The sequence below is a fragment of the Nocardioides pini genome, assembly GCF_026712185.1.
GTDB classification, from domain to species: domain Bacteria; phylum Actinomycetota; class Actinomycetes; order Propionibacteriales; family Nocardioidaceae; genus Nocardioides; species Nocardioides pini.
In genome coordinates this window covers 1-111,482 of sequence record NZ_JAPPUX010000005.1, presented here as the reverse complement: position 1 = coordinate 111,482, position 111,482 = coordinate 1, and the positions used below count along the sequence as shown (strand labels likewise).

Annotated in this window: 113 protein-coding genes and 1 tRNA gene (1 of these 114 running past the window's edge); 59 read left to right on the top strand and 55 right to left on the bottom strand. The window is 72.7% G+C overall.

Annotated features, from left to right (window positions below):
* The 6 genes from NYO98_RS17415 to NYO98_RS17390 form a co-directional block, all read left to right on the top strand.
* A protein-coding gene (locus NYO98_RS17415) for an acyl-CoA carboxylase subunit beta (RefSeq protein WP_456094057.1) crosses the window boundary here: on the top strand, positions 1-1,554 show its 3' portion. It extends 30 nt beyond the left edge of the window; only the last 1,554 of its 1,584 coding nucleotides appear in the window; its start codon lies beyond the left edge, outside the window; its stop codon occupies positions 1,552-1,554.
* Positions 1,555-1,558: 4 nt separating this feature from the next.
* The gene (locus NYO98_RS17410; RefSeq protein ID WP_268113017.1) at positions 1,559-3,403 is read left to right on the top strand and encodes an acetyl/propionyl/methylcrotonyl-CoA carboxylase subunit alpha; all 1,845 of its coding nucleotides are present in this window, start codon (positions 1,559-1,561) and stop codon (positions 3,401-3,403) included.
* Entirely contained in the window at positions 3,400-4,332 is a 933-nt protein-coding gene (locus NYO98_RS17405; protein ID WP_268113016.1) for a hydroxymethylglutaryl-CoA lyase, read from the top strand. The genes NYO98_RS17410 and NYO98_RS17405 overlap by 4 nt, the downstream gene beginning before the upstream one ends.
* Positions 4,333-4,411: 79 nt before the next feature.
* The gene (locus NYO98_RS17400) at positions 4,412-5,497 is read left to right on the top strand and encodes a hypothetical protein (protein WP_268113015.1); all 1,086 of its coding nucleotides are present in this window, start codon (positions 4,412-4,414) and stop codon (positions 5,495-5,497) included.
* A complete protein-coding gene (locus NYO98_RS17395) occupies positions 5,494-6,660 on the top strand; it encodes a hypothetical protein (protein WP_268113014.1) in 1,167 nt (388 codons plus the stop codon). Before NYO98_RS17400 ends, NYO98_RS17395 begins: the two co-directional genes overlap by 4 nt.
* On the top strand, positions 6,657-7,850 hold the full coding sequence (locus NYO98_RS17390; RefSeq protein ID WP_268113013.1) for a hypothetical protein: 1,194 nt from the start codon (positions 6,657-6,659) through the stop codon (positions 7,848-7,850). The genes NYO98_RS17395 and NYO98_RS17390 overlap by 4 nt, the downstream gene beginning before the upstream one ends.
* A gap of 6 nt (positions 7,851-7,856) precedes the next feature.
* Here NYO98_RS17390 and NYO98_RS17385 read toward each other — a convergent pair whose 3' ends face one another.
* Positions 7,857-8,534, bottom strand: a complete 678-nt coding sequence (locus NYO98_RS17385) for an EcsC family protein (protein ID WP_268113012.1) — start codon at positions 8,532-8,534, stop codon at positions 7,857-7,859.
* 104 nt (positions 8,535-8,638) lie between these two features.
* Between NYO98_RS17385 and aat the strand changes: the two genes are divergently transcribed.
* From aat to NYO98_RS17370, 3 genes are all read left to right on the top strand, one after another.
* Positions 8,639-9,328 carry a leucyl/phenylalanyl-tRNA--protein transferase gene (aat, locus tag NYO98_RS17380; RefSeq protein WP_268113011.1) on the top strand — a complete coding sequence of 230 codons (690 nt, stop codon included), beginning with the start codon at positions 8,639-8,641 and terminating at the stop codon, positions 9,326-9,328.
* A 71-nt stretch (positions 9,329-9,399) separates the two neighbouring features.
* Entirely contained in the window at positions 9,400-9,888 is a 489-nt protein-coding gene (locus NYO98_RS17375) for a hypothetical protein (RefSeq protein ID WP_268113010.1), read from the top strand.
* A gap of 77 nt (positions 9,889-9,965) precedes the next feature.
* Positions 9,966-10,355 (top strand): hypothetical protein, encoded by a 390-nt coding sequence (locus NYO98_RS17370; RefSeq protein WP_268113009.1) that lies wholly within the window; start codon positions 9,966-9,968, stop codon positions 10,353-10,355.
* A gap of 103 nt (positions 10,356-10,458) precedes the next feature.
* On the opposite strand, the gene NYO98_RS17365 is transcribed toward NYO98_RS17370, so the two are convergent.
* Positions 10,459-11,340: an Fpg/Nei family DNA glycosylase gene (locus NYO98_RS17365; RefSeq protein WP_268113008.1), complete on the bottom strand. Its 882-nt coding sequence runs from the start codon at positions 11,338-11,340 to the stop codon at positions 10,459-10,461.
* A gap of 46 nt (positions 11,341-11,386) precedes the next feature.
* Here NYO98_RS17365 and NYO98_RS17360 point away from each other — a divergent pair, with 46 nt between their 5' ends.
* Positions 11,387-11,650 carry a hypothetical protein gene (locus tag NYO98_RS17360; protein ID WP_268113007.1) on the top strand — a complete coding sequence of 88 codons (264 nt, stop codon included), beginning with the start codon at positions 11,387-11,389 and terminating at the stop codon, positions 11,648-11,650.
* A 57-nt stretch (positions 11,651-11,707) separates the two neighbouring features.
* Entirely contained in the window at positions 11,708-12,910 is a 1,203-nt protein-coding gene (locus NYO98_RS17355) for an ATP-binding protein (protein WP_268113006.1), read from the top strand.
* A 27-nt stretch (positions 12,911-12,937) separates the two neighbouring features.
* On the opposite strand, the gene NYO98_RS17350 is transcribed toward NYO98_RS17355, so the two are convergent.
* On the bottom strand, positions 12,938-14,353 hold the full coding sequence (locus tag NYO98_RS17350; RefSeq protein ID WP_268113005.1) for a dihydrolipoyl dehydrogenase family protein: 1,416 nt from the start codon (positions 14,351-14,353) through the stop codon (positions 12,938-12,940).
* Positions 14,354-14,544: 191 nt separating this feature from the next.
* Between NYO98_RS17350 and NYO98_RS17345 the strand changes: the two genes are divergently transcribed.
* A complete protein-coding gene (locus NYO98_RS17345) occupies positions 14,545-15,540 on the top strand; it encodes a TerC family protein (protein ID WP_268113003.1) in 996 nt (331 codons plus the stop codon).
* A 42-nt stretch (positions 15,541-15,582) separates the two neighbouring features.
* Here NYO98_RS17345 and NYO98_RS17340 read toward each other — a convergent pair whose 3' ends face one another.
* Positions 15,583-16,038 carry a LysE family translocator gene (locus NYO98_RS17340; protein ID WP_268113002.1) on the bottom strand — a complete coding sequence of 152 codons (456 nt, stop codon included), beginning with the start codon at positions 16,036-16,038 and terminating at the stop codon, positions 15,583-15,585.
* Positions 16,039-16,167 carry a hypothetical protein gene (locus NYO98_RS17335; RefSeq protein ID WP_268113000.1) on the bottom strand — a complete coding sequence of 43 codons (129 nt, stop codon included), beginning with the start codon at positions 16,165-16,167 and terminating at the stop codon, positions 16,039-16,041. It lies immediately after the preceding gene.
* Positions 16,168-16,397: 230 nt separating this feature from the next.
* Between NYO98_RS17335 and NYO98_RS17330 the strand changes: the two genes are divergently transcribed.
* The 4 genes from NYO98_RS17330 to NYO98_RS17315 are packed head-to-tail and all read left to right on the top strand — an operon-like array spanning position 16,398 to position 19,068.
* Positions 16,398-16,862 (top strand): DUF2087 domain-containing protein, encoded by a 465-nt coding sequence (locus NYO98_RS17330; RefSeq protein ID WP_268112999.1) that lies wholly within the window; start codon positions 16,398-16,400, stop codon positions 16,860-16,862.
* 17 nt (positions 16,863-16,879) lie between these two features.
* Entirely contained in the window at positions 16,880-17,221 is a 342-nt protein-coding gene (locus NYO98_RS17325; protein WP_268112998.1) for a UBP-type zinc finger domain-containing protein, read from the top strand.
* A 60-nt stretch (positions 17,222-17,281) separates the two neighbouring features.
* On the top strand, positions 17,282-18,109 hold the full coding sequence (locus tag NYO98_RS17320; protein ID WP_268112997.1) for a glycerophosphodiester phosphodiesterase family protein: 828 nt from the start codon (positions 17,282-17,284) through the stop codon (positions 18,107-18,109).
* Between the two features lie 29 nt (positions 18,110-18,138).
* Positions 18,139-19,068 carry a DUF5926 family protein gene (locus tag NYO98_RS17315; RefSeq protein ID WP_268112996.1) on the top strand — a complete coding sequence of 310 codons (930 nt, stop codon included), beginning with the start codon at positions 18,139-18,141 and terminating at the stop codon, positions 19,066-19,068.
* A 139-nt stretch (positions 19,069-19,207) separates the two neighbouring features.
* Here the strand turns inward: NYO98_RS17315 and NYO98_RS17310 are convergent, their stop codons facing one another.
* From NYO98_RS17310 to NYO98_RS17280, 7 genes are all read right to left on the bottom strand, one after another.
* A complete protein-coding gene (locus tag NYO98_RS17310) occupies positions 19,208-19,738 on the bottom strand; it encodes an AAA family ATPase (RefSeq protein ID WP_268112995.1) in 531 nt (176 codons plus the stop codon).
* Positions 19,739-19,801: 63 nt separating this feature from the next.
* A complete protein-coding gene (locus NYO98_RS17305; RefSeq protein WP_268112994.1) occupies positions 19,802-20,824 on the bottom strand; it encodes an adenylate/guanylate cyclase domain-containing protein in 1,023 nt (340 codons plus the stop codon).
* 4 nt (positions 20,825-20,828) lie between these two features.
* On the bottom strand, positions 20,829-21,203 hold the full coding sequence (locus NYO98_RS17300; RefSeq protein WP_268112993.1) for a cyclic nucleotide-binding domain-containing protein: 375 nt from the start codon (positions 21,201-21,203) through the stop codon (positions 20,829-20,831).
* A gap of 88 nt (positions 21,204-21,291) precedes the next feature.
* Positions 21,292-22,518 (bottom strand): arginine deiminase, encoded by a 1,227-nt coding sequence (locus NYO98_RS17295; protein WP_268112992.1) that lies wholly within the window; start codon positions 22,516-22,518, stop codon positions 21,292-21,294.
* A gap of 51 nt (positions 22,519-22,569) precedes the next feature.
* On the bottom strand, positions 22,570-23,715 hold the full coding sequence (locus NYO98_RS17290) for a GNAT family N-acetyltransferase (protein WP_268112991.1): 1,146 nt from the start codon (positions 23,713-23,715) through the stop codon (positions 22,570-22,572).
* Positions 23,697-24,302 (bottom strand): TMEM165/GDT1 family protein, encoded by a 606-nt coding sequence (locus tag NYO98_RS17285; RefSeq protein WP_268112990.1) that lies wholly within the window; start codon positions 24,300-24,302, stop codon positions 23,697-23,699. Before NYO98_RS17285 ends, NYO98_RS17290 begins: the two co-directional genes overlap by 19 nt.
* 33 nt (positions 24,303-24,335) lie before the next feature.
* The gene (locus NYO98_RS17280; protein ID WP_268112989.1) at positions 24,336-25,172 is read right to left on the bottom strand and encodes a prephenate dehydratase; all 837 of its coding nucleotides are present in this window, start codon (positions 25,170-25,172) and stop codon (positions 24,336-24,338) included.
* 69 nt (positions 25,173-25,241) lie between these two features.
* On the opposite strand from NYO98_RS17280, the gene NYO98_RS17275 reads away from it, so the two are divergent.
* Positions 25,242-25,634: a DUF4446 family protein gene (locus tag NYO98_RS17275; protein WP_268112988.1), complete on the top strand. Its 393-nt coding sequence runs from the start codon at positions 25,242-25,244 to the stop codon at positions 25,632-25,634.
* A 134-nt stretch (positions 25,635-25,768) separates the two neighbouring features.
* Positions 25,769-26,170 carry a hypothetical protein gene (locus tag NYO98_RS17270; RefSeq protein ID WP_268112987.1) on the top strand — a complete coding sequence of 134 codons (402 nt, stop codon included), beginning with the start codon at positions 25,769-25,771 and terminating at the stop codon, positions 26,168-26,170.
* Positions 26,171-26,176: 6 nt separating this feature from the next.
* On the opposite strand, the gene NYO98_RS17265 is transcribed toward NYO98_RS17270, so the two are convergent.
* Positions 26,177-27,751 carry a YegS/Rv2252/BmrU family lipid kinase gene (locus NYO98_RS17265; RefSeq protein ID WP_268112986.1) on the bottom strand — a complete coding sequence of 525 codons (1,575 nt, stop codon included), beginning with the start codon at positions 27,749-27,751 and terminating at the stop codon, positions 26,177-26,179.
* Between the two features lie 115 nt (positions 27,752-27,866).
* Between NYO98_RS17265 and serS the strand changes: the two genes are divergently transcribed.
* The 6 genes from serS to NYO98_RS17235 are packed head-to-tail and all read left to right on the top strand — an operon-like array spanning position 27,867 to position 32,232.
* Positions 27,867-29,135: a serine--tRNA ligase gene (gene serS / locus NYO98_RS17260; protein ID WP_268112985.1), complete on the top strand. Its 1,269-nt coding sequence runs from the start codon at positions 27,867-27,869 to the stop codon at positions 29,133-29,135.
* Positions 29,128-29,964: an HAD family hydrolase gene (locus tag NYO98_RS17255; protein WP_268112984.1), complete on the top strand. Its 837-nt coding sequence runs from the start codon at positions 29,128-29,130 to the stop codon at positions 29,962-29,964. The genes serS and NYO98_RS17255 overlap by 8 nt, the downstream gene beginning before the upstream one ends.
* Positions 29,965-29,966: 2 nt before the next feature.
* Complete coding sequence (locus NYO98_RS17250) at positions 29,967-30,287, top strand: DUF1905 domain-containing protein (RefSeq protein ID WP_268112983.1); 321 nt, start codon at positions 29,967-29,969, stop codon at positions 30,285-30,287.
* The gene (locus NYO98_RS17245; RefSeq protein WP_268112981.1) at positions 30,284-31,090 is read left to right on the top strand and encodes an HAD family hydrolase; all 807 of its coding nucleotides are present in this window, start codon (positions 30,284-30,286) and stop codon (positions 31,088-31,090) included. The genes NYO98_RS17250 and NYO98_RS17245 overlap by 4 nt, the downstream gene beginning before the upstream one ends.
* A gap of 10 nt (positions 31,091-31,100) precedes the next feature.
* Positions 31,101-31,676 carry a hypothetical protein gene (locus NYO98_RS17240; RefSeq protein WP_268112980.1) on the top strand — a complete coding sequence of 192 codons (576 nt, stop codon included), beginning with the start codon at positions 31,101-31,103 and terminating at the stop codon, positions 31,674-31,676.
* 4 nt (positions 31,677-31,680) lie between these two features.
* Positions 31,681-32,232, top strand: coding sequence for a hypothetical protein (locus NYO98_RS17235; protein WP_268112979.1), 552 nt, complete (start codon positions 31,681-31,683; stop codon positions 32,230-32,232).
* A gap of 4 nt (positions 32,233-32,236) precedes the next feature.
* Here NYO98_RS17235 and NYO98_RS17230 read toward each other — a convergent pair whose 3' ends face one another.
* The 4 genes from NYO98_RS17230 to mobA are packed head-to-tail and all read right to left on the bottom strand — an operon-like array spanning position 32,237 to position 34,854.
* Complete coding sequence (locus NYO98_RS17230) at positions 32,237-32,884, bottom strand: bacterial proteasome activator family protein (RefSeq protein ID WP_326494459.1); 648 nt, start codon at positions 32,882-32,884, stop codon at positions 32,237-32,239.
* 48 nt (positions 32,885-32,932) lie between these two features.
* Positions 32,933-33,901, bottom strand: a complete 969-nt coding sequence (locus NYO98_RS17225; protein WP_268112978.1) for an NAD(P)H-quinone oxidoreductase — start codon at positions 33,899-33,901, stop codon at positions 32,933-32,935.
* A gap of 4 nt (positions 33,902-33,905) precedes the next feature.
* Positions 33,906-34,229 carry a DUF6457 domain-containing protein gene (locus NYO98_RS17220; protein ID WP_268112977.1) on the bottom strand — a complete coding sequence of 108 codons (324 nt, stop codon included), beginning with the start codon at positions 34,227-34,229 and terminating at the stop codon, positions 33,906-33,908.
* Between the two features lie 46 nt (positions 34,230-34,275).
* The gene (gene mobA, locus NYO98_RS17215) at positions 34,276-34,854 is read right to left on the bottom strand and encodes a molybdenum cofactor guanylyltransferase (RefSeq protein WP_268112975.1); all 579 of its coding nucleotides are present in this window, start codon (positions 34,852-34,854) and stop codon (positions 34,276-34,278) included.
* Positions 34,855-34,921: 67 nt separating this feature from the next.
* Here mobA and NYO98_RS17210 point away from each other — a divergent pair, with 67 nt between their 5' ends.
* Genes NYO98_RS17210 through NYO98_RS17195 form a run of 4 tightly spaced genes read left to right on the top strand, consistent with a single transcriptional unit; the run spans position 34,922 to position 38,322 of the window.
* On the top strand, positions 34,922-35,704 hold the full coding sequence (locus tag NYO98_RS17210; protein WP_268112974.1) for a carbon-nitrogen hydrolase family protein: 783 nt from the start codon (positions 34,922-34,924) through the stop codon (positions 35,702-35,704).
* Between the two features lie 11 nt (positions 35,705-35,715).
* On the top strand, positions 35,716-37,002 hold the full coding sequence (locus NYO98_RS17205; RefSeq protein WP_268112973.1) for a hypothetical protein: 1,287 nt from the start codon (positions 35,716-35,718) through the stop codon (positions 37,000-37,002).
* 56 nt (positions 37,003-37,058) lie between these two features.
* Positions 37,059-37,286, top strand: coding sequence for a biotin/lipoyl-binding carrier protein (locus tag NYO98_RS17200; protein WP_268112972.1), 228 nt, complete (start codon positions 37,059-37,061; stop codon positions 37,284-37,286).
* 25 nt (positions 37,287-37,311) lie between these two features.
* Positions 37,312-38,322 carry an aldo/keto reductase family protein gene (locus NYO98_RS17195; RefSeq protein ID WP_268112971.1) on the top strand — a complete coding sequence of 337 codons (1,011 nt, stop codon included), beginning with the start codon at positions 37,312-37,314 and terminating at the stop codon, positions 38,320-38,322.
* 105 nt (positions 38,323-38,427) lie between these two features.
* Here the strand turns inward: NYO98_RS17195 and NYO98_RS17190 are convergent, their stop codons facing one another.
* From NYO98_RS17190 to NYO98_RS17180, 3 genes are all read right to left on the bottom strand, one after another.
* Positions 38,428-38,940: a nucleoside/nucleotide kinase family protein gene (locus NYO98_RS17190; protein WP_268112970.1), complete on the bottom strand. Its 513-nt coding sequence runs from the start codon at positions 38,938-38,940 to the stop codon at positions 38,428-38,430.
* Between the two features lie 32 nt (positions 38,941-38,972).
* Positions 38,973-40,241, bottom strand: coding sequence for an MFS transporter (locus tag NYO98_RS17185; protein ID WP_268112968.1), 1,269 nt, complete (start codon positions 40,239-40,241; stop codon positions 38,973-38,975).
* Between the two features lie 290 nt (positions 40,242-40,531).
* Positions 40,532-41,284: an ABC transporter permease gene (locus tag NYO98_RS17180; protein WP_268112967.1), complete on the bottom strand. Its 753-nt coding sequence runs from the start codon at positions 41,282-41,284 to the stop codon at positions 40,532-40,534.
* 54 nt (positions 41,285-41,338) lie between these two features.
* Here NYO98_RS17180 and NYO98_RS17175 point away from each other — a divergent pair, with 54 nt between their 5' ends.
* Positions 41,339-41,671: an ArsR/SmtB family transcription factor gene (locus NYO98_RS17175; RefSeq protein WP_268113543.1), complete on the top strand. Its 333-nt coding sequence runs from the start codon at positions 41,339-41,341 to the stop codon at positions 41,669-41,671.
* A 22-nt stretch (positions 41,672-41,693) separates the two neighbouring features.
* Here NYO98_RS17175 and NYO98_RS17170 read toward each other — a convergent pair whose 3' ends face one another.
* Positions 41,694-42,320 carry a vitamin K epoxide reductase family protein gene (locus NYO98_RS17170; protein ID WP_268112966.1) on the bottom strand — a complete coding sequence of 209 codons (627 nt, stop codon included), beginning with the start codon at positions 42,318-42,320 and terminating at the stop codon, positions 41,694-41,696.
* 136 nt (positions 42,321-42,456) lie between these two features.
* On the opposite strand from NYO98_RS17170, the gene NYO98_RS17165 reads away from it, so the two are divergent.
* From NYO98_RS17165 to chrA, 3 genes are all read left to right on the top strand, one after another.
* Complete coding sequence (locus NYO98_RS17165) at positions 42,457-43,356, top strand: cation diffusion facilitator family transporter (protein WP_268112965.1); 900 nt, start codon at positions 42,457-42,459, stop codon at positions 43,354-43,356.
* 71 nt (positions 43,357-43,427) lie between these two features.
* Entirely contained in the window at positions 43,428-44,057 is a 630-nt protein-coding gene (locus NYO98_RS17160) for a hypothetical protein (RefSeq protein ID WP_268112964.1), read from the top strand.
* A gap of 79 nt (positions 44,058-44,136) precedes the next feature.
* Positions 44,137-45,501: a chromate efflux transporter gene (chrA, locus tag NYO98_RS17155; RefSeq protein ID WP_268112963.1), complete on the top strand. Its 1,365-nt coding sequence runs from the start codon at positions 44,137-44,139 to the stop codon at positions 45,499-45,501.
* 6 nt (positions 45,502-45,507) lie between these two features.
* Here the strand turns inward: chrA and NYO98_RS17150 are convergent, their stop codons facing one another.
* The 7 genes from NYO98_RS17150 to NYO98_RS17120 all read right to left on the bottom strand — a co-directional run bounded on the left by NYO98_RS17150 (position 45,508) and on the right by NYO98_RS17120 (position 51,806).
* A complete protein-coding gene (locus tag NYO98_RS17150; protein WP_268113542.1) occupies positions 45,508-46,278 on the bottom strand; it encodes an HAD-IIA family hydrolase in 771 nt (256 codons plus the stop codon).
* Between the two features lie 113 nt (positions 46,279-46,391).
* A complete protein-coding gene (locus NYO98_RS17145) occupies positions 46,392-48,941 on the bottom strand; it encodes an MMPL family transporter (protein WP_268112962.1) in 2,550 nt (849 codons plus the stop codon).
* A 77-nt stretch (positions 48,942-49,018) separates the two neighbouring features.
* The gene (locus NYO98_RS17140) at positions 49,019-49,708 is read right to left on the bottom strand and encodes a TetR/AcrR family transcriptional regulator (protein ID WP_268112961.1); all 690 of its coding nucleotides are present in this window, start codon (positions 49,706-49,708) and stop codon (positions 49,019-49,021) included.
* Between the two features lie 285 nt (positions 49,709-49,993).
* Positions 49,994-50,377 (bottom strand): response regulator transcription factor, encoded by a 384-nt coding sequence (locus NYO98_RS17135; protein WP_268112960.1) that lies wholly within the window; start codon positions 50,375-50,377, stop codon positions 49,994-49,996.
* Positions 50,378-50,457: 80 nt separating this feature from the next.
* Positions 50,458-51,120, bottom strand: a complete 663-nt coding sequence (locus NYO98_RS17130; RefSeq protein WP_268112959.1) for a PAS and ANTAR domain-containing protein — start codon at positions 51,118-51,120, stop codon at positions 50,458-50,460.
* A gap of 53 nt (positions 51,121-51,173) precedes the next feature.
* The gene (locus tag NYO98_RS17125; protein WP_268112958.1) at positions 51,174-51,641 is read right to left on the bottom strand and encodes an aminoacyl-tRNA deacylase; all 468 of its coding nucleotides are present in this window, start codon (positions 51,639-51,641) and stop codon (positions 51,174-51,176) included.
* A gap of 75 nt (positions 51,642-51,716) precedes the next feature.
* A tRNA-Ser gene (locus NYO98_RS17120) sits at positions 51,717-51,806 on the bottom strand.
* 145 nt (positions 51,807-51,951) lie between these two features.
* Here NYO98_RS17120 and NYO98_RS17115 point away from each other — a divergent pair.
* Genes NYO98_RS17115 through NYO98_RS17105 form a run of 3 tightly spaced genes read left to right on the top strand, consistent with a single transcriptional unit; the run spans position 51,952 to position 56,710 of the window.
* Positions 51,952-53,886: a lysophospholipid acyltransferase gene (locus NYO98_RS17115; protein ID WP_268112957.1), complete on the top strand. Its 1,935-nt coding sequence runs from the start codon at positions 51,952-51,954 to the stop codon at positions 53,884-53,886.
* A complete protein-coding gene (locus NYO98_RS17110; RefSeq protein ID WP_268112956.1) occupies positions 53,883-55,316 on the top strand; it encodes an HAD-IB family hydrolase in 1,434 nt (477 codons plus the stop codon). Before NYO98_RS17115 ends, NYO98_RS17110 begins: the two co-directional genes overlap by 4 nt.
* Positions 55,313-56,710 carry a wax ester/triacylglycerol synthase domain-containing protein gene (locus NYO98_RS17105; RefSeq protein WP_268112955.1) on the top strand — a complete coding sequence of 466 codons (1,398 nt, stop codon included), beginning with the start codon at positions 55,313-55,315 and terminating at the stop codon, positions 56,708-56,710. The genes NYO98_RS17110 and NYO98_RS17105 overlap by 4 nt, the downstream gene beginning before the upstream one ends.
* Positions 56,711-56,727: 17 nt before the next feature.
* Here the strand turns inward: NYO98_RS17105 and NYO98_RS17100 are convergent, their stop codons facing one another.
* The 3 genes from NYO98_RS17100 to NYO98_RS17090 are packed head-to-tail and all read right to left on the bottom strand — an operon-like array spanning position 56,728 to position 58,147.
* Complete coding sequence (locus tag NYO98_RS17100) at positions 56,728-57,141, bottom strand: GNAT family N-acetyltransferase (RefSeq protein WP_407673956.1); 414 nt, start codon at positions 57,139-57,141, stop codon at positions 56,728-56,730.
* Positions 57,142-57,188: 47 nt separating this feature from the next.
* Positions 57,189-57,635 carry a tRNA adenosine(34) deaminase TadA gene (tadA, locus tag NYO98_RS17095; protein WP_268113541.1) on the bottom strand — a complete coding sequence of 149 codons (447 nt, stop codon included), beginning with the start codon at positions 57,633-57,635 and terminating at the stop codon, positions 57,189-57,191.
* Between the two features lie 26 nt (positions 57,636-57,661).
* Positions 57,662-58,147: a tRNA adenosine deaminase-associated protein gene (locus NYO98_RS17090; RefSeq protein ID WP_268112953.1), complete on the bottom strand. Its 486-nt coding sequence runs from the start codon at positions 58,145-58,147 to the stop codon at positions 57,662-57,664.
* 98 nt (positions 58,148-58,245) lie between these two features.
* Here NYO98_RS17090 and upp point away from each other — a divergent pair, with 98 nt between their 5' ends.
* From upp to pntB, 3 genes are all read left to right on the top strand, one after another.
* Positions 58,246-58,887, top strand: a complete 642-nt coding sequence (gene upp, locus NYO98_RS17085; protein ID WP_268112952.1) for a uracil phosphoribosyltransferase — start codon at positions 58,246-58,248, stop codon at positions 58,885-58,887.
* Between the two features lie 240 nt (positions 58,888-59,127).
* Complete coding sequence (locus NYO98_RS17080; protein ID WP_268112951.1) at positions 59,128-60,657, top strand: Re/Si-specific NAD(P)(+) transhydrogenase subunit alpha; 1,530 nt, start codon at positions 59,128-59,130, stop codon at positions 60,655-60,657.
* Entirely contained in the window at positions 60,608-62,119 is a 1,512-nt protein-coding gene (pntB, locus tag NYO98_RS17075) for a Re/Si-specific NAD(P)(+) transhydrogenase subunit beta (RefSeq protein ID WP_407673942.1), read from the top strand. Before NYO98_RS17080 ends, pntB begins: the two co-directional genes overlap by 50 nt.
* A gap of 14 nt (positions 62,120-62,133) precedes the next feature.
* Here pntB and NYO98_RS17070 read toward each other — a convergent pair whose 3' ends face one another.
* The 3 genes from NYO98_RS17070 to NYO98_RS17060 all read right to left on the bottom strand — a co-directional run bounded on the left by NYO98_RS17070 (position 62,134) and on the right by NYO98_RS17060 (position 65,507).
* Positions 62,134-63,054: a sugar ABC transporter permease gene (locus NYO98_RS17070; protein WP_268112949.1), complete on the bottom strand. Its 921-nt coding sequence runs from the start codon at positions 63,052-63,054 to the stop codon at positions 62,134-62,136.
* On the bottom strand, positions 63,054-64,067 hold the full coding sequence (locus NYO98_RS17065; RefSeq protein ID WP_268112948.1) for a carbohydrate ABC transporter permease: 1,014 nt from the start codon (positions 64,065-64,067) through the stop codon (positions 63,054-63,056). Before NYO98_RS17065 ends, NYO98_RS17070 begins: the two co-directional genes overlap by 1 nt.
* A gap of 129 nt (positions 64,068-64,196) precedes the next feature.
* On the bottom strand, positions 64,197-65,507 hold the full coding sequence (locus tag NYO98_RS17060) for an extracellular solute-binding protein (RefSeq protein WP_268112947.1): 1,311 nt from the start codon (positions 65,505-65,507) through the stop codon (positions 64,197-64,199).
* Positions 65,508-65,633: 126 nt separating this feature from the next.
* On the opposite strand from NYO98_RS17060, the gene NYO98_RS17055 reads away from it, so the two are divergent.
* Positions 65,634-66,653: a LacI family DNA-binding transcriptional regulator gene (locus tag NYO98_RS17055; RefSeq protein WP_268112946.1), complete on the top strand. Its 1,020-nt coding sequence runs from the start codon at positions 65,634-65,636 to the stop codon at positions 66,651-66,653.
* A gap of 185 nt (positions 66,654-66,838) precedes the next feature.
* On the opposite strand, the gene NYO98_RS17050 is transcribed toward NYO98_RS17055, so the two are convergent.
* Positions 66,839-67,390 (bottom strand): hypothetical protein, encoded by a 552-nt coding sequence (locus NYO98_RS17050; protein WP_268112945.1) that lies wholly within the window; start codon positions 67,388-67,390, stop codon positions 66,839-66,841.
* A gap of 287 nt (positions 67,391-67,677) precedes the next feature.
* Entirely contained in the window at positions 67,678-67,863 is a 186-nt protein-coding gene (locus NYO98_RS17045; protein ID WP_268112944.1) for a hypothetical protein, read from the bottom strand.
* Between the two features lie 271 nt (positions 67,864-68,134).
* On the opposite strand from NYO98_RS17045, the gene NYO98_RS17040 reads away from it, so the two are divergent.
* Positions 68,135-69,427 carry an HNH endonuclease signature motif containing protein gene (locus NYO98_RS17040; protein WP_268112943.1) on the top strand — a complete coding sequence of 431 codons (1,293 nt, stop codon included), beginning with the start codon at positions 68,135-68,137 and terminating at the stop codon, positions 69,425-69,427.
* A 22-nt stretch (positions 69,428-69,449) separates the two neighbouring features.
* On the opposite strand, the gene NYO98_RS17035 is transcribed toward NYO98_RS17040, so the two are convergent.
* The 3 genes from NYO98_RS17035 to NYO98_RS17025 form a co-directional block, all read right to left on the bottom strand.
* The gene (locus NYO98_RS17035) at positions 69,450-70,175 is read right to left on the bottom strand and encodes a VIT1/CCC1 transporter family protein (RefSeq protein WP_268112942.1); all 726 of its coding nucleotides are present in this window, start codon (positions 70,173-70,175) and stop codon (positions 69,450-69,452) included.
* A gap of 74 nt (positions 70,176-70,249) precedes the next feature.
* Positions 70,250-70,807, bottom strand: a complete 558-nt coding sequence (gene thpR, locus NYO98_RS17030) for an RNA 2',3'-cyclic phosphodiesterase (protein WP_268113540.1) — start codon at positions 70,805-70,807, stop codon at positions 70,250-70,252.
* Between the two features lie 5 nt (positions 70,808-70,812).
* On the bottom strand, positions 70,813-71,958 hold the full coding sequence (locus NYO98_RS17025; RefSeq protein ID WP_268112941.1) for an acyl-CoA dehydrogenase family protein: 1,146 nt from the start codon (positions 71,956-71,958) through the stop codon (positions 70,813-70,815).
* 116 nt (positions 71,959-72,074) lie between these two features.
* Here NYO98_RS17025 and NYO98_RS17020 point away from each other — a divergent pair, with 116 nt between their 5' ends.
* On the top strand, positions 72,075-73,844 hold the full coding sequence (locus tag NYO98_RS17020; RefSeq protein ID WP_268112940.1) for a sensor histidine kinase: 1,770 nt from the start codon (positions 72,075-72,077) through the stop codon (positions 73,842-73,844).
* A 115-nt stretch (positions 73,845-73,959) separates the two neighbouring features.
* Positions 73,960-75,762 (top strand): sensor histidine kinase, encoded by a 1,803-nt coding sequence (locus NYO98_RS17015; protein ID WP_268112939.1) that lies wholly within the window; start codon positions 73,960-73,962, stop codon positions 75,760-75,762.
* A gap of 5 nt (positions 75,763-75,767) precedes the next feature.
* On the opposite strand, the gene NYO98_RS17010 is transcribed toward NYO98_RS17015, so the two are convergent.
* Both NYO98_RS17010 and NYO98_RS17005 read right to left on the bottom strand, forming a co-directional pair.
* Entirely contained in the window at positions 75,768-76,484 is a 717-nt protein-coding gene (locus NYO98_RS17010; RefSeq protein WP_268112938.1) for a LolA-like protein, read from the bottom strand.
* Positions 76,485-76,552: 68 nt separating this feature from the next.
* Complete coding sequence (locus NYO98_RS17005; RefSeq protein WP_268112937.1) at positions 76,553-77,230, bottom strand: NAD-dependent deacylase; 678 nt, start codon at positions 77,228-77,230, stop codon at positions 76,553-76,555.
* An 81-nt stretch (positions 77,231-77,311) separates the two neighbouring features.
* Between NYO98_RS17005 and NYO98_RS17000 the strand changes: the two genes are divergently transcribed.
* The 3 genes from NYO98_RS17000 to NYO98_RS16990 are packed head-to-tail and all read left to right on the top strand — an operon-like array spanning position 77,312 to position 80,339.
* On the top strand, positions 77,312-78,115 hold the full coding sequence (locus NYO98_RS17000) for an N-formylglutamate amidohydrolase (protein ID WP_268112936.1): 804 nt from the start codon (positions 77,312-77,314) through the stop codon (positions 78,113-78,115).
* Positions 78,112-79,302 (top strand): flavohemoglobin expression-modulating QEGLA motif protein, encoded by a 1,191-nt coding sequence (locus NYO98_RS16995; protein ID WP_268112935.1) that lies wholly within the window; start codon positions 78,112-78,114, stop codon positions 79,300-79,302. Before NYO98_RS17000 ends, NYO98_RS16995 begins: the two co-directional genes overlap by 4 nt.
* Positions 79,299-80,339, top strand: a complete 1,041-nt coding sequence (locus tag NYO98_RS16990; protein ID WP_268112934.1) for a glutathione synthetase — start codon at positions 79,299-79,301, stop codon at positions 80,337-80,339. Before NYO98_RS16995 ends, NYO98_RS16990 begins: the two co-directional genes overlap by 4 nt.
* A gap of 10 nt (positions 80,340-80,349) precedes the next feature.
* On the opposite strand, the gene NYO98_RS16985 is transcribed toward NYO98_RS16990, so the two are convergent.
* The gene (locus NYO98_RS16985) at positions 80,350-81,294 is read right to left on the bottom strand and encodes a 1,4-dihydroxy-2-naphthoyl-CoA synthase (RefSeq protein WP_268112933.1); all 945 of its coding nucleotides are present in this window, start codon (positions 81,292-81,294) and stop codon (positions 80,350-80,352) included.
* Positions 81,295-81,435: 141 nt separating this feature from the next.
* Here NYO98_RS16985 and NYO98_RS16980 point away from each other — a divergent pair, with 141 nt between their 5' ends.
* Together NYO98_RS16980 and NYO98_RS16975 are read left to right on the top strand one after the other, a co-directional pair.
* Entirely contained in the window at positions 81,436-81,876 is a 441-nt protein-coding gene (locus NYO98_RS16980) for a nitroreductase family deazaflavin-dependent oxidoreductase (protein ID WP_268112932.1), read from the top strand.
* Positions 81,877-81,970: 94 nt separating this feature from the next.
* Positions 81,971-83,287: an MFS transporter gene (locus NYO98_RS16975; protein ID WP_268112931.1), complete on the top strand. Its 1,317-nt coding sequence runs from the start codon at positions 81,971-81,973 to the stop codon at positions 83,285-83,287.
* Between the two features lie 89 nt (positions 83,288-83,376).
* Here NYO98_RS16975 and NYO98_RS16970 read toward each other — a convergent pair whose 3' ends face one another.
* The 4 genes from NYO98_RS16970 to recC form a co-directional block, all read right to left on the bottom strand.
* Positions 83,377-83,985, bottom strand: coding sequence for an ACT domain-containing protein (locus NYO98_RS16970; protein ID WP_268112930.1), 609 nt, complete (start codon positions 83,983-83,985; stop codon positions 83,377-83,379).
* A 36-nt stretch (positions 83,986-84,021) separates the two neighbouring features.
* Entirely contained in the window at positions 84,022-85,830 is a 1,809-nt protein-coding gene (recD, locus tag NYO98_RS16965) for an exodeoxyribonuclease V subunit alpha (protein WP_268112929.1), read from the bottom strand.
* Positions 85,831-85,897: 67 nt separating this feature from the next.
* Positions 85,898-89,251: a UvrD-helicase domain-containing protein gene (locus NYO98_RS16960; RefSeq protein ID WP_268112928.1), complete on the bottom strand. Its 3,354-nt coding sequence runs from the start codon at positions 89,249-89,251 to the stop codon at positions 85,898-85,900.
* Between the two features lies 1 nt (position 89,252).
* Positions 89,253-92,621, bottom strand: coding sequence for an exodeoxyribonuclease V subunit gamma (gene recC, locus NYO98_RS16955; RefSeq protein ID WP_268112927.1), 3,369 nt, complete (start codon positions 92,619-92,621; stop codon positions 89,253-89,255).
* A gap of 124 nt (positions 92,622-92,745) precedes the next feature.
* Between recC and NYO98_RS16950 the strand changes: the two genes are divergently transcribed.
* A complete protein-coding gene (locus NYO98_RS16950) occupies positions 92,746-93,921 on the top strand; it encodes a hypothetical protein (RefSeq protein ID WP_268112926.1) in 1,176 nt (391 codons plus the stop codon).
* Here the strand turns inward: NYO98_RS16950 and NYO98_RS16945 are convergent.
* Positions 93,911-94,084, bottom strand: coding sequence for a CsbD family protein (locus NYO98_RS16945; protein WP_268112925.1), 174 nt, complete (start codon positions 94,082-94,084; stop codon positions 93,911-93,913). The genes NYO98_RS16950 and NYO98_RS16945 overlap by 11 nt on opposite strands.
* A gap of 163 nt (positions 94,085-94,247) precedes the next feature.
* Positions 94,248-94,430 (bottom strand): hypothetical protein, encoded by a 183-nt coding sequence (locus NYO98_RS16940; RefSeq protein WP_268112924.1) that lies wholly within the window; start codon positions 94,428-94,430, stop codon positions 94,248-94,250.
* A gap of 113 nt (positions 94,431-94,543) precedes the next feature.
* On the opposite strand from NYO98_RS16940, the gene NYO98_RS16935 reads away from it, so the two are divergent.
* The gene (locus NYO98_RS16935; RefSeq protein ID WP_268112923.1) at positions 94,544-95,392 is read left to right on the top strand and encodes a DICT sensory domain-containing protein; all 849 of its coding nucleotides are present in this window, start codon (positions 94,544-94,546) and stop codon (positions 95,390-95,392) included.
* Between the two features lie 6 nt (positions 95,393-95,398).
* Here the strand turns inward: NYO98_RS16935 and NYO98_RS16930 are convergent, their stop codons facing one another.
* Positions 95,399-95,674, bottom strand: a complete 276-nt coding sequence (locus NYO98_RS16930) for a DUF7218 family protein (RefSeq protein WP_268112922.1) — start codon at positions 95,672-95,674, stop codon at positions 95,399-95,401.
* An 85-nt stretch (positions 95,675-95,759) separates the two neighbouring features.
* Here NYO98_RS16930 and NYO98_RS16925 point away from each other — a divergent pair, with 85 nt between their 5' ends.
* From NYO98_RS16925 to NYO98_RS16905, 5 genes are all read left to right on the top strand, one after another.
* On the top strand, positions 95,760-96,224 hold the full coding sequence (locus NYO98_RS16925; protein ID WP_268112921.1) for a DUF6328 family protein: 465 nt from the start codon (positions 95,760-95,762) through the stop codon (positions 96,222-96,224).
* A 117-nt stretch (positions 96,225-96,341) separates the two neighbouring features.
* A complete protein-coding gene (locus tag NYO98_RS16920; RefSeq protein ID WP_268112920.1) occupies positions 96,342-96,902 on the top strand; it encodes a TetR/AcrR family transcriptional regulator in 561 nt (186 codons plus the stop codon).
* A complete protein-coding gene (locus NYO98_RS16915) occupies positions 96,899-98,389 on the top strand; it encodes an MFS transporter (protein ID WP_268112919.1) in 1,491 nt (496 codons plus the stop codon). The genes NYO98_RS16920 and NYO98_RS16915 overlap by 4 nt, the downstream gene beginning before the upstream one ends.
* Before the next feature lie 82 nt (positions 98,390-98,471).
* The gene (locus NYO98_RS16910) at positions 98,472-99,050 is read left to right on the top strand and encodes a TetR-like C-terminal domain-containing protein (protein WP_268112918.1); all 579 of its coding nucleotides are present in this window, start codon (positions 98,472-98,474) and stop codon (positions 99,048-99,050) included.
* Entirely contained in the window at positions 99,047-100,180 is a 1,134-nt protein-coding gene (locus NYO98_RS16905) for an SGNH/GDSL hydrolase family protein (RefSeq protein WP_268112917.1), read from the top strand. Before NYO98_RS16910 ends, NYO98_RS16905 begins: the two co-directional genes overlap by 4 nt.
* A gap of 31 nt (positions 100,181-100,211) precedes the next feature.
* Here the strand turns inward: NYO98_RS16905 and NYO98_RS16900 are convergent, their stop codons facing one another.
* A complete protein-coding gene (locus tag NYO98_RS16900; protein WP_268112916.1) occupies positions 100,212-101,258 on the bottom strand; it encodes a formylglycine-generating enzyme family protein in 1,047 nt (348 codons plus the stop codon).
* Between the two features lie 146 nt (positions 101,259-101,404).
* Between NYO98_RS16900 and NYO98_RS16895 the strand changes: the two genes are divergently transcribed.
* Positions 101,405-103,138, top strand: coding sequence for a sulfatase-like hydrolase/transferase (locus tag NYO98_RS16895; protein WP_268112915.1), 1,734 nt, complete (start codon positions 101,405-101,407; stop codon positions 103,136-103,138).
* Between the two features lie 56 nt (positions 103,139-103,194).
* On the opposite strand, the gene NYO98_RS16890 is transcribed toward NYO98_RS16895, so the two are convergent.
* A complete protein-coding gene (locus NYO98_RS16890; RefSeq protein WP_268112914.1) occupies positions 103,195-104,496 on the bottom strand; it encodes an aspartate aminotransferase family protein in 1,302 nt (433 codons plus the stop codon).
* A gap of 76 nt (positions 104,497-104,572) precedes the next feature.
* Here NYO98_RS16890 and speB point away from each other — a divergent pair, with 76 nt between their 5' ends.
* Positions 104,573-105,583 (top strand): agmatinase, encoded by a 1,011-nt coding sequence (speB, locus tag NYO98_RS16885; protein ID WP_268112913.1) that lies wholly within the window; start codon positions 104,573-104,575, stop codon positions 105,581-105,583.
* Between the two features lie 102 nt (positions 105,584-105,685).
* Entirely contained in the window at positions 105,686-105,871 is a 186-nt protein-coding gene (locus tag NYO98_RS16880; RefSeq protein ID WP_268112912.1) for a hypothetical protein, read from the top strand.
* A gap of 105 nt (positions 105,872-105,976) precedes the next feature.
* Here the strand turns inward: NYO98_RS16880 and NYO98_RS16875 are convergent, their stop codons facing one another.
* From NYO98_RS16875 to NYO98_RS16865, 3 genes are read right to left on the bottom strand one after another with little or no spacing between them, the layout of a single operon-like run.
* Entirely contained in the window at positions 105,977-107,137 is a 1,161-nt protein-coding gene (locus tag NYO98_RS16875; RefSeq protein WP_268112911.1) for a luciferase domain-containing protein, read from the bottom strand.
* Positions 107,134-107,652, bottom strand: coding sequence for a VOC family protein (locus tag NYO98_RS16870; protein ID WP_268112910.1), 519 nt, complete (start codon positions 107,650-107,652; stop codon positions 107,134-107,136). Before NYO98_RS16870 ends, NYO98_RS16875 begins: the two co-directional genes overlap by 4 nt.
* A 39-nt stretch (positions 107,653-107,691) precedes the next feature.
* Positions 107,692-108,267, bottom strand: a complete 576-nt coding sequence (locus NYO98_RS16865) for an NADPH-dependent F420 reductase (protein ID WP_268112909.1) — start codon at positions 108,265-108,267, stop codon at positions 107,692-107,694.
* 103 nt (positions 108,268-108,370) lie between these two features.
* Between NYO98_RS16865 and NYO98_RS16860 the strand changes: the two genes are divergently transcribed.
* A complete protein-coding gene (locus NYO98_RS16860; RefSeq protein ID WP_268112908.1) occupies positions 108,371-108,865 on the top strand; it encodes a MarR family winged helix-turn-helix transcriptional regulator in 495 nt (164 codons plus the stop codon).
* Here NYO98_RS16860 and NYO98_RS16855 read toward each other — a convergent pair.
* The gene (locus NYO98_RS16855; RefSeq protein WP_268112907.1) at positions 108,862-109,401 is read right to left on the bottom strand and encodes a hemerythrin domain-containing protein; all 540 of its coding nucleotides are present in this window, start codon (positions 109,399-109,401) and stop codon (positions 108,862-108,864) included. The genes NYO98_RS16860 and NYO98_RS16855 overlap by 4 nt on opposite strands.
* 168 nt (positions 109,402-109,569) lie before the next feature.
* Here NYO98_RS16855 and NYO98_RS16850 point away from each other — a divergent pair, with 168 nt between their 5' ends.
* On the top strand, positions 109,570-111,294 hold the full coding sequence (locus tag NYO98_RS16850) for a M28 family metallopeptidase (RefSeq protein ID WP_268112906.1): 1,725 nt from the start codon (positions 109,570-109,572) through the stop codon (positions 111,292-111,294).
* Positions 111,295-111,482: the final 188 nt, after the last annotated feature.

The window sequence follows — 111,482 nt, the reverse complement described above, 5'->3', positions numbered from 1 at the left end:
GCGACCCCCACCATGCGCGAGCTCGTCGACGACCTCCGCTCCCGGTTGGACCGGGTCCGGCAGGGCGGGTCCGCGGCCGCGCGGAAGAAGCACACCGACCGCGGCAAGCTCCTGGTGCGTGACCGGGTGGACCGGCTGCTCGACCCGGGGAGCCCGTTCCTCGAGCTGGCGCCGCTGGCGGCCTACGGCATGTACGGCGGCAAGGACGGGGACGACCACGCGGTCCCGTCCGCCGGCGTCGTGGCCGGGATCGGACGCGTCTCGGGCCGCGAGTGCGTGGTGGTGGCCAACGACGCCACGGTCAAGGGCGGCACCTACTACCCGATGACGGTGAAGAAGCACCTGCGGGCGCAGACGATCGCCGCGGAGAACCACCTGCCGTGCATCTACCTCGTGGACTCGGGCGGCGCGTTCCTGCCGATGCAGGACGAGGTGTTCCCCGACCGCGAGCACTTCGGCCGGATCTTCTTCAACCAGGCGAACCTGTCCGCCGCCGGCATCCCGCAGATCGCGAGCGTCATGGGCTCGTGCACGGCGGGCGGGGCGTACGTGCCGGCGATGTCCGACGAGACGGTCATCGTGCGCAACCAGGGCACGATCTTCCTCGGCGGCCCGCCGCTGGTGAAGGCCGCCACGGGTGAGGTCGTCTCCGCCGAGGACCTCGGCGGTGGTGACGTGCACGCGCGCACCTCGGGGGTGGTGGACCACCTCGCCGAGGACGACGCCCACGCGCTGGCGATCGTCCGCTCGATCGTCGACACGCTGCCCGCCGCCACCCCGGCCCGTACGCCCCGTGCGGACGTCGAGGAGCCCCACGAGCCCGCGGAGTCGCTCTACGACGTCGTGCCGACCGACACCCGCACGCCCTACGACGTGCGCGAGGTCATCCGGCGGGTGGTCGACGGCAGCCGCTTCCACGAGTTCAAGAAGCTCTACGGCGACACGCTGGTGTGCGGGTTCGCGCGGATCGACGGCTACGAGGTCGGGATCGTCGCGAACAACGGGATCCTCTTCAGCGAGTCGGCGCTCAAGGGCGCGCACTTCATCGAGCTGTGCAACCAGCGCGGCATCCCGCTGGTGTTCCTGCAGAACATCACCGGCTTCATGGTCGGGCGGGAGTACGAGAACAAGGGCATCGCCCGCGACGGCGCGAAGCTGGTCACCGCCGTCGCCTGCTCGGTGGTGCCGAAGTTCACCGTTGTCATCGGTGGCTCCTTCGGCGCCGGCAACTACGGCATGTGCGGGCGGGCGTACGACCCGCGGTTCCTGTGGATGTGGCCCAACGCGCGGATCTCGGTGATGGGCGGCGAGCAGGCGGCGTCGGTGCTCGCCACCGTCCGCACCGACCTCGAGACCGACGAGCAGGTCGAGGCGTTCAAGGCCCCGATCCGCGAGCAGTACGAGACCCAGGGCTCGCCCTACTACGCCAGCGCCCGGCTGTGGGACGACGGCGTCATCGACCCCGCCGACACCCGCCGGGTGCTGGGCATGGCGCTGGCGGCGACGTCGTACACCCCGATCCCCGAGCCGTCCTACGGCATCTTCAGGATGTGACGACGTGAACACCCTCTTGATCGCCAACCGCGGCGAGATCGCCCTGCGGGTCATGCGCACCGCGCGCCGCCTGGGGTGGGAGACGGTCGCGATCCACACCGACCTCGACGCCGGGGCGCCGCACACGCGCGAGGCGGACCGGGTGGTGCGCGTGGAGTCCTACCTCGACATCGACGCCGTCGTCGCGGCCGCGCGGGAGTCGGGGGCCGGCTACGTGCACCCCGGCTACGGGTTCCTGTCCGAGCGGGCGCCGTTCGCGCGGGCGCTGGCCGAGGCCGGGATCACGCTGGTCGGCCCGTCGGCCGACGTGATGGACGCGATGGGCCGCAAGGACGCCGCCCGCGACGTCGCGGTGGCGGCCGGGGTGCCGGTCGTGCCGTCGTACGCCCTCGACGGTCCGGACGCAGCCGACCCGGCGGGCTTCTCCTACCCGGTGCTCGTCAAGGCCGCCGCCGGTGGTGGCGGCAAGGGCATGCGCGTCGTGCGCAGTGCGGGCGACTACGACGAGGCGTACGCCGCCGCGCAGCGTGAGGCGCGCTCGTCGTTCGGCGACGACACGATCCTGGTGGAGAAGTACGTCGAGTCCGGCCGCCACATCGAGGTGCAGGTCATGGGTGACACCCACGGCACCGTGCTGCACTTCTTCGAGCGCGACTGCTCCACCCAGCGCCGGCACCAGAAGGTGCTGGAGGAGGCCCCGGCCCCCACGATCAGCGAGGAGCAGCGCGCCGCGATCACCGGCTCGGCCGTGGCGCTGGCCCGGCAGTGCGGCTACACCGGCGCCGGCACGGTCGAGTTCCTCCTCGACAACGCCAGCGGCGAGTTCTACTTCCTCGAGATGAACACCCGCCTCCAGGTGGAGCACCCGGTCACCGAGGAGGTCGTCCGCCTGCGGACCGGACGGGGGAGCGAGCGCGTGGACCTCGTCGAGCTCCAGCTCCTCGTCGCCACCGGCGAGCCGCTCGGCATCGCGCAGGACGACATCACCCTCGAGGGCCACGCGATCGAGGCGCGGGTCTACGCCGAGGACTCCTTCAACGGCTTCCTCCCGCAGGCCGGCGTCGCCACCCATGTGGCGTGGCCGCGCGGTGAGGGCGTGCGGGTCGACCACGCCCTCGGGTCCGGTCAGGAGGTCTCGACCTCCTACGACCCGATGCTCGGCAAGGTGATCGCCGTCGGCGCCGATCGTGAGGAGGCGCGGCGTCGACTGGTCCGCGCGCTCCACCGCACGGAGATCGCCGGCCTGACCACCAACGCCGGGTTCCTGCGCGTGCTGGCCGAGTCCGACGAGTTCCGTGACGCCACGATTGACACCGCCTGGCTCGACCGCAACGAGGTCCAGGCGCCCGACGACGACGTGGCCGTGCAGCTGGCCGCGGCCGCGCTCGCCCCGCCCGCCGGGTCCGGGCCGTGGCGGTCCGACGGCTGGCGGCTGGGCGGCGAGCCCGCGCCGGTGCGGGTCGTCGTCGGGACCGAGCTGGTCGACGTACGACCCGCGTCGTCCGCGCCGGCCGCGTTCGTCCGCGTCACCTCGAGTGCCGTGGAGGTGATCGACCGCGGCCAGCGGTTCGTCTTCGACCGCCACGACCCGTTCGGCGACCACGCCGTCGCCGCCGGCGACGGCACCCTCCTCGCGCCGATGCCCGGCACGGTCCTGGCGGTCAACGTCGCCGAGGGCCAGGCGGTGGGCGAGGGTGAGACGCTGGGGGTGATGGAGGCGATGAAGATGGAGCTCGCGCTCAAGGCGCCCTTCGCCGGCACGGTCACCACCGTCGGCGCCGCCACCGGCGACCTCGTCAAGCTCGGCGCCCTGCTGTTCACCGTGGAGCCGGCGGAGGGGTCGTCGTGAGCGCCCTGCCGATGACCGTCCGCGCCGAGGGGATGCCCGAGCGCGTGACGATCTACGAGGTCGGTCCCCGCGACGGCCTGCAGAACGAGCAGGCGATCGTCCCGGTGGCGGTCAAGGCCGAGTTCGTACGACGCCTCGTGGCGGCCGGCCTGCCGATCGTGGAGGCGACCAGCTTCGTGCACCCGCGCTGGGTGCCGCAGCTCGCCGACGCCGCCGAGCTGATGACCGAGCTGGGCGACGAGGGGCGCGACCTCCCGGTGCTCGTGCCGAACGAGCGCGGGCTCGACCGGGCCCTCGAGCTCGGCCTGCGGCACGTGGCCATCTTCGGCAGCGCGACGGAGACCTTCGCGACCAAGAACCTCAACCGCACCTTCGACGAGCAGTTCGCCATGTTCGAGCCGACCGTGGCCCGGGCGCGCGAGGCGGGCCTCGACGTGCGGGCCTACGTCTCGATGTGCTTCGGCGATCCTTGGGAGGGTGCGGTCCCGGTCGAGCAGGTCGTCGCGGCCGGCACCCGGCTGCTCGACCTCGGCGCGAGCCAGCTCAGCCTCGGCGACACCATCGGCGTCGCGACCGCCGGCCACGTCACGGCGCTGGTCGCGGCGTTCGCCGACGCGGGCGTCGGCACCGACCGGCTCGCCATGCACTTCCACGACACCTACGGCCAGGCGCTCGCCAACACCTTCTCCGCCCTGCAGGCGGGCATCACCACCTTCGACGCGAGCGCGGGCGGCCTCGGCGGCTGCCCCTACGCGAAGTCGGCCACCGGCAACCTCGCCACGGAGGACCTGGTGTGGATGCTGACCGGCCTCGGGATCGAGCACGGGGTCGACCTCGACGCGGTCGTGTCCACCAGCACGTGGATGGCCGCCCAGCTCGGGCGGCCGAGCCCCAGCGCCGTCGTGCGCGCCCTCGGGACCCCCGGGTAGTCCACGGGATGCGGACCTGCGGCGGGTCGCGAGGCAGCCATTTCCCGGTGGACCACCCGGCTCGGGCACAATCAGCGCCATGAGCCGCGTCGTCCACCTCCACATCGGCGCCCCCAAGACCGGCACGACCTACCTGCAGGACCGGCTGCTGCTCAACACCGCCTCGCTCGCACGCCACGGCGTGACGATCCCCGGACCGCGCGGGGGCCGGTCCGACATGTTCCACTTCCGGGCCGCGCTCGACCTGCTCGACCAGGACTGGGGCGGGGCGCCCGGGCACGCCGAGGGCGCGTGGGCGGCGATGATGCGCAAGGTGCAGCGCGCCGACGGCAACGTCGTGATCAGCCACGAGATCCTCGCCGGCGCCAAGCCCGACAAGGTCGCCAAGGCGTTGAACGACCTCGCCGGCCACGAGGTGCACGTCGTCTACTCCGCGCGTGACCTCGGCCGCCAGCTGCCCGCGGCCTGGCAGGAGTCGATCAAGCAGGGGCGCAAGTGGCCCTTCAAGCGCTTCCTCACCAAGGTCGAGCGCGGCCAGACCTGGTTCTTCAACGCGATGGACCTCCCGACCGTGCTGGCGCGCTGGGGCGCCAAGCTGCCCCCGGAGCGGGTCCACGTCGTCACCGTCCCGCACGACCGCGGTCCCAACGGCGACGAGCTGTGGCTGCGGTTCTGCCGGGCGTTCGGCATCGACCCCGCGTGGGCGCCGCTCGACTCCGAGCGCGACAACCGCTCGCTCGGCATCGCCGAGACCTCCCTGCTGCGCAAGCTCAACCGTCGCCTCGAGCTCGGCGTGTGGCGCGACCCGGCCTACGACGCCCTCATCCGCGAGCTGCTCGCCCAGCAGGTGCTGGTGTCCCGCGAGGCGATCCCGGTCCGGCTGCCGCCCGACCGCTACGACTTCGCGGAGCAGCAGGCCGACGCCTGGATCGAGTGGATCAAGGGCAGCGGCGTCGACGTGGTCGGCGACGTGGAGGACCTGCGACCACGCCGTCCCGCCGAGGGCGAGAAGTGGAAGGACCCGGACCAGGTCCGCGCCAAGCTCGAGCTCGGTGCCGCCCTCGACGCCCTGACCGTGATGACGCAGGAGGCCGCGAACCGCGCCACCGCCGACACGGTCGGCGGCCGGCTCCGCGACGCCGCGCGCCGGTTGCGGGACCGGTGACCGCCAGCGCGACCCGACCGGCGGGGTCCGTGCACGGGTGGGTCGCCCACCTGCGCGCCGGCGGTACGACGCCGTGGCTGGCGTGGACCGGCCCCGATGACACCGACGCGACGACCCGCCGCGCCCTGCCAGGCGCCCAGCAGCTCGAGCTCCTGCGCCGGATCAACCTGGCCCGGGAGTCGAGTGCACGGCCCGGTGGCGACCACGACCGCGAGCGCTCTCGACTCGCCGACCGGGTGCTGGCCGCCCCCGCGGCCGGGCGCGGCAAGGCCGACCTGCCCCTGGTCGGTGCGGCGCCGACGGGCTTCGGTGCCCAGCCGGTCGACCCGGCGACCGTCAGCGCCCACGAGCTGCTGCGGGTGGCCAGCACGCTTCTCGCCGACGACCTCGTCGCCCTCGGCGCCGACCCGGTGCGGCGCGGTGTGCCGAGGCCGTGGCGCCGCCGCTTCCGGCTGGTGGGAGACCCGCTGGTCGTCGCCTCCGCCCGTGAGCACCTGCTCGGTCGCGGCCGGCCCGAGGGCGGACCGCGTGCGTTCGTCGTGGCGGTCGGCGGCCCCCTCGACGACCTGCTCGCCCACACCTGGACGCAGCGCTGCTTCGAGCACGGGAGCCGCCCGTGGGGCGACTGGCTGCGCTTCTGGCGCGAGCGCGACCAGCTGCCGGCCCGGGTGGACCTCGACGACTCCGTACGCCGCTGGGGAGGGCGCCGGCCCCTGGTCCGGGTCGTCACCGACCTCGACCAGCTCCCGGCGCACCTCGGCGTGCGCCGGCTGCCCGAGGTGCGGGTGCCCGGCGCCGACCAGGCCGAGCTGGCCCGCCGCATCTCGGCCGTCGTCGGCATCCGGGTGCCCGTCGCCGAGCGGCCCGCGCTGATGCGGACGCTGCAGCGGCGGATGCCCGACAGCGGCGTCGCGCCCGTCGTCGTACCCGCGGCGGAGCACGCGTGGGTCGCGTCGTCCGCGGCACGCATGACGCGCCGGCTGACGCGCGCTGGCTACCCTGTCGTCGGCGACCTCGCCGACCTCGCGCCGCGCGCCGCGGCGGACCGTCCCGGCCCGTCCGGGCCTGCCGGGGTGGACGGCCGGCAGGTGCTGGACCTGGCGATCAGGATGATCGTCGACCCGGGGTGGCGCACGAGCCGGGAGAGGAGCGTGGAGCGGTGAGCAGGCGGGTGCTGCTGCACGTGGGCTGCCCGAAGACCGGCACGTCCTACCTCCAGGACGTCCTCTTCCGCAACCAGCCGGTGCTGCGCGAGCACGACATCCTCTACCCCGCCGACCGCTTCGACGCCCACTTCCTCGCCGCCCTCGACCTGATGACCCTGCCGTGGGGCGGCATCGAGACCGAGGCCGTCGGCGCCTGGGACCGGCTCGCCGCCGAGGTCCGCGAGTGGCACGGCACCTCGATCATCAGCCACGAGATCTTCGCCCGCGCCACCCCGACCCAGGTGGAGCGCGCGCTCGCCTCCCTCGGCGACGCCGAGGTCCACCTCGTGCTCTCGGTGCGCGACCTGGTGCGCCAGGTCCCCGCCGAGTGGCAGGAGAACGTCAAGCACCGCAGCCACATCACGTACGCCAAGTTCCTGCGCACCATCCGCGACCCCGACCGCGACTCCCGCATCGGCTCGTGGTTCTGGGCGGTCCAGGAGATCCCCGACATCCTCGAGCGGTGGGGCTCCTCGCTGCCGCCCGAGCGCGTGCACCTGGTGACGCTGCCCCCGCCGGGCGCGGACCGCGGCGAGCTGTGGCGCCGGTTCTCCCGCACCTTCGGGCTCGACGGACTGCCGCTCGACCTCACCGCGGAGCGGGAGAACCCGTCCCTCGGCGTCCCGGAGACCTCGCTCCTGCGCACCATCAACGAGCGGGTCACCTCGATCATCGCGCCGCCCGACTACCGCCCGCTGGTGCGCGAGACGCTGGCCCACCAGACGCTCTCGCGCGGCGTGTCGTCGGCGCGCCTCGGCCTCTCCCCCGAGGACCACGCGTGGGCCCGCGGGCTGTCGGAGCGCTGGATCGCGGTGCTCGCCGAGCGGGGGTACGACGTCGTCGGCTCGCTCGACGACCTCCTCGGGCCCGACGCCGGCACCTTCGCCAACCCGGACGCCGTGACGGCCGACGAGCTGCTGCCGCCCGCGCTCGACGCGATCAGCGCCCTGCTGGTCGAGGGCGCGCGGCTGCGGGCGGTGGAGGAACGGCTGCACGGCGAGCTGCGCGAGGCCCGCGAGGACCTCGAGCGTGCCCGCGCGACCACCGCCTACCGCGCGCGGCGCAAGGTGGTCACCACGCTCGAGGGCAGCCCCGCCGGTCGTGGCTCGCTCGACGCCTACCGGAGGCTGCGCGGGCGCAAGGGCTGACGCGGGTCACCGCCGGCGCGGCAGCAGCTCGCGGTCGGCGTAGCGGCCGATGCGCCAGGTGGCGTAGCCGTCGGCGCCCATGCCGACGACGCCGCCGACCAGCGGGATCTTGCGGCCGAGGGTGGTCGCCAGCCGCTTGCCGGCGATCCGGGTGACGATGTCGGTCGCGACGACGGCCGAGATGGAGCCGTCGATGGTCGGGTCGTGGACCGGGGCCGTGGCGATCGCCACCGGCGTGCTGGGCAGCTTGCGCTTCGAGACCAGCTCGTGCACCTGCTCCTCGCCCAGCAGCAGCGTCAGGATGGCGTTGCGGACGCGGGGGTCGGCGAGGTCGTGTCCGCGCAGGTGGGCGATGCCGGCGACCATCCGGCACTGGAGGACCGCGAGCCCGGTGACGTTGGCGGGGATGGTGATCGCCATGGTGATCATGCCGCCGACGTTGGTGGCGAAGCCCTGCGCGCCCGCGAGCCGGACGTTGTTCTCGATGACCTCGTGGATCGCCCGCTCGACGTTGCCGCGCTGCTCGCGCAGCTGCTTGTCGGCCGCCACCGCGGCCGGGGCGAGCGGGCCGACGCCGTCGATCGCGCGGCTCAGCGCCTCGCGCACGAACGCGCCGGTCAGCCCCGGCGCCATCTCGTGGAGGCGGGGGGCGAGCTGCCGCTCGACGGTCTCCTTCAGGCCCATGCACCGATCGTACGGTCGCGCGCCCAGTGACGAGCACCCTCCGGGGTCGAGGTCGGGCGCCGAGGGCGTCCCCTTCGATGGGGTCGTTCGCTAGCGTGCGAAGTGTGCCCATCGCCCCCGCTCCGACACCGTGGGCGTTCCCGGCGTGCTCGTCGTGGGACCCCGACGACGACCTCGTCGCGCTGGGCGCCGACCTCGAGCCGGGCACGCTCGTCACGGCCTACGGCCTGGGCCTGTTCCCGATGCCGGTCACCCTGGACGGCGAGGAGCACCTCGGCTGGTTCTCGCCCGTCGAGCGGGGCGTGCTGCCGCTCGACGGCCTGCGTGTGTCCCGGTCGCTGCGCCGCTCGGCCCGCGACTTCGAGATCCGCATCGACACCGCCTTCGACGAGGTGGTGGGCGCGTGCGGGAGCCCGGACCGGGCGGACGGCTGGATCACGCCGGACTTCCGGCACGCCTACGGACGCCTGCACCGCCTCGGCTGGGCGCACTCCGTCGAGGCCTGGCGCGACGGCCGGCTGGCGGGTGGGCTCTACGGCGTGAGCGTCGGTGGCCTGTTCGCGGGGGAGTCGATGTTCCACCGCGAGCGCGACGCCTCGAAGGTGGCGCTGCTCGCCCTCGTCGAGCTGCTGCGCGACGAGTACGCCGACCGGCGGCTGTTGGACGTGCAGTGGCAGACCCCGCACCTCGCGTCGCTGGGTGTCGTACGACGTCCGCGCGCCGACTACCTCGCCGCGCTCGGGCGCAGCCTCGACGTGCCGCTGCCGGACCCGTTCCGGGTGGACGATCGGTGACGATCACGGGAGGGTAGGCCCGATCGTGACGTGATCCCGACGGGGGACGCGTGCCACCAGAGGGGGAATCCATGACCATCCGTGCCCGCCTGACCCTGACGAGCGCCGTGCTCCTGGTCGGCACCGTCACCTCGGCCTGCGGAGGCAGCAGCGGCGCCCCGAGCGATGCGAGCAGGGACGACTTCTGCGACGCGGCCAACAGCCTGATGTCCGACGTGGTGCCCGAGGACATGTCCACCATGGAGCTGCCCAGCGACGAGGACATGGCGCAGGCGGTCAAGGACTGGGCGGCGCGGATGGAGGAGGTCGGCACCCCGGAGGGCATCTCCGAGGACGCGCGCAAGGGGTTCGAGTCGGTCGTCGACCAGGCCGAGGAGATCGACGCGGAGGACTTCTCGATGGAGAACCTCGAGGACCTGGAGAAGGGCGGCGCCGACGCCTCGGCCGAGGAGGAGAAGCAGGCCGAGGCCTTCGGCAACTACCTCACCGACACGTGCGGCAGCCCCACCGACGACATCGAGCTGCCCGAGCTGCCCGAGGTCCCCGAGTCCACCGGGTGACGGCGCCTCGCGCGTCCCGGCGCGGTGACCGCGAGCCACGTACGATGGCGGGCGGCGGGGTAGAGGGAGGACGGGCCATGTCGATCACGCGCGAGGGCAGGATCTGCTCCTTCTGCGGTGAGCCCGGAGGACCGGGCACCGACCTGCGTCTCGTCGGGGGCCTCGGCGCCCAGGTGTGCGAGCGGTGCGTCGACGACTTCCACGGCATCCTCCACGACGAGGCGCAGTGGACCGCGGCCCGCGGGCCGTTCCCGTGGGAGCGGATGGACGACGGCGAGCTGCTGGCGACGCTGCCGCAGATCCTGGCCTCGGCCGAGCAGAACACCGCGTTCGCCCACGAGTGGGTCGACCTGCTCCGCAGCCGCAACATCTCGTGGGCGGAGATCGGCCGGGCGCTCGGCGTCTCGCGCCAGGCCGCGTGGGAGAGATTTTCGCGCCGGTCGGCCGACAAGGGCGCCACTGCGTGAAACCTGGGGCGTCGTCAGGGTAGGCTTGACGCGCGAGGTGTCGGCCGGGCTGTCACGGGGGTGAGCCCAGCCGGCACCTCTGCCGTTGTCCGGGGTGCCCGGGCTACTTCAGCAGCTTCGACATCCGCCGGTCGGCGAGAGGCTTCCCGCCCGTCTGGCAGGTCGCGCAGTACTGCAGGCTCGAGTCGGCGAACGACACCTCGCGCACCACGTCGCCGCAGACGGGGCACGCCTGGCCGGTGCGCCCGTGCACGGCGAGGTTGCTCTTCTTCTCGCCCTTGAGCTCGCTGGCGGCGAGCCCGCTCGAGCGCTGCACCGCGTCGCCAAGCGTCGTGCGGACGGCGTCGTACAGCGTCTGGAGCTCGGCCTCGTCGAGGCTGTTGGCCGGCTTGAACGGCGACATCCGCGCCGCGTGGAGGATCTCGTCGGAGTAGGCGTTGCCGATGCCCGCGACGATCGACTGCATCCGCAGGACGCCCTTGATCTGCTTGCGCCCCTCGCGCTCGAGGATCTGCCGGAGCACCTCGAGGGTGAAGTCGTCGGAGAGCGGGTCGGGACCGAGCCGGGCCACGCCCTCGACCTCCTGCGGGTCGCGGACGACATAGATCGCGAGGCCCTTGCGCGTGCCGGCCTCGGTGATGTCGAGGCCGGGCCGGGTCTCGAGGTCGGGGTCGTCGATGACGATGCGGGCGGCGAGCGGGTTCTTGGAGCTGGGCTTGGCCGGGAGGGCCGGCACCTCGTCGCGCCAGCGGATCCAACCTGCCCGCGCCAGGTGGATGACGAGGTGCACCCCGCTGGCGTCGATGTCGAGGAACTTCCCGTGCCGCGTGACGTCGTCGACGAGCGTGCCGTGCAACGCGTGCAGCGGCGGGTCGAAGGTCTTCAGCGCGCTGAACGCGGCGAGGTCGATGCGGCTGATGGCGCGGCCCACGAGGCGGCCACGCAGGTCCTGGACGAGGGCTTCGACCTCGGGCAGCTCGGGCACGGGGATGAGTCTAGGCAGGAACTTGTGGGCCGAGTCACAATGGGACATGGCCCGCCAGCAGCTTCCTCGCACCGGAGCGGTCTTCCTCGACCCTCGCGGTGAGGACCGCTCGCTGCGCGTGACGTGGCACCAGGAGCAGCAGCTCGTCGTGCTGTCGCTGTGGCGCGACAACGTCTGCGCCGGCACCTTCCGGCTGTCGGCGGACGAGGTGCCCGACCTGATCGCCCTGCTGCGCCAGGGCCTCGACGAGGCGTACGCCGCCGCCCGCAGGCGCGTCGAACGGCTCGACCAGCCCAGCGAGGCGGGCTGACTCGCCGACTATCCGGCAATCTACGGCGCGACCTAGATTGCTGAATAGGGTCTGATCGTGGACCCGATCCGGAACCCCTACGCCCCCGGCGCCGGGCAGCGCCCGCCCGAGCTCGCCGGGCGCGACGAGCAGCTCACCGCGTTCGGCGTCGTCCTCGAGCGCGTCGCCAACGGTCGCCCCGAGCGCAGCCTCGTGCTCACCGGGCTGCGGGGGGTGGGCAAGACCGTCCTCCTCAACGCGCTGCGGGGGGCGGCCGTGCGCAAGGGTTGGGGCACGGGCAAGCTCGAGGCCCGCCCCGGCCAGGGGCTGCGCCGCCCGCTGAGCAGCGCGCTGCACCAGGCGGTCCGCGAGCTCGGGCACCGCGACGAGGACTCGGTCGACCACGTGCTCGGCGTCATCAAGTCCTTCGCGCACCGCGACGCCGGCGCCAACGCCAAGCTCAAGGACCAGTGGAGTCCCGGCATCGACGTCGCCGCGGTGCGCGGCCGCGCCGACTCCGGCGACATCGAGATCGACCTCGTCGAGCTCTTCACCGACCTCGGCGGACTCGCGGCCGACGTGGGCAAGGGCATCGGGATCTTCATCGACGAGATGCAGGACCTCGGTCCCGACGACGTGTCCGCACTGTGCGCCGCCTGCCACGAGCTCAGCCAGTCGGGCCTGCCCGTCATCGTCGTCGGTGCCGGACTGCCGCACCTGGCCGCCGTGCTGAGCGCGAGCAAGTCCTACAGCGAGCGCCTCTTCCGCTACCAGCGCATCGACCGGCTCTCCCGCGAGGCCGCCGACCGCGCGCTGGAGGCGCCCGCTGCCGACGAGGACGCGGCCTACGAGCCCGACGCCCTCGCCGCGATGTACGACGCCACCGGGGGCTACCCCTACTTCATCCAGGCCTACGGCAAGGCCGTGTGGGACCTCGCGCCGCGCTCGCCGATCACCGCCGCCGACGTCGCCGTCGCCGCTCCCGAGGCCGAGTCCGAGCTCGCCGTCGGGTTCTTCGGCTCACGCTACGAGCGCGCGACGCCGGGCGAGCGGGACTACCTGATGGCGATGGCCGACGTCGCGCTGGGCCAGGCCGGCGCCGGTGGCGACGAGGACTCCGTCCCCAGCTCCGACGTCGCCGCGGCCCTCGGCAAGAAGCCGCAGTCCCTCTCCCCGGCCCGCGACTCGCTGCTCAAGAAGGGCCTTGTCTACTCCGGCGAGCGTGGCCGCATCGCCTTCACCGTCCCCCATTTCGGGAGGTACCTCCGCGAGCGCGGCTGATCCCGGAAGACGCGAAAGTCCGGCCGGTCAGGCGGGCGGGGGCGTGCGGAAGGCCGGGGGGAGCTCCTCGAGGAGGCGGAGCCAGAGCTCCGAGGCGGTGGGGTACGACGGCACGGCGTGGCGCAGCACGTGCACGGGCACGCCGCCGGTCATCGCCACGGTCGCCGCGTGGAGCATCTCGCCGGCCTCCGGGCCGACGAACGTGGCGCCGAGCAGCAGCCGGGAGTGGGCGTCGACGACGAGCTGGGAGTCGCCGGCGACGTGGTCGCGCTGCAGGCTGGTGCCGGCGGCCGACGAGGTCGGCACCTTGGTGACCACCACCTCGTGGCCGGCGTCGCGGGCCTGCGCCTCGGTCATCCCGACGGTGGCGACCTCGGGCTCGGTGAAGACGACCTGCGGCACCGGTGCCTCGCGGTCGGGCTCCCACGCGACCTCGCCCGCGGCGCGGGCCGCGATGCGGGCCCCGACCACCCGGCCCTGGTGCTTGCCCCAGTGGGTGAGGGGCGGGCCGCCCGTGGCGTCGCCGACGGCGTGGAGCCAGTCCGGCAGCCGGCCGCCGGTGACGTGGTCGGTCGTCAGGTCCACCGACGAGAGGCCGAGGTCGTCGAGGCGGGGGCTCCGGCCGATCGCGAGCAGCACCTCGTCGGCCTCGAGCTCGCCGCGGGTGGTGGCGAGGGTGACGGTGCCGCCGTGGACCCGCCCGGTGCCGGTGGCCTCGGGGTCCTCGCGGCGCACGGACTCGACGGAGGTGCCGAGCAGCACGGTCACGCCACGCTCGCGCAGGCCCGCGAGCACCGCCTCACCGGCGAACGGCTCGGTGCGGCCCAGCAGCCGGCGGCCGCGCACGACCAGCGTCACCGACGAGCCGAGCGCGGCCATCCAGGTCGCCGCCTCGCACGCCACCACCCCGCCACCGACGATCACGAGCCGCTCGGGCACCTCCACCACGCCGGTCGCGTCGCGCGAGTCCCACGGGAGCACGTCGGCGTACTCCTGCGGGACGTGCGCCGCGCTGCCGGTGGCGATCACCACCGCCTGCCGCGCCCGGAGGACGACGTCGCCGTCGGCCGAGGAGACCCGGACCGTCCGCTCACCGGTCAGCCGCGCGTCACCCCGCAGCACCGCGAGGCCGGCGCCCTTCGCCCAGTCGACCTGGCCCGAGTCGTCGTAGTGGGAGACCCACGTGTCGCGGCGCTCGAGCAGCGCCTTCGGGGCGACGTGGGCCGTCGAGACGCCCGGCAGGTCGGACGTCACGTCGGCCACCGCGACCGGACGCAGCAGCGCCTTGCTCGGGATGCACGCCCAGTAGCTGCACTCACCCCCGAGCAGCTCGCGCTCGACGAGGGCAGCGGTCATCCCGGTGCCCTCGACGGCGTACTGAGCGGCGTTCTCCCCGGCGGGGCCGGCGCCGATGACCACGACGTCGTACTCGACTGTCTCCATGCTGGGACCCTACGGGCGCCCCGCGCGGATTGGAGCCCCGCTTGCCCGTTCACCTACCATTTCCCGCGAGGGGAGTACCCCACCAACCTCCGTCGGTCACTACGGCGCCTCAGCAGGCGCCCCGGCGGGGACCGGCACCAGCACGACGAGCCGGCGGGGGAGACCTCAGGAACTGACACCTGAGGAGACCCATGTCGTCCATCGCGTCCCCCACCCTGTGGTTCGTCACCATCGGCGTGGTGCTCGCCCTGCTCGTCGTCGACTTCATCGCCACCCGCCGCCCGCACGAGGTCTCGATGAAGGAGGCCATCGGCTGGTCGGCGTTCTACGTCGCCCTGCCGCTGACCTTCGGCCTCTACGTCTGGAACGTGCACGGCGGCGAGCGCGGCCTGGAGTACTACACCGGCTACCTCGTCGAGAAGACGTTGAGCGTCGACAACCTGTTCGTCTTCATGCTGCTGCTCGCCGCCTTCGCCGTGCCCGAGGTGCTCAAGCAGCGGGTGCTGCTGTACGGCATCATCGGCGCGCTCGTGCTGCGCGGCATCTTCATCGCCCTGGGCGCGGCCGCGCTGTCCCGCTTCGACTGGGTGTTCCTGGTCTTCGGCGCGATCCTGGTGGTCACCGGCGCCAAGCTGCTCCGCGACGCGATCCGCGGCCAGGAGCACGAGGTCGACGTGGCGGAGATGCGCGTGGTCAAGGTGATGCGCCGCTTCATGCCGGTCTCCGACTCCTACGAGGGCACCCGGTTCACCGTCGTGCAGAAGGGTTCTCGCGCCCTGACGCCGTTGGCCCTCGTCACCGTCGCCGTGCTGGCGACCGACATCGTCTTCGCCGTCGACTCGGTGCCCGCGGTCTACGGCATCACCGGCGACCCCTACCTCGTCTTCGTGACCAACGCCTTCGCCCTGCTGGGCCTGCGCGCGCTCTACTTCGTGCTCGAGGGCGCCCTCGGCGCGCTGCGGCACCTCAGCTACGGCCTCGCCGCGATCCTGGGGTTCATCGGCGCCAAGCTGGTCCTCCACTGGGCCCACCTGGTCTGGCCGTCGGTCCCCGACGTGCCGACGCTGACGTCGCTGTTCGTCATCGTCGGCATCCTGGGCGTCACCATCGCCACGAGCCTGTGGGCCAACAAGCGTGACAGTGCCCCCGCCAGCGACGACGAGCAGGAGGCCGTCGGCACGCGCTAACGGGTCACTCGACCGCCAGCATCGTCGCCCCCAGGCCGATCATCATCGTGCCGCCGGTGGCGCTGAGGGTGTCGAGCCGTGTGGGACGGCGCGCGAACCACGTGCGCGCCGTCCCCGCGGCGATCGCCCAGGTGCTGTCGAGGCGGCCGCCAGGACACCGAAGACGAGGCCGAGCAGCACCGTCTGCAGCGCCACCGGACCGCCCGGGTCGGTGAACTGCGGGAGGAACGCCACGAAGAACACGATCGTCTTCGGGTTGGTCGCGCCGACAGTGAAGCCGATCCGCACGGGGTGACCGCGCCGGGTCGGCGTCGCGGCGCCCATCGCGAGGCGCGCGTCGCTGCGGTGCCGGATGGCCTGCACCCCGAGCCACACGACGTAGGCCGCGCCGAGGACCTTCACCACGGTGTACGCCGTCGCGCTCGCGGCGACGACCGCGCCGAGACCCACCGCGACGAGGACGACCTGGGCCACCAGGCCGAGGGCGTTGCCGACCACCTAGAGCAGCGCCTCGCGCCGGCCGACGGTGAGCGCGCGGCCGATGGTGAAGAGCAGGCTCGGGCCCGGCACCTGGATGAACAGGATGGAGGCGACGAGGAAGGCGACCCACTGGCTCGACGACGGCATGGCCACAGTGTGGGGCCGAGCCGGTGCGACGCGAAACCGCTTTGCCGTGCCGGCTGAGTCTCTGGGAGACTCAGCGCCCAGGGCGCCGTCCGCCGCCCAGCCCGACGCCCGGCCCCAGTCCGCGCACACGGCGAAGGGGAGCAGATCCTCGGACGCATCCGTGAGTCAGGTTCGTCGACGCCCGCTGCAGCGGCGTACTGGGGGCGCAGCGCAGTCGAAGGTGATCGACCATGACCAGGAACAGTGACTTCAAGCAGGTCGTCCGCGCCCGCATGGCCGCGACCGGCGAGAGCTACACCGCCGCGCGGGCGGCCCTCGGGCAGGAGGCGTACGACGCCGCGCGGGCCGAGCAGGAGCGGCTCGTCGGGCGGCTCTTCAGCGGCGGCCGCATCGAGCGCGTGCCGGCCAGGCGCAAGGTGCGGGCGGCGGTGCTGCTCGAGGTGCTCGGCCGCTTCGAGCCGGGCCGCGACTACTCCGAGCCCGAGGTCAACGAGGTGCTGCTCGGGGTGCACGAGGACTTCGCGTACCTCCGCCGCGAGCTGGTGAACTACCGCTACCTCGAGCGGGCGGACGGCCGGTACCGGACAGCCGCCCACGCGCCGACCCGCTCGGCGCTCGAGCGGCAGGAGGTCCCGGCGTGGGAGGCACACTGGCTGCCCGGCTTCCTGGCGGGGGCCTTCCCCCCCGAGCGGTGACGCGGCAGGCTGGGCGCATGACGGCAGGCATCGACCCGCAGGCAACCCCGTCGGGCACCGGGTGCAAGGAGTGCGAGGACGGCGGCGGTTGGTGGGTGCACCTGCGCCGCTGCGCCCAGTGCGGGCACGTCGGGTGCTGCGACTCCAGCCCCGCCCAGCACGCCACCGCGCACTACGAGGCGAGCGGGCACCCGGTCGTGCAGAGCTTCGAGCCCGGCGAGGACTGGTTCTGGGACTACAGCCGCTCCGAGGGCGTGTCCGGTCCCCGGCTGGCCGACCCGCAGAGCCGGCCCGACGACCAGACCGTCCCGGGCCCGGCCGAGCGGGTGCCGGACGACTGGCGCGACCACGTGCACTGAGCTCGTCCCACCTCCGCCGGGGTGCCGTGTCGCGCCGCTCGCGCGTGCCATGCTCGGCGCATGCGACGTACGCCTCGCACCCGCCGCGACCGCAGGGCCGTGGCACGACCGCAGGTCGTGGCCCACCGCGGCAGCAGCCACGAGAAGGCGGAGCACACGCTCGCTGCCTACGTGAAGGCGCTCGACGAGGGTGCCGACGCCCTCGAGTGCGACGTCCGGCTGACGGCCGACGGCCATCTCGTGTGCGTGCACGACCGCGACCTGCGTCGTACGGCGGCGACGCCGGGCCTCGTGTCGACGATGAACCTGGCCGAGCTCGACGAGCTCGACTTCGCCTCGTGGAAGAACCCGTGGGCCGACCTCGACGACGACTCCCCCGAGCGTGACCCGGACGCCGGCAAGGTGCTCACGCTGCGCAAGCTGCTCGAGATGGTGGCCGACTACGACCGCCACGTCGAGCTGGCCGTGGAGACCAAGCACCCCACCCGGTACGGCGGGCTCGTCGAGCGCCGCCTCGTCGAGGTGCTCGGCGACTTCGGGTGGGACCGGGACGGGTCGCCGGCGCGGGTGATGAGCTTCTCCCTCAACGCCGTCAACCGGGTGCGCCGGCTCGCGCCGGACCTCGACGTGGTGATGCTGGTCGACAAGGCGCACCACTGGCCCGTGCTCCGGCCGGTCGTCGGGGACGACTGGATCATCGGTCCCGGGATCAAGGAGCTGCGCGACCACCCCGGCCTCGGGCGCCACCTGCTCAAGGAGGGGCGCGAGATCCACGTCTGGACGGTCAACACCGCCGACGAGCTGGACGTGTGCCTCGACCTGGGGGTCACCGCGGTCATCACCGACCGCCCGGCCTACATGCTGGAGCTGCTGGGGAGCGCGGACTGAGGCGGATGCGCCCCGACTAGGGTTCGGGCATGGCCAAGAAGTCCCGCAACCGCACCCAGTCCGCCCCCGCCGCCGGCGAGGTCGGCCCCCGCCAGCCCTGCCCGTGCGGCTCCGGCAAGCGCTACAAGGCCTGCCACGGTGCGGCCGGCGGTGCCGCACCGACCTTCGTCGCCCGCCCGTTCGAGGGCATGCCGAGCGAGTGCGACGTCATCGCGCTGCGCGAGCTGGTCCCCGCCGCCACGGCGCCGCTGACGCTGAAGGACGGTGGCCGGAACGTGCGCCTCGCGACCCTGCTGCCCGGTGCGGCACCGGCCATGGTGCGCGAGTCGGGCGACATCTGGCTCGGCCTGCAGGTCCAGCACTCCTACGGCAACCCGGCCCGTGACCTCGGCGCCGTCCTCGAGGCCGCCCTGGCCACCGAGGAGCCCGGCATCGTCGGCCTGATGACCGCGCCCGGCGAGGGCCCGAGCATCCAGGACCTGATCAGCGACTCCAGCCTCGACATCACCGTGCACGACGGCTTCGAGTACTGGATCGACGACATCCCCGAGCGCGACGCGACGATGGAGGCCGCCCTCGAGCAGGCCAACGCCGGCGTGATGCCCACCAGCCGGCTGTCGTCGGTCGAGGCGGCGTACTGGACCAACGTCGGCACCAAGGAGCACCTGCGCTGGGTCATGCCGCACCCCGAGGACGAGCTCCTCGACGCGCTCGCCCGCCTCCACGCGGCGGGCAAGGATTCCGTGGCCGAGGACTCCCGGTTCGTGGGCATGTTCCGCGCGCACGGCCTGCTCGCACCGGTCTGGGACCTCCCCGTCGGCACGGGCGCCGAGGTGCTGGAGGAGCCGGCCGCGAGGTTCGCCGCGGACCTCGAGGAGGCGCTGAAGGGCGGGGAGCTGAGCGCATCCGAGCGGTCTGCGAGAGCAGGACTCGCCAACCGCCAGGTGACGATCCGGTAAGTCCCGGTCCACCATCCGACCACGGCTCGAACACAACGGATTCAACGGTTGTGCCCGCCCTTCGGGGCGGAGTAGATTCGTCTCTGCCCGGTCGTTGTTGTTTCCCCCGTCAACAACGACCGGGCTTCACATTTCCCGCTCACGGCTCCCACCGGAGAACCTCGGCGAGCAACGCCTCGGGGGTCGCCGCGCTGTCGAGCCGCAGCACCGGCTGGTGGCGATCGGCCAGCCACTTCTCGTGGAGGACGCGGCTGCGCCCGTCGAACGCCGGGTCGTCGTATCCGCGGGCCCATTCGAGGAACTCCGTCCATGCGTCCTTGTCGAAGGCCTTGCCGCCGCGACGGTGGACCTCGCGCGCGTCGAGGCGCCTCAGCCTCTCGGCGGGGTCGAGCGTGAGGAACACGATCGCGTCGCACCGGTCGACGATCTCCTCGCCCCACCCGACCATCGACCCCGAGAGCACCCAGGCCTCCCGCGGGACGAACACGTCCCGCATCAGCTCCAGCCGATCGGCATCCGGCCTCTTCTCGACGTAGGGCGGGTCGGTCGGAACCCAGAAGTAGTCGTCGGCGTCCGCGTGCGGTGCCGACCAGTGGTTCGCCAGGGCCCGCGCCAGGGTGGTGGTTCCCGATCCGCTGGCTCCGAGCACGTGGACCTTGCATCGTCGCATGAGGTCATTGTCGAGGGCCCGAGCCTCGGTCCTGGGGTCCGGTCCGGGGGTCGGTCCGCTGGGTCAGCCGGGGTCGGCCGTGCGCACGCGCCAGGCCTCGAGGTTTGAGAAACCCTTGGCCGGGATCCGGCGGGCGCGGCGGAAGCGCCAGGGCATCGTCTCGTCCTCGCCGGTGCTGCCCTCCCCGCCCGTGAGCGCCTCGTGGACGCCCGCGTCGACCAGCACGCTGCCGGGCCGGGCGGCCGAGGTCAGGCGGGCGGCGGCGTTGACCGTCGAGCCGAACACGTCGCCGAGGCGTCGTACGACGGACCCGTGGGCGACGCCGGCACGCACCGCCGGGAAGGGGTCGTCCTCGTCGGCCCCGCGCGCGGTCAGCCCGAGGGCGACGTGCACGGCGGCGGCCGGGTCGGCGACGGTGAACAGCACCTCGTCGCCGATCGTCTTGATGACCTGGCCCCCGTGGTCGACCACCAACGCGGTCGTCTCCTGCTCGAAGCCGTCGACCCACCTCACCAGCTCCGGCCCATCGAGGCTGCGGCTCTGCGTGGTGTAGCCGACGATGTCGACGAAGCAGACCGAGAGCCGTGACTCGGCGGCCGTGAGGGCGCTGCCGTCGTCGAGCAGGTGTTCGGCCGCGCTGGCGAGGTGGCGGCGCCAGACGTAGCTCTGCAGCGCCTCGACGCGGGGGAGCACGTCGCCGGCGAGCCCGGTGAGGCCGGTGGGTCCGGCCGGTCCGGTGGCCGGGCCGCCGCCCTCGGCCGCGAGTCCCGCCAGCAGGCTCGTCTGCCACTCCGCGAGGCGGGCGTAGCTGCGACCCCACGTGCGGACGAGCGCGGCCTGCGACTCCGGGGACAGGATGCCGATCCGGACGAGCTCGGTCGCGAGCCGCAGGGCCTCGACGTCGCCCTCGACGAACGCGACGTCGTCGTCGGCACGGTGCGGGAACCCGAGCTGGTGCCAGAGCGTGACCGCGAGGTCGAGCGGCACGCCCGCGCGCTCGGCGACCTCGACGCGCGTCAGGCTCGGCTCCTCGCCCAGGACCAGCGCGCCCAGGGCGCGGGCGGCGTCCGGCTCGTCGGACCCCACCCGGTCAGCTCCCCTCGAGGCGTCCCGCCGCGGCAGCACGGATCGCGGCGCCGAACGACGGGACCTGCTCGACGAGCTCCTCGATCGTGTCGCGGGTGAAGTGCACGACCTCGAGCGGCGTCAGGGCGACGACCGTGGCCGAGCGGAGGGTGCGGTTGACGATCGCGGCCTCGCCCACGACCGCGCCGGGGCCGAGGGTGGCGATCTCGACGCCACCCCTGCGGACCGAGACCTCGCCCTCGGTGATGAGGTACGCCTTGTCGGCGGGGGTGCGTTCGGCGATGGGCGACCAACCCTGCGGGAGCGTCAGCGTGCGACCCGCTGCGAGCACCCGCCGGGCGTCGGCGGGGTCGAGGGCGTCCAGGATCGATTCGGTCATGCCCCCTCAACGATCCGGGGCAGCGAACGTGACGCCCTCGACGGGACCCGGTCACCAGGTGGGCACCGAGCCGCCGAGGGCCACCGCGTCAGTCGGCGTGCAGCGGCTCCCGCGAGATCGGGCAGCTCATGCAGCGCGGGCCACCACGACCCGAGCCGAGCTCCGACCCGGCGATCCGGACGACCTCGATGCCGGCGTCCTCGAGCCGGTCGTTGGTCTCGTCGTTGCGCTCGTAGGCCACCGCGACCCGCGGCGCGAGGGCCAGGGTGTTGTTGCCGTCGTCCCACTGCTCGCGCTCGGCGGTGACCGGGTCGAGGCCGGTGTCGATCTGGTGGAGCGTGTCGATCTGCATCGCCTTGGCCGCGGCGACGAGGAAGGGCGCGGACTCGCTGACGCTCAGGGTGAGGTCGGACTCGCCCGAGCCCGGGTCGTCGAGCGTGACCGTGACGGCGCGCAGGTTGTCGGCGACGTTGGGGTACATGACGACCTTGTCGACGTCGACCATCGTGCAGACGGTGTCGAGGTGCATCGTCGCGCGCTCCTGCGCGATCGGCACCGCGAGCACGGTGTGCGCGAGGTCGGCGTGGAAGACCTGGCGCGCGAGCCGCTCCACGCCGGCGGGGGTCGTCCGCTCACCGACGCCCACGGCGATGACGCCGGGGGCCAGGAGCAGGACGTCGCCGCCCTCCACGTGCTCGTTGTGCCAGCCGTGGATCTTGCGGGTGCCGGCGAAGCGCGGGTGCTCGGTGTAGATCAGCTCGGTCAGCTGGGTCTCGCGCTTGCGGGCCGGCATCGCCAGGCTCGTGACGGCCACCCGGTCGCGCACCCACACGCTGGAGTCGCGGGTGAAGAGCAGGTTCGGCAGGGGGTCGATGAGGAAGTCGTGCGGGTCCAGCAGGCTGGTCACCAGGCCGTGCCCGCCCTTGACCTCGTCGTTGCGAATGCCGGCGGTCAGCACGTCGGTCAGCTCGGCGGGGGAGAGGTCGCGCAGCGCCTGCGCGAGGTAGCGCCGCATGGTGTCGCCGAGGTGGAGCCCCGACAGGGCGCTCGTGATCGCATGGTTGCGGGCCATCTCGCTGTCGAGCGTCTCGGTGAGCAGCTCGGTCAGGTAGAGGACCTCGACGCCGCGGTTGCGCAGCGTCTCGGCGAACGCGTCGTGCTCCTCCTGCGCCCGGCTCACCCACGGGATGCCGTCGAACAGCAGGCGGTCGTTGTTGCGGGGCGTGAGCCGCTTCAGCTCGTTGCCGGGGCGGTGGAGCATGACGGTGGCCAGGCGGCCGACCTCGCTGTCTGCTCCGTGCGGGGTGGTGACCATAGGCGGGACTCTAGCGCTGCCCCTGCGTGCGGCGCGCCGCCGTGGGGCGGGTCAGGACTGCGCGCGCCACTCCTCGCGGAGGAGGGCGTACTCGTAGGAGTCGGTCCACGTCCCCTTGGACCAGAAGTCGCCGCGCCGGTGCACCTCGCGGCGCATCCCGAGGCGCTCGCAGAGCGCGGCCGAGCGGTCGTTGCGGGCGTCGAGGTTGGCCACGATCCGGCGCAGGCCGTAGTGCTCGAAGCCGAGCCGCAGCACGGCCCGGGCGGCCTCGGTGGCGTACCCGCGGCCGGCGTGCCGGGGGAGGACCGTCCAGCCGATCTCACCCTCGCTGAGGCCGGTTCCCTGGAGGATCAGGACCGAGTCGCCGACGAGCTCGCCGTCGTGCTCGACGGCGAGCCCGAGGAAGAGCCCGTCGTGCTGACGGGAGCGGCGGCGCACCATCTCGGCGACCTCGGCCGCGTTCATCGTGCCGCTGAGGAGCAGGCTGGTCCAGCCCTCGTCCGCCCACGCGTCGGTGAGCGCGGCCTCGTCGCCGGGCCGGAAGGGTCGCAGCAGCAGCCGCTCGGTGCGCAGCGGCCAGACCGGCGGGACCGGGGTCAGGAACTCCGCGCGCGGCGCGTCGACCCAGGTCTCGCGGACGCTCGGACCCCCGAAGCGGAGCCGGTCGTACGCCGTCATCGGCAGCAGGAGGGAGTCGAGGCCGGGCACCGCGAGCACGCCGTCGACCGCCTGCCCGAGCATGCCGCGGCCGATCGGGTCGTGGGGGTCGCGCCGCAGGATCTCGACGGCGGCCGACGCCTCGGCGACGCGCGCGGTCTTCATCCGGATCCGGATCGGGGAGACCTCCCGGAGGCAGACGTACTGCCCCGAGAGGTAGTGGTCCCACTCGGCCTCGGCGGTCGCGGGGTCGTCGGGCCAGAAGGCCACGAACCAGTCGTGGAGCCGGTCCACGCCGCCGGCGACCTCGGCCAGCTCGCCGTGCGCGGCGGGCACCATCGGGGTCCCGTCGGAGAGGACGTACGACGGCAGCGGGAGGCGGCCGGCCAGCATCTGCTCCATCGCCGCTGGGGTGGCCTCGACGAAGTGCTCGCGGACGTAGGCGTCGTCCGCGTCGGTCATCGGGTGGTCGCCGTTGACGGCGACGAAGCGTTCCCGGACGGCAGCGACCGGGTCGCCGCTCAGCGCGTCATCTCCCACACCGTCAAGGCTGCCATGAAGACGCACACGGCCGCACCCACGTAGTGCAGCACGGAGAGCCGCACCCGCTGGAGCAGCAGCCGGCCGACGATGACCGCCAGCCCGGAGACCGCGAGCAGCGCGCCCCAGGCGCCGAGGAAGACCGACACCGGGTCGTCGTACTTGGCCACGAGCGAGATGGTCAGCAGCTGCGACAGGTCGCCCCACTCGGCCGCGAAGAGGACCAGGAACGAGGTCACCACGACCTTGAGCCCGTGGGCGGCGGAGTCGGACTTGGCGGCGTACTCGTCCTCCTGCGCGCCCTCGTCGGCGTCGGCGGTGCGCGCGGCGCGGAAGAGGATGACCGCCCCGATGACGAACATCAGCGCGGCCACGGTGTGGATCAGCTGCTCGGGCAGGAACGAGGCGGCCTTGCCGATGCCGACCGCGACGGCCGTCTGGACGAGGAAGGCCAGCGCGACGCCGATCCAGACGAAGAGCGGGCGCATCTTCGTGGACATCACCAGGGTGGCGATGAAGGTCTTGTCGGGGAGCTCGACGACGAAGATGGCGCCGAAGGCCAGGGCCACGACGAGGGGATCGATCACCGGGTGAGTGTCGCAGCCGTCGGGTGCGCCGGCTCAGTCGGCCCGGAAGGCGTCGGCGGGGTAGACGCCGAGGACCTTCACCTCGGTGGTGAAGAACGCGAGCTCCTCGAGCGCGTTGCGCACGCCCGGGTCGTCGGGGTGTCCGTCCACCTCGGCGAGGAACTGGGTCGCGGTGAAGTGCCCGCCGACCATGTAGCTCTCCAGCTTGGTCATGTTGACGCCGTTGGTCGCGAAGCCGCCGAGCGCCTTGTAGAGCGCGGCCGGGAGGTTGCGCACGTTGAAGATGAACGTCGTCACGACCGGCCCGTTGCCGGCCGGCGCCTGCTCGAAGTCGCGCGAGAGGACGACGAAGCGGGTGGTGTTGTGGTCCTCGTCCTCGATCTCCTCGCGCAGCACCTTCAGGCCGTAGATCTCGGCGGCGAGCGGAGGCGCGATCGCCGCCTGGGTCGGGTCACCGGACTCCGCGACCTCACGCGCGGCGCCCGCGGTGTCGCCCGCCACGACGGGCGTCAGGCCGAGCTCGCGGATCACGCCGCGGCACTGCCCGAGGGCGTGGACGTGGCTGTGCACCGTGCGCAGCGACTCGGTGCTCGCCTCCGGCAGCGCCATCAGGGAGAACTGGATGCGCAGGAACCGCTCGCCCACGATGTGCAGGTCGGAGGTCGGCAGGAAGTGGTGGATGTCGGCGACCCGGCCGGCGATCGAGTTGTCGATCGGGATCATCGCCAGGTCGGCCTCGCCGCTCTCGACGGCCGCGAAGGCGTCCTCGAACGACGCGCACGGCAGCGGCTCCCAGTCCGGGTAGGCCTGCTGGCAGACCAGGTGCGAGTTGGCGCCGGGCTCCCCCTGGTAGGCGATGCGTCGGGTCACGTCGGCGAGTGTGTCACCTCCGGCCGTGTCCGACCGGCCGTGACCAGTCGCCGAACATAGGGTTCGAGGGTGCTCGCCACCATCGCCGTCGTCCTCGCCGCCGTCGCCTGCGCGGTCGCCGCGCTCGCCCTCCGTCGTACGACGACACGCCCAGGCGGCGAGGGGGTCGACGCGCTGCCCGAGGACGTGCACGGCCTGCGGCAGGAGGTCGCGGCCCTCAAGGCGGAGAGCGTCGACGCGCTGCGGCACCTCTCGGTCGTGCGCTACGACGCGTTCGGCGACGTCGGGGGGCACCTCAGCTGGAGCCTGGCCGTCCTCGACGACTCCGGCCACGGCGTCGTCCTGACGTCGATCCACGGGCGGAGCGAGGCCCGCACCTACGCCAAGTCGATCTCCTCCTGGTCGTGCGAGCAGCAGCTCTCGCCCGAGGAGGAGGAGGCGATCGAGCACGCCCGTCCCTGACCCTCGGACCCGGTCGAGTGCGCTCGCGGTAGGAGTCGCCACGGGGCTCCGCACTCGACGCGATCAGCAGAACGCCTGACGGCTGCCGCGGGCCGTGCGACGCTGGCGCCCGCAGAGGACACGGGGGCACGGGCATGAGGTCGGTCGGGGTGGCGTACGTCGTCGCCTGCGCGGCGGCGCTCGCCGCGTGCGGAGGCGCAGGAGCGGACGCGCCCAGGGACGCCTCGGTCGAGGACTTCTGCGCGGCCAAGGGCTGGATGGTGGCCGAGGGGATGGACCGCTTCCTCGCCGCCGGACGGCCGTCCGAGACCGAGCTCGTCGGGCTCGTCCACGAGTGGGGGACCGAGCTCACGCGCGTCGGGACACCCGACAACATGTCCGCCGACGCGAGAGCGGGCTTCGAGGCGTTCATCGACCGGCTCGAGGGACTCGAGGCCGGTGACATCGAGTCGGGCTCCTTCAACTGGGAGGACGGGGCGTGGGAGGACGACGAGGAGACGTCGTTCGCGCACTACGTCACCAACACCTGCCCGTGACGCGGGTCAGCGGGGGACGCGGACCAGCAGGCGCCCGTGGATGCACTCCATCCAGAGCTCGCGACCCTCGCCGATGGAGTCGCCGTCGAGCTGGCGGGGGGTGTCGGCGGACGCCTTGATGCGCACGCGCGAGCCGGTGCGGCGATCGAGCGTCTCGTCGACGACGGGGCTCTTGCGCAGCACGCGCATCGCCACCGTGATCCACGACAGGAACTGGCGCGGGTGGATGATCACCACGTCGAGGATGCCGTCGTCGAGGGTGGCGTCGGGCAGCAGCGGCATGCCGGCCTGGAGGAAGCCGACGTTGCCGACGACGACCGTGCGCGCGCGGTGGAGGGTGGGCTCCTCGTCGTCGATCTGGATCTCGACCTTCACGGCCGGGAACATCAGCGACCGCAGCCCGGAGACGACGTAGGCCACCCAGCCGATCCTCTTCTTGATGTCCTCGTTGACGCCCTCCATGATCGCGGCGTCGAAGCCCATGCCGGCCATCACCATGAAGTGGGTGTCCTCGATGCCGTCGCCGCCGACCTCGACCATGTCGATGGCCCGGTCCTGGCCGTTGAGGGCGACGTCGATCGCGGAGCGGATGTAGAGCGGCACGCCGAGGTTGCGCGCGAGGAGGTTGCCCGTGCCCGCCGGGATGATGCCCACCGGGATGCCGGTGCCGGCGAGCTCGGCGCAGACCTCGCGCACCGTGCCGTCGCCACCGCAGACCATGACCAGGTCGGCCCCGGAGACGGCGGCGCGCTCGGCCATGCCGGTGCCGGGGTCCTCGACGGTGGTGTACTGCCAGGTCGGCTCGGACCAGCCGGACTCCGCGGCCATCGCCGAGACGAGCGAGCGGAACTGGCCGACGTCCTCGACCTTGATCGGGTTGAGGATGACGGCGAGCCGCTTCTCCGAGGCGTACACCTCCGGCAGCGGCTCGACCCTCGCCGCGGTCGAGCGGGGCCGCGGGTCGATGAAGGCGAGCGCGAGCAGGAAGACCGCCAGGGCCAGCAGCGAGCCCCCGATGACGTCGGTCGGGAAGTGCCGACCGAGCAGGACGCGGTCCAGGCAGACGAGCAGCCACCACGCGACGACGACCGCGATGCCGAGGCGGCGCAGGCTCGCGCGACGGACGAACAGCACGAGCAGCATCACCAGCAGTGCGGCGAAGGCCGCCGTCGACGAGGCGTGGCCCGAGGGGAAGCTGAAGTTGCTGTGCAGGCCGAGAGTGTCCTGCCAGTCCGGGCGGTCGCGGCCGAGGAAGCGCTTGAGGACGGTCGTGGCGATCGAGGTCACCGTCATCACGACCACCACCAGCAGGGCCGCCCGCCGGTGGCGGCGCAGCAGGAGCACGCCCGCGAGCACGATGGTGAGGACGGTCATCCCGACCGTCCCGAAGGCCGCCTCGATGACGCGCAGGCCGTCGACGAGCACGGCGTGGTCGTCGGCCCAGTCCTCGAGCTGCCGGCCCTCGACGTCGAACGCGTCGAGCGGGGCCCGGTCGCGGGTCACGAGGAAGGCGAGCACCGCGAAGAGGGCGGCCGCGAGGGCCGCCCCACCGAGAGCACGGTTGCGGGAGGCGGGAGTCACCCGCGAAGTATGCCCAAACCCGATCGTGTGCCCCACGCCCCTCCGGATAGCCTTCCCCTGTGACCCCACCCCACGACGAGCCTCGCTTCGCTCCCCTCGCCGCAGGGACCCCGGCATGATCGATCCGCGCCTGCTCCGTGACGACCCCGACCGCGTGCGCGCCGCCCAGGCCAAGCGCGGCCTGTCCGACGACGTGGTGGACCGGGCGCTGGCGGCGGACTCCGCGCGACGGCGGGCGATCGCCGACTTCGAGGCCAAGCGCTCGGAGCAGAAGGCCAGCGGCGCGCTCGTCGCCAAGGCGCAGGGCGAGGAGAAGCAGGCCCTGCTCGCGCAGGTCAAGGAGCTGGCCGCGAGCGTCAAGGAGGCCGAGGCCGCGCGCAACGCCGCCGAGGCCGAGTGGGACGAGGCCATCAAGGCCATCCCCAACGTCGCCGCCGACGAGGCGCCCGCGGGCGGCGAGGACGACTTCGTCACGCTCGAGCACGTCGGCACCCCGCGTGAGTTCGACTTCGAGCCGCGGGACCACATCGAGCTCGGCAGGATGCTCGGGGCCATCGACCTCGAGCGCGGCGCCAAGGTGAGCGGCTCGCGCTTCTACTTCCTCACCGGCGTCGGCGCGCAGCTCGAGCTCGCGCTGGTCAACATGGCGATGGACCAGGCCCGCCACGCCGGCTTCACGCAGGTGATCGCCCCCTCGCTGGTCAAGCCCCGCGCGATGGAGGGCACCGGCTTCCTGGGCCAGGCCGCCGACGACGTCTACCGCATCGAGGGCGAGGACCTCTACCTCGTCGGCACGAGCGAGGTCGCGATGGCGGCCTACCACTCCGACGAGATCCTCGACGCCGCCTCGCTGCCGCGCCGCTACGCCGCCTTCAGCCCGTGCTTCCGCAAGGAGGCCGGCTCGCACGGCAAGGACACGAAGGGGATCATCCGCGTCCACTGGTTCGACAAGGTCGAGATGTTCGTCCACACGACCGTCGAGGAGTCGTACGCCGAGCACCAGAGGCTGCTGGCGTGGGAGAAGGAGTTCCTCGACAAGCTCGAGCTCGCCTACCGCGTCATCGACGTCGCCGCGGGCGACCTGGGGCTCAGCGCGCAGCGCAAGTTCGACTGCGAGGCGTGGATCCCCACCCAGGGCAAGTACCGCGAGCTCACGTCGACCTCCAACTGCACCGACTTCCAGGCCCGCCGCCTCGACATCCGCACCCGCGACGCCCAGGGCCAGACCCTGCCGGTCGCGACCCTCAACGGCACGCTCACGGCCATCACGCGCGCCATCGTGGCGGTCCTCGAGACCCACCAGAACGAGGACGGCTCCGTCACGGTGCCGCAGGCGCTCCGCCCGTACCTCGGCGGCCTGGAAGTGCTGAAACCCCTTGGCTGACTGGACTCCTCGCGTCGTCGCGCTGGACATCGACGGCACCCTGCTCAAGTGGGTCGACGGGCAGAGCGAGGACTACGAGACCATCAGCGAGCCGGTGCACGACGCGGTCCACCGCGCCCTCGACGCCGGTGCCCACATCGTGCTGGCGAGCGGTCGCTCGCCCCACGGCATGACGACCATCGCCGACCTCCTCCACCTCCCGCGCGAGGAGTCCGACCGGCTCTGGGTCGTCGCGTCCAACGGCGCGGTGGTCTTCCGCTACCCGCCGATGGAGGTCGTCCACGAGGAGACCTTCGACGCCGCCCCGGCGGTCGCGGCGGTGCTGGAGCACCACCCGCGGGCGTTGGTCGCCGTCGAGGAGCGTGAGGTCGGCGGCTACCGCGTCAACCGCGTCTTCCCCGAGGGCGAGCTGTCCGGCGAGCAGCTGATCACCCACGTCGACGACATCGTCGGCGAGCCCGTCAGCCGTGTGATCGTCCGCGACCCCGAGGCGACCGCCGACGACTTCATCGAGCTCGCGGCCAAGCTCGGCCTGCACGGCACCGACTACGTCGTCGGCTGGACGGCCTGGCTCGACCTCTCCCCGGTGGGGGTGTCGAAGGCGTCGGGCCTCCAGCACGTCTGCGACCAGCTCGGCCTCGGCGCCGACGACGTGCTCGCGATCGGTGACGGCCGCAACGACATCGAGATGCTCCGCTGGGCCGGGCGCGGCGTGGCGATGGGCCAGGCCGTGGACGAGGTCATCGCCGCCGCCGACGACGTGACCGCCAGCGTCCACGACGAGGGCGCCGCGGTCGAGATCTCGCGCTGGTTCCCGCAGGACTCCTGACCGTGGACGAGGGCGTCACCTTCACCGCGGAGCTGTGGCGCTGGTCGGCGCGCGAGGGGTCGGCGGACACGGGCGCCTGGTGCTTCGTGACGCTGCCGCTCGACCTCGCCGACGAGGTGCGCGAGCGAGCGGGTGAGCCGCGCGGATTCGGGTCGGTCAGGGTGCGGGTGCGGGTCGGCACGACCACGTGGGACACCAGCGTCTTTCCCGATGCCGCCAGCGGCAGCTACGTCCTGCCGGTCAAGAAGTCGGTCCGCTCTGCGGCGGGCGTGACCGAGGGTGACCCGCTGACCGTCACCCTCCTCGTCCGGGATGACACGTGAGCGTGCACCGGCTGGTGGCCACGGACCTCGACGGCACGCTGCTCGACTCGCAGGGACGGGTCTCGGCGCGCACCCGTGCGGTGCTCGACGAGCTCGACGCCACCGGCGTGCCCGTCGTCTTCACCACCGGTCGCCCCATCCGCTGGATGGAGGAGCTGTGGGAGGCGGTCGGCGGGCACGGCCTCGCGATCTGCAGCAACGGCGGGATCGTGTACGACGTCGCGCGCCGCGAGGTGCGCACCGCCCGGACCATCCCGGCCGAGGTGCTCCTCGCGGTGGCCGAGCGGCTGCGCGCGGAGGTGCCGGGCACCGTGTTCGCGCTGGAGAGGACGACGGGCTTCGCCAAGGAGCCCGACTTCATGCCCCGCCTGGCGGTCAACCTCGCCCCCGACGTGCCGACGGGCCCGCTCGAGGAGCTGGTCGACGACGACGTCGTCAAGCTGCTGGCCCGCCACGAGGACCACGAGCCCGAGCCCTACTGGGAGCTCGTGGCCGGCGTCCTCGGCGAGCAGGTCGTCACGACGTGGTCGTCGGTCGGCACGCTCGTGGAGATCAGCGCGGCCGGCGTCACCAAGGCGTCGACCCTGGCCACGGTCGCCGCGGAGATGGGGCTCGGTCCCGACGAGGTGGTGGCGTTCGGCGACATGCCCAACGACCTGCCCATGCTGGAGTGGGCCGGCACGTCCTACGCCATGGCCAACGCCCACCCGACGGTGCGCGAGCTCGCCGACCACCTCGCGCCCCACCACGACGAGGACGGGGTCGCCACGGTGCTCGCCGACCTCTTCGACCTGTCTCGCTAGGCTTCCCGCCATGATCCGTGCCGTCCGACTCGCTGCCGCACTGCTCCTCGCGTGCCTCGGCCTCGCGTTGACGGTCCAGGCCCCGGCCTCCGCGGCCGACTGCACGTGCCAGCAGAGCGGCCGGCTCGAGAAGCAGGTGGAGCGCGCTGACGCGGTCTTCATCGGCACGGTCGACAACGTCGAGGTCGCCGCCAACGACCACACCTACGACGTGACCGCCTCGCGTGCCTACCAGGGCTCGCCCGAGCGCTCGACGCAGGTCTTCTCGGCCGGCGGCAAGAACGCCTGCGGCCTCGGCGAGCTGGCCGTCGGCACCTCCTACCTCTTCCTCGCCACCGGCACCGAGGCTCCCTTCGAGGCCGACAGCTGCGGCGGCACCAGCGTGGCCAACCCGACGAAGGTCGCCAAGGTCGAGGCGCTCCTCGGCGAGGGCACGTCCGTCGAGCCGCCCCCGCCGCCGACCGCCCAGCGCACGCTGGTCGAGGACTCCCCACCCGCCGGCTTCGCCCGCGCGGCGGCTCCGGGTGCGGCGGCCGTGGTCATCGGCCTGCTCGGCCTCGTCGTCGTACGCCGCCTCGCGCGCTGACGTGGTGCTGGCTCGCCTGCTCGCCGTCATGGCGGTGCTGGCGGGTGGCCTGGTCCTGGGACCGGTGGGGCCGGCCGCGGCGTGCAGCTGCGTGAGCGACGACCCCGCCGAGCTCGCGCACCGCGCCGAGGTGGCCTTCGTGGGGGTGCTGGACAGCCGGCGCGCGGACGACCGGGTCGTCGCCCACCTCTTCACGGTCGATGAGGTCCGCTCTGGCGACGTACGCCGCCGCCAGGACGTCGTGACCCCCCGCGGCGGCGAGGCCTCGTGCGGGGTCGAGTGGCCGACGGGGGTCAGGATGGTGGTGCTGGCGCACGTGGACGAGGACGGCAGGGTCGCCTCCGACCGGTGCAGCGGCTCGGTGCCCGACACGGCTGCGACGTACGACGCCACGGTGGAGGCGCTGGGCGAGCCGCACGACCCGCTGCCGGGACGGTCGATGGTCGCCCTCGACACCACCAGCGGTCAGGGACTGCTGTGGTCCGCCGCGCTCGTCGGTGTCGTCGGCGCGCTCGGGATGCTCGTCGTACGACGCCTCGCACGCCGAGCCGGGTGAGGCGTCAGAGGTACATCCCGCCGCGGCTGCCGGCGGAGTCGTCGTCGCCCCCGCCGGTGGGCATGGTGGGCATGCCGGTCGGCTGCTGGGCGGCGGGGCCGCCGTGGCCCGCCGGGAGCGCGCGGCGCATCTGCTCGAGCTGGGCGCGCGAGGCCATCTGCTGGGCGTAGATCGCGGTCTGGATGCCGTGGAACAGGCCCTCGAGCCAGCCCACGAGCTGGGCCTGGGCGATGCGGAGCTCACCCTCCGACGGCGTGCCGTCCTCGGTGAACGGCAGCGACAGCCGCTCGAGCTCCTCCACGAGCTCGGGCGCGAGACCGGTCTCGAGCTCCTTGATGGAGGCGGCGTGGATGTCCTTGAGGCGGTTGCGGCTCGCCTCGTCGAGCGGCGCGGCCTTCACCTCCTCGAGCAGCTGGCGGATCATGCTGCCGATCCGCATCACCTTCGCCGGCTGCTCGACCAGCTCGGTGATGTGGCGCTCGCCGTCGCCGTCCTCGTCGTCACCCGCGTCGGCGCCCTGCGTCATCGCCGGGAGCGCGCTCGCCGGGATCGTGCCGATGGGCTGGCCGTCGGGGCCGACGACCACGACCTGGTCCTCTTCCCCCTGGCCGGTGGGACCGCCGGTGGGCTCGGGCTGCTGCTGGTCGCTCATGGTCCAACCCTAGGGCCCGCCCGGTGGCGGCCCGTCCGGCCCGAGGGCTCAGAGGGTCAGGACGATCTTCCCGGCGCGCCCGCCGTCGTCCATCAGCTGGTGGGCGCGGGCGACCTCCTCGAGCGGGAGGGTGGTCTCGACGATGGGGCGCACCTGGCCGGACGCGACGAGCGGCCAGACGTCCTCGACCACCCCGCAGCAGATCTGCGCCTTCTCGGCGAGCGGGCGGGCGCGGAGCGAGGTGGCGGTCACGGACGAGCGCTTGCGCAGGAGGGCGTTGATGTCGAGCTCGCCCTTCGAGCCGCCCTGCATCCCGATGATGACCAGGCGGCCGCCGGTGGCGAGGGCGGAGACGTTGCGGCCGAGGTAGGACGCCCCCATGTTGTCGAGGATGACGTCGGCGCCGCCGGCCTCGGTGAGCACCTCGACGAAGTCCTCGTCGCGGTAGCTGATCGCCCGCTCCGCGCCGAGCGAGCGGCACAGCTCGAGGGTCTCCGGGGACCCGGCGGTCGTGTAGACCTCGGCGCCGCGGGCGGCCGCGAGCTGGATCGCCATCGTGCCGATGCCACCGCCGCCGCCGTGCACGAGGAAGCGCTCCCCCTTCGCGAGGTGGGCGGTCATGAAGACGTTGGACCAGACGGTCGCCGCGACCTCGGGCAGGCAGGCCGCCTCGACGAGGGAGACGCCGGACGGAACCGGCATGACCTGACCGACGGGCACGGCCACGCGGGCGGCGTACCCCCCGCCGGCGAGCAGCGCGCACACCTCGTCACCGACCTTCCAGCCCTCGACGCCCTCGCCGAGCTCGGCGATGCGGCCGCTGCACTCGAGCCCCAGGACGTCGGAGGCGCCGGGCGGCGGCGGGTAGAAGCCCTGCCGCTGCAGGGTGTCGGCCCGGTTGACGGCGGTGGCGACCACGTCGAGCAGCACCTCCCCGGCGGCCGGGCGCGGGTCGTCGACCTCGCCGACGGACAGGACGTCGGGCCCACCGGACCCGGTGGCGACGGCAGCACGCACGTGATCAGTCCTCGTAGAGGTCGCTGGAGTGGTCGACCGAGGAGTCGTCGGGCACCTCGTCGTCGATGTCGTCGGGGTCCTTCGCGTCGGCCGGCCGGTCCCAGCTCTCGGCGAGCTGCTGGGCGCGCGCGGCGAGCCGCTCGACCTGCTCGGGGTTCGCGTCGCCCGCCCCGACCGCCACCCCGAGGAGGTAGGCGGTGATCGGCGCCGCGGTCCTCTGCACGTTCTGCGCCGCCACGCGGGCGAGGTCGAGGACCAGGCCCTCGTCGACCTCGGTCTCGACGTCGAGCACGTCGGCGAGCTCGTCGATCCAGTCGTGGAGATTCACGAGGCCAATGTCTCGCACCCCACCCGCGTGCGGCAAGGGAGGCCGGTCAGCGCCGCAGGTCCCGCAGGTCGGCCCACGAGTCGACGTCGACCGCCTCCTCGCCGGTCGCCGGCACCTCGGCGAGGTCCAGCCGCGCGAGCAGCCGGTGCAGCGCCATCCCGTGCTGACCCTCGCGGTCGGGTCGTACGACGTCCAGGCGGGCCGCGTCGAGCACCCCGGCCAGCTGGCGCCGGCCGTCGCCGTCGACCAGGAACGCACCGTCCCGGCCGGCCGCCGCCTCGCGCAGGCGGCGCATCGTCGCCGCGGTGACCCGCGGCATGTCCACCGCGAGGACACCGACGAGGCGTGGCTCGCGCAGCAGCGCGTCCACCCCGGTGAGCAGCCCGGCCACCGGCCCGCCGCGGGGCGGGTCCTCGACCACGAAGGTCACCGGTCGCGCGGTCCGCACGGTGTCCGGTCCGACCACCACGACCTCGTCGGCGTCGAGGAACGCATCGACGGCGTACGCCAGGAGCGAGCGGCCGGCCAGCTCGACGGACGCCTTGTCGACGCCGTCCATCCGCGCGGCCGTGCCGCCCGCGAGCACCACGCCGCAGAAGCCGCCGGCGGTGAGGTCGAGGTCCATGCGGGCATCCTCGCAGCCGCGCGAGCGCCGGACGGCGGCCGCCGGGCGACCGCTCTACGCTGGGAGCATGGCCCCCACCCCACGGTTGAACGAGCAGCTGCGCGTGCGCGTCCACCAGTGGGCGAGCGGACTGGACCCGGACGCCAACCGCGCCCGCCTCGCCGAGGTGGAGCCGGGAGCCGACCTGGTCGTCCTGCCGGAGGCCTTCGCCCGCGACTTCGGCCAGGCCGGGTCCGACGTCAGTCCCTTCGCCGAGCGGGTCGACGGGCCGTTCGCCCGTGAGGTCGCGCGCGTCGCCGACGCCACCTCCGCCACCGTGGTGGCCGGGATGTTCGAGGTCGCGGACGACCCCGCCCGACCGTTCAACACGCTCGTCGCGGCCGGCCCCGACCCGGCGACGTACCGCAAGATCCACCTCTACGACTCCTTCGGCTACCGGGAGTCCGACCGCCTCACGGGCGGCGCCGTCGAGCCGGTGGTCGTCGACGTCGGCGGCTGGCAGGTCGGGCTGATGACCTGCTACGACCTGCGGTTCCCCGAGCTGGCGCGGCGCCTGGTCGACGCGGGCGCCGAGGTCCTCGTCGTGCCGGCGGCGTGGCTGCCCGGCGACCGCAAGGTCGCGCACTGGCGCACCCTGCTCGCCGCCCGGGCCATCGAGAACACCTGCTTCGTCGTCGGCGCCGGGCAGCCCGAGCCGCGCTACGTCGGGCACTCCGCGGTCATCGGCCCGCTGGGGGACGTCCTCGCCGAGGCCGACGGCTCCGAGCAGGTCGTCGACGCCGTCCTGGACCGCGCCGACCTCGACGAGGCCCGCCGCACCAATCCGTCGCTGGCCAACCGACGGCTGTAACCTGCTCCGTCGTGCCTTCCCCCTCCTCCGACAGCACCCGCGGGTCCTCCCGCGGCAAGCGGGCTGCCGAGCGCCCGCCCTCGCGGCTGCGGCTGAAGCGGAAGGCGCCGCCCGCGCCCGAGCCCGCCCCGGTGGTCCGGGACGAGGCCGCAGCACCGGCCGCCGAGCCGGCCGCCCCGGTCACGCCGGTCACCCCGCCGCCGCCGACCCCGACGCCCGCGCCCGTCGCGGAGCAGGCCCCTGCCCCGACCGCCGAGCCCACCGCCGGCACGCCGGACGAGACCGGAGCCGACGGACCCCGTCGGTCGCTGCTGGCCTTCTGGTTCGGCGTCCTCATCCTCGGCGCGGCAGCACTGGGCTGGTCGGCCCTCAGCGGCACGCTGAGCGACATCCCCGCCGTGGGCGACACGGGCACCGCACCCGCGTGGCTCGACGGCGTCGGCGCCACGGCCGTCGTCACCGCGCTCTCCTGGCTGCTCGCGACGCGCACCGCCGGCCGCGCGCTCGTGTCCGCCGGCCTGGCGCTGGTCCTCGCCGTGGCGAGCCTCCTCGTGGGTGGGCGCGTGCTCCCGACGGGCGCGGCGGTGATGACCTGCGTGGTCGGCAGCGTCTACGCCGTCATGGTGACGGTGCCGGCGATCACCGGCTGGAAGGCGATGCGCGAGGCGCTGGTCGCCGCCCTCGTCGCCGCGGTCACCGCCTTCGCCGCGGTCGGCTTCGAGCCCACCGTGGCGATCGAGCGCTTCGAGATCGTCTCGCTCCTCCTCGCGCTCGTCCTCGTGCTCGCGATCGTCTACCGCCTCGGCGCGGGCCTGCACGGCCTCGGGCGGCGCGGGATGATCGTCGTCGCCATCGGCCTCGGCGTCCTCTTCGCGACGCTGGCGTACGCCGAGCTGCTGCGGCGCTACGGCGCCCAGAGCTTCGTGTCGTCGGTCCTCGACTTCGCCGACTCGACCGCGGCCCGCATCGGGGCGTTCCCGCGGCCGCTCGTGGTCCTGCTCGGCATCCCCGCGCTGGTGTGGGGCACCCACGTCCGCGCCCGCCGGCGCCAAGGGTGGTGGTTCTGCGCCTTCGGCGTCGCCGCCACCGTGCCGCTGGCGACGGGGCTCGTCTCGCCGGACACCTCCTACCTCGAGGCCGGCCTGCGGGCGGCGTACTCCCTCGTCCTGGGCCTGCTCATCGGCTGGCTCGTGATCCGCGCGGACCTCGCCCTCACCGGGCCGAAGGGACGCGGCGGACGCCGCGCCGAGGAGGCGGGTCCGCACCGTCCCGAGCCGCGCCGCTTCGCCGAGCTCTGAGCCCTGCCAGGCAGGAGATCGGGGTGTACGCCCGGGTAACCGCTAGCGTCGGGCGCATGGCCCGCCCCACCTCCCTCGAGATCGTCTCCGAGCTGGTCGCCAACGTCCTCACCATCGAGGTCGCCGAGGGCGACCGCGTCGAGGCCGGCGACACCGTCGTGCTCCTGGAGTCGATGAAGATGGAGATCCCGATGCTGGCCGAGCGCGCCGGCACCGTCACCGCCATCAGGGTGACCGAGGGCGACGTCGTGCAGGACGGCGACGTCCTGGTCGTGCTCGACTGACCCGGCCCTCGCTAGTGTCGGAGAGATGGAATTCCGATACCTCGGCAACAGCGGACTGAAGATCTCCGAGATCACCTACGGCAACTGGCTCACCCACGGCTCCCAGGTCGAGAACGACGTCGCCACCCAGTGCGTGCGCGCGGCGCTCGACGAGGGGATCTCGACGTTCGACACGGCTGACGTCTACGCGAACACCGCAGCGGAGACCGTGCTCGGCGAGGCGCTGAAGGGCGAGCGGCGCGAGTCGCTGGAGATCTTCACGAAGGTCTACTGGCCGACCGGTCCGAAGGGCAAGAACGACACCGGCCTGTCACGCAAGCACATCATGGAGTCGATCAACGGCTCCCTGCAGCGGCTGCAGACCGACTACGTCGACCTCTACCAGGCCCACCGCTACGACGTGGAGACCCCGCTCGAGGAGACGATGCAGGCCTTCGCCGACATCGTGCGACAGGGCAAGGCGCTCTACATCGGCGTCAGCGAGTGGACCGCCGACCAGATCCGCGCCGGCGTGGAGCTGTCGAAGGAGCTCGGCTTCCAGCTGATCTCGAGCCAGCCGCAGTACTCCATGCTGTGGCGCGTCATCGAGGACGAGGTCGTGCCGACGTCGAAGGAGCTCGGCGTCTCGCAGATCGTCTGGAGCCCGATCGCGCAGGGCGTGCTGACGGGCAAGTACAAGCCCGGCCAGGCCCCGCCCGAGGGCTCGCGCGCCACCGACACCAAGGGCGGCGCCGACATGATCTCGCGCTTCATGCGCGACGACGTGCTGGCCGCGGTGCAGGACCTCGAGCCGGTCGCGAAGGACTGCGGCCTGACCATGGCCCAGCTCGCGATCGCCTGGGTGCTGCAGAACGACAACGTCGCCGCCGCCCTCGTCGGTGCCTCCCGCCCCGAGCAGGTCGCCGACAACGTCAAGGCCGCCGGTGTGACGCTCGACGCGGACGTGATGTCCCGCATCGACGACGCCCTCGGCTCCGTCGTCGTGCGCGACCCCGGCAAGACCGCCGAGGGGATGCCGAAGGCCCGCGTCGTCTGAGGTCTGCCTGCCCGGCGCGCCGCCTGGAGTCACCGGATATCCGGTGACTCCCGACAGATCGTGGAGTCCTCGAGCCACCAGGTGGCACCAGGACTCCACGATCTGTCAGGGGGCGTGACCGGCGGCCCAGCCCGCCCCGACCTCGCGCGTGCGGCGTACGTCGCCCGCGGTGACGTCGTGGGTCGTCCAGGTGTGCGGAGCCGGCACGTCCACGACCTCGCGCAGCCGGTGGTCGAGGTCGACGTGGGACTCGGGTGACGGGACGTCGGACAAGCCCGTGCGCGCGGCGATCCGGCGGCGGACCGTGTCGGGGTCGCTGAGCAGGGCGAGGAAGTGGACGGTCTCGTCCTCCACGGCCGCGAGCACCTGGTCGGGCAGGCAGATGCACGGCACGACGGGCACCAGGCCGTTGGTCCTGACCTCGCGGCAGACCGCGAGCGCGTGGCGCCAGAAGCCGACGTAGTCGCGCCGGCCGTACGACGTCGCTGCCGCGCCGCGGCCGAGGACGTCCCCGTCGATCACCACCAGCCCGCTGCGGCCCCGGAGGTGGTCACCGATCGTCGACTTCCCGGTCGCCGCCGCGCCGGTGACGACCAGCACCGACCTCGGTTCGTCCACGGGGCGACCGTAGACCACCGGCGTTCGCCGGGTCAGGCCGCGACCCGGGTCACCCGGTAGCGCACGAACGCCGGCACCGCGAGGGCGGCGAGGACCGTGCCGATGATCACGAGCACCCCGCCACCTGCGGCCGCGACGGCGGCGCCGGTCACCGCGGCGGTCGCGCCGTGCAGGACGTCGGCGACGCGCGGGCCGCCGGCGACCACGACGATGAAGATCCCCTGCAGCCGCCCGCGCACGGAGTCGTCGGCCGCGGCCTGCAGCATCGACGTACGGAAGGCGGCGGAGGCCATGTCGGCGGCGCCTCCGACCGCGAGCATCAGCACCGCGATGCCGAGGAACAGGGCGGGGGCGAGCGGCGCGAGCATGGCGGCGACGCCGAAGCCGACCATCGCCACGCCCCACACGAGGATCGACACGATCACGGCCAGGCCCTGCCGCTCCACGCGTGACACCCACCCGGACAGGACGCCGCCCACGACGGCGCCGGCGGGGATCGCCGCGAAGAGCAGCGCGAAGGCCACGCCGCCCTCGCTCGGACCGCCGAACGCGACGTCGGCCAGCTCGGGGAACAGCGCCCGCGGCATGCCGAAGACCATCGCGATGATGTCGACGACGAACGACATCATCAGCACCGGCTGGGTGCGCAGGTAGCGGAAGCCGTCGACGACCGCGCCGATCCCCGGCGTCACGGTCACGCCCATGACCGGCAGGGGCGGGAGGCGTACGACGGCCCCGAGGGTCGCGAGGAGCGTGATGCTGTCGAGCAGGTAGAGCCACGAGAAGCCGACGAGCGGGATGAGCGCCCCGCCCACCAGCGGCCCGGCGATCCCGCCGGCCTGCATGACGGTCATGTTGAGCGAGTTCGCCGCGGGCAGCAGCTCCGCGTCGAGGATGCGCGGCAGGAGCGCCGACCGGGTGGGCTGGTTGACCGCGAAGAACGCCTGCTGGATCGCGAAGAGGGACAGCAGCAGCCACACGTCGTCGCCCCCGAGCGCCGCCTGGAGCCAGAAGGCCGCGCTCGTCGCGATCAGGCCGGTCGTGGTGATCAGCAACAGGGTCCGCCGGTCGAAGACGTCGGCGAGCGCGCCGCCCCAGAGCCCGAAGACCACCAGCGGGACGAGGCCGAAGACGCCCGTCAGCCCGACGTACGCCGACGAGCCGGTCGTCGCGTAGATCTGGGCCGGCACCGCCACGACGGTCAGCTGCGCCCCCACCACCGTGATGATGTTGGCCCGCCAGAGCCGTCGGAAGTGCGGGTTGGCGAGGGGGCGGGTGTCCGCCAGCAGTCGCCTGTCCACCTGCGCAGGCTAGGTCAGGCGTGGTCGGCCCCTGTCGGGGTGGTGCCCGTCAGTCGGACGAGGAGCCGGACGAGGAGCTGGACGAGGAGCTGGACGAGGACACCTGGTCGCCCCACGCCGCCCGCGCTCCCGAGTCACCCACCCGGTAGACCTGCACCGTCGCGGCGAGCCCGGCGACGAGCTGCTCCCGCGCCGCTGACGGGCAGTCAGGTTGTCGGCAGGTCCGGTGACCCACGCTGGTGCGGAGCAGGTCCGCCTCCCCCCGTGGCGGACCTGCTCGCCAGACCGGGTCAGGTCGGGGCCGGGGGAAGGTACGGCGAGCGGCCCAGGAGCCGCGTGACGATGACGCCGGTGACGGTCATCGCGAGTGCGATGCCGGCGAGCACGACGAGCTGGAACTGCGCTGCGACGGCGGGACTGGCGCCACCGAACAGCGCGCCGACGAAGGCGCCGGGCAGGGTGACGAGGCCGGTGGAGCGGGTCTGGTCGAGGCTCGGGAGCAGCGACTCGCGCACCGCCTCCTGCCCGATCTCCAGGTGCGCGTGGGACGGTGTCGCGCCGAGCGACAGCCACGCCTCCACCTCGTCGCGACGGTGCCGGACGCCCCGCAGGAAGTTGCGCCCCGCCAGCGTCGCGGCGCTCATGGCGTTGCCGATGACGATGCCGGCGACAGCCACGAGGTAGCGGGGTTCGAGGTCGACCAGCTGCAGCAGGAACACGAGCGACAAGGCCACCCCTGCGCCCACCACCACTCCGGTGACCGCCGCCCGGCGGCCGTGCCACAGCTCGCTGAGCCGTCCGGACGCGGTGGCGGACGCCGTCGCGAGCATGAGGCCGAGGAAGGCGACGACCGTCCACGGAACGGCCAGGATCCCGCGCAGCAACAGCGCGACGATGCTGAGCTGGAGCACCGCGCGGGCCAACGACGTCAGAGGTGTCCACCCCAGCCCCACCCCGGACCGCCACGCGACGAAGACCGTCGCGAGGACGACGACCAGCAGGCCGGCGCCGAAGCGGGCGTAGTCGAGGACGTCGGTCACCACCCGGCCGACGGTAGCCGCCGGACGACCCCGGCCCGCTAGCATCGTCGCGTGGCGATGAGATCGGAGACGACCGGCCTGGCGGCCGAGGCGGCCCTGTTCCACGCCCTGTCCGACCCGTCGCGGCTGCTGATCGTGCGGCACCTCTCGCTCGGCGAGCACCGCGTCGTCGACCTCACCGCGCACCTCGGGCTGGCGCAGAGCACGGTGTCGAAGCACCTGGCCTGCCTCCGCGACTGCGGCCTGGTCACCTCGCGCCCCGAGGGCCGGGCGTCGGTGTGGTCGCTGACCCGCCGCGAGGAGCTGCTCGAGGTGGTCGCGACCGCCGAGCGCCTGCTCGCCCTGACCGGTGTCGGCCCGGAGCACCACTACGAGGAGCGCCACCCCTGACCGTGCCCCTGAGGCGCCGCCCTCAGAGCAGCGACGACCAGTAGGACCAGAAGCGCTCGAGGATGAGCAGCACGACCACCACGTAGGTGCCGAACACCAGCGGTGCCCGCCAGTCGCGCAGACCGTCCGCGAGCCGTCCGTCCGGGTCGTTGCCGAGTGCGCCGGCTGCCGCGTTGCGCGCCGTGACGTACCAGAAGAGCGGGATCACGACCGCCCACACGACCATGCAGTAGGGGCACAGCGCGCCGATGCGGTAGAGGCTCTGGAAGACGAGCCAGCAGATGAACGCGAAGGCCACCGTCACCCCGGCCTGGAGGCCGAGCCAGTACCAGCGCGCCAGCCGGGCGCCGGCGAGCAGGACCGCGGCCGTCGTGATGACCACCGGGAAGGTCGCGACACCGATGATCGGGTTGGGGAAGCCGAGCAGCGCCGCCTGCGCTGACTCCATGACGTTGCCGCAGCTGAGGACCGGGTTGATGCTGCAGGTCGGCACGTAGTCGCTGTCCTCGGCCAGCCGGATCCGCTCGACGAGCAGCACCGCGGAGGCGACGAAGCCGACCAGCCCGCCCACGAGCAGCCCGAAGGCGAGCGGCCGCTCCTGCGGCTCGTCGACGTCGGCGAGGTCGCCGACGGTGAGGGGGGTGCTCATGGCGCGCGGTCTCCTGAGGACGGCGGGGCGGGTCGGCACCATCCTCCGACATCGTCCAACAGGTCCGGCCGGCCGGGGTTTGACTCGGCATCGCCGGATGGCGATGATGTAGACAGACGACGATGGGGGTACGGCGATGGGCGCGGGTCACGGGCACGGCCACGCTGGTGCCCGCCACCGCTGGCGGCTCGCCGTGGCGTTCGGTCTCGTGGCGGGCTTCCTCGCCGTGGAGCTCGTCGTCGGGCTGACGACCGGGTCGCTCGCGCTCATCTCCGACGCGGGCCACATGGCCGCCGACGTGGTCGCCCTCGGCGCCGCGCTCGTCGCCACGAAGATCGCCTCCCGCCCCGACGGCACGGGCCGGCGCACCTACGGCTCCTACCGCGCCGAGGTGTTCGCCTCCGGCCTGACCGTCCTGATCATGCTGGGGGTGTCTGCCTACGTCGTCGTCGAGGCCGTGCGCCGCATCGGCGAGTCCGTGGAGGTGGCCTCCGGCCCGCTCCTGGTGGTCGGCGCCCTCGGGCTGGCGGTCAACCTCGTCTGCCTGGTCCTGCTGCGCGGCGGCGCCTCCGAGTCGATCAACGTCAAGGGTGCCTACCTCGAGGTGATGGCGGACGCGGCCGGCAGTGTCGGCGTCCTGGCCGCCGGCGTGCTGGTGCGGGTCACCGGCGACGGGTGGTGGGACACCGTCGTCGCCGTGGCGATCGGGGTCTTCGTCGCGGTGCGTGCCGTGCTGCTCGGTCGCGAGGTGCTGGCCGTGCTGGGCCAACACGCCCCGCACGACGTCGACCTCGAGGCCGTCGTCCGCGACCTGGAGGCGGTGTCCGGCGTCGCCGAGGTCCACGACCTGCACGCCTGGACGCTGACCTCGGGGATGAACGTCGCGACCGCCCACCTCGTCCTCCGGGTGGGCGCCGACGCGCAGGTGGTGCTGGCCGCCGCCGGTGCCACGCTGCGCGAGGACCACGGCATCGAGCACGCGACGCTCCAGGTGGAGGCGCACCCCGCGAAGGCGTGCCACGCAGCCACCTGGTGAGCGTGCCCGACGCTGCTGACACACTGGGGCCCGGCCGCCCGATCGTCGTGGCGCCGAGGACGGGGGACCGGGTGACCGAGGCGGCAGCGACGACGATCGAGCACCCGGTGACACCCACCCTGGCCAAGACGGCCAACGTCCTCGCGAAGGGCGCGCTGGTCCTGCTGCTGGCCTTCGCGGTCCTCTACCCCGACCAGGCCAACCTGCGCGACAAGGCCGCCGGCATGCGGGCCGTCGGCTACCCGCTGATCTCCTTCACCGTGCCGGTGCTGTGGTGGGCGCTGTGGCGCGACCGCATCTCGTTCCCGTGGCTGCCCGACCTGCTCATCACCCTCACCTGCTTCACCGACATCCTCGGCAACCGGATGGACCTCTACGACACCGTCGTGTGGTTCGACGACTGGATGCACCTCATGAACACCGGTCTCCTCGCGGCGGCGTTCATCCTCCTCACCCTGCCGCGCGACGTCGGGTTCGGCCGCGTCCTGGAGCGTGCGCTCGCCTTCGGCGCGACGGCGGCCATCGCGTGGGAGGTCGCGGAGTTCTTCGCCTTCATCAGCCGATCGACCGAGCGCGAGTTCGCGTACGCCGACACGCTGGGCGACCTGTCGCTCGGCACCGCCGGCGCCCTGGTCGCGGCCGTCGTGCTCCACCTGGCGTGGGGCCGCGGGTTCCTGCTGCACCCCCAGCCGCTCACCTGACCTCGTGGCACGGCAGGTGAGCGCGACTTTGTCGAGCGAGTCGCTTGACTTAGCGTTCGCGAGGCGGTGAGGTGCTGCCATGTCCGCCTCCACCGGGACCACGCGCGACGTGATCCCGCTCCGCGAGGCCGCCCGCGCCTGGTTCGCCATCTCGCTGCAGACCTTCGGCGGACCGGCGGGCCAGATCGCGGTCATGCAGCGCACCCTCGTCGAGGAGAAGCGCTGGATCGGCCAGCAGCGCTTCCTGTTCGCGCTGTCCTACTGCACCCTGCTGCCCGGACCGGAGGCGCAGCAGCTGGCGACGTACGTCGGCTGGCTGCTCAACGGCGTCAGGGGCGCGCTCGTCGCGGGCCTGCTCTTCATCCTGCCCGGCGTCGTCGCCCTCCTGGTCCTGTCCGCCGTCTACGTCGGCTACGGCGACACCACCCTCGTCGAGGCGCTGTTCCTCGGCCTCGCCCCTGCCGTCATCGCGATCGTGGTCCAGGCGGTGGTCCGGGTGGGGCGCAAGGGGCTCGGCCATCCCGCGCTGGTCGTCCTCGCGGTGGCGTCGTTCGTCGCCCTGACCTTCTTCGACGCATCGTTCCCGGCCGTCGTGCTCGTCGCGGCAGTCGTGGGGTGGGCGCTCGGTCGCCGGCTGCCGGGCCTCACGCGGCCACCGGGCTCGGTCCTCGACGACGGGCCGCCGCCCCTCGTCAGCGACGACCAGCTGCACACCGAACGACCGTCCGGCCGTCGGGCCGTGCTCACCCTCGTCGTCGGGCTGGTCGTGTGGTTCGCCCCGGTCGCGGGTGCGGCGCTGCTGTTCGGCCGGCAGAGCACGTTCGTGGACCAGGGCCTGTTCTTCTCGGGGGCGGCGATCGTGACCTTCGGCGGTGCCTACGCCGTGCTGGCCTACGTCGCCCAGCAGGCCGTGGAGGTCTACCACTGGCTGCTGCCGGGCGAGATGGTCCGTGGCCTGGCGCTCGCCGAGACGACCCCCGGGCCGCTGATCATGGTCGTCCAGTTCGTCGCCTTCGTCGGCGCCTACCGGGCCCCGGGGGACCTCGACCCGTGGGTCGCCGCCGTCGTCGCCTCGCTGCTGACGACGTGGGTGACGTTCGTCCCCTGCTTCCTCTTCATCCTGCTCGGGGCGCCGTACGTCGAGCGGCTGCGGGGCAACCGCGACCTCGCCGCCGCGCTGGCCGGGATCACCGCGGCGGTCGTCGGCGTCATCGCGAGCCTGGCGGTGTTCTTCGCCCTGCACACCCTCTTCGGCGAGACCGCGCGGTTCACGGCCGGGCCGCTCGACGTCGAGTACCCCGTTCCGGGGTCCCTCGAGGTGGCGGCACTCGGGATCACGGCGCTGGGCTTCGCCCTCGTCTTCTGGCGCCGGTGGTCGGTGCTCCGCACGCTGGGTGCCTGCGCGCTCGCGGGCGTGGTCGTCGGGCTCGCGACCTCGATCTGACCCGGCCTACGCGTCCTCGGGCAGGCACTTCTGGGCGACGTAGGGCACGACGTCGGCGATCGAGTCGACGACCTTCGTCGGCCGGTAGGGGAAGTCCTGCACCTGGTGGCGCTCGGTGGCGCCGGTGGCCACCAGCACGGTGCGCATGCCGGCCTCGAGACCGCTGATGATGTCGGTGTCCATCCGGTCGCCGATCATCACGGTGGTCTCGGAGTGGGCGTCGATGCGGTTGAGCGCGCTGCGCATCATCAGGGGGTTGGGCTTGCCGATGAAGTAGGGCTGACGTCCGGTCGCCGTGCTGATGAGGGCCGCGACCGACCCGGTCGCCGGGAGCATGCCCTGGGCGCTCGGTCCGCTCGGGTCGGGGTTGGTGGCGATGAAGCGCGCGCCGTCGTTGATCAGCCGGATCGCGCGCGTGATCGCCTCGAACGAGTAGGTGCGGGTCTCGCCGAGCACGACGTAGTCCGGGTCCTGGTCGGTCATGACGTAGCCGATGTCGTGGACCGCCGCGGTCAGCCCCGTCTCGCCCACGACGTACGGCGACCCGCCCGGGCGCTGGTCGTCGAGGAACTGCGCGGTCGCGAGCGCCGACGTCCAGATCGACTCCTCCGGCACGTCGATCCCGCTGCTGCGGAGCAGGCGCACGCGCAGGTCGCGCGGGGTGAAGATCGAGTTGTTGGTGAGCACCAGGAAGGGCACGCCCTGCTCGCGGAGCTCGCTGATGAACTCCTTGGCGCCCGGGATCGGGTCCTCCTCGCGCACGAGGACGCCGTCCATGTCGGTGAGCCAGGTGTGGACGGCGCGAGGTTCGGTCACCGGACCATTGTGGTGCACGAGCACGACGTCATGGGAACCTCCGGCCCGGACCGGGATCCCCATGACGTCCGTGGTCACCGCGCCACGTGGGCGCCCGGGCGCTCAGCGACGGGCCCGTCGACCGGCTCGTCGTGCGGCTCGTCGTGCGGCCCGTCGTGCACCGGGTGGCTGCGCTCGAGCTTCGCGCCCTCGACGTCCACGTCGGGCAGGATCCGGTCGAGCCAGCGCGGCAGCCACCACGCCGCCTCGCCGAGCAGGTGCATCGCGGCCGGGATGAGCAGCATCCGGACGACGAACGCGTCGAGGAGCACCCCGAAGGCCAGGCCGAAGCCGATCGGCTTGATCGTCGCGTCGTGGCTGAAGATGAAGCCCGCGAACACCGAGATCATGATGATCGCCGCGGCCGTCACGACCGAGCGCCCGGCGCGCAGGCCGTGCTGCACGGCGACCCTCGCCGGGGCGCCGTGGGCGTAGGCCTCGCGCATGCCCGACACCAGGAACAGCTGGTAGTCCATCGCCAGGCCGAAGAGGATGCCGGTGGCGATGATCGGCAGGAAGCTCAGCACCGGTCCCGGGGTGTGGACGCCGAACAGGTCGCCGAGGAAGCCGATCTGGAAGATCGCGGTGATGCCGCCGAAGGCCGCCAGCAGCGACAGCACGAACCCGAGCGTCGCGGTGATCGGCACCAGGATGGAGCGGAACACCAGCACCAGGATGAGCAGGGACAGCCCGACCACCAGGACCAGGTAGGTCGGCAGCACGTCGGCGAGCTTGTCGGAGATGTCGATCCCGGCGCTGGCGTTGCCGGCCACGCCGAGGGTGGCCTCGCCCCCGGAAGCGGTGGTCGGGGTCAGGGTCCTGAGGTTCTGGACCAGCTCCGCGGTGGACTCGCTGGACGGCGATCCCTCCGGGACCACCTGGAAGGCCAGCGCCGACCGGTCCTCGGACACCCCGATCGGCACGACGGCCTCGACGTTCCAGACGTCGCCGATCTGCTCGCCCACGGTGGCCTGCTCGGCGAGCACGTCGTCCTCGGCGATCGCCCCGGGCAGGTCGGCGACGACCAGCAGCGGTCCGTTGGACCCCTCACCGAGCTTCTCCGCCTGGACGTCGTACGCCTGGTAGGCAGCCGAGTCCGGCGGCTGGGTGGAGCCGTCGGGCAGGCCGAGCCGCATCTGCGTCGCGGGTGCGGCCACGACGAGCAGGGCGACGACGCCCAGCCCGAGGACCGTCCAGGCGCGGGTGTTGCTCATCGGGCGGTCGCGGTCGGTGATCGCCGCGTCGTGGGTGAGCTCGCCCGCGGCCAGCCGCTCCCGCTCGCGGCGGCGCAGGACGCGCGGGCCGACGAGCGAGAGGATCGCGGGGGTCAGGGTGACGGCCATCAGGATGGCGACCAGCACGGCGACGGCGCCGACCGTGCCCATCAGGCCGAGGAACCCGACGCCGGTGATGTTGAGCGCGAGCAGCGCGACGATGACGGTGACGCCGGCGAAGACGACGGCGTTGCCCGAGGTGCCGTTGGCCAGCCCGATGGACTCGTGCAGGTCGGCGCCCTGCTGCAGCTGCCGGCGGTGGCGGTTGATGATGAAGAGCGAGTAGTCGATGCCGACGGCGAGGCCGAGCATGACGCCGAGCACCGGCGTGACGGACACGAACTCGACCATGCCCGAGAACGACAGCGAGGCGAGCGACGCGACACCGACGCCCAGCAGGGCCGTGACGAGCGGCAGGGCCGCGCCGAGCACGGTCCCGAGCATGACGAACAGGACGATCGCGGCGATCACGACGCCGGCGACCTCGCCCGGGCCGAGGATGGACGGAACGGTCTGCGCGATGTCCTGCGAGGGGTAGAGATCGACCCCGTCGATGCCCGCGTCGGCCACGAGGTCCTCGATCTCGGTCTTCACCTCGGTGGTGACCTCGTTGGTGGAGACGTCGAAGGTGACGTTGGCGACCGCGGCGCTGCCGTCCTCCGACACGGTGCGGAAGCCGGACGAGAGCCGGGACAGGGTGGCGCCCTGCTCCAGCCGCGGCGCCTGCTCCTCGACCTTGGCCTGCTGGCGGTCGACCTCGGCCTGGCCGTCGTCGAGCTGCTGCTCGGCGTCCTCGAGCTGGGGGCGGATGGCGGCGAGGGTGCCGTCCCGGCGCGCCTGGGCACGCTGGTCCTCCAGCAGCTGGCGGCCGCCGTCGATCTGCGCCTGCGCGTCGCGGAGCTGTCCCAGGCCGTCGTTGAGCTGGCGGCGGCCGTCGGCCACCCGCTCGGCCGACGCGTCCAGGTCGTCCTGGGTGGCGAACGGGTCGGACACGTCCGACACGGAGTCGACCTCCTCGAGCCGGTCGAGGAGGGCGAGCACCTCGCGCTGCTGGGCGGCGGTGAAGGCGCTGCCGTCGGTGGTCTGGGCGACGATCGAGCCGTTGCCGCCGCCCGTGCCCTCGAAGTCGTCCTCCAGCTGCTGGGACACCCGCGTCGTGGGGGTGTCGGGGAGCGTGATGTTCGACGACAGCGCGCCGGCGAAGGACAGGTAGGTCACCACGGTGACGGCCAGGACCGCCAGCCAGGCGCCGATGACGGCCCAGTGGCGGCGGGCCGCGAAGCGACCGATGCGGTAGAGGAGCTCAGCCATGGTGGCGGCGTGCCTTTCGTTGCGGGAGGAAGTCAGGGGGAGTCAGGAAGTCAGGGGGAGTCAGGAAGTCAGGGGAGTCAGGGCGCGGTCGGGGAGCCGGGTGGCTCGGCTCGGTGTGCCCCGGGGCGGAGCCGCTCCAGGACGCGGTCGAGCAGGGCGTCCCAGTCGGTCCGGGCCCCGGCCGGCACGTCCGGTGCCAGGTCGGGGTGCTGCTCGAGCCACAGGCCGGCGATGGTCACGATCCCGCTGAAGAGCAGCGCGAGGTCGAGCTCCAGGTCGACGGGGTCCAGGCCGGGTGCGCGGTGGACGAGCTGCGCGCGCAGGCGACCGCCGACGTGGTCGAACGCGGTCCGCGAGATGCGTTGCGCCCGCTCGTCCCCGATCTCCGGGCAGCCGAGGAGGCGGTGGATGGTCGCGATGGCCGTGGGCAGGTCGACGACGCGGGTGGCCTCCGCCATCGCGTCGAGGGCGGCCCGGCCTCCCGCCGCGCCGGACGGCAGGTCGGCCGTACGACGCTCGACCTCGCCGAGCAGGGCCACCGTCGCCTCGGCGAGGATCTGCTCGCAGACCGCCACGAGGAGCTGGTCGAGGCCGGCGACGTGGTTGAAGACGGTTCGTCGGGACACCCCGGCGACCGCGGCGACCTGCTCGACGGTGAAGCCGTCGGGGCCGTGCTCGGTGGCCAGCGTGCGGGCGGCGTCGAGGATCGCGCGCCGCCGCTCGGCGCGCAGCGCGCTGCGGCCGTCGACGGGCGGGGTGGTGGTCACGTCCCCATTGTTGCACTCAGTGCAAATAGAGTCGCATCGGCGATCTCCGAGGGTGGACGGCCGGCCGGGAACGACCAACGGCACGGCCCCTGCGAGGGCCGTGCCGCAGTCGCGCTGGTGATGCGTGGTTCCACCGCCGCTGGGGGGACCGGATGTCGGCGGGAGGACGACGTCCGGGGACGGTGACGAGCGCGACGGAACGCGACCGTCGTGCCCAACCACGGGTGGGACGGGCCGGGTCGCGCGCCATGACGCGGGTCCGGCAGGAATTTTCCCGCCGGTCGCTCAGCCCGCCTCGGCGACCGTGGCGGGGCGGGTGGCGCTCCGGACGCGGTCCACCAGCTCGGCGAGCGCGAACGGCTTGCCGAGGACGTCGTCGGCACCGGCGCCCAGGCAGGCGGCGACGTGCTCGGGACCGGCGTGGCCGGACGTCACCACCACCGCGCCGGGGAACCCGTCCTCCCGCAGGGACGCGGTGGCCTCGAGGCCGTCCATGTCGGGCAGGCCGCGGTCCATCACGACGACGGCGACGTCGCTGCGACGGACGGCCGCACGCGCACCCGCGCCGGTGTCGACGGTGAGGACGTCGAAGCCGGCCCGTCCGATCGCGAGGGCCATCACCTGTGCGAGGTCGGGCTCGTCCTCGACGATCAGCACGGTGGTGGGCACGGCACCACGGTACAAGTGAAGTACACGGCACACCCACAGAACGGTGAACTTCGTCCACCCGTCGCGGGAGTGCGGCGGCGTCAGCCCGGCGCAGCCTCCGACTGGCAGGCCGGGCTGTAGAGGCGTTCCAGCATCAGGTGGGACGACACCGGCCCGTGCTTGCTGGGGGTGCGGTCGCTCGCCGCTGCCTCCACCAGCACGGCCGCGATGTCCCGCACCTTGCGGTTGGTGTCCTCGGAGAAGGCGCGCAGCAGTGCCCAGGCGGTGTCGGCATCGACGCTGTAGAGCTGCATCAGCACACCCTTCGCCTGCTCGATGGCAGCCCGGTGCGCCACGAAGTCCCCGACCGCGGAGTCGACCTCGGTCTGGACGGCGTCCTGTCGCACGTCGGTGATGTCGACGAGGTGGCCGTGCACGACCGGCGTACCGTCCTCGTCCTCGACGTGACCGGCCGCGAGGACCACGCGTTGGCCTCCCTGCGCGGTGCGGATGCGATGGAGGAAGGAGAACGGCTCACGGCGCTCCACCGCCGCCTCCCGCGACTCCCAGGCGGCCGGGACGTCCTCGGGGTGGACGTGTCGCATGACGAGCGCCGTCGTGGGCACCACGGCACCGGGCTCGAAGCCGTGGATGGAGAACATCGCGTCCGACCAGGTCCACTCGTCGCTGTCGGGACGGTAGGTGTAGCGACCGACGAGGGCAGCGCCGGAGGCCGTGAAGCCGTCTCCTGCCGACCGTTCCATAGGGGAATCCTGCACACCCGACGGCGGCTCGTTCAAGGAAAAGTTCCGACAGCTCAGGCGGGGTCGGTGACGTCCGCGACGCGAGCGTCGAGGTGGGCGACGACGTCGTCCCCGGCGAGCGTCGCGGCGACTCCGTGTGCCCCGCCGCCGATCGAGATCGTCCGCCCGAGGATGCGCTCGTCGGCGACGACGGGGAGCGTGGTCCGCGAGCCGAAGGGCGTGATGGTGCCGCGCTCGTAGCCGGTCACCTCGCGAGCGGCGTCGGCAGCGGGCATCGAGATGCGATTGACCCCGAGGAGAGCGCGGAGCCTGGGCCACGAGATCTCCCGGTCGCCCGGCACGAGGACGAAGAGGTGGTCGCCCTCCCCACGGCGCACGACGATCGTCTTCACGATCGCCGACGGCTCGACACCGCGCGCGGCGGCCGCCTCGGCGAGCGAGCCCACGCGCCCGTGACGGGTCACCTCGTGCGGGATGCCCGACGCGGCCAGGGCCCGGAGCGCGGGGTTGTCGTCGTCCACCCGACGAGCGTACGACGATGGCCACGGGCCGGAGACGACGATCGGGCCGGTCCGCGGAGGACCGGCCCGATCGGGTGGCGGTGACGGAGGGATTTGAACCCTCGGTGGACTTGCGCCCACAAACGCTTTCGAGGCGTTCTCCTTAGGCCGCTCGGACACGTCACCGCGCCGAACGTTACTAGAGGGCACGCGCGAGCCGGAAACCGGCGGCGGTCCAGCTCTGTGGCGCAGCCATGGCCAGCAGCGGCGTACAACGGTAACTTCGGCGCACGCCCGTGCTCGCGCCGAGCCGGGGCGGGAAGGAGGGACCGTGACCGCCGTCCGTCGCGTGCGGGACCTCGCCCGCGCAGCCCTGCCCCGCAGCGTGGGTGAGCGGCTGCCGGCCGCGCCTCCGCAGGAGGTCACCCAGCTCATCCACGACAAGCGCTTCCAACGCGCGGTCGCCGCTGCGGCCGACGAGCAGGGCCGCGACGAGGAGGAGGTCTGGTCGGAGGTCAAGGGCTACCTCCACGAGATGGCCGCGGCCCACGACGACCGCACGTCCCAGGGGTGGGCCCGTCTCGGCGACTGGTTCCTGAGGGCGTACGACGTCCTGGTCGACGAGGACGACATGCAGGAGCTGCGGCGCCTCGACCGGACGCACAGCCTCGCGCTGGCGTTCAGCCACCGGTCCTACCTCGACGGCATGGTCATCCCGAACGCCCTGTCGTCGCGTCGCTTCTCACCGACCTACACCTTCGGCGGCGCCAACCTGAACCTCCCGGTGATCGGCACGGTGGCCAGCCGCACCGGTCTCATCTTCATCCGGCGCTCGACCCAGGAGATCCCGGTCTACCGCCTCGCGCTGCGCTCCTACATCCGGCAGATGGTCACCAACAAGCGCAACCTCGCCTGGTCGATCGAGGGCGGCCGCACCCGCACCGGCAAGCTGCGCCCGCCGGTCCACGGCATCCTCAAGTACCTCACCGACGCCGTCGAGGACCACGACGCGGGCGACTCGCTCGACCACGACGCACCCGACGTCCGGGTGGTGCCCCTCTCGGTGGTCTACGACCAGCTCCACGAGGTGTCGCTGATGACCGAGGAGGCGCGCGGGGCCAACAAGACGCCGGAGGACTGGCGCTGGCTGGTGCGCTTCGCCCGGCTGCAGCGCAACCGGCTCGGCCGCGCCTACTTGACGGTCGGTGAGCCGTTCTCGCTGCGCGAGCGGATGGCCGAGCTCGCGGCCGAGGGCGTGACGGGCCACCAGGCGGTCGAGCGGGTGGCGCTCGACATCTCGCACCGGATCAACCGGGCGACCCCGGTCACCACCACTGCGATCGTCTCGCTCGCCCTCCTCGGTGCCGATCGGGCGCTGACGGTCGACGAGGTCCTCGACACGGTCGAGCCGCTCGCCGCGTACATCGACGCGCGGCAGTGGCCCGTCGCCGGTGCCGCCGACCTCCGCGACCGCGCGACGATCCGTCGGGCGCTGGCCGAGCTGACCCGCAGCGGCGTGCTGACGGCGTACGACCGGGGCACCGAGCCGGTCTGGAAGATCGGCGACGACCAGCACCTGGTCGCCGCGTTCTACCGCAACACCGTCATCCACATCCTCGTCGAGCGCGCCATCGGCGAGCTCGCCCTGCTCACCGTCAGCGAGCTCGAGCCGGGCGCGGAGCTGCCGGCGGGTGGCGAGCTGCAGGTCGGGTGGGAGGAGGCGAAGCGGATGCGCGACCTGCTCAAGTTCGAGTTCTTCTTCCCCTCCCGCGCTGGCTTCGAGGACGACCTGCGCACCGAGCTGCGGCTGCTCGTCGGCGAGGGCGTGAGCGAGATGACGCCGCAGAAGGCGCGCGAGCTGCTCGTCGGTGCCCGCCCGCACCTCGCCCACCTCGTGCTGCGGCCGTTCCTCGACGCCTACCTCGTGGTCGCCGACCGGCTGGCCGACCGCGGCGACGGCCCGGTCGACGAGGCCGACCTGCTCGCCGACTCGCTGGCCGTGGGCCAGCAGTGGGCGCTCCAGCGGCGGGTCGCGAGCGAGGAGTCGGTGTCGCTCGAGCTGTTCCGCACCGCCCTCGCCCTCGCCCGCCACAAGGGCCTCCTCGAGGGCGGTGAGGGCGTCGGGTCGGCGCGCGAGGCGTTCGCGGCCGAGCTGCGCGACTCCGTGCGGCGGGTCAACATCATCGGCGAGATCGCCGGTGAGCCGGTGCAGGTCGTCCAGCCGCCGGCACCGCAGCCCCAGCCGTCGAGGCGGGAGAACGCGTGAGCGGGCTCTCGACCGCGGTGACCGAGGCCATCGAGGCGATCGAGGCCGGACCGCAGGGGCCGTCGGTCGCGGCGTTCTTCGACCTCGACGGCACCCTCGTCGCCGGCTACACCGCCGCCACCTTCTACGGCGACCGGCTCAAGGGCCGCGACGTCTCGCCGGCGGAGTTCCTGCGCACCGTCGTGACGGCCGTCGACGGCGAGCTCGGCGGCGATCCGACCCGCATCGCCCACGTCGCCTTCTCGGCCATGCGCGGCGAGTCGGAGGAGGCCTTCGCCGACCTCGGCGAGCGGCTCTTCCGGTCCAAGATCGCCGGCACCATCCGTCGCGAGTCACGCGCGCTGGTCATGGCCCACCAGCGCGCCGGCCACACCGTCGCCGTCGCGTCGGCCGCCACGAAGTACCAGATCGCGCCCGTCGCCCGCGACCTCGGCGTCGAGCACCTCGTCTGCACCCGGCTGGTCGTCGAGGACGGCCAGTTCACCGGCGCCACCGACGGGCCGATGCTGTGGGGGCGGCACAAGGCGAGCGGGGTCCGGGCGTTTGCCCGCGAGCACGGGGTCGACCTCGCGCAGTCCTACGCCTACGGCAACGGCTACGAGGACGTCGCCTTCCTGTCCTCCGTGGGGCACCCCACCGCCCTCAACCCGCACCGCGACCTGCGTGCTGCCGCCGCCCGCCTCGGCTGGCCCGTGCTCGACCTCAGCGACCCGGTCGGCGGCTCGCTGCTCGCCGCGGGTCGTACGGCGGTCGCGCTCGCCGGCATGAACGCCGGTGTCGGCCTCGGCCTGGCCTACGGGCTCGCGCGCGGCGACCTGCACGAGGGCCGCAACGCCGCGATCCGCCTCGCCACCCACCTGCCCATGGCGCTGGCGGGCGTCTCGATGAACGTGCTCCACCAGGAGCGACTCTGGACCCACCGTCCGGCGATCTTCGTCGCCAACCACCAGAGCGCCCTCGACATCCCCGTCCTCGGCCGGCTGCTCGAGCGCGACTTCACCATCGTCGCGAAGAAGGAGGCGCGCTGGGACCCCCGTGCCGTGGTCGGCTCGGTCGTCATCGACCCGGCCTGGATCGACCGCTCCGACTCCCACTCCGCCCGCGCGACGCTCGACGGCGTCGTCGACCGCATCCGCTCCGGCACGTCGCTGATGATCTTCCCGGAGGGGACCCGCTCGGCGACGCCGGTGCTGGGCCCGTTCCGCAAGGGCGCGTTCCACCTCGCGGCACAGGCCGGCGTGCCGGTCGTACCGGTCGTGCTCCGCAACACCGGCGAGCTGATGCGGCGCAGCTCGCTGGTGCTCAACCCCGGCGTCGTGGACGTGTGCGTGCTGGAGCCCGAGACCGACTGGAGCGTGGACGACATGAGCGAGCGCATCGCGGCGCTGCGCACGAAGTTCGAGCAGACCCTCGCGAGGTGGCCGGCATGAACGACGTCGCCGACGAGGACGTCGAGCGCTGGGTGGCGGCGGCCGGGTGGTCGGCCGCGCCCGAGCTCACACCGATGCAGACGCTGCTGTGGCGCGCCGAGCGCCACCCGGTGCAGTCGTCGACGTCGACGGTCGTGATCGACCTCGACCGGGCGCCCGACTGGGACCGCTTCGTCGCCGCGACCGACTGGGGCACCCGGCTCGTACGCCGCCTGCGCCAGCGCGTCGTCGAGCCGGTCGTGCCGACGGCCGCACCGACCTGGGCCGACGACCCGACGTTCGACCTCGCCTACCACCTGCGCCGCGAGCGGGTCGCCGACCGCGAGGAGATGCTCGTCCACGCGGCCCAGATCGCGCTGCGCCCCTTCGACCGCACCCGACCGCTGTGGGAGGGCGTGCTCTACGAGGGCATGCCGGACGGGGCGGCCTACGTCCTCAAGATCCACCACGCGCTCGCCGACCCCCTCGGCACGGTCCAGCTGCTGTCGATGCTCCAGTCGGGCCGGCGCGCCCACACGCCGCGCAAGCCGCTCGGCGACGAGGCCGTGGCGCCGGTGGAGCCCCACCCGGTCGACCTCGCCGTCACCGGCCTGCGCACCGACGTCGCCTCGCTGCCCGAGACGGCGCTCGCGACCGCGCGCCGCCTCGGGCGTGCGGCGGCGCGGCCGCAGGTGGTCGTGGCCTCGACCCTGCGCTACGGCGCGTCCGTGCGCCGGCTGCTCACGCAGGCCGCGCCACCCTCGCCGGAGCTGTCCCCGCGCACCGGTCGCATGTGGACGTTCCTCACCCTCGACGCCCCCCTCGAGCCCCTCCGCTCGGTCGCCCGGCTCGGCGGAGGCACCCTCGACGACGCCGCGGTGGCGCTGGTGCTCGGCGGGCTGCGGCGCTACCACGCCCGCCGCGACAGCCCGGTCACGGAGATCCCCGTCGGGGTGCGCGTCTCGCTCGACCGCGCCGACGACCTCGGCAACCGCTTCGCCGGGGCGCTGATCTCCGGGCCGATGTCCATCGAGGACCCCGTCGACCGGGTCGCGGCCGTCCGGGGGGAGGTGCTGTCGCTCCACACCGAGCGCGCCCTCGAGGTGCTGGACGCGGCGGCCCCCCTGCTCAACCGGATGCCGTCCGTCGTCGCGGCGTCGGCCCTGCGCACGGCCGAGGCGCCCGACGCCTTCGTCCTCACCCTCCCCGGGCCACCGCGCCGGCGCTACATGGCCGGCGCCGAGGTGCAGGGGATGTACGTCCTCGGGCCGCTGCCGGGCGCCGCGCTCACCGTCTGCCTGGTCACCTGCGGCGACACCGCCTGCGTCGGCGTGAACGTCGACGCGAGCGCGGTCGCCGACCTGGCGGGTCTGGCCGAGTGCTTCGCCGAGGAGGTCGCGGCCTTCTCGGCCTGATCCCGCCCGGGTCGGCGTCAGTCGGTCGGGCCGATGTAGCAGAGCATCCGGTAGTCGACCCCGTCCTCGATGTTGACGAAGCCGTGCCGCTCGTAGAAGCGGCGGGTGTCGACGTCGACCTCGTCGACGTTGATGTGCATCTCCGGCGACCCGAGCTCGCGGGCGAGGCGACGGCACAGGTCGAGGACCTGGCTGCCGATCCCGCCGGAGCGGAGGGACGGCACGACGTAGAGCTCCTCGAGCTGGGCGACCGGGCCGTCGAACCAGATCGCCGGGCGGAGGCTCACCAGGGCGAACCCGACCGGGTCGCCGCCGTCCTCGGCGAGGACCGCGACGATCTCGGGCAGCGCCAGGAGGCGGGCGAACCGCTCGGCCAGCACGTCGGCGTCGTCGGTCTCGGTCTCGAACTCGGTGTTGAAGTCCCACAGCATCCGGCCCAGCACGGGCGCGTCCGCGGTGGTGGCGCGACGGACGGTGGTCACCGGAGGCCGGCGGAGCGGTGAGCGGCGAAGAAGCCGTCGAGGAGGGCGGTGGACTCGGTGGCCAGCACCCCGGCGACGACCTCGGGACGATGGTTGAGCCGACGGTCGCGCACGACGTCCCACAGCGAGCCGACGGCGCCCAGCTTGTCGTCGTACGCCCCGAAGACGAGGCGGTCGACGCGGGACAGCACCACCGCGCCGGCGCACATCGTGCAGGGCTCGAGCGTGACCACGAGGGTGCAGCCCGAGAGCCGCCACTCGCCGCGGGCGGCGGCCGCGGCGCGGAGGGCGACGACCTCGGCGTGGCCCGTGGGGTCGTGGTGGGCCTCGCGGGTGTTGCGACCCGTGCCGATGACGGTGCCCGAGGCGTCGAGGACGACGGCGCCGACCGGTACGTCGTCCCCCTCCAGCGCAGCCTTCGCCTCGGTCAGGGCCAGGCGCATCGCGTCGTCCCAGGGTCCCGGGGTGGTCATGCCGAGGTGAGGCCGACCGCGTCGTCGAAGAGCTCGCCGAACCCGAGACGGCGGGCGATCTCGGAGAGCATCTCGTCAGGGTAGAGCTCGACGTCGTCGAGGAGGGCGCCGAGGTCGATGGCGTGGAGCCCGAGGTCCTCGAGCAGGCCGAGGTCGCCGGCCGGCACCTCGACGTCGTCGTCCTCCGGCGGCGGCAGTCCCAGGAAGTCGATGACGGACTGGGCGAGCTCCCACTCGTCGGCGGCCGTGACGTCGGAGAGCAGCACGCGCGTGCTGGGGCCGGCGACCCGGACGACCACGAAGAAGTCCTCGTCGACGGCGACCATGGCCACCGCACCGTCGTCGCGCGCGACCTGGCGGAGCGCGTGGCTGAGGGAGTCGACGGAGTCGAACGCGGGCGCGGCGATCTCCTGCACCTGCCACGTCCCGTCCACGCGGAACGCAGCCAGGGCGAAGTCGACCTCGCCGGTCTGCTCGGACATCCCCACACCTCCTCCTCCAATGTCGCAGAAAGGATGGTGAGCGCCAACCCTCTCCGGTGTCTCGATCGGCGAGCGGCATCCCCACTAGGGTGAGCGCCATGCGCCTGCACGTGGTGAACCACCCGCTCGTCTCCCACAAGCTCACCGTCCTGCGTGACGAGTACACGGACTCGCCGACGTTCCGTCGGCTGACCGACGAGCTGGTGACCCTCCTGGCCTACGAGGCCACGCGGGAGGTGCGCGTCGACCCGCGGCCGATCACCACGCCCGTCGGCCCGACGACCGGCGTCTACCTCGCCCAGCCGAAGCCGATGGTCGTCCCGATCCTCCGTGCCGGGCTCGGCATGCTCGACGGCATGATGCGGTTGCTGCCGACGGCCGAGGTCGGCTTCCTCGGCATGGTCCGCAACGAGGAGACCCTCGAGGCGTCGACCTACGCCGAGCGCCTGCCCGAGGACCTCTCCGGCCGCCAGTGCTACGTGCTCGACCCGATGCTCGCGACCGGCGGCACCCTCGCCGCGGCCGTCCGCTTCCTCACCGACCGGGGCGCCGACGACATCACCGCGATCTGCCTCCTCGCCGCCCCCGAGGGCGTCGACAACCTCGAGAAGGGCCTCGCGGGCCTCGACGTGCCGGTGACCGTCGTGACCGCGGCGCTCGACGAGAAGCTCAACGACAAGGGCTACATCGTCCCCGGCCTCGGCGACGCCGGCGACCGGCTCTACGGCGTCGCCCACTGATCCACCCGTGCGGGGGCGGGAGGCATCTCCGCCCGGCTCATCCACAGCCCGAGGTCGAGTGCGCAGCCCCGTGGCGACTGCCACCGCGAGCGCACTCGACTCGGGTCGGTGATGTGGTCCACGCCACATGAGACGGCGGTGTGGGCGACGCGATTTCGGTACGTTGTGCGCGGCCCGACGACGCGGCCCGACCAACCAGCCGCCCGTCCAGCCACGTCCCGCCACGTCCAGGAGGCAGCAGTGCGCATCGGCATCCCCCGCGAGTCCCGGCCCGGCGAGACACTGGTCGCCGCCACCGCGAAGACGGCCTCCCAGCTCGCCGCGCTGGGGTACGACGTCGTGGTGGAGCAGGGCGCGGGCGAGGCGGCCGACCAACCCGACGTCGCCTTCACCAGCGCCGGCGTGAAGGTCGTGCCGGCCGACGAGGTGTGGTCGAGCGACGTCGTGGTCAAGGTGAACGCCCCGACGGACGACGAGGTCGGCCGACTGCGGCGCGGTGCCACGGTCATCAGCCTGATGGCACCGGCCCGCAGCCCCGAGCTGGTCGAGCGGCTCGCCGCGGCCGGGGTCACCGCGCTCGCGATGGACGCCGTGCCGCGGATCTCGCGCGCCCAGTCGATGGACGTGCTGTCGTCGATGGCCAACGTCGCGGGCTACCGCGGGGTGATCGAGGCGGCCCATGAGTTCGGCCGGCTCTTCACCGGCCAGGTCACGGCCGCGGGCAAGGTGCCCCCCGCCCGCGTCTTCGTCGTCGGGGCCGGCGTCGCCGGCCTCGCCGCCATCGGCGCGGCGGGCTCGCTGGGCGCGATCGTGCGCGCCTTCGACGTACGCCCCGAGGTCGCCGAGCAGGTTGAGTCGATGGGCGCGGAGTTCGTCACGGTCGACATGGAGCAGGAGGTCTCCTCCGACGGCTACGCCAAGGAGATGACCGCCGAGCAGGAGGCCGCCACCGCCGCGATGTACGACGAGGAGGCGCGCGCCGCCGACATCGTCATCACCACCGCGCTCATCCCCGGCCGGCCCGCGCCGCTGCTCGTCACCGCCGAGACGGTCGCGGCGATGCGCCCGGGTTCGGTCGTGGTGGACATGGCCGCCGCCAACGGTGGCAACGTCGCGGCGACCGTCAAGGACGAAAAGGTGGTGACGGCCAACGGCGTCACCGTCCTCGGCTACACCGACCTCGCGGGGCGCCTCGCCGCACAGACCAGCCAGCTCTACGGCACCAACGTCGTGAACCTGCTCAAGCTCCTCACGCCCGCCAAGGACGGCGTCCTCACCCTCGACATGGACGACGTCGTCCAGCGAGGGATCACCGTGACCCGCGACGGGGCGACCATGTGGCCGCCGCCGCCCGTGCAGGTCTCGGCAGCACCGGCGGAGGCGACGCAGGTGCTGCCCGTCGAGAAGGAGCCGTCCGCACCTCCGGACCCGCGCCGCAGGCTGTACGCCGCCGGGCTGGCCGCCGTGGTGTTCCTCGCCCTCGCGACCCTGGCGCCGCCGAGCTTCCTGCCGAGCCTCACCGTCTTCGTGCTCGCGGTCGTGATCGGCTTCTACGTCATCGGAAACGTGCACCACGCGCTGCACACCCCGCTGATGAGCGTCACCAACGCCATCAGCGGGATCATCGTGGTCGGCGCGATCCTGCAGGCCCCGATCGACAACGTCGCGGTCCAGGTGATCGCCGGCGTGGCCATCCTGCTCGCCAGCATCAACGTCTTCGGTGGCTTCCTCGTCACCCGGCGGATGCTCAACATGTTCCAGAAGGGCTGAGCCAGTGGTCTCGTTCGTCGCCGGCGCCTACATCCTCTCGGCGCTCCTGTTCATCCTCGCGCTCGCCGGGCTGTCCAAGCACGAGACGGCCCGCCGTGGCAACGCGTTCGGCATGGCCGGCATGGGCCTCGCCCTCGTCGCCACCCTGCTGCTCGTCCTCGACTACCTCACCGACGACCTGGTCGTCGACAAGACGCCGGTCGTGGTGGGGCTCGTCATCATCCTGGTCGCCGGAACGGTCGGCGCGTCCATCGGCATCCGGTTGGCCCGCGGAGTCGAGATGACCGGGATGCCCGAGCTGATCGCGATGATGCACAGCTTCGTCGGCCTCGCGGCCGTGCTGGTCGGCTACAACACCTTCATCGAGGTCGCCGCCGCACACAGCGAGGTGGGGCTGGGGTCCGACGCGGTCCACAACGCGGAGGTCTTCCTCGGCGTCTTCATCGGTGCGGTGACCTTCACCGGGTCGGTGGTGGCCAACCTCAAGCTCAGCGCCCGGATGAAGTCAGCGCCGCTGGTGCTGCCAGGACGCCACCTGCTCAACCTGGCCATCCTGGTGGTGTCGGCGGTGCTGATGGTGTGGTTCATGCTCAGCGACGGCTGGGTCGGCATGGCCCCGCTCGCCGTCATGACCGTGCTCGCCCTCGTCCTCGGCTTCCACCTCGTCGCCGCCATCGGCGGCGGCGACATGCCTGTCGTCGTCTCGATGCTCAACAGCTACTCCGGGTGGGCGGCCGCCGCAGCGGGCTTCATGCTGGGCAACGACCTGCTGATCGTCACCGGCGCCCTCGTCGGCTCGTCGGGTGCGATCCTCAGCTACATCATGTGCCGGGCGATGAACCGCTCGTTCGTGAGCGTCATCGCCGGCGGCTTCGGCTCCGACGGCGCCGTCTCCGGCGAGGCGCGCGACTACGGCGAGCACCGCGAGATCCAGGCCGACGACGTGGCCGACCTGCTCGCCCACGCCTCCTCCGTGGTGATCACCCCCGGCTACGGCATGGCCGTCGCCCAGGCGCAGTACCCCGTCGCGGAGATGACGAAGAAGCTGCGTGAGAGGGGCGTGGACGTCCGCTTCGGCATCCACCCCGTCGCGGGGCGCCTGCCGGGCCACATGAACGTGCTGCTCGCCGAGGCCAAGGTGCCGTACGACATCGTGCTCGAGATGGACGAGATCAACGACGACTTCCCCGACACCGACGTCGTCCTCGTCATCGGCGCCAACGACACGGTCAACCCGGCCGCCCTCGAGGAACCGGGCTCGCCGATCGCCGGGATGCCCGTGCTCGAGGTCTGGAACGCGCGCGAGGTCATCGTCTTCAAGCGGTCGATGGCCACCGGCTACGCCGGCGTTCAGAACCCGCTCTTCTTCAAGGACAACACCCAGATGCTCTTCGGTGACGCCAAGGACAAGGTCAACGAGATCGTCGCCGCCCTCTCGGCCGACGAGCTCGCCCGCCGCTAGCCGGCCCCGGGCGCTCAGCCCTTGGTGCCGCCGGCGGTGAGCCCCGCGACCAGGTGGCGCTGGGCGAAGAAGAAGACGAGCGCCGCGGGGATGAGGATCAGGATCGCGGCCGGTGTCAGCAGCTCCCAGCGCTGGTTGAACTGCGGCACGAACTGCTGGAGACCGGCGCCGAGCGTCAGCTTGTTGTCGGTCTGGATGAAGGCGATCGCGTAGGCGACCTCGCCCCACGCCGTGAGGAAGGTGTAGAACGCCGTGACGGCGATGCCGGGCTTCGCCAGGGGGAGGATCACCCGGTAGAAGGTGGCGAAGGGTCCGAGCCCGTCCAGCGCGGCCGCCTCGTCGAGCTCCTTCGGGATGGTCTCGAAGTAGCCCTTCATCATCCACGCGCAGAACGGCACGGCGGTCGAGCAGTAGGCGATAATCAGGCTGAGCTTGGTGTCGATGAGACCGAGGTTCGCCATGATCGTGTAGATCGGCACGATGAGGATCGCCACCGGGAACATCTGCGTGATGAGGAAGACCCACATCAGCCCGCGCTTGCCCGCGAAGTTGAAGCGCGCGAGCGCGTAGCCGGCGCTGGCCGACATCGTGATGCCGATGACCATGGTGAAACCGGCCACGATCACCGAGTTCAGGAACCAGGTCGGGAAGTTGGTCTCGGTGAGCACCGCTCGGTAGTTGTCCAGCGTCGGGCTGTTGAACAGCTCGATGTTGGAGCGCACGATCTCGGTGCGCGGCTTCAACGAGCTCAGCAGGACCCAGATCACCGGGAAGAGCGCGATGAACACCGCGACGATCAGGGTGCCGTGGAGTGCGACGGAGGCCAGGATGCTGCGCTCGCGACGCCGCGTGACCGGCCCGCGTCGCTCGTCCCGTGGCAGCGCGCCCTCGACATGGGCCGCATCGATGGCCGCGACCGGCAGGATCTCACCCATCAGAACACCTCTCCCTGGGTCTTCATCACTCGGCGGTAGACAGAGGCGAACACGATCAGCAGCGACAGGATGATCACTCCGTAGCTAGCGGCGAGCGAGTAGTTCCGCAACCCCTCGAAGGCGGCCCGGAAGGCGCCGGTCACGAGGATCTCGGACTTGCCGGCCGGCTCGCCACCGGTGACGAAGAAGATGATCGGGAACATGTTGAACGTCCAGATCGTGCCCAGAAGGATGACGGTCGCGGACACCGGGCGCAGGCCCGGCATCGTGATGTGACGGAACCGCTGCCACGCGCTCGCCCCGTCCATCTCGGCGGCCTCGTAGACGTCGCCGTCGATGGACTGCAGGCCACCGAGGATCGCGACCATCATGAAGGGGACGCCGAGCCAGATGTTGGTCACGATCGCGGTGAACAGGGCCGTCCACCGGTGGGCGAACCACTCGACCGGGTCGAGGCCGACGCTGCGGATCACCGCGTTGATCAGGCCGAAGTTCTGGTTGAAGAGGAACCGCCACGCAAAGGCGGAGACGAAGGCAGGGACGGCCCACGGGACGATGAGCAGCACGCGGTAGAGCCCTCGTCCCTTGAACTTCCGGTTGAGCATCACCGCCAGGCCGAGACCGATCGTGTAGTGGAAGAACACGCACGAGACCGTCCACACGATGGTGTTGGTGAACTGCAGCCAGAACTTCCCGGTCTCCCCGGTGAGGATCCGCTTGTAGTTCTCGAGCCCGACGAACTTCTGCTGCTTCGGGTTGGGCCGGCACTCCTCGCCGCCGCCCAGCGTCTTGGTGCAGATCTCCGAGGACTGGTTGGCCTCGTTGAGGTTCGTGAACGACTGGTAGACGCCCTGGACGAGCGGGAACAGGACGAGCACGCCCAGCACCACCACGGTGGGGATGACCATCGCCCAGGCGAACCAGCTGCGGTCGTAGGTCCGTCGCAGTCGGCCGCGGGGCTTGTCGGGCGTCGGTCGCTTCTCGTCGGCCAGCGCGGGCGCGGTGGCGGTCATGGACGCTCCTCGTCGTACGGCGCGTGGCGCCTCACAGCAATGTGGCAGAAGATGAACGCGCCGGGGGCCTTGACCGGTGGTCCGGCCCCCGGCGCGTGGGTGGTGCGTGTGGGTGGTGCTAGTCGGTCGTCACTCGGAGTAGTCCGGGACGACGTCCGACTTGAGGGTGGCAGCCGCCTCGTCGAGCGCCTTCTGCGGGTCGACGCCCTCGACCATCACCTCGGTCGCCATGGTGTCGAGCGGTGCGAAGAACTGGCCACCCTCGGGGATCCACGGACGCGGCTTGGCGGCGTCGAGCGCGCCCTTCCACGCGGTGACCTTGGCGTTGTCACCGATGAGGTCGTAGGCGTCGGCGTTGCCCGGGAGCAGGCCGAGCTCGTCGGCGATGAAGGCCTCGGACTCGGCGGAGCTCATGAACTTCACGAAGGCGATCGCGGCCTCGGCCTTGGCGTCGTCCATGCCGGAGTAGACCACGTAGTTGTGGCCACCGACCGGAGCGCCGGCCTCGGCGGAGCCGGCGGGGACCGCCGAGATGCCGAGGTTCTCGAACCCGCCGAACTTCGGGTCGGACTCGATGTTGGCGACCTCCCACGGGCCGTTGACGATCATGCCGACCTTGCCCTCCTTGAAGAGGGTCATCATCGTGCCGTAGGAGTCCGCGGCGTCGGGCTTGGGAGCGGCGCCGCTCTTGACCAGGTCGACCGCGGTCTGGATGCCCGTGACCGCCTCAGGAGAGTTGATCAGGATCTGCTCGGCGTCGGCGTCGACGATGTCGCCACCCTCGCCGTAGATGAAGGGCAGCATGAAGTAGCCGGCGGCGTTGACGTAGATGCCGTCCACCTTCGCCTTCGACTTCAGCGCCTCGGCAGCGGTCTTGACCTCGTCCCACGTGGTCGGCGGGTTCTCCGGGTCGAGACCGGCCTTCTCGAAGAGGGCCTTGTTGTACATCAGGCCGAGGGTGTCGGTGACCTGCGGGACGCCGTAGGTCTTGCCCTCGTAGACGTTGCTCGAGAGCGGGGTCTCGAGGAAGTTGTTGTCGAGCAGCTCGGTGTCGTCCAGCGCGTACAGGTAGCCGAGCGAAGCGAACTCGGGCACCCAGGCGACCTCGGCGCGCAGGATGTCCGGGGCACCCTTCCCGGCCTTGGCCGCGGTCTTGAAGTCGTTCTGGGCACTACCGAAGTCGACCGACTGGTAGTTGATCTTGACGTCCGGGTACTCCTCGTTGAACTTCTCGATGAGCTGCTTGAACGCCGGCCCCTCGTTGGTCGGGTCGGAGGTGTCCCACCAGGTGAGCTCGGCGCTGAGGTCGCCCGAGCTGGTGCTGTCGCTCTCGCTGTCCGTGCTGCTGTCCGAGTCCCCGCCGTCGCTACCGCACGCTGCGAGCGTGAGGGCGAGGGCGGCGACGGCGATCCCGGCGGAGCCGGCCTTGAATCGGCGCATCGATGTACTCCCATGAAAAGCGCGCCCGGGGGAGGGCGCTTGTGATGACGGTCACCGGAGGCTAGCAAGAACATGCAGGATCTGAAAGACCTTGCAACGTAATTGAAAGGCTGCTTACATTCCGGCATGGCCACGCTGTCCCAGATCGCCCTCGAGGCAGGTGTCAGCGAGGCGACCGTGAGTCGCGTCCTCAACAGCAAGCCGGGCGTCAGCGAGGGCACCCGGCAGTCGGTCATCACCGCGCTCGACGTCCTGGGCTACGAGCGGCCGACGCACCTGCGGCAGCGCAGTGCGGGCCTCGTGGGCCTCGTGGTGCCGGAGCTGGAGAACCCGATCTTCCCGGCGTTCGCGCAGGTCATCGAGGACGCGCTGGCGCGCCGCAGGTTCACCCCGGTGCTGTGCACCCAGTCGCCCGGCAGCCTGTCGGAGGACGAGTACGTCGAGTCGCTCCTCGACCACGGCGTCGCGGGGATCATCTTCGTCTCCGGCAAGCACGCCGACACCCGGGCCGACCACGAGCGCTACCACATGCTGCTCGACCGCGGACTTCCCGTGGTCTTCGTCAACGGCTACGTCGCCGGCATCCCGGCGCCGTTCGTGTCGGCCGACGACCGGGTCGCGATGGACATCGCCGTGGCCCACCTCGCCCACCTCGGTCACCGGCGCATCGGCCTGGCGATCGGCCCGTCGCGGTTCATGCCCTCGGCCCGCAAGCACGAGGGCTTCGTCGCCGCGCTGGAGTCCCTCCTGGGCCTGCCCGCGAAGGAGGCTCGCTCGTGGATCGCCGAGACCATCTTCTCCGTCGAGGGGGGCGCAGCCGCCACGGAGCAGCTGCTCGAGCAGGGCGCCACGGCCGTCGTCTGTGGGTCCGACATGATGGCGATCGGCGCCATCCGGGCCGCGCGGGCCGCCGGCCTCGACGTCCCCCACGACGTCTCGGTCGTCGGCTTCGACGACTCCCCGCTCGTGGCCTTCCTGGACCCGCCGCTCACCACGGTCCGCCAGCCGGTCGCCCAGATGGGTGCCACGGCCGTCGCGGCGCTCGCGGACGCCATCTCTGGCGACCCCGTCGCGTCGCGCGAGTACCTCTTCGCCCCCGAACTGGTGCTGCGGGGCTCGACCGGGCCCGCCGTTTCGCGGGGTTGATTGCTGAGTGGGCCCCTGGCGCTTGGCGTGCTCGGAACCTTCGGTCACCCTGCGAGGTTGATCCCTCCAGGGGAATGTGGCCCTCTCCGCCCGGGTGGGCGTGTCGTGAAAGGCGCTGCGAACCGCCGCTACCGTCCGGGGAGCGACATCGCGCTGCGTAGCGTTGGAGGCGCGACGTTGCGCCGCTAGTAGGCCGTCCGGTCCTTCCGGAGCAGTCGCCCGTCACGGAAGGTCACCTCGCAGTACTGCACTGTTCCACTTGAGGTGGAGACCTTCCCGTATCGCCGAGACTCGAATCTCGAGTAGCGGTCAGTACGTCTGCCGCGCCCGTCGAGAATTTTGGCCACTCTGGCGAGCGTCATCCTCTTTTTCAGCGATTGAAATTCCTCGACGCTGCAATACGAAGGGTCTTTGGCGGCCATCGTTGGCGTGATGACCACGTCCACTGGCTCCCACGATCCCTTGTACCGTGCCTTGAACGGACCGATCTGCGTGGCGCCGGTCGCACTGTTGTAGCCGTAGTCGGTGTCGAACACGAAGAAGACGGACGAATCGGGCGACCGAACTCCGTTCGGGTCACACTGCGCGAAATTCGCGTCGAACTCCTGCGTGCCGTCGCTGTTGTAGGTGACCCCCGCCTGCTCAACCGGGGCGCCAGCGAAGCTAACGATCTGATCGTAGGTGGTGCCAGGACCGCCATACACGGGTGCTATCTGAGACCACTCTGCCAGCGACAAGCAGTCAGATGAGTTTGCGGCACTCGCTGAGCTGACCGTGAGGCCCGTCCCGAGCCCTCCGAGGGCGGTGGCAACCGCTATGGCGAGTAGGGACCTAACTCGTCGCATCTCGGAGTCCTTAAAGTCCTGGGCGGCTGGGCTATGACGCCGCACCCTCACAAGTATCAGGTACTCACCGGGGCCGCGAGCGGTTCAGCGCAATCGAGGCAAACTTGACCGGTTCCTGTTAGCCCTCCTGGCTCGGCATCTAATAACCGCGTTGCGGGCTGCGGTGGGTCGAGTCCCCGCTACTTCTGGACGATTGTGATCCTGGGGTCACCGGAGTGCCACTTATCCGACGGGTTCATCGAGAACCCCTCGATGTAGGTCGAGCCGCCCTCGACGCGACTTGCCTCGAAGACGTAGGCCACCGCCCTGGCCAGCGCCCGCGCATCAACAACGTTTCCGCCGAACTCAATCGCAATCTTCTTCATGGTGATTTTCTACCCGAGGCGACCTCGAAGTGCCTCGGGAAGAGCGGCACACCGCCGAAACGAACGTTCGAACACCCTTGCGAATAGACCACCGAAGCGGGTAACCTGATCGCACGCCTCAGACAGTCCATCGTTCTAGGGTCGGCGACCCGGACGGTGGCTGGGTGGGCGAGTTGCGAGGGACGTAAGTGTCCGGCTGGGCCGGCCTCCAGGAGCGACGACCGTCAATGAGTTGCGCGTGCGCAACGACGTCGTCGAGAGGAGGCCGCAGATGTCCCATCCGATCCTGGCTGCGGCCACGGCGATGGACGTCGTGCTGAAGGACGTCGCGGATGCCAACCCGCTCTTCATGTCGGCCGCTGAGAAGGCGGATGCGCTGCGCGAGCTGGCGCGCGTCGAGTCGCGGGTGGCCGAGCTGCGGATGCGCGTGCTCGTCGAGGCCGGTGACGTCGCGACCGAGGTCGGGGCGCGCGACGCGGCCGGCTGGTACGCCGACGCCACCCACACGCGGTTCGAGGACGCGCGCGCCGACCTCCGGCTCGCGACCGCGCTCGACCGGCGGTGGAGCGTTGTCGGGGCCGCCCTCCGCGAGGGCCGGGTCAACACCGCCCAGGCGCGTGTGATCGTCCGATCGCTCGAGGACCTGCCCGACTCCGTGCCGGGCGAGCTGCTGGAGCAGGCCGAGGCCCTGCTGGTCGAGCACGCTCGGCGGCTGGCCCCGAAGCAGCTGGCGCAGGTCGGGCGCCACGTCCTCGAAGTCGTGGCACCCGAGGTGGTGGACGAGGTCGAGAGCAAGCGCCTGGCCGCCTTGGAGGCAGAGGGTCGCCGCCGCACCAGGCTGGTGCTCCGTCGCCTCGGCGACGGCACCACGCGGGTCTCGGGCCGTCTGCCCGACGCGGTCGCCACGCGCTTTGCCACCTACCTCGAGGCCTACGCCAACCCGCGGCGCGACGCGGGCTCGACCGCCCTCGGCGAGCCGGCCGGGACGCTTCTCGACCCGGTTCCGCGGCTGCCCTACCCCCGCCGTCTCGGTGAGGCCTTCTGCCAGCTGCTCGAGTGCCTCGACCCGCGGCGCCTGCCCGTCCACGGCGGCGACGCGACCACCGTGGTGGTGACCATCTCGCTCGAGACGCTGGTGTCCGAGCTCGGTGCGGCGGACGTCCTCGGGGCGGGCACGGTGCCGGCCGACCCGCACGGCGACCCGTGCGCCGGCGAGCGGATCACCGCTGGGGAGGCGCGCCGGCTCGCGTGCAACGCACGGATCCTGCCCGCCGTGCTCGGCGGCAGGTCCGAGATCCTCGACCTCGGGCGCGCCCAGCGACTGTTCAGCGCTGCCCAGCGGCGGGCTCTCTTGCTGCGCGACAGGACCTGCCGTGGGGTGGGGTGTGACGTTCCGGGCACCTGGGCCGAGGCCCACCACTGGCTGCCGTGGCTCCAGGGCGGTCTGACCGACGTCGACAACGCCGTGCTGCTCTGCGCCCACCATCACCACCGGGCCCACGACGCCGACTACGTCGCCGAGCGCCTGCCGAGCGGCGACGTGAGGTTCCACCGACGCAGATAGGGCGCCGAGGCAGAGGGGGCTGTCAGAGCTGGGTGCCGGCGAGCGTGCCGATCAGGTAGGTGACGCTCATCGCCAGCAGGCCGCCGGACACGTTGCGCACGACTGCCGGCAGGCGCGGGCTGTAGCCGATGCGCGCGCTCACGAAGCCGGTCAGCGCCAGGGCGGCGACCACGCTGAGGACGGTCACCAGCACCCGGACGTCGGAGGGCACGAACGCCACGATCAGCAGCGGCAGCAGCGCGCCGATGGTGAAGGCGAGCATCGACGCCCACGCGGCGTGCCACGGGTTGGTCAGGTTGTCGGGGTCGATGCCGAACTCGATGTCGGCGTGCGCCCGCAGCGCGTCGTGCTCGGTGAGCTCGCGGGCGACCTTCTCGGCGGTCTCCGGCGACAATCCCTTCTCGACGTACATCGCGGCCAGCTCGCGCTCCTCGGTCTGCGGCATCTGCCTCAGCTCCGCGGCCTCGAGGTCGAGGATCGACTTCTCCGAGTCCCGCTGCGTGCTGACCGAGACGTACTCGCCGGCGCCCATGCTCAGGGCTCCCGCGGTCAGCGCCGCGATGCCGGCGATGACGATCGCGCTGCTGTCGTCGGTGGCACCGGCCACGCCCATCACGACGCCGGCGGTGGACACGATGCCGTCGTTGGCGCCGAGCACGGCCGCCCGCAGCCAGTTGAGCCGCGTGCCGACGTTGTCCCCGAGGTCGTCGTGGAAGTGCCTGGGGTCCTCGTCGGTCCCGATCTCCATGCTCACCCCCTGATCGTCGCTCGCAGCCGCGGGCCGTGCAACGAAGGTGAGCCTTGGCTGCGCGCCGTCGGAGGTCAGCCGAGCGCGTACGTCCCGACCACCTCGTGGCGCGGCCGGCGGCGAGGACCCTCGCCGAGGTACGACGCCACGAGCGCGACCTCGTCGAGCTCCCACTCCGGGCCCTCGTAGCCGTCGAGGAGGCGCACCCACGACGTCACGTTGTCGGGCTGTCCGAGCCGGGCGAGGGTGAGGTGCGCGCGGAAGCGCTGCCCGTCGACCCGCGCGCCGGCCTTCGCCAGCGCCGTACGACAACCGGTCGCGAGCCGGTCGAGCTCGGTGCGGCCGCCCTCGTCCGCGTCGAGCCGCGCGAAGAGCACCCGCGCCCGGTCGGGGTGCGGGAAGGCACCGCCGCCGGCCAGCCGCAGCCGGACGGGACGTCGCTTCCGCGCCGCCCGCTCGAGACGCGCCTCGAGGTCGTCGAGCGAGCGGTCGGGCACGTCCTCGGCGAAGGCGAGGGTGAGGTGCCACTGCTCCGGCACGGTCCAGCGGTACGACGCGGCGTCGCGGCGCACCGCCAGGAACTCGTCCAGGTGGGCGACGGCCTCCTCCGGCGGCACCGCCGCCACGAACATCCGGGTCACAGGCCCAGGTCGCGGCCGATCAGCATCTTCATGATCTCGTTGGAGCCCGCCCAGATCTTGGTGACGCGGGCGTCGCGCCAGGCGCGAGCGACGCGGTACTCGTTCATGTAGCCGTAGCCGCCGTGCACCTGCACGCAGTGGTCGAGCACGTCGTTCTGGACCTGCGAGGTCCACCACTTGGCCTTCGCCGCGTCGACCGGCGTCAGCTCCTTCCTGGTGTGCGCGACGACGCACTGGTCGACGAACGCCTGGGTGACGTCGACGCGGGTGACGAGGTCGGCGAGCAGGAACTGCGTGTTCTGGAACGACCCGATGGGCCGGCCGAAGGCCTGCCGGTCCTTGGCGTACTGGACCGTCTCCTCGAGGATCTGCTTGGCGTGCGCGAGGTTGGTGATCGCCGAACCGAGGCGCTCCTGCGGGAGGAACTGCATCATCGAGATGAAGCCCGTGTCGAGCGGGCCCACGAGGTCGTCGTTGCTGACCCGCACGTCCTCGAAGGACAGCTCGGCGGTGTCGGAGTCGTCCTGGCCGACCTTGTCGAGCACCCGGCCGACGCTGAAGCCCTCCAGCGTGGTGTCGACGGCGAACAGCGAGATGCCCTTGGCCTTCTTCTCCGGGCTGGTGCGGGCGGCGACGAGGACCAGGTCGGCCGAGCCGCCGTTGGTGATGAAGGTCTTCGAGCCGTTGATCACCCAGTCGTCACCGTCGCGGACGGCGGTGGTCCGGAGGTTGGCCAGGTCGGAGCCGCCGCCGGGCTCGGTCATGCCGATGGCGGTGACGAGCTCGCCGGTCGCGGCCCGCGGCAGCCAGCGTGCCTTCTGCGCGTCGTCGGTGAGGTGGACGAGGTAGGGGACCGTGATGTCGGCGTGGATGCCGACGCAGCTCGGGAGGGTCATGTTGACCTTGGCGAGCTCCTCGGTGAGGACGGCGTTGAAGCGGTAGTCGCCCGCATCCGAGCCGCCGTACTCCTCCGGGATCTCGAGGCCGAGGAAGCCCTGCTTGCCGGCGGCGAGCCAGAAGTCGCGGTCCAGGCCGTGGTTGCCGGCGTACGTCTCGAGGTGGGGGGTGACTTCTCGGTCCAGGAACTGCTTGACCGAGGCGCGGAACGCCTCGTGGTCCTCGTCGTAGATGTCGCGCTTCATGGGGCTATGTTACCCGCGAGTCACCAAGTCGTCCCCATCACCCGGAAGAGGGTCCGGGCCGCCCGGATCCGAAGTAACGTCGCGGTCGTCGGGCTCGGGACGGGGGAGGAGCGGTGATGGACGACGACGGGCTGTGGGTACGCCCGCGGGGACGCGCGTGGGGCAACGAGGCCCAACGCGCCGTGCTGCACGCCATCGCGGAGGACCTCGCGAAGCGCACGCACCACAAGGTGGTGGCGATCGAGGCGCTGCGACCCGACGGCTACCTCGAGTTCGTGGCGATCGCCGGCGACGACGCCGCGCGCGACAAGATGCTGGGCCAGGCCTCGCCGCTCGAGCTCGACCACATCCACCAGCTCGGCGTCGAGATGGCCGGGTGGCGGCACATCCCGAGCGAGCGGCTCGACGAGCAGACCCGCGCGTGGCTCGACGAGTTCGGCCACCGGCCCGACGTGCCGGCCTCGGGGCTCCCCAACGGCTGGGACCCCGACGACCAGATGGTGCGCCTGCTGCACAACGAGGACGGCGAGCTGCGCGGGCTGCTCTACCTCGACGAGCCGCTGTCGGGACTGCGTCCCACGACGGAGAGCGTGGCGGCGGTCAACGCCGAGGCGGGGGTGCTGTTCGACGCGGTGATCAGCATCGTCGAGCGCGAGCTCTACGGCGAGCAGGTGCGGATGGTCGCCCAGGCGCGGCGCGCGATCGAGAGCGTACGACCGGGGCTGGGGGTGCAGGAGCTGCTGAGCGAGCTGTCGACCGCGATGGTCGAGGCGATGGACGTGGCGACCGTCGACGTGATCGCGGTCGGGTCCGAGGTCGCCGGGATCGAGGAGGACCAGCCCCTCGTGACGGAGCTCATGCGCGCGCAGTGGGAGCGGCGCGGGCACGTCGTCGTCGAGCGCCAGCGGACCTGGAGCATGCAGGAGGAGTCCATCGCGACCCCGCCGTCGCTCACCCGCCTGCTCGACACGCACGATCTCGGATCGGGGCTGCTGGTGCCGATCGGCGCCGGGGAGGAGTACCTCGGCACGCTGTCGATGGGGCGGGCGCCGGACGCGCCGCGCTGGAACGCCTCCGAGATCAACGCGGCCACGACGGTCGCCTCCGACCTCGCCCGGCTGCTGCTCGAGGCGCGCCTGGTGGAGCGCGAGCGAACGCTCCACGCCGAACTCCGTGCCGTGAGCGACTACCGCCGCGACATGGTCCTCACGCTCGCCCACGAGCTGCGCAACCCCGTCAGCGTCCTGTTCTCGCACCTCGAGCTGCTGGGCCTCGAGACGCACTCGGAGGAGTCGACCCACTCGCTCGAGGCGCTCGACCGGGCGGCGCGCCGCATCGAGGACATGGTCGCGGACCTGATGACCCTGGCCTCGGTCAGCGACCCCGACGGAGCCGCCGCGACGGGCGAGGTGGACCTGTCGGCGCTGGTCCAGGAGACCAGCGACTTCCTCGCCCCCACCGCGTCGCGGGCCGGCGTCGAGATGACGACCGTCGTGGCGGACGGCCTGGTCGTGACCGGCGATCCGGCCGGGCTGCAGCGGATGGTGTCGAACCTGCTGGCCAACGGCGTGAAGTACACCCCCGAGGGAGGACGGGTCGCGATGGGCGTCGAGCAGGGGTCGGTGGACGGGGTTGCCGGCGTCCTGATCACGTGCACCGACACCGGCATCGGGATCGCTGCCGACGAGGTCGACAAGGTCTTCGCGCCCTTCTTCCGCTCGAGCAGCCCCGAGGCGCGCAAGCGCCCGGGGACCGGTCTGGGCCTGGCGATCATCGAGCGGGTCGTGACCGGGCACGACGGGACCGTCGAGGTCGAGTCGGTGCTCGGCGAGGGGACGACCTTCACCGTCTGGCTGCCCGTCGGGGGCACGCGCGCACCGCGCTGACACGTCGTCGGACGGGAACAGTTCGTCTACAGCGCGGGCCACAACCGGCGAAAACGGTCCGGCGCCCCCCGCTGCGCGCCTACGATCCAAGTGGCGGTGGGGAGGGCGAAACGCCATGGAGCAGGTGCGGACCGGGGAGCGCAGGACGCGCGACCTCAGCTGGGGCGACGCGCGGGCGCGCGCGCTGATGCACGCCCTGGCCCGTGACGCCGCCACCCGCGCGGGCTTCCGCGTCTGCGCCATCGAGGTGGTCCGTCCCAAGGGCCTGCTCGAGTTCGTCGCGATCCACGGCGACCCGTCCAGCGCCGAGGAGCGCCTCGGCACGGCGTCGCGACTGTCCGACATGCAGCTCGTCTTCGCCCAGGGCGAGGAGCACGGCCACTTCCTCTGGATCCCGAACGAGTCCCTGACCGAGGAGATCCGCGAGCGCATCGACGGCGTCGTCGTCGTCCCCGACGTCGCCGCTACCGGCGTGCCGGGCGACTGGCACCCGATGGACATGCTCGTCGCCCGGATCTCCGACGAGCGGGGCGACCTGCGAGCGCTGCTCTACCTCGACGTCCCGGACGACCTCGCCCGACCCGACGCCGCACGGATCCTCGAGATCAGCGACGAGCTCGCCACGATCCTGCGCTCGGTCCTCACGGTCGTGGAGCGCGAGGAGTACGCCGACCACATGCGGGTCATCCGGGCCACCCGCCGGCTCGCGCGCTCGAACCCCGCCCGCCACGACGTCAACCACCTGCTCCGCGAGGCGCGCTCGACCCTGCTCGGGGCGCTGTCCGTCGACGAGCTGGAGATCCGGGTCTTCCTCGACGAGGACGCCGACGCCACCGACAGCCTCGGCCTCCGGATCGCACCGGACGTCCGGCGAGCCCTCGACGAGGCGGCCGCGCGTGCGTGGGCCCACCAGCGGGTCCTCATCATCGAGCCCGGGCACGTGTGGGGCGACCCCGACCTCGCGGCGTACGCCGACTGGTTCACGACGGCCCTCGACAAGGTCGGCTTCGAGGCCGTCGTCGTCGCGCCGGTGGGCGTCGACGACGAGGTGCTCGGCATGCTCATGTGCGCGCGGCGCACCGGGTCGCGCCGCTGGACCGACGGCGAGGGCGTCGCGGCGCTGGAGCTCGGCCACGACCTGGGCCGTGCGATCGCCAACGCCCGGGCGACCCAGCGCGAGCGCCGCCTGCTGGAGGAGCTGCGCGAGCTCGAGGTCGCGCGGCACTGGTTCCTCCGCGAGCTGACCCACGAGATCAACAACCCGATGACGGTCATCGCCGCCAACGCCGAGTTCCTCGCGACGAGCAGGACCATCGAGGAGCGCGACCAGAGGCGCGCCCAGGCCATCCTGCGCGCGAGCGAGCGGCTGGGCGACCTGCTGCAGGGGCTGTCGATGCTGTCGCAGGTGAGCGACCCGCAGCAGCCCCCGGCCATGCAGCAGGTCGACCTCGTGCAGGTCGTCGAGGAGACGCTCGCGGCGATGGCCGCCGTGGCCGAGCGCTCGGGCATCACGCTGCACCTCGTCGGCGACCTCGACGAGGCCGTCGTCCTGGGCGACCCGCGGGAGATCGCCAGCGCCGTCTCCAACCTCGTGGACAACGCGGTGAAGTACTCCGACGCCGGTCACGAGGTGTGGATCGGCGTGGAGCGCCGGCCCGACGGCGGGCTGTCGTTCGCGTGCGACGACGAGGGGCTCGGCATCTCCGAGGCCGACCAGGCCAACCTCTTCGCCCCGCTGTTCCGCTCGACCAACGAGGCGGCGCTCATGCGGCCCGGGACGGGCCTCGGGCTCGGCATCGTGCGGGAGATCATGCACCGCCACGGCGGCAGCATCGAGGTCGAGTCGACCCTCGGTCGCGGCACCCGCGTCCGCCTGCACTTCCGGCCGTTCGTGCCCCGGGGCGACGCAGGGACCTGACGGCGTCAGGGACGCAGGACGTCCTTGCGGGCTGGGGCCTCCACCTCGACGTCCTGGTCGAACTCGGAGAACGCGAGGGTGCCGCCGTCCTGGGTGGCCGTGGACTCGATCCTCATCACGTGGTGGGGAGCCTCGCTGCGCACCCAGACCATCTCGTCGTGCGCTCCGCCCGGCGACGCGCTGAGCTGGACCACCGTCTGCCCGTCGACGCTGCTCTCCTCGCCGACGGTGGTGGGGACGTCCTCGCTGTCGCCCCCCGGCCCGTCGAAGTCGACGACCCGGAAGGTCTTCAGCAGCTTGTCGAAGTCGCAGAGGGACGCGGCAGCCTTGCCCTCGACCGGGAGCCACGAGCGGCTCAGTCGCTGGAGCGCCGTCCGGTGGAGCCGGCCGCCGCCCAGGCGGTTGAACGCGCCGGCCTCGCCCTTGACCCACGCGCGGTCACCGATGCGGCGTACGTCGAGGTGGCTGCCGCCGATCCGGAGGGTCCCGGTGCAGCGGTCGTCGCGGTCGAGGCTGAGGTCGACGAAGTACTGCTCGCCCTTGTCGCGGACCTGGCCGGTCATCCGCAGGCTCGACACGTCCTGCATCGCGTCGCCGGCGGCAGCGATGATCGCCTCGCCGTCCTGCTTGGCGAAGTCGCTGGTGGTCAGGTCGTCGTAGACGCTGCAGCCACTGAGTGCGGTCAGCGTGACGGCCGCCGCCACGGCGTGGATCGTTCGCATGGTGTCCCCTCGTCCTGAGCCGGACGATCACACCACGGCCCGCCCAGCGGCGCAGGCGAACGGGGAAGTCAGCCGAGCAGCTCCTCGACCCACGCGGGCACGAGGCGGGTGGCCGGCCCCTGCCGGGACTCGGCGAAGTCGGTGGCGCCGGCGCTGGGCTCGAGGTTGAGCTCGAGCGTCGCGCCGCGGGCCCAGTGGACGAACGCCGCAGCCGGGTAGACGACGCCCGAGGTGCCGATCGACACGAACAGGTCGCACTCCTCCAGCGCCTCCTCGACGAGGTCCATGCCGTAGGGGATCTCGCCGAACCACACGATGTCGGGCCGCAGTGCTGGCCTCCCGCACGCGGGGCAGGCCGGCGCCTCGGCGAGCGGGCCGTGCCACTCGTGCCGCTCGTCGCAGCCCGTGCACCAGGCGGACCGCAGCCGCCCGTGGATGTGGTGCACCCGCCGGGAGCCGGCGCGCTCGTGGAGGTCGTCGACGTTCTGGGTCACGACCAGCAGGTCGTCGCCGAGGGCGTCCTCGAGGCGTACGAGCGCGTGGTGCGCGGCGTTGGGCTCGACCCCGGACAGGCCCGCCCGCCGCGCGTCGTAGAACCGCTGCACGAGGCCCGGGTCGTCGGCGTACGCCTCCGGCGTGGCGACCTGCATCGGGTCGTGCCCCTCCCACAGCCCACCCGCGTCGCGGAACGTGGTGAGACCGCTCTCGGCGGAGATCCCGGCACCGGTCAGCACGACGATCCGCATGGCCCCAGTCCTACCAGCCGACCACCCGTAGGGGTGCGGGTCGGGTGGAGGTGAGGTGCCCACTCGGGTAGACAGGCCGCCATGACTGACGTGGGAGGGACGTCGGACGCTGTCGCGTTCGTCGGTGAGTGGGACGGTCCGGTCGTGGCGACCTCGGTGCACGCGGGTCACCAGCTGCGGCCCGAGATCGCCGAGGCGATGGTGCTCGACGAGGCCGAGCGCTTCCGCGAGGAGGACCCGTACACCGACCGGCTCGCCGCCGTCGTCCCCGACCGGGTGGTGACCAACCGATCCCGCTTCGAGGCCGACCTGAACCGGCCCCGGCGTGAGGCGGTCTACCGCAAGCCCGACGACTGCTGGGGGCTCGACGTGTGGCGCGACGGCGAGCTCTCCGACGAGCTCTTCCACGGCAGCCTGGAGACCTACGACGCGTTCTACGACGCCCTCGCGCCACGGCTCGACGCGCTGGCGGAGCGCGGCCCGTTCGTCCTGCTCGACGTCCACTCATACAACCACCGGCGCGACGGAGCCGACGAGCCGCCGGCGCCGGCGTCGGAGAACCCCGAGGTCAACGTCGGGACCGGCAGCGTCGACGACGACCTCTTCGGCCCGCTCGTGGAGCGGTTCGTCGGCGACCTGCGTGACACCTCGCTCGGCTGCGGGCCGATCGATGCGCGCGAGAACGTCGCCTTCGAGGGCCGCAACCTCGCCTGGTGGGTCCACGACCGCTACCCGCGGGTGGGATGCGTGCTGGCGCTCGAGTTCAAGAAGACCTTCATGGACGAGTGGACCGGCGAGCTGCACGCCGACCGCTTCCGCCGCGCGCAGGTCGGGCTCGCCGCGGCGCTGCCGGGCCTGCACATCGAGCTCGAGAAGCTGCGGTGACCGAGGGCGACGACCCAGCGCGGCCGGGCGACGGGCTCAGCGCCGCCGACCTGGCCGTCGACCACCGTCTGGCGCTGCTCGCCCAGAGCTTCCGCTTCCTGCTCGACATCACGCCCGTCGACGCCGACGACCTGCGCGAGGACTTCCTGGCGGGTCGCGAGCCGGAGCCGCCGTTCACCTACCGCGAGCTCGAGACCGACCCGGCCGTCGTGCGCGCCGAGCTCGACGACATCGACCTCGCCGCCGTCGAGGACCCGGTCCTCGGCCAGCTCCTGCGCGCCAAGCACCGCGAGATGGAGCTGCAGCTCGACATGCTGGAGGCGCGCGACACCGAGGACTTCCTGCCGTTGAGCGTGGAGCTGTACGGCGGGGTGTCGCCGTCGCTGCGCACGCAGGCCGAGGCGCTGCTCGCCGGCATCACCCGCACCGAGCCCACCGACGAGGCGCTCGACGCCGAGGCGTTCCTCGAGCTCGCCGAGGCCGAGATCGCGCGCTACCGCGACCAGGACCCCGACCTCGACATGCACGCCGAGATCCGGTCCGACGTCAACGGCGTGATGGTCTCGGGCGACGTGCTCCTGATCGGCCCGGAGACCAAGGTCCAGCAGGCGCGTGCGCAGGCGCTGCTGCACCACGAGGTCGGCACGCACCTGGTGACACAGGCCAACGGCAGCCGCCAGCCCATCAAGGTGATGGGCGTGGGTCTCGCCGGCTACGACGAGACGCAGGAGGGTCTCGCCGTCCTCGCCGAGATCGCCTGCGGCGGCCTCACCGCCTTCCGCCTGCGCCAGCTCGCGAGCCGGGTCGTCACCGTGCACCGCCTCGTCGCCGGGGCGACGTTCGCCGAGGCCCACGAAGCGCTCGTCGCCGACGACTTCCCCAGCGGCAGCGCGTGGACCACCGTGATGCGGGTCTACCGCTCCGGTGGGATGACCAAGGACGCGATCTACCTGCGCGGGCTCGTCGAGCTGCTCGAGCACCTCGGCTCGGGCGGCTCGCTCGACCGGCTGTGGCTCGGCAAGTTCTCGCTCCGCGACCTGCCGCTGATCGGCGACCTCGAGTCCCGCGGCCTGCTGCGACCGCCCCGCGTCCTGCCCCGATACCTGCACGACCCGGCCACGCACGACAACCTCGCCCGCGCGGCCGGCACCGAAGATCTCAGCACACTCCTGGAGGGACCCGCATGAAGATCGGATTCGTCGTCAACGACATCGAGACGGAGAAGGCGGAGTACACGACCAACCGCCTCGCGCTGGCCGCGAAGGAGATGGGCCACGAGGCCTGGTACATGGGCATCGGCGACTTCGCCTACGAGCCCGACGGGTCGTTGAGCACCAAGGCGCGCGCCGGCCACGCCAAGTCGTACCGCTCCCTCGAGCGCCACCTCGCCGACGTGCAGAAACCCGACGTGGAGCAGCTCATCGGGATGGACGAGTTCGACGTGGTGATGCTGCGCAACGACCCCGCCGACGACGCCGAGACCGACCCGTGGCGCAACAACGCGGGCGTGGCGTTCGGGCAGCTGATCGCCTCGAGCGGGGTGCTCGTGGTCAACGACCCGACGAGCCTCGCCAACGCGCTGTCGAAGGCGTACTTCCAGCACTTCCCCGAGATCGTCCGCCCCCGCACCCTGATCTCGCGCGACGAGGACATGATCGAGGAGTTCATCTCCGACCTCGGCGGCAAGGCGGTCCTCAAGCCGCTGCAGGGGTCCGGGGGCGCGGGCGTGTTCCTCGTCGACCGCAAGGAGGCGCCCAACCTCAAGCAGATCATCGAGGCCATCTCGCGCGACGGCTACGTCGTCGCCCAGGAGTACCTCCCCGAGGCGGCCAAGGGTGACGTCCGGATGTTCGTGATGAACGGCCAGCCGCTCATGGTCGACGGCGAGTACGCCGCCTTCCGGCGCACGCCGTCCACCAAGGACATCCGCTCCAACATGTCGGCCGGCGGCAAGGCCGAGAAGGTCAAGGTCACCGACGACATGCTCGAGATGGTCGAGGTGGTCCGCCCCAAGCTGGTCGCCGACGGGATGTTCCTCGTCGGCCTCGACATCGTCGGCGACAAGCTGATGGAGATCAACGTCTTCAGCCCGGGCGGCCTCGGCAGCGCCCACGGCCTCTACGAGGTGAACTTCGCGCCCGCGATCATCGCCGAGCTCGAGCGCAAGGTGAACATCCGCAAGCACTACCCGGAGATCGACAACACGAGCCTGGCGACGAGCTGAGGGACCTCGCTCAGTAGTACCAGGGGTAGGGCGACCAGTCGGGCTCGCGCTTCTCGAGGAACTGGTCGCGTCCCTCCTGGGCCTCGTCGGTCATGTATGCGAGGCGGGTCGTCTCCCCGGCGAAGAGCTGCTGGCCGACGAGCCCGTCGTCGAGCAGGTTGAAGGAGTACTTCAGCATCCGCTGGGCGGTCGGCGACTTGCCGTTGATCTTCCGGCCCCAGTCGAGGGCGACCTTCTCGAGGTCGGCGTGCTCGACGACCCGGTTGACCGCACCCATCCGGTGCATGTCCTCGGCGTCGTACTCGTCGGCGAGGAAGAAGATCTCGCGGGCGAACTTCTGCCCGACCTGGCGGGCGAGGTAGGCCGAGCCGTAGCCGCCGTCGAAGGAGCCGACGTCGGCGTCGGTCTGCTTGAAGCGGGCGTGCTCGCGGCTGGCGAGGGTCAGGTCGGCCACGACGTGCAGGCTGTGCCCGCCGCCGGCCGCCCAGCCGGGGACGACGCAGATGACGACCTTGGGCATGAAACGGATCAGCCGCTGGCACTCGAGGATGTGGAGGCGGGCGAGCCTCGCCTTGTCGATGGGGCTCGGCTCCTCCGCGCCGGTGTCGCCGGCGCCGGCGGAGGTGTCCTCGTACTGGTAGCCGGCCCGGCCGCGGATGCGCTGGTCACCGCCCGTGCAGAAGGCCCACTTGCCGTTCTTCGCGCTCGGTCCGTTGCCGGTCAGGATCACGCAGCCGACGTCGGCCGACGTGCGCGCGTGCTCGAGCGTGCGCAGCAGCTCGTCGACCGTGTGCGGCCGGAACGCGTTGAGCACGTCGGGCCGGTCGAAGGCGATCCGGACCGTGCCGTGCTCGCGGGCGCGGTGGTAGGTCAGGTCGGTGAGGTCGTCGAAGCCGGGCACGGCGTCCCAGGCCTCGGGGTCGAAGATCTCGCTCACACCCGCGATCGCACTCATGCGCGTACTCGCTTCGCTCCGTGCGCGCATGAGGCACTGGGCACGCTGCGTCTGATGTCTCGCTCGCTGCGCTCACTCATGTGGCGGAGGCTATCCGTGCGGGTGTGGAAGAGGCACAGCCGGCGTGGTGTTGTGGCGCGCATGGCACTGAATGGAACCTATGTCCCGAGCAAGGCCGAGTGGGTGCGCAAGCAGGTGGAGGAGTACGAGGCCACCGGCGGTGAGAGGGCCAACACGCTGCCCGGCACGAAGTACCCGATCGTCGTCATCACGTCCGTCGGCGCGAAGTCGGGAAACCTCCGCAAGAACCCGGTGATGCGGGTGGAGCGGGACGGCGCCTACCTGGCGGTCGCCTCCAAGGGCGGGGCCCCGGACAACCCCGAGTGGTACTACAACTTCGTCGCCCACCCCGAGGTCGAACTGCAGGACGGCGCGGAGCGGCACCTCTACAAGGCACGCATCCTGGAGGGCGACGAGCGCGCCGACTGGTGGGAGCACGCCGTCGCCACGTGGCCGACGTACGCCTCCTACCAGGAGAAGACCGACCGGCAGATCCCGCTCTTCCTCCTCGAGCGCGCCTGACTCAGCCCGGCTGCGGCGGGGCCGGGTCGGCCCCCGGCCGCGCACCGGTCCGGACCTGCTGTCGCGCACGACCGGTTGGCCCCACAATGACGCCGTGACGACCACCCTGCCGACGCGTTCGGCCTTCGACGAGCCCGTCGACAACCCGCCTGCGCGCTGGGTCGGCGCGCTGGTGCTGCTCAACCTCGGCGTGATGGCCGGGTGGTTCGGGCCCATCCAGGTGCTGCTCGCGCAGCAGGCCGAGCGGATCGCCGCCGCCGAGCCCGGCGGCATGAGCAAGGAGGCGCTGCTCGCGGTCGTCCTGTTCAGCGGCGCCGCGGTGTCGATGGTGGCCAACCCGGTGTGGGGCGCGTTCAGCGACCGTACGCGCTCGCGCCTGGGTCGCCGGGTGCCGTGGGTCCTCGGCGGGGTGGTGCTCGGCGCCGCGTCGCTGCTGCTGCTCTCGGTCGCCACGACCGCCGTGTGGATGGTCATCGCCTGGAGCCTCGTGCAGCTCGCGCTCAACGCCGCGTGGGCCGGGGGTGTCGCGGCCGTGCCCGACCAGGTGCCCGTCGAGCGCCGCGGCCTCATCGGCGGCCTCGTCGCCATCGCCGGCACCGTCGGCGTGCTCCTCGGCATCAAGATCGCGGAGGTCACCGGCTCGATCGCGCAGGGCTACCTGACGATCTCCGTCGTCATGCTGCTGCTCTCGGTGCCGTACCTCCTCGGCTCCCGCGACCTCGCGCTGCCGGCCGACCACCCGCTCGACCCGCTGGACTGGAGGCGGCTGGTCCGCTCGTTCTGGGTGTCGCCGCGCGAGCACCCCGACTTCGCCTGGGCGTGGCTGACCCGGCTGCTCGTCAACCTCGGCAACTGGATCGCGCTCAACTACCTCTACTACTTCCTCACCGACGGCCTCGGGTTCGGCGACGACGACGCCACCGCGAAGCTCGGCACGCTCGTGCTGATCTACGGCGTGTGCACGGTCGCCACCACGGTCGTCGTCGGTCACTGGAGCGACCGCGTGGGCCGTCGCAAGGTCTTCGTGATCGGGTCCGGGGTGCTGATCGGAGCGAGCTCGCTCGTGCTCGGCCTGTGGCAGGACTGGCCCGGCGCGCTGCTGGCCGCCGTCGTGCTGGGGGCGGGTTTCGGCGTCTACCAGGCGGTCGACTTCGCGCTCATCACCCAGGTCCTGCCCGGTGCCGGGGACCGGGCCAAGGACCTCGGCGTCATCAACATCGCCTCCGCGCTGCCGCAGGTGCTCGCTCCCGCGATCGCCGGCCTCATCCTGGTCGTCGTGCGCGAGCTCGGCGGCCCGGTCGCCACCCAGGGCGACGGCTGGTCGCTCGGCTACGGCGTCGTCTACCTCGTCGGCTTCGTCCTCTGCGTCCTCGGCTCGGTGTTCGTGACCCGCATCAAGTCCGTTGCCTGATCCCGCCGACCGGGCACTTCCTCGCGCTACGAGGCGCTGACCGGGCACTTCCTCGCGCTAAGACGCGCTGACCGGGCGCTTCCTCGCGCTCAGTGGCTGATGGTCATCGCGAGGCCGACGAGGTGCTCGAGGCGCGCGAGCTCGGAGTCGAGGAACTCCGGACCCCCGCGACGACCCATCAGGACGAGGTCGTCCCCGAAGGGTGCGGCGCACTCGACATAGACGTCGTCACCGGGCAGGCGGGTCGGCGCCTGCACCCGCTCGATGTCGTACGCCGACGGGGCGGCGTCGGTGGCGTGGACGACCGTGGCGCCCACGCCGTCGGTGCCGGGCGTGACGCGGGCGGCCCAGTCGACGCGGAAGGCGACGGGCAGCAGGTCGACCAGGCGGTCGCGGGCGGACCTCGGGTCCTCGGTGAGGGCCTCGACCACCTCGAGGTCGAGGAAGAGGTTGCCCCCGGCGGCGTAGCGGTTGATCCAGAGCACGCTCACGCCGTCGAGCACGCTGCAGGCCGAGACGACGGAGTCGGGCATGGTGCCGGGTGCCATCTCGAGGAGCACGTCGTCGACGGCGAAGCCGTCGCGCTTCTCGACGATCTCGATGGCGTCGATGTCGCCGCCGGCCTCACCGATGGCGCTCGCGACGCGACCCAGCGACCCGGGGACGTCCGGGAGCTCGACGCGCATCAGGTAGGGCATGCAAGGAGGCTAGCGGTGATCTGTGTCGTCGGCGTTTCAGGTGCGCGTCGGCGGGACGGTGCCGGCGCCCGGCCGGGGAGCCGCGGCGAGGCGTACGGCGAGCCCGCTCGCGCGCTGCGCACGACGGCCGATCGCCGCCCGGATCGCCGCCTCGGACCCCACCACCCGCACCTGCGAGCGCGCCCGCGTGACCGCGGTGTAGAAGAGCTCGCGCGACAGCAGCCGGGAGTCCTCGTCGGGCAGTAGCACGGTGACGACGTCGGCCTGCGACCCCTGGGACTTGTGGATCGTCATCGCGTGCATCGTCTCGACGTCGCCGAGCCGCGAGGTGGCGAGGTCGCGGGGGCCGTCGCTGGCGGCGATCACCGCGCGCGGTCCGGCCGGCGTCAGCACGACCACGCCGCTGTCGCCGTTGTAGACGCCGAGCTGGTGGTCGTTGGCGGTGACCAGCAGCGGCCGGCCGACGTAGGCCCGCTCGTGGAGCGGGTCGCCGGTGACGGCGGTGAGCCAGTGCTCGATGCGACGGTTCCAGTGGCGTACGCCGAAGGGGCCGTCGCGGTGGGCGCAGATCAGGCGGTGGCGGTCGAGGGCGGCGAGGGCGCCGGCGACGTCGCCCCGCTCGGCGGCGTCACGGACGGCGAGGGCGGCGTCGAGCGCGGTCGTGCGGATGCGGGGCGCGGGGTCGGCGTCGTCGACCCACTCCACCTCGTCGTGCCCCGCCGACAGGACCGCCATGGCGCCGTCGGCGTCGCCGGTGCGCAACGCCTCTGCCAAGGCGCGGATCTCCGGCCCGAAGCGGTGCGTCGACCGGAGGGCCGCGACCGGGGAGTCGGCGCGGCCGTGGAACCCGCGGACCACGTCGCTCAGCACGGCGCCGGCCTCGACGGATGAGAGCTGGTGGGGGTCGCCCACCAGCACGAGCCGGGCGTCGGGGCGCACGGCCTCGAGCAGCCGCGCCATCTGGGTGAGCGACACCATCGACGACTCGTCCACGACGACCACGTCGTGGGGGAGCCGGTTGCCGCGGTGGTGGCGGAAGCGGGTGGAGTTGCCCGGGTCGGGTCGCAGCAGCCGGTGCAGGGTCGAGGCCGTCACACCGGCGAGGCGGACGCGGTCGGCCTCCTCGAACGCCTCCGCCTCCTGGTGCACCGCCTGCTGCAGGCGGGCCGCCGCCTTGCCGGTCGGGGCGGCCAGCGCGATCCGGAGCCCGTCCGGGTGCTGGTCGAGCAGCCCGACGAGCAGGGACGCGACGGCGGTGGTCTTGCCGGTGCCCGGGCCGCCGGTGAGCACCGTGGTCCACTGCCCGGCCGCGGCGAGGCAGGCCGCGACCTGCTCGTCGTAGGACGGGCGCGGGCGGCCGGCGGCGACGGCGGCCGCCTGCATCGCGGTCACGACGCGCTCGAGCGAGGCGCGCATCAGCGCGGGGTCGTGGTCGGGCGTGGTGGCGGCGCGCGACAGCAGGTCGTCGACGACCTGGGTCTCCTGCTCGTGGTAGCGGTCGAGGTAGAGGAGGTCGTTGTCCCAGCGGACCATGCCCGTCGCCACCAGCGTGCTGGCGGCGACGGCGACCGACCACTCCTCGGCCTCGGGCCAGGGCAGGTCGGGCGGGTCGGCCACGGTCGCGAGGTCGACGCAGACCGACCCGCCGCGCACCGCGCGCACGGCCAGGGCGACCGCGAGCAGCACCCGCTCGTCGCTCTCGCGCCCCAGTCGGCCGAGGGCGCTCGCGACGTGTACGTCGGCGCTCGTCAGCACGCCCGCGGCGTTGAACGCCCCGAGCAGCCCGGTGGCGCCGAGCGCGAGGCGCGCGTCGGTGGCGTCGACCGGCTCGAAGAGGTCTGTCATTTGCGGGGTCCCCGCGGCGTTGTTTGGGGGAGCGAAGCGGAGGAGAAGAACGTTGTGGGGTGCTCAGTCATGGCGCCACCCCGTCCAGGAGGTCGGAGAGCGCGGTCACCAGGGCGACCGGCGGCTCCCACGAGAACACCCCGCACGGCCGGCCGTCCACGAGCGGCGTCGCGGGCCCGCACATGCCGCGCAGGTAGAGGTAGAGCACCCCGCCGAGGTGCTGACGGGGGTCGTAGCCCGGCAGCCGCCAGCGCAGGTAGCGGTGCAGGACGACGGTGTAGAGCAGTGCCTGGAGCGGGTAGTCGGAGTGGCCCATCGCCTCGTCGAGGACGGCCGGTCGGTAGTCCCAGGCCGTTGCCGGTGCGGCGCGGTCACCGAGCCAGTTGGTCTTGTAGTCGATGGTGAGGTAGCGGGTGCGGCCGTCGACCGGCACCCTCACGACGACGTCGATGGACCCGGTGAGGTAGCCGAGCAGCCGCTGGCCGGCGAGGTCGGCGTCGCCCTCGAGCGTGGCGGCGAACGCCAGCAGCGGGTCGCCGTCGGGGAGGTGCTCGCGCAGCAGCGGTGCGAGGTCGCCCAGCACGACGGAGGCCGCGTCGCGCGCCGCCGCGAGGTCGCCACCGGACAGGGGCACCTCGAAGTCGAGCTCGCGCAGCCGGTCGGGGATCCGGATGTCGCGCAGGGTCAGGCCGCCCGCGAGCGGGCCCAGGGGGGAGTCGCAGACCGCGACGAGGGCGTCGGCCAGCTCCTCGGCGTCGACCTCGACCGCCCACCAGGCGCGGTGCTCCTCGACCTGCGCCAGCAGCTCGGCGCGGAGGTCGGGCGCGGACGGGTCGGCATGCTCGAGGACCTCGTGCACGAGGGAGCCGAACTCCGCACCGACGGGCAGGTCGGCCATGGGTGACGGCACCGCGGCGAGCTCGAGGTCGGGATCGGGCGCGGGCGCGTCGTCGATCGGCTCGAGGTCGGCGTCGTCGAGGTCGGGCGGGTCGTCGGGCTCGGAGAGCACCCGGTCGGGCGCACCGGCATGGGGCGCACCGGCGGCGGCGAGCGCGGAGTAGGAGGTGCGGCGCCAGTCGGTGTCGACCTCGCGGTCGAAGGTCCGCACGGCCAGGGTGGGCAGGTCGCGCTGGATGGGTGTCGTGTCGACCGGGACGAGCGCCGCCACCTCGGGCTGCGGACCCCCGGCCGCCTTCCAGCGACCGAGGATGTCGACGAGCTCGTCGTCGCCGACGACCGGCTGCTCGTCGTTCACGCGGGCGTGACCCGGTGCGCGGCCGAACAGCATGCGGTGGAGCGGCGCGGACGCGGTGTTGTTGGCGGTCGGGCAGTACCAGGCGACCACCTGCGACTGCGCCCGGGTGAGGGCGACGTAGAGCAGCCGGAGCGACTCGCCCGCGTCCTCGTGGCGGCTGGCGGCGACAGCCGCGTCGCGCCACCGGCTCGTCCCGCCGACGTCGCGGCAGCGCTCGCCGTCGGAGTCGTGGAAGAGGGGGACGTCGTCGTCGCGCACCCACCGGTCCCACAGCGTCGGGAGGTAGACGACGGGATACTCCAGGCCCTTGCTGCCGTGGATCGTCACCAGCTGCACCGCGGCGGCGTCGGAGTCGAGCCGCCGGGTGCGCTCGGAGGCGACCTCGATCTTGTCGTCGGCCACCTGCGTGCGGAGCCAGCCGAGCAGCCCGACCACGCCGAGGCGCTCGCTCACGGTCACCTTGTGCAGGGCCTCGCCCACGTGGCGGAGGTCGGTCAGGGTGCGCTCTCCGCCGACCCGCCCGAGCACCCGGGCGGTGAGGCCGTCGAGCACGGCGCTCTCGAGCACCGCGGCGACGCCGCGGGCGGCGAAGACGTCGGCGAGCCGGCGCACGTGCTCGCTCAGCGCGTCGGTCGGGTCGGGCTCCGCCTGGAGGTCGTCGGCGGTGCGCCCGAAGAAGTCGGTGAGCGCGGCCGCGCGCACCCGGTCGGCGCGGTGGGGCTGCTCGAGCGCCTCGAGCAGGGTGAGCCACTGGGTGGCCGCTGCGGTCTTGAAGACCGACCCGCCGGCGTTGAGCACCGCAGGTACGCCGACGGCGGCGAGGGCCTCCTGCGCGGCGAGCAGGTCGGCACGGCGGGCGGCGAGGACCGCGACGTCCTTGGGCTCGACTAGCCGCGCGTCGTCGCCCGCGCCGACCGTCGCGCCACTGGTCAGCAGCCGCTTGACGTCGGCGGCGAGGTCGGTGAGGACGTGCTCGCGCCAGTCGCCGATGCGCGGCCGCCGCCGGCCGAGCTCCTCGTGGCGCACCACCCGCAGCCGGAAGGGGGGCCCGGCGCCCTGCAGGCGGGACGCGGCGTGGTGGGCGCTCACCGGGTGGACGGCAATGCGCTCGTCGCCGAGGGCGGCGCCCTCGACCAGCACCTGGAGGGAGTCGAGCAGCGGCTGGTCGGCACGCCAGTTGACGCCGAGCGTCTGCCGGGTCGTCGCCTGCTCGGCCGCGTCGAGGTAGGTGACGATGTCACCGCCGCGGAAGGCGTAGATCGCCTGCTTGGGGTCGCCGATGAGCACGAGCGTGGCGACGCCGTGGAAGGCCCGCTCGAAGACCTGCCACTGCACGGGGTCGGTGTCCTGGAACTCGTCGATCAGCGCGACCTTCCACCGCTGGCGCATCCGGGCGCGGGCGGGCGCGTCGTCGTCGGCCAGCGCGTCGGCGAGCTGGCCGAGGAGGTCGTCGTAGGAGAGCACGCCGAGCCGGCGCTTGCGTCGGTCGATCTCGTCGAGCACGTCGCACGCGAACCGGACGCGCGCGGCGGCCTGGCCGTCGGGGTCCTCGGCGAGCGCCTCCTGCGGCGCCACCCGGGCGCGCGGGTCGCCCACCACGGCCCGGGCGATGCCGAGGGCGTCCTCGCGGGTCCACGCGGCCTGCTGCTCGTGGGCGAAGAGGCGGAGGTAGCGGTCGTCGGTGACCTCGGTGGTCAGCTGCTCGAGGTCCTCCACCAGGACGGCGCCGGTGTCGGTGTCGCCGGCGACGCCGAGGCTGCGCAGGACGAGCTGGCAGAACTGGTGGATGGTGGCGATCGTGGCGGCGTCGAACGACGTCAGCGCATCGGTGAGGCGTCCGAGACGCACGGCCCGCTCGGCGTCGTCGGCGTCGAGGAGCCAGTCGTGCAGCCGGTTGGCCGGGTCGGCGGACGTCGGGTCGGCGAGCACGGCCGCGGCGTCGTCGAGCTGGCGGCGTACGCGGTCGCGCAGCTCCTGGCTGGCCGCCCGGGTGAAGGTGACGACGAGCATCTCCTCCAGCGTGGCGACGCCCTCGACGAGGTAGCGCGTGACCAGCGCGGCGATCGTCCAGGTCTTGCCGGTGCCGGCGCTGGCCTCGAGCAGCGTCGTCCCCGTGGGCAGCGGTCCGCAGATGTCGAAGGTGTCCATGACGGTCAGCTCGGTCACGTCAGATCCCCCGCACCAGCTCGGTGGCCAGCAGCGGCGACCAGACGCGCAGCGCGTAGTGGCCCAGGCGGTGCGGCGCACGGCCGTCGTCGTCCTCGTCGGCGAGCAGCGGCGCCGCGAGCAGGTCGTAGGGGGCGTGCTCGCCCCAGGCCCGCACGTGCCACTGGTCGCCGTCCTCCTTGGGGAAGCCGGTCTCGTTGAACCGCGGCGTCACCCACTCGGCGCGTGCCTTGGCGTCGGGGTCGGCCTGGCTCCCCCCGCCGGAGCGCTCGGCGATCGCGAACTCCTCGGCGAAGGCCAGGCTGGTCCGCACCGGCAGCGGCAGCGGCTCGCGCTGCCCGCGCTCCATCACGGCGACGAGGTCGCGCAGGTGGGTGCGGGCCGCGTCGTCGGGCATCGGCGAGACCAGCGCGCGTCGACCGGAGCGGCCCCAGCGACCGATGGTGTGGGCGGTCCAGTTCTCGTCGGGGTGGCCGGCCGCGAGGGCGAGTGCGTCGAGCCACGCCGCCAGCCGGTGCTTCGCGCCGAGGCTGGAGTAGCTCACCGAGACGAGGTTGTTGCCGAAGACGCTGCCGACCGTGCCGGTCAGCCGACGGTCCCCGAGGTCGATGTCGACGTCGAGCGTGCGCGCGGGCCCGGTGCGCAGGGGGACCGCGGCCTCCACGAGCGGGCGGACCCGCTGCACGATCTCGGTGAGCATGGCGGACCCGAGGTCCTCGGGGGGCAGCAGCCCGCGCAGCTGCTCGGCCAGCATCGCGGACTGCGGGTCGCCGCCGCTGAGGACGTCGCGCACCAGCCGGTCGCCGACGTCCCACTTCTCCAGTCCGTCGAGGGTGATCGGGATGGCGTCCTTGGTCTCGTCGACGTCGTAGGGCGTGGTGATGCGCAGCCGCTGGCGCAGGAAGCTGCGCACCGGGTGGGCGAAGAAGTCGTGGAGGTCGGCGAGGGTCACCTCCCGCACGGGCTCGGGCGCCGGCAGGGGACCGGGCACGAGCGCCCGGGGTGCGGGCCGAGGTGCGCGCGCCGCCCGGGCACCGGCGAGGGCCGTGCGGTCGAAGGAGAACGGCCGGTCGAGGGCCCCGACCAGGGCGCCGGCGGTCAGGTTGGCCTCGTCGAAGGGCTGGAGCGGGTGGTGCACGAGCACGTCGTCGCGCACGGGCGCGCTGCTGGTGCGGTCGAGCGCGTCGAGGAGCTCGCCGAGCGGCACGGCGGGCGGCTTGTCGTCGTTGGTGTGCTCACCGCGCCCCGCGTAGGTCACGACGAGGGTCTCGGTGGCTGCCCCGATCGCGTCGAGGAGCAGCTGCCGGTCCTCCGAGCGGATGTCGCGCTCGCCGGTCATGGGCCGACGGGCCAGGACGTCGTCCCCGTCGACCGCCTCGAGGCGGGGGAAGACGCCGTCGTCGAGCCCGACCAGGCACACGACCCGGTGCGGCACCGAGCGCATCGGGACCATCGTGCAGACGGTCAGGGTGCCGGTGCGGAAGTTGCTCCGCGTCGGCCGTCCGCGCAGCCGGTGGCGCAGCAGCGCGCGTACGTCGGCGTGGCGCAGGCGGGTCTCGTGGTCGCCGACGCCGGCCGAGATGCGGGCCAGCTCGCGGTCGAACTGCGCCACGCGCCACGCGTCGTCGGACCCGCTGAGGGTGAGCCCGTGCACCGCGCGGCCGAGGGCGGTCGTCCAGTCGGCCACGGACGCCGCGTCCGCGGCCGCCCGCACGAAGGTGTGCAGCCGGTCGACCATCTCGGCGAAGCTGCCGACGAGGTCGAGGTGGCCGTCGCCGACGTCGTCGAGGGGGAGCGTGTCGCGCACGAACCGGTGCCCCTCGCCCGACATCGCCGCGCCCAGGAGCACGCGCTGCAGGCCCGTGAGCCAGGTGTTGGCGTCGAGGTCGAGCCCGAACGCGGCGCGGTGCTCGCGGTCGTAGCCCCAGCGGATGGCCGCCTGGTCGACCCACCGGGCCATCCGCTCGAGGTGGTCGTCGGTGAAGCCGAACCGGGCCCGCACCGGCTCTGTCGCGGCGAGGTCGAGGACGGCGGTGGCCGTCATCCGCCCGGCCGCCAGCTCGACGAGGTCGGCAGCGACGCCGAGGAGCGGGTTGGTCGCCCCCGGCGACCGGTCGGCGAGGCGGACGCGCAGGCGGTGGGCCGGGTGCCCGACGTCCTCGCGTGCGACGTCGGCCAGGCCGAAGCCGGCCGAGATCAGCGGGGCATAGGTCTCGATGTCGGGGCACATCACGAGGATGTCGCGCGGCTCGAGCGTCGGGTCGTCCTCGAGGAGCCCGACCAGCACCTCGCGCAGCACGTCGACCTGGCGCGCCGTCCCGTGGCACGCGTGCACCTGCACCGACAGGTCGGCCGGCGCGCGCACGCGGCTGGCGAGCTCGGCCGCGGCAGGCACCCGGTTGGCGCGGAGGTCGGCCTGCAGCCAGCCGAGCAGGGTGGACGGGTCGGCGGGGTCGGCGGGGTGCTGCTCGGCGGGGAGGTCGCCGAGGGTGCGGCGCAGCTCGCGGGAGTCGCGGCCGAGGGAGGCGAGGAGGGGGTGCCCGACGAGGTCGGCCGACCGGTCGTCGCCGCGCGGCACCGGCCCCGCCTCGGCCGTCGGCGCCAGCCTCTCCCAGAGCGCGGGGGAGGGCTGTGGCAGCCACAGGTGGACCTCACGGTGCTCACCGAGGGCGCGCAGCAGCTCGACCTCGGTCACGGGCAGGCGGGTGTGGCCGAACAGGGAGAGCCGGCCGGGCAGGTCGAGGCCGTCGGCGCCGTCGCGCAGCTGCGCCATCGTCGTGGCGTGGCGCAGGTCGGGGGCGGGCGCCTCGACGCGGGCCACGAGACGGCGCCAGAGCTCGGCCTGCCAGCGCAGGTCGGGGTCGAGCGGACCGCCGGCTCCGTCGGTGTCGTCGCCGGCGCGCCAGTCGCGGACGAGCTGCGGACGCTGGACGGCGTAGGAGGAGAACAGGCCGGCGAGCCGCCGCGCGACGGCGTAGCGGCGGGCTGATCGGTCGTCGGCGGGGTCGCCGCCCCCGAGGTGGCGGGTGAGGTCGTCGAAGCCGGGGGCGTGCATCGCCTCGTCGACCACCTCCAGCAGGGGCCACGCCAGCCGGTCGGGGCTCCAGGGGTCCTCGGCGTCGCGGTCGAGCAGCATCGACACCAGCGAGTGGGGCGTCACGAAGTCGACGCCGGCGCACACCCCGTCGCCGCCGCGAGGCCCCACGCCGAGCCGGTGCGAGAGCCGCTGGGTCAGCCACCGTTCGACGCCCCGAGCCGGCACGACGACGACCTCCCGGGCGAACGGGTCGGGGAGCGGGGTGACCAGCAGGTCCGCGAGGCCGTCGGCGAGCGCGTCGGTGCGCTCGGCGGTGTGGAGGTGCAGGGTCACGGCGCCACCCTATGAGCGGCGACCGACACCCGCGCGGGTGACGCGGGCCGCTGTGGACGGACCGGTCAGCGGGAGAGCAGGTGGACGACCAGCACCAGCAGCGGCGATGAGCCATGATCGGGGGGTGCGCAGCCTGTCCCTCGTCGCGGTGGCGCTGGTGGGCGCCCTCGCCCTTGCGGCCTGCGAGGAGGACCAGGCCCCGCCCGAGCGCCTGGAGATGACCTGGGCCCAGCACACGCTGCCCCCGCACCCCGGCGCGCCCGGTCGTACGGTCGTGCGCGACGCCGTCGAGTGCGGGGACGGCTGGTGGGTCGCCGGGGCGGTGTTCCTCGACCGGCCGACCGAGACGCGCGACACCCGGCCGGCGCTCTGGTTCTCCGCCGACCGGGAGCAGTGGGAGCCGGTGCCGATCGACACGCACACCTACTGGGGCCGTCGGGCCATCCTCAACTCGATCGCCTGCTCACGCGGCCGGATCGCCGTCGTGGGCGCCCGGTCCGGCGGGGCGCACGGCAACCCGCGCGTCACGACCTTCTGGCTGGACGGCGACACGCTGGTCGACGTCCGCACCGTGTTCACCCAGTACGGCGGCGTCAGCGCGACGAACGTCGGTCCGATCGCGGGAGGCCCGACCGGCTGGCTGATCACGGGCAACCGGACCTCGGGCCCGGGCGTGTGGTTCACCGACGACCCGCGCGGGTTCACCCTCGTCGAGGCCGAGCCGGGCCTGACCGACGACGGTGACCTGGAGTCGCTCGCGCAGGGCGCGGGGTGGACCGGTGAGGAGTGGCTGGTGGTGGGCGCCGGGGCCCGTACCGGCCGGCACCTCGAGCCGGACCCGCTCGCGTGGACCTCGCCCGACGGACTGACCTGGACGCCGGAGGAGATGCCCTCGACCGAGGGTGCGCAGGACGCGCACCGGGTGACGCGGCTCGACGACGGGACGGTGGTCGCCGTGGGCCGCAGCAACGACGCGTACGCCGCCTGGGTGCGCGACGACGACGGCAGCTGGCAGGACCCGGTGACGTTCGGCTCGATCGCGGACGCGTGGCGCGGCGCGCCCTACGTCGCCTCGCTCGCCACCACGACGGTCGGGGTGCTCGCGAGCGTCAGCACCGGAGACCACTACGAGCTGTGGCACACCAGCGACGGCCGGGAGTGGCAGCAGGTCGACGTGCCCGTCGAACCACAGACCGCCGGCGACCACACGCTGATGGTGGCCGCCGGCGGCGAGGTGCTGGTCGTCGCCGACGCGGGCGACGGCGGGCACGTGTGGGCAGGATCGCCCGTCAGCTCTTGAAGGCGTCCTTGATCTTCTCGCCGGCCTGCTTGATGTTGGCGCCGGCCTGGTCGCCACGGCCCTCGGCCTCGAGCTGCTCGTCGTCGGTCGCCTTGCCGGTGGCTTCCTTGGCCTTGCCCTTGAGCTCGTCGGTCTTGTTGTCGAACTTGTCGTCCAGACCCATCGTCGTTCCTCCTGTGGTGAGGTGGTGTGAGGTCGGTGCGGACCAGGTGGTCCCCGACCTCCAACCTGCCACGGGGGTGGTGGCTCACCACACCCGTTCGGGTGGACCGGGCCGGAGGTGTGCGCCGGCCCACCCGGGGTCGTCGGCCGCGATCGCGGAAGGGTCAGGACGATCGCAGCGACGCGGGGGAGGAGCCGTTCGTGCCCCCGATCTGGGGACGCGGGCTCGCGGGAGGCGGGGTGTGCTCGATCTCGTCCGCTCGGAGCATGTCCATCCGCCAGATGACGGCACAGCCGACGATCGCGACGAGGATGGCGGCGGTGCTGATGAGGATCACGCTGACCATGGGAGTCTCCTGACGTCCGGGGTGGGTGGTGCGACAAAACCTCTACATACCTGTATAAGTTATCTGAGCAGGTCTGACAAGACCGTCAGGCCGACTTTCCGAGGGAGAATCACGTGGCGAACGAAGTCGCGGAGGGGTTCAGCATCGGCGTGCTGGCGGCGCGCACGGGGGTGACCCCCGGGGTGCTGCGCACCTGGGAGAACCGGTTCGGCTTCCCCCGCGGCGAGCGCGCGACCTCGGGCCACCGTCGCTTCAGCGACGCCGACGTGGCGCTCGTGCGCCAGGTCCTGGAGGTGCGCGACTCCGGGCTCCCGCTGCAGGTGGCGATCGACTCCGTCGTCCGGGCGCAGGAGGCGGGCGAGGAGCGGTCGGCGTTCGCCGCGGCCGCGGAGGTCGTCGCCGGCGTACGACCGCTCCGCCTGCACCGTCGCGCACTGATCGCCGCGTCCCACGCCGTCGAGGACGAGTGCCTGGCCCGGGGCGACCGGTCGGTCGTGCTCGGCGCGTTCCAGCTCGGCCATCGCTACGCCTCGTCGCGGCACCGCTGGGAGGAGCTCGGCCGCACCGCGGCGTGGGCGGCGGTCGTCGCGGACTTCACCGGTGACGCCGACCTCGACGCCGACCTCGCGGCCTCGCCCGTGCGCTGCCAGCTCCCGGGCGACTCGCCGCTGCGACGGGAGTGGGCGGTGGTCTGCCTGGGTGAGTCGTACGCCGCCGTGGTCGCCGCGTGGGAGGTGCCGTCGGCGCAGGGTCCGCCGACCTACGAGGCCGTCATCAGCACCCACCGCGGCGCCGCCACGGCCGCGGGTCGCGTCCTCGCCGGCGTGGTGCGTGCGGCCGGCGCGGAGGTGCCCCCCGCGGCGGCGCGACTGCTCGACGCGGCGGCCCCGATGCCGGCGACCTCGGCCGTCGACGCCGACCGCACCTGGCTCCGCGCGCTCGCCGAGCTCGATCCCCGCTGACGAGCGTCAGTGGTTGCGGAGGGCGTCGATCAGCTCGTCCTTCGTCATCGACGAGCGTCCCTCGATGTCGAGCTCGGCCGCGCGCTCGCGCAGCTCGTCGACGGTGCGGTCCTCGTAGTCCTCGGCGTGGCCGCCGCGGCTGCCCACCTTCGACCGGCCCTGCGCTGCCGAGGCGTTGGCGATGCGGGCGGCCTTCTCCTTGCTGGCGCCCTCGTCGCGCAGCGCCTCGTAGACCTCCGCGTCCTTCACCGACGGGCCCGGGTCCTTCTTCTTCTCGGCCATGTCCCCCACAGTGCCACCGCCGCCGAGGGGCCTGCTCACCCGTGAGGGGGTGGGCGCGCGCCGCGCGCTGAGTAGCGTCGCTGGGATGGCGGATGACGCACGCGACGAGACCCCGCAGGAGCGGGCGGACCGCAACTGGAACGACCTGCTCCAGGAGCTCCGGGTGAGCCAGACGGGCGTGCAGGTGCTCGCCGGCTTCCTCGTCACGCTCCCGTTCCAGTCCCGTTTCGGGGAGCTCGACTCCTTCCAGCGCGGGTGGTACGTCGGCCTGCTGGCGCTCGCGTTCGCCACCGTCGCCGTGATGCTCTCCCCGGTGGCCATCCACCGTCGCGTCTTCCAGGACGACGCCAAGCCCGAGCTGGTGCAGGCGGGGCACCGCCTCACCAGCGTGGCGCTCGGGATGATCGCGGTGCTGATGGGCGGGATCTTCTTCCTCGTCGTGGACATGGTCTTCGACCGTGCTGCGGCCGCGGCGGGTGCCGCGGGCGCAGCGGTCGTGCTCGCGGGCCTGCTGCTCGTGCTGCCGAAGCGGGTGGCCGGCGCCAGCTGACGAGGTGGGTGCGGCACGGAGGGCCGCCCGCGAGCGCTCGTGACCGCGCGGTCCCCGCCGGGGTTGAGACATGGTTGTCTCAAATGAGACACTGATGTCTCACCCGGAGGAGGACCCATGGCAGACCGCGATGACGTGCTGGGCGCCGCCCAGCGCCTGCTCAACGCCGACCCCACGGCCTCGATGGCCGCCGTCGCCGAGGCGGTCGGCATCAGCCGCGCCACGCTGCACCGGCACTTCGACTCCCGCGAGGCGTTGCTGGTCGAGCTCGGCACGCGGTCGCTCGACCGGTGGGAGCAGCGCCTCGACGAGGCCGAGGAGCAGGCGCTCGAGGCCGGGGAGGACCCGGGGCGCCTGCGCGCGGTGCTCGAGGAGCTGGTGCTGGCCTACGTCGACGACTCGGACGCCTTCGCCTTCGCGCTGACCGACCACGTGATCCTCGCCAACGCGGCGCTGGTGGAGCGGACCCAGGTGCTCGCCGACCGCGAGGCCGCGCTGGTGGCCGCGGCCCAGGAGGCCGGTGTGCTCCGGCGCGACCTGCCGCTGCGCTGGTTCGGCCACGTCACGTACGGCCTCCTGGTCGCGGCGCGGGAGGCCGTGCGCATCGGCGACATCGCCCCGCGCGACGCCGGGCGGCTCGTGCTCTCGTCCCTGCTCGCCGGCGTGGGTGCGCCGTGACCGCGCGTCGGCAGCGGTCCCTCACCCCGCCGCGGGCCACGCTCGACCCCCGCCGCTGGTGGGCGCTCGCCGTCCTGGCCGCCAGCCTGCTGGTGGTCGTGATGGACATGACCATCCTCAACGTCGCCCTGCCCGAGATGGCCGCCGAGCTGCACCTCACCTCGGTGTCGCAGCTGTGGGTGGTGGACGCGTACGCCCTCGCGCTGGCCGGCCTGCTGATCCCGGTCACCGCGCTGGGTGACCGCTGGGGGCGCAAGCGGCTGCTCCTGACCGGCTACGCCGCCTTCGCCGTCGGCTCCGTCGCGATCCTGTGGGCCGACAGCGCCGCCGCCGTCATCGCAATCCGCGCGCTCCTCGGAGTCGGCGGCGCGATGGTGATGCCGTCGACCCTGTCGCTGATCCGCGCCGTCTTCACGGACGCCCGCGAGCGCACGCTCGCGCTCAGCGTCTGGGGCGCCACGGCCGCGCTCGGTGCGGCCGTGGGGCCGGTGGTGGGGGGTGCGCTGCTGGAGCGGTTCAGCTGGCACTCCGCCTTCCTCGTCAACGTGCCGCTGATGGTGGTCGCGATCGTCGCGGCCGCGTGGCTGCTGCGGGAGAACCGCTCGGCGCGCCCGGGCCGCATCGACCTCGTCGGGGTCGTCCTCTCGGCCGGCGGGATGACGGCCTCCGTCTACGCCGCCAAGCAGCTGGGCAAGCACGGCCCGGAGCTCGCGACCCTCGCGCTGCTCGTGCTCGGCGTGGCCATGCTCGCCGCCTTCGCCCGACAGGCGCTCACCTCCGACCGCCCCATGCTCGACGTGCGCCTCTTCGGTCGGCCGGTGCTCCGCGCCGGCGTCGTGGCCGCGCTCGCCAGCAGCGCCGCGATGGCCGCGGTGCTGTTCGTGGGCAGCCAGTGGCTGCAGCTCGTTGAAGGGTGGAGCCCTCTCGAGGCCGGCCTCGCGCTGCTGCCCCTCGCGGTCGGGGCGATGGTCGCCTCGCCCTTCGCGCCGGCGCTGGCGGAGCGCACCAGCCCGCGCCTGGTGCTGTCCGGCGGCCTGCTCGTGCTCGCGGTGGGGCTCGGGCTGCTCGCCGTGGGCCCGATGACGTACGCCTGGGTCGCGGTGGCCTTCGCCGTCGTCGGGCTGGGCACCGCCTCGCTCGGCCTCGGCTCGGCCCTCATCATGGGCGCGGCCACCGACGACCAGGCCGGGTCCGCCGCGGCGGTCGAGGAGATCACCTACGAGCTCGGGGCCGTCCTGGGCATCACGTTCCTGGGCAGCCTGGTGGGCGTGGTCTACCGGGCCGGGCTCCCGGCCGGCGCCGACGGCGACGTGCGCGAGTCCGTCGCGGGCGCGGTCGGCGGTCCGTGGTTCGCGCAGGCGGCCGACGCGTTCGTCACCGGGTTCGCCGCGGTCGGGGCGGTCGGGGCCGTGCTCGCCGGGCTGGCGGCGTACGCCGTCTGGCGCCTGGTGCCGGGTGACCTCTCCCTCGACGACGTCCAACACTGACGACGGGCAGCACGGCGACTTGGTGATGCCGATCCTCATGGCCTAAGGTTTTGTCCTCAGGTCATCAGGAAAGGAGGCACGTGTGCCACGCGCAGGACTGACGAGTGCCCGGGTCGCGGAGGCGGCCGCCGACCTCGCCGACGAGGTCGGGCTCGAGCAGGTGACGCTGACCGCGCTCGCCAAGCACTTCGGCGTCGCCACGCCGAGCCTCTACACGCACGTGCGCAGCGGCGCCGACGTCCGCACCCGGGTCGCGCTCCTCGCCCTCGACGAGACGGCCGACCTCGTGGCCGACGCACTCGCCGGGGTCAGCGGGCGGGCAGCGCTGGCAGCCGTCGGTGGGGTCTGGCGCGCCTACGCCACGCAGCACCCCGGTCGATACGCCGCCACCCGGCAGCCGCTCGACGCCCCGACGGCGGCCGCCAGCGCCGGCCCGCGCCACGCCGAGCTCTCCCGCGCGGCCCTGCGGGGCTACGCGCTGTCCGCCGACGACGAGACCCACGCGGTGCGCCTGCTCGGCGCGACCTTCCACGGCTACGCCGCCCTCGACGCGGCAGGCGCCTTCAGCCACGGCGGGCCGTCGTTGCCCGCGTCCGACGACACGTGGGAGCGCGTGGTCGACGGCCTCGACACCCTGCTCCGCTCCTGGGAGACCCGATGAACGACCTGTCCCTCGACGCCGTCGCCGCCCTCGTGCGAGGCGCCCTCGACCTCGAGCGCACCGCACGCGGTGGCCTGCTGCCCCACCGGCTGCCCGCGTGGGCGCGACGCCAGTCCGACGACCCGCAGCTCCACCTCGTGGAGGCCCAGCCCGCCGGCGTACGCCTCGCCCTGCGCACCGCGGCCACCCGCCTCGAGCTCGACGTGCTGCCCACCAAGCGGCGCTACGTCGGCGCGCCGGCGCGGCCCGACGGCTGGTACGACGTGCTCGTCGGCGGCGAGCTCGCCGATCGGCATCAGGCGCCGGGTGGCAACGTGCTCGACGCCGACATGATGACGGGTGCCAGCACCTTCACCGCCGGCGAGCCGACGACCCTCACCATCGCGCTGCCCGGGGGCGAGGTCGACGTGGAGGTCTGGCTGCCCCACGACGAGCAGACCGAGCTCGTCGCGCTCCGGGCCGACGCACCCGTGACGCCGGTCGCGGACGGCCGCCGGCGCTGGGTGCACCACGGCAGCTCCATCAGCCACGGCTCGGTCGCGGTCCACCCCACCGAGCCCTGGCCGGTCGTCGCCGCCGGCCTCGCCGGGCTCGACCTCGTCAACCTCGGCCTGGGTGGCAGCGCACTGCTCGACCCGTTCGTCGCCCGCACGATCCGCGACACCCCAGCCGACGTGATCAGCCTCAAGATCGGGATCAACCTGGTCAACCAGGACCTGCTGCGACGGCGCGCCCTGGGGCCGGCCGTCCACGGCTGGCTCGACACGATCCGCGACGGCCACCCCGCGACCCCGATCCGTCTCGTCTCGCCCGTCTTCTGCGGGATCCACGAGGACGTGCCCGGCCCGACCGGACCCGACATGCAGGCGCTCGCCGAGGGTCGGGTCGCCTTCGTCGCCACCGGCGACCCGGGGGCGGTGGCGCGCGGCGCGCTGACGCTCGAGGTGGTCCGCGAGGGCCTCGCCGAGGTGGTCGAGCGGCGCGACGATCCCCACCTGTCCTACGTCGACGGGCTCACCCTCTACGGCCCCGCGGACGCCGAGCGGCTGCCGCTGCCCGACAACCTGCACCCCGACTCCGCCACCCACCGGCTCATCGGCGAGCGCTTCGCCGCGCTCGGCGGCTGGTAGGCGGGCCCGGGCCGCCGGGACGGTCGCCGGGTCAGGCGTCGTTTGCGCAGCGGAAGCCGATGTTGCCCGAGGAGGACTCGGCGGTGTTCGAGGAGCGCGCCGCGACGCGGTAGCGGTTGCAGTAGCTGTCGTGGCACAGGTAGGACCCGCCGCGCATGACCCGGCTGACGAGGCCGTCGGGGGTGTCGCCGGGCTCCGCCGCGACCGGGTCGGGCACCGGCTCGGCGCCGGCGCGGTCGGCGTACTCCGTCGGGCGGAACGCGTCCTGGCACCACTCCCACACGTTGCCGACGGTGTTGTGCAGGCCGTAGCCGTTGGGGTGGAACGCGGTGGCGGGCGCGGTGGTGAGGTGGCCGTCCTCGAGCGTGTTGTGCCGGGGGAAGTCGCCCTGCCAGATGTTGCAGCGCCACCGGCCGTGGTGGGTCAGCTCGTCGCCCCACGGGTAGCGGGCACGGTCGAGGCCACCGCGGGCGGCGTGCTCCCACTCGGCCTCGGTCGGCAGCCGCTTGCCGGCCCAGCGGCAGTACGCCTGCGCGTCGCGCCAGGAGACGTGCACGACCGGGTGGTTCTGCAGGTCGGTGATGTCCGAGAGCGGCCCGGCCGGGTGGCGCCAGTCGGCACCGCGCACGGCGAGCCACCACGGCACGCCGGCAGCGCGTTGCAGGACGTCGGCCGGGGCGGCGCGGACGGCGAGGTGGAACACTGCGGATACGCCGTCGCGCTCCGCCTCGGTCACGTGGCCCGTGGCCTTCACGAAGGTGGCGAACTGCGCGTTGGTCACGGCCTTGGTGTCGATGAGGTACGGCGACACGCGGACCTGGTGCACGGGACCTTCGCCGTCGGCGGCGTACCCGTCGCCGTGGCTGTCGCCCATCCAGAACGTCGCCCCCGGGATCCGCACCTGGCCACGGGTGCTGCGCTCGCCGGCCGGGAAGGTGGCGGCCGACGGCTCGACCTCCGGCCGGCCGGCCGTGGGGGCGCAGCAGGACTCGCCGGCCCCGGTCGACCGGTGGTCGTGCCCGCCCCCGGCGAGGGGGAGGAGCGGACGGCGCGGGTCGGCGCCCTTCGGTGTGGTCACGAAACCACAGTAGGTCAGTCGAGTTGCACCGACGGAGGGCTCCGCTCCACGACTCACCCCTCGGACAGGATCGTCGGACAGCTCGTAAGGTATTAAGTTGACCGAGAAACACTTATTAAGTCCATGTCGACAGAAGGAACCTCCCGATGCCCTCTCGGAAGCTGCTCACGGCCATCGCCGCGCCAGCCATCCTGACCCTGGCCAGCGTCGCCCCCGTCCTCGGCGGCACGCAGGTCGGTGCGACCGCCGCCCCCGGCAGCCCTGGTCCGTCCCAGGCCCCGCGCCCCAACCTCGTCTTCGTCATGGCCGACGACCTCGGCTGGTCCGACCTGGGCACCGGGCTGGTCAACGGTGGCTACGGCAACGACTACAACGAGACCCCGCGCCTGGACCAGCTGGCCCAGGAGGGCCAGGTCTTCACCGAGGCCTACGCCTCCGTCCAGTGCAGCCCGACCCGGACGGCCCTCCACACCGGTCAGTACGCCACGCGGCCCACCAACAACGTCTACGCCGTCGGCTCACCGGCGGGCCCCGCGACCGCCCCGCTCCGTGGCGTGACCCAGGGGCGGCTCGCCGAGGACGGCCGCACGGCCGTCCCGGTCGGGTACACCACCATCGGTGAGACCCTGCAGCGCGCCGGCTACGCCACCGGGTACTCCGGCAAGTTCCACGTCGCCGGCTCCGCCGAGGAGATCGTCAGCAGCCACGGGTTCGACGAGAACTGGGGCGGCAGCCAGAACTCCCACGCCACCTACTACTTCGCGACCAACGACCAGTTCAACGACTCGGTGTCCCCGTCGCTGGACCAGTTCGCCGCCGACTACACGCAGGAGTACGTCGACGAGAACATCGCGCCCTACAGCGTGGGGGTCAGCGAGGCCCAGCTCGACGCGCTCGTCGGCACCGACAAGCACGTCACCGACGCGCAGACCGACGCCGCGCTCGACTTCATCGACCGCAGCAAGGACGAGCCGTTCCTCGCCTGGGTCAGCGAGTTCGCACCGCACTTCCCGGTCAACGACGCCCAGGCGCGGCCCGACCTGCTCGCCAAGTACCGGGCCAAGGCGCCCGGCGCGGCGCCGGCCAAGCCGTCGTACGGGGCGCTGACCGAGGGAGTGGACCAGTCCGTCGCGCGGATCGTCGACTACCTCGAGGAGACCCCGGACCCCCGCAACGGAGGCAGGCCGCTCGCCGAGAACACGCTCGTCATCTTCACCTCCGACAACGGCGGCGAGGAGGACCCGGTCAACTCGGGCGCGTACAACGGGCCGCTCCGCGCCGACAAGGGGCAGATGTACGAGGGCGGCGTGCGCGTCCCGTGGATCGTGTGGAGCCGGAACCCCGACCTCGTGCGTGGCGGCGGGCGCAGCAACGAGACGATCGTCAACAGCACCGACCTCTACACGACGCTCGCGTCCTACGCGCAGGCCGAGCTGCCGGCGGGCGTCCCGCTCGACGGCGTCGACCTGAAGCCGGCCTTCAGCAAGGGCACGAAGATCAACCGCGACCACTTCCACCACCTGCCCGGCTACGTCGGTGTGCAGGGTCCGGCGTCGAGCGTCCGCGACGGGCGCTGGAAGCTCTACTACCAGTACACGAGCAACAGCTTCGAGCTCTACGACCTCGCCGCCGACCTCGGTGAGACCACCGACCTCGCCGCCGACAAGCCGGGCGTGGTGCACCGCCTCGGGCAGGAGCTGATCGCCTGGCTCGACGAGACCGACGCTCCGCTCGCGACGCTGCGGGAGGGCCAGCCTCCCCGCGTCATCGAGGACGTCACCGGCGAGACCTACGCCAACGGCACGGTGACCGCACGCCGCGGCGAGACGATCACGGTCACTGCGGGCCAGCAGGTCCCGTTCGTGCTGCCGAGGCCGTAGCAGCCGCACGACCAGCGGCGGGCCCGGACGCGATGCGTCCGGGCCCGCCGTGCGCGTCAGCCCGCCACCGCTCCCGCGATCGCCCGCTCGAGCCGGTCGACGCCGTCGTGCAGCTCGGTCTCCGAGATCGTGAGCGGGGGCGCCATCCGGATCACCCCGCCGAGCCCTGGCAGCTGGACGATGTTGACGTGCAGTCCCAGCTCGAGGGCGGCCGCGGTGACGGCCCGCCCCAGCGCGTCCGCCGGTCTCCTGCTCTCCTTGTCGGTCACCAGCTCGACGCCCTGCAGCAGGCCGCGGCCGCGGACGTCGCCGACCACCTCGTAGCGCTCGCGCAGGTCGAGCAGCCGGTCGCCGAGCTCCTTGCCGAGCACCAACGCCTGGTGCGCGAGCCCGTCGCGCTCGACCACGTCGAGCACGGTCAGCGCGACGGCGGCGGCGAGCGGGTCGGAGGAGTGGGTGGTGAAGAAGAGGTGCCCGCGCTCGTGGCAGCGCTCCTCGATCTCCGGGGAGGTCACCACCACCGCGACCGGCAGCCCGGCGCCGAGGGTCTTCGAGAGCGTGATGATGTCGGGCACGACACCGTCGCGCTCGATGGCGTACATCGTGCCGGTGCGGCCCAGCCCGGTCTGCGCCTCGTCGACGACCAGCAGCATCCCGCGCTCGCGGCACCGCTCGTGCAGTCGGGCGAGGTAGCCCTCGGGCAGCTCGAGGATCCCGCCCGAGGACAGGATCGGCTCGACGAGGCAGGCGGCGAGGCTGCCGGTCGACTGCCGGTCGAGCGTCGCGAAGCCGTAGTCCAGCTCGGTCTCCCAGTCGTGGCTGCCGTCCGGGTGCCGGAATGGCGAGCGGTAGGCGTCGGGCGCGGGCAGGGTGAGGTTGCCGACCGGCGGCGGGCCGTAACCGTGGCGCCCTGCGGAGAACGTCGCGCCGGCGGCGCCGGTCGTCATCCCGTGCCAGGACCGGTCCAGGGCGACGACCTCGTAGCGGCCCGTGGACAGCTTGGCCATCTTGATCGCCGCCTCGTTGGCCTCGCCGCCGGTGCTCAGCAGCTGCATCCGGCTCAGCGGCTCCGGCAGGCTCGCGGCCAGGCGACGCGCCAGGTCGACCACCGGGCGACTCAGCATCCCGGAGTAGAGGTGGTCCAGCGTCGAGATCGACTCGGTGACGGTGCGCACCACCTCGGGGTGCGAGTGACCGAGCACGGCGCTCATCTGGCCCGAGGTGAAGTCGAGGATCGCGCGGTCCTGCTCGTCGTAGACGTAGCAGCCGGCCGCCCGCGCGATCACCCGCGGCGTGAACCCGCCGCCGTACCGGATCAGGTGCTGCTCCGCGTCCTGCCAGAAGGTGTCGGCTCCCATGTCGGCCTCCCGCTCTCGCTGCGTGCGCACAGACTGGCAAAGGACGCGGCCGTGCGCGAGACCCTAGAGTCGGCACATGCCACGCTACGGCGCGCAGTTCGGTCCGGACATCACCTTCCTCGGCGTCCCCGCGTGCGGCCTCGACGACGAGACGACGTACGCCGACGCGGACGTCGTGGTCGTCGGCGCACCCTTCGACGGGGGTACGTCGCACCGGCCGGGCACGCGCTTCGGTCCGCAGGCCATCCGGATGACCGACTACCTGCCCCATGACGGGTCGCGGCCCTCGCTGGCGCTGCGCACCGACGCCCTGCAGGACCTCAGGGTCGTCGACGCCGGCGACGTCGAGCTGCCGCCCGGCGACATCGAGACCACCCTCGGCCGGCTCGAGGCGGCCGTCGAGAAGGTCGCCCGCGCCGGCGCGATCCCGGTCGTGCTCGGCGGCGACCACTCGATCGCCTACCCGGACGCCAAAGGGGTGGCCAACGTGCTCGGCCACGGCCGCGTGTCGATGATCCACTTCGACGCGCACGCCGACACCGGCGACATCGAGTTCGGCTCGCTGTGGGGGCACGGCCAGCCGATGCGCCGGCTCATCGAGTCAGGAGCGCTGCGCGGCGACCGCTTCCTCCAGGTCGGCCTGCGCGGCTACTGGCCCGGTCCGGAGACCCTCGACTGGATGGCCGCCGAGCGCATGCGCTCCTACGAGATGACCGAGATCGTGCACCGCGGCCTCCCCGAATGCCTGACCGAGGCCTTCGGCATCGCCACCGACGAGTGCGAGGGGGTCTTCCTCTCCGTCGACATCGACGTCTGCGACCCCGGCCACGCGCCCGGGACCGGCACCCCGGAGCCCGGCGGGCTGTCCGCGCGCGAGCTGCTCGACTCGGTGCGCCGCATCTGCCTCGAGCTGCCCGTGGTCGGGATCGACGTGGTGGAGGTCAGCCCGCCCTACGACCACGCCGACATCACGGCGGCCCTCGCCAACCGGGTGGTCCTCGAGGCGCTCTCGGCGATCGCCCGCAAGCGGCGCGACGAGCGCGACGGCACGACGTGGGACCCGAGCCGCCCGCTGCTCGACCGCTAGGGAGGCCCGGGTCGTCCGGTCCGGGGTGTGGGGGTCCTTCGGTCCTGACGACGAGAGGTCGCGAGGAGCACGCTGGAGGTTCCGACGAGCCCGGAGGTCCCGATGCACACCCACCAGTACGCCCAGCACGACTGGTCGCCCACGACGGCCGCGCTCCTGTTCCTGGCCCTGGCCGTCCTGTTCGTGATCGGCATGGGCCTGTTCCTGCTTGCCGCCAACCGCGAGCAGCGCGGCTTCTCCGCCCGCCACGCTCATGGCGGCAAGGGGCACCACCCGCTGCCGCACTGACCGACGTAGGCAGTTCGACGTCTGCGCCCGGGGGGCTGAGCGGGGAGGGCGGGGTCGTCCCGGCGAACTGCCTGCGTCAGGACGCCGGGAGCGCCTCGGCGTACGTCACGCCGCGGCCGAGTAGGCGTGGCTGGCGGCCACGATGTCGACGACCGTGGAAAGCTCGTCCTCGTCGCGGGGTCCGAAGACCATCACGAAGCCGGGGGAGAGGCGCGATCCTGCCCACATGTGGGGCACGCCCCAGTCCTTGGTCACCAGGTCGGCCGCGAGGTCGGGCGGCAGGACGAGGTGCATCGACCCGTCGTGCTCCGGATGCAGGTGGGCGAACTCGCCGACCTGCGGCACGAGCCACGCCCGCGGGTCCGGAGAACCGGCAGTGAGGGTGAGGCCCCGTGCGCCGGGCACGGAGATGCGGGAGGGCCCGACCTCGACGCCGGCCAGGGTGCAGAGGTCGTCGAAGAGCCGCTCCTGCAGGTGGGCGGGGGCGTTCTGGGACTCCTGCTGCTGCGGGATGGTCCAGCTCACCTCGGGACGCGGGCCCTCCCGGTGCGGCAGCTCGCCACCGGGCAACGCGGGCCACCTCACGCCGGACCGAGGGCCGGCAGGGGTGGCGCCGAGCTGGTCGACGTGGGCCAGGCGGTGGCTGATCCAGTCGCCAAGCCGGTGGGCCGCGTCGGCCGTGAGCTGGTGGCCACCGGGACCCCGGTGGGCGACGGTCGGGGCGCCCGACTCGGAGAGCAGGTAGCGCCACGTGCGGTCGAGCAGCTCGCGCGGGATGACGTGGTCGGCCTCCCCCTGGGCGACGAAGGCCGGGAGGTGGGCGAGACGGCCGGGGTCGGTGGCGAGGCCTGCGTCGAAGGGGAGGGTGCCGTAGAGGATCGCGGCGCCGGCGAACCGGGCCGGGTCGTCGAGCACGAGGCCGCCCGCGAACGCGGCGCCGCCGCTGAAGCCGACGAGGACCACCGGACGCCCGGCAGGCGCGACCTCGTCGAGCCAGGTGCGGAACCACTCCATCGTGCTGCGCAGCGACTCCTCGACGGGGCGCCCGATGCCGCGGTTGGCGAACCACGCGTACCCGCCGCCCTCCGCGATCGGTGCCCGCACGGCGGCGTACGCCGGCCCCGCGGGCAGGTGTGCGGCGAGGCCGAGGATCTGCGTCTCGTCGGACCCGCGGCCGTGCAGCAGCACGACCAGCGGCGCCGCGGGGTCGGCGGAGCCGTGGGTCGCGACCACCGGTGGGGCGAAGACCGGCGACGGGGTGCTCATCGGACGTCCTCGGCGGCCAGCGGGACTAGCTCGCCGGCCGTGCGGACGCCGCCCCAGCGACGTACGTCACCGGCGAGGTCGAGGCGCTCGACGGGCGCGGAGTCGGCGTAGGCGCCCCACTCGGCCTTCGGCAGCATCCACATGACCTCGAACTCGTTGCCGTCGGGGTCCTTGCCGTAGACGCTCTTGGTGGCGCCGTGGCTCGACTCGCCGGTGTAGGCGTCGAGCTCGGCCAGGGTCAGGCGCGCCTGCTCCAGCTCCTCGATCGTGTCGACCTGCCAGGCGAGGTGGTACAGCCCCAGGCCACCGAGGGGACGTGGCGGCTGCGGGCCGACGCCGAACAGGCCGAGGTCGTGGTGGTTGCCCGAGCGGGGGAGCCGCAGGAACGCGGCGTTCGCCCGGGGCTCGCGTGCCATGACCGTCATGCCGAACGCCCGGGAGTAGAACGAGATGCTCTGCTCCAGGTCCGACACGTAGAGGACGGCGTGGTTGAGGCGGACGGCGTTGACGGTCATGGGTGCTCCTCGTGTCTGGTGCGCGGACGGTCGTGCAGGTCAGGCGATGACGCCGAAGCCGCCGGTCCAGGAGACCTTCTCGTTGGCGGCGAGGGTGAGCTGCAGGAAGCCGAGGGCCTCGAGCTCGCGGGCACGCTTGAGCGAGCCGGCGTCGAGCGCCTTCAGGCCGCCGGAGGTGACGACCGCAGCCAGGGTCGACTTGGCGTCGGCGTCGTCGCCGGCGATGAGGACCGTGGTGGTCAGCGGGCCGACGGTGCCGGCGGCCAGGGTGCCGGCGAAGGTGGTGTTGAAGGCCTTGAGGACCGTCGAGTCGGGGAGCGCAGCGGCGATCTCGGCCGCGGCGGAGCCGTCGGCCGGGACGACGAGGGAGTCGAAGGTCGCGAAGTCGAGCGGGTTGGTGATGTCGACGACGACCTTCCCGGCGAGCTGCGAGCCGCGCGTGGCGATGACGTCGGCCACGGCGGGGTAGGGGACGGCGAGGACCACGATGTCGCCGGAGATGGCGGTGTCGACGTCGCTCTGGCCGAGCTGCTGGACGCTGTGCCCGCCCCTTGCTGCGATCGAGGCGATGGCCTGGCTCATGTTTCCGGTGCCGATGATGGACAGGTTCGTCATGGAGTGCTCCTGGGAGGTGGGGGTCGACGACCATTTGGTTGTCACTACAACTAACAGCGTACACGTCTTGGTTGTTCCGTCAAGCAATCGGTAGTCTCGGCCCATGGAGACCCAGTGGCTCGACCAGACCGAGCGCGAGGCCTGGCTACGCCTGACCGCGGTCGTCGAGCTGCTCCCCGGTGTGCTCGACACCCAGCTGCGCAGCGCGTCGGACATGACCCACTTCGAGTACCTCGTGCTCGCGATGCTCTCCGAGGCGCCCGACCGGACGTTGCGGATGACGGGTCTCGCCCAGCGCACCAACGCCACGCTGCCGCGGCTCTCCCACGTCGTACGACGCCTCGAGGACCGTCGGCTCGTCGAGCGGTTCCCCTGCCCGGAGGACGGGCGCGCGACCAACGCCCGCCTGACCGATGCCGGCTGGGACGCGGTGGTGGCCGCGGCGCCGGGGCACGTCGACACCGTGCGGCAGCACGTCCTCGACCCGCTCACCCGCGAGCAGCTCGGGCAGCTCAAGGAGATCGGCGACGCGCTCCTGTCCCGGCTCGACCCGGACGGGCGGATGACCGTCCTCTACGACCCGGAGCGCGCCGGCTAGATGCCGAGCCCGAGGAGCCCCAGCGGTTCGGTCATCTCGGTCTCCTCGTAGGCGAAGTGCGACTCGAGGTCGGCCCGGAGCTCGGCGACCGCCACCACCAGCTCGGGGACCCGACCCGGGTCGGCCCGCACCGCGACCGCCAGGTCGTCGACCCGCTCGAGGTGGGCGTGGACGACCAGGTGCTCCTCGGCGAGGCGGGCCGCGACCGGCGCGTACCGGTCCATCGTCGCGACGGCGGGGAACAGGTTCTGGTCCTCGATCGAGTGGTGCATCGTGAGGAACCGGCACACCTGACCGCACAGCCCGGCCACCTGCTGCGCCGTCAGCGACGGGGCCAGCTCGTGCACGCCGGCGCGGACGGCCTCCACGCCGCCCGCGCCTTCCTGCAGGTCCTCGACAGCCCGCGTCAGGGTCTCGAGCTGGTGGCGGAAGTGGTCGTGGACCATCCGCAGGTGGGCGCCGGCGGCGCGCTGGCGCGGCTCCAGCTCGACCGAGCCCGCGACGCGAGGTCGGGTGGCGTCATCGATGGGCGGCATGCTGCCGAGCCTACGGCGACGAGGTTGCCCCGTGTTGCCAGCGGTTGCCCCAAGTTGCCTCATCGAGGGGATACCGCCCGTCCTCGGCGCGTCACTAGATTCGAAGGCTGGCAGCCGACCGCCTCGGCATCGGGTCGAACGTGTGCGCCGGCCGCCCGAGAGGGAGCGATGAACACTGCGTCCAAGCTGTTGATCGCGAGCACGACCTCCGTCGTGCTCGCCACCGCGGCCGCCTCGTCCGGATCAGGCGCCGTCCAGACTGCCACCAAGGCACATCCCGGCCACTCGGCCCACGGTGTCACCCCGGACAGCCCCCAGGCGAAGAAGTTCGTCAGGGGCGTCTCCGTCCCCGAGATCACCCAGCACCAGGTCGCCCTGCAGCGCATCGCGTCCCTCAACGGCAACACGCGCGAGGTGTTCTCGCCCGGCTACCAGGAGTCGCTCGACTACGTCGTGTCGACGCTCGAGGACGCCGGCTACCGCCCGCAGGTCACCCAGTTCAACTACCCCGTCTGGGCCGAGACGCAGCCGCCGGTCCTGAACCGCGTCTCGCCGCCCAAGACGTACGTCCCGGGCGACGCCGAGGACAGCGACCAGCCGACCGCGGACTTCATCACCATGGCCAACTCGCCGACCGTGGAGCTGACCAACGCTCCCGTGTTCCCGGTCGGCGGCATCGTCGACCCGCCGACGGGCGGCTCGGACAGCGGCTGCGAGGCGGCCGACTACACCGGCGTGTCCGGCAAGGTCGCGCTGGTGCAGCGCGGGACGTGCGCCTTCGTCACGAAGTGGTCGCTGGCGCAGGCGGCCGGGGCCACGGGCGTGATCATCTACAACGAGGGCAACACCCCGGCCCGGCAGAACCCGATCTTCGTCGACAACCAGCCCGACCCGCCGGCGACGATCGCCGCCGTCATCTCCAGCTACACCCTCGGCAACGAGCTGCTGCAGGCCTACAAGCAGGGCCAGAACCCGACGGTCGACTTCAAGGTCTACGGGACGTTCACCGACCGCTTCCTGCCGCAGGTGATCGCCGAGACCCGCGGTGGCGACCCGGACCACGTCGTCGTGGTCGGCGCGCACCTCGACTCGGTGGAGGCGGGCCCGGGCATCAACGACGACGGCTCGGGAACGGCGACGCTGCTCGCCCAGGCCGAGGAGCTGGCCTCGGGCCACTACAAGCTGCGCAACAAGATCCGGTTCGCGTGGTGGGGCGCCGAGGAGAACGGGCTGGTCGGCTCGACCTACTACGCCCACAACCTCAGCCAGGCCGAGGTCGACAAGATCGACGTGATGCTCGACTACGACATGCTCGCCTCGCCGAACTACGTCCGCTTCGTCTACGACGGTGACGGCAACGCCGCCCCGGACAACCCCGCCGGACCCGCCGGGTCGGGCAAGGTCGAGCAGGTCTTCGACGACTGGTTCAGCGCCCAGGGGCTCGAGAGTGCCCGGGTGCCGTTCGACGGACGGTCCGACTACGTCGGCTTCACCGACCGCGGCATCCCCGCGGGTGGCGTCTTCGCCGGCGCCGAGGGCGTGAAGACCGCCGCGGAGGCTGCGGTGTACGGCGGTGCCGCGGGCTCGTGGTACGACCCGTGCTACCACCAGCTCTGCGACGACCTCATCACCGTGCTGACCGGGGTGCCGCCGCTCGACGCGGACGGTCTCGCCCCCGGTGGGACGGACGCCGCGAAGGCCGCCGCCCAGCGGGCGATGGCCGGCGGCGCCATCAAGGGCCTCACCGAGCTCTCGGGCGCGGCCAGCTACGCGGTCTACTACTTCGCGGCCTCGAAGGACCCCTTCGCCGCGAAGGTCCACTCGGCCCGCAAGGCCGGGAAGACCGGCCCCGACTACAAGTGGCACGGGCACGGGAAGCCCGTCCGTCGCTAGCGGAGACGGCAGGAGCCCCAGGTCAGCGGTGCTGGCCTGGGGCTCCTGGGTGCTGCGCGCCTGTAGGTGTGTTCCTTCAGGACATCCCGGACTGATCTCTCAAGACATCCCGGACCGACTCCGCCGGGTGCATGACACCTGACCCGATGCTGCGGTGGTGTCGAGAGCCCGCCTGGTCATCACCGCCA

Bases quoted from the DNA above. Each gene is read 5' to 3' on its own strand.
- NYO98_RS17400 (WP_268113015.1), top strand. From the start codon at position 4,412: ATGAGCCGCGTCGTCCACCTCCACATCGGCGCCCCCAAGACCGGCACG.
- NYO98_RS17385 (WP_268113012.1), bottom strand. From the start codon at position 8,534: ATGGGCCTGAAGGAGACCGTCGAGCGGCAGCTCGCCCCCCGCCTCCAC.
- NYO98_RS17375 (WP_268113010.1), top strand. From the start codon at position 9,400: ATGACCATCCGTGCCCGCCTGACCCTGACGAGCGCCGTGCTCCTGGTC.
- NYO98_RS17370 (WP_268113009.1), top strand. From the start codon at position 9,966: ATGTCGATCACGCGCGAGGGCAGGATCTGCTCCTTCTGCGGTGAGCCC.
- NYO98_RS17360 (WP_268113007.1), top strand. From the start codon at position 11,387: ATGGCCCGCCAGCAGCTTCCTCGCACCGGAGCGGTCTTCCTCGACCCT.
- NYO98_RS17350 (WP_268113005.1), bottom strand. From the start codon at position 14,353: ATGGAGACAGTCGAGTACGACGTCGTGGTCATCGGCGCCGGCCCCGCC.
- NYO98_RS17345 (WP_268113003.1), top strand. From the start codon at position 14,545: ATGTCGTCCATCGCGTCCCCCACCCTGTGGTTCGTCACCATCGGCGTG.
- NYO98_RS17335 (WP_268113000.1), bottom strand. From the start codon at position 16,167: ATGCCGTCGTCGAGCCAGTGGGTCGCCTTCCTCGTCGCCTCCATCCTG.
- NYO98_RS17330 (WP_268112999.1), top strand. From the start codon at position 16,398: ATGACCAGGAACAGTGACTTCAAGCAGGTCGTCCGCGCCCGCATGGCC.
- NYO98_RS17325 (WP_268112998.1), top strand. From the start codon at position 16,880: ATGACGGCAGGCATCGACCCGCAGGCAACCCCGTCGGGCACCGGGTGC.
- NYO98_RS17320 (WP_268112997.1), top strand. From the start codon at position 17,282: ATGCGACGTACGCCTCGCACCCGCCGCGACCGCAGGGCCGTGGCACGA.
- NYO98_RS17315 (WP_268112996.1), top strand. From the start codon at position 18,139: ATGGCCAAGAAGTCCCGCAACCGCACCCAGTCCGCCCCCGCCGCCGGC.
- NYO98_RS17310 (WP_268112995.1), bottom strand. From the start codon at position 19,738: ATGCGACGATGCAAGGTCCACGTGCTCGGAGCCAGCGGATCGGGAACC.
- NYO98_RS17300 (WP_268112993.1), bottom strand. From the start codon at position 21,203: ATGACCGAATCGATCCTGGACGCCCTCGACCCCGCCGACGCCCGGCGG.
- NYO98_RS17295 (WP_268112992.1), bottom strand. From the start codon at position 22,518: ATGGTCACCACCCCGCACGGAGCAGACAGCGAGGTCGGCCGCCTGGCC.
- NYO98_RS17270 (WP_268112987.1), top strand. From the start codon at position 25,769: ATGAGGTCGGTCGGGGTGGCGTACGTCGTCGCCTGCGCGGCGGCGCTC.
- serS (WP_268112985.1), top strand. From the start codon at position 27,867: ATGATCGATCCGCGCCTGCTCCGTGACGACCCCGACCGCGTGCGCGCC.
- NYO98_RS17240 (WP_268112980.1), top strand. From the start codon at position 31,101: ATGATCCGTGCCGTCCGACTCGCTGCCGCACTGCTCCTCGCGTGCCTC.
- NYO98_RS17230 (WP_326494459.1), bottom strand. From the start codon at position 32,884: ATGAGCGACCAGCAGCAGCCCGAGCCCACCGGCGGTCCCACCGGCCAG.
- mobA (WP_268112975.1), bottom strand. From the start codon at position 34,854: ATGGACCTCGACCTCACCGCCGGCGGCTTCTGCGGCGTGGTGCTCGCG.
- NYO98_RS17210 (WP_268112974.1), top strand. From the start codon at position 34,922: ATGGCCCCCACCCCACGGTTGAACGAGCAGCTGCGCGTGCGCGTCCAC.
- NYO98_RS17200 (WP_268112972.1), top strand. From the start codon at position 37,059: ATGGCCCGCCCCACCTCCCTCGAGATCGTCTCCGAGCTGGTCGCCAAC.
- NYO98_RS17195 (WP_268112971.1), top strand. From the start codon at position 37,312: ATGGAATTCCGATACCTCGGCAACAGCGGACTGAAGATCTCCGAGATC.
- NYO98_RS17175 (WP_268113543.1), top strand. From the start codon at position 41,339: ATGAGATCGGAGACGACCGGCCTGGCGGCCGAGGCGGCCCTGTTCCAC.
- NYO98_RS17170 (WP_268112966.1), bottom strand. From the start codon at position 42,320: ATGAGCACCCCCCTCACCGTCGGCGACCTCGCCGACGTCGACGAGCCG.
- NYO98_RS17165 (WP_268112965.1), top strand. From the start codon at position 42,457: ATGGGCGCGGGTCACGGGCACGGCCACGCTGGTGCCCGCCACCGCTGG.
- chrA (WP_268112963.1), top strand. From the start codon at position 44,137: ATGTCCGCCTCCACCGGGACCACGCGCGACGTGATCCCGCTCCGCGAG.
- NYO98_RS17150 (WP_268113542.1), bottom strand. From the start codon at position 46,278: ATGGACGGCGTCCTCGTGCGCGAGGAGGACCCGATCCCGGGCGCCAAG.
- NYO98_RS17145 (WP_268112962.1), bottom strand. From the start codon at position 48,941: ATGGCTGAGCTCCTCTACCGCATCGGTCGCTTCGCGGCCCGCCGCCAC.
- NYO98_RS17130 (WP_268112959.1), bottom strand. From the start codon at position 51,120: ATGGAACGGTCGGCAGGAGACGGCTTCACGGCCTCCGGCGCTGCCCTC.
- NYO98_RS17105 (WP_268112955.1), top strand. From the start codon at position 55,313: ATGAACGACGTCGCCGACGAGGACGTCGAGCGCTGGGTGGCGGCGGCC.
- NYO98_RS17100 (WP_407673956.1), bottom strand. From the start codon at position 57,141: ATGCTGTGGGACTTCAACACCGAGTTCGAGACCGAGACCGACGACGCC.
- tadA (WP_268113541.1), bottom strand. From the start codon at position 57,635: ATGCGCCTGGCCCTGACCGAGGCGAAGGCTGCGCTGGAGGGGGACGAC.
- NYO98_RS17090 (WP_268112953.1), bottom strand. From the start codon at position 58,147: ATGTCCGAGCAGACCGGCGAGGTCGACTTCGCCCTGGCTGCGTTCCGC.
- upp (WP_268112952.1), top strand. From the start codon at position 58,246: ATGCGCCTGCACGTGGTGAACCACCCGCTCGTCTCCCACAAGCTCACC.
- NYO98_RS17070 (WP_268112949.1), bottom strand. From the start codon at position 63,054: ATGGGTGAGATCCTGCCGGTCGCGGCCATCGATGCGGCCCATGTCGAG.
- NYO98_RS17065 (WP_268112948.1), bottom strand. From the start codon at position 64,067: ATGACCGCCACCGCGCCCGCGCTGGCCGACGAGAAGCGACCGACGCCC.
- NYO98_RS17060 (WP_268112947.1), bottom strand. From the start codon at position 65,507: ATGCGCCGATTCAAGGCCGGCTCCGCCGGGATCGCCGTCGCCGCCCTC.
- NYO98_RS17055 (WP_268112946.1), top strand. From the start codon at position 65,634: ATGGCCACGCTGTCCCAGATCGCCCTCGAGGCAGGTGTCAGCGAGGCG.
- NYO98_RS17045 (WP_268112944.1), bottom strand. From the start codon at position 67,863: ATGAAGAAGATTGCGATTGAGTTCGGCGGAAACGTTGTTGATGCGCGG.
- NYO98_RS17040 (WP_268112943.1), top strand. From the start codon at position 68,135: ATGTCCCATCCGATCCTGGCTGCGGCCACGGCGATGGACGTCGTGCTG.
- NYO98_RS17035 (WP_268112942.1), bottom strand. From the start codon at position 70,175: ATGGAGATCGGGACCGACGAGGACCCCAGGCACTTCCACGACGACCTC.
- thpR (WP_268113540.1), bottom strand. From the start codon at position 70,807: ATGTTCGTGGCGGCGGTGCCGCCGGAGGAGGCCGTCGCCCACCTGGAC.
- NYO98_RS17025 (WP_268112941.1), bottom strand. From the start codon at position 71,958: ATGAAGCGCGACATCTACGACGAGGACCACGAGGCGTTCCGCGCCTCG.
- NYO98_RS17020 (WP_268112940.1), top strand. From the start codon at position 72,075: ATGGACGACGACGGGCTGTGGGTACGCCCGCGGGGACGCGCGTGGGGC.
- NYO98_RS17015 (WP_268112939.1), top strand. From the start codon at position 73,960: ATGGAGCAGGTGCGGACCGGGGAGCGCAGGACGCGCGACCTCAGCTGG.
- NYO98_RS17010 (WP_268112938.1), bottom strand. From the start codon at position 76,484: ATGCGAACGATCCACGCCGTGGCGGCGGCCGTCACGCTGACCGCACTC.
- NYO98_RS17005 (WP_268112937.1), bottom strand. From the start codon at position 77,230: ATGCGGATCGTCGTGCTGACCGGTGCCGGGATCTCCGCCGAGAGCGGT.
- NYO98_RS17000 (WP_268112936.1), top strand. From the start codon at position 77,312: ATGACTGACGTGGGAGGGACGTCGGACGCTGTCGCGTTCGTCGGTGAG.
- NYO98_RS16990 (WP_268112934.1), top strand. From the start codon at position 79,299: ATGAAGATCGGATTCGTCGTCAACGACATCGAGACGGAGAAGGCGGAG.
- NYO98_RS16985 (WP_268112933.1), bottom strand. From the start codon at position 81,294: ATGAGTGCGATCGCGGGTGTGAGCGAGATCTTCGACCCCGAGGCCTGG.
- NYO98_RS16980 (WP_268112932.1), top strand. From the start codon at position 81,436: ATGGCACTGAATGGAACCTATGTCCCGAGCAAGGCCGAGTGGGTGCGC.
- NYO98_RS16970 (WP_268112930.1), bottom strand. From the start codon at position 83,985: ATGCCCTACCTGATGCGCGTCGAGCTCCCGGACGTCCCCGGGTCGCTG.
- recD (WP_268112929.1), bottom strand. From the start codon at position 85,830: ATGACAGACCTCTTCGAGCCGGTCGACGCCACCGACGCGCGCCTCGCG.
- NYO98_RS16945 (WP_268112925.1), bottom strand. From the start codon at position 94,084: ATGGGTCTGGACGACAAGTTCGACAACAAGACCGACGAGCTCAAGGGC.
- NYO98_RS16940 (WP_268112924.1), bottom strand. From the start codon at position 94,430: ATGGTCAGCGTGATCCTCATCAGCACCGCCGCCATCCTCGTCGCGATC.
- NYO98_RS16930 (WP_268112922.1), bottom strand. From the start codon at position 95,674: ATGGCCGAGAAGAAGAAGGACCCGGGCCCGTCGGTGAAGGACGCGGAG.
- NYO98_RS16925 (WP_268112921.1), top strand. From the start codon at position 95,760: ATGGCGGATGACGCACGCGACGAGACCCCGCAGGAGCGGGCGGACCGC.
- NYO98_RS16920 (WP_268112920.1), top strand. From the start codon at position 96,342: ATGGCAGACCGCGATGACGTGCTGGGCGCCGCCCAGCGCCTGCTCAAC.
- NYO98_RS16905 (WP_268112917.1), top strand. From the start codon at position 99,047: ATGAACGACCTGTCCCTCGACGCCGTCGCCGCCCTCGTGCGAGGCGCC.
- NYO98_RS16895 (WP_268112915.1), top strand. From the start codon at position 101,405: ATGCCCTCTCGGAAGCTGCTCACGGCCATCGCCGCGCCAGCCATCCTG.
- NYO98_RS16890 (WP_268112914.1), bottom strand. From the start codon at position 104,496: ATGGGAGCCGACACCTTCTGGCAGGACGCGGAGCAGCACCTGATCCGG.
- speB (WP_268112913.1), top strand. From the start codon at position 104,573: ATGCCACGCTACGGCGCGCAGTTCGGTCCGGACATCACCTTCCTCGGC.
- NYO98_RS16880 (WP_268112912.1), top strand. From the start codon at position 105,686: ATGCACACCCACCAGTACGCCCAGCACGACTGGTCGCCCACGACGGCC.
- NYO98_RS16875 (WP_268112911.1), bottom strand. From the start codon at position 107,137: ATGAGCACCCCGTCGCCGGTCTTCGCCCCACCGGTGGTCGCGACCCAC.
- NYO98_RS16870 (WP_268112910.1), bottom strand. From the start codon at position 107,652: ATGACCGTCAACGCCGTCCGCCTCAACCACGCCGTCCTCTACGTGTCG.
- NYO98_RS16865 (WP_268112909.1), bottom strand. From the start codon at position 108,267: ATGACGAACCTGTCCATCATCGGCACCGGAAACATGAGCCAGGCCATC.
- NYO98_RS16860 (WP_268112908.1), top strand. From the start codon at position 108,371: ATGGAGACCCAGTGGCTCGACCAGACCGAGCGCGAGGCCTGGCTACGC.
- NYO98_RS16855 (WP_268112907.1), bottom strand. From the start codon at position 109,401: ATGCCGCCCATCGATGACGCCACCCGACCTCGCGTCGCGGGCTCGGTC.
- NYO98_RS16850 (WP_268112906.1), top strand. From the start codon at position 109,570: ATGAACACTGCGTCCAAGCTGTTGATCGCGAGCACGACCTCCGTCGTG.